This window comes from Streptomyces sp. NPDC098781, assembly GCF_044759995.1.
Taxonomy (GTDB): Bacteria; Actinomycetota; Actinomycetes; order Streptomycetales; family Streptomycetaceae; genus Streptomyces.
This window is the reverse complement of sequence record NZ_JBIWAK010000007.1, coordinates 82427-197769: the sequence shown is the minus strand read 5'-3', so window position 1 is coordinate 197769 and position 115343 is coordinate 82427. Positions and strand designations below refer to the sequence as shown.

104 protein-coding genes and 7 tRNA genes (1 of these 111 cut by a window edge) are annotated in these 115343 nt (G+C 70.6%); 86 read left to right on the top strand and 25 right to left on the bottom strand.

Going from position 1 to position 115343, the window contains the following annotated elements; all coding sequences use genetic code 11:
* On the top strand, positions 1–216 hold the 3' portion of the coding sequence (locus tag ACIQWG_RS27915; protein WP_404100676.1) for a zf-TFIIB domain-containing protein. 78 nt of this gene lie to the left of the window's left edge; 216 of the gene's 294 nt are visible here — the last part of the coding sequence; its start codon lies off the left edge, out of view; its stop codon occupies positions 214–216.
* Between the two features lie 54 nt (positions 217–270).
* Here ACIQWG_RS27915 and ACIQWG_RS27910 read toward each other — a convergent pair.
* The 5 genes from ACIQWG_RS27910 to ACIQWG_RS27890 all read right to left on the bottom strand — a co-directional run bounded on the left by ACIQWG_RS27910 (position 271) and on the right by ACIQWG_RS27890 (position 726).
* A tRNA-Val gene (locus ACIQWG_RS27910) sits at positions 271–342 on the bottom strand.
* Positions 343–376: 34 nt separating this feature from the next.
* Positions 377–448, bottom strand: a tRNA-Val gene (locus ACIQWG_RS27905).
* 20 nt (positions 449–468) lie between these two features.
* Positions 469–540 (bottom strand) — tRNA-Val (locus ACIQWG_RS27900).
* Between the two features lies 1 nt (position 541).
* Positions 542–615, bottom strand: a tRNA-Cys gene (locus tag ACIQWG_RS27895).
* Positions 616–653: 38 nt separating this feature from the next.
* Positions 654–726 (bottom strand) — tRNA-Gly (locus ACIQWG_RS27890).
* A 178-nt stretch (positions 727–904) separates the two neighbouring features.
* On the opposite strand from ACIQWG_RS27890, the gene ACIQWG_RS27885 reads away from it, so the two are divergent.
* Genes ACIQWG_RS27885 through ACIQWG_RS27875 form a run of 3 tightly spaced genes read left to right on the top strand, consistent with a single transcriptional unit; the run spans position 905 to position 3647 of the window.
* The gene (locus ACIQWG_RS27885; RefSeq protein ID WP_404100674.1) at positions 905–1951 is read left to right on the top strand and encodes a chorismate-binding protein; all 1047 of its coding nucleotides are present in this window, start codon (positions 905–907) and stop codon (positions 1949–1951) included.
* Positions 1948–2769 (top strand): aminotransferase class IV, encoded by an 822-nt coding sequence (locus tag ACIQWG_RS27880; RefSeq protein ID WP_404100672.1) that lies wholly within the window; start codon positions 1948–1950, stop codon positions 2767–2769. Before ACIQWG_RS27885 ends, ACIQWG_RS27880 begins: the two co-directional genes overlap by 4 nt.
* A gap of 53 nt (positions 2770–2822) precedes the next feature.
* Complete coding sequence (locus tag ACIQWG_RS27875; RefSeq protein ID WP_404100670.1) at positions 2823–3647, top strand: GNAT family N-acetyltransferase; 825 nt, start codon at positions 2823–2825, stop codon at positions 3645–3647.
* Positions 3648–3663: 16 nt separating this feature from the next.
* Here the strand turns inward: ACIQWG_RS27875 and ACIQWG_RS27870 are convergent, their stop codons facing one another.
* The gene (locus ACIQWG_RS27870) at positions 3664–4188 is read right to left on the bottom strand and encodes a DsbA family protein (protein WP_404100668.1); all 525 of its coding nucleotides are present in this window, start codon (positions 4186–4188) and stop codon (positions 3664–3666) included.
* 211 nt (positions 4189–4399) lie between these two features.
* On the opposite strand from ACIQWG_RS27870, the gene ACIQWG_RS27865 reads away from it, so the two are divergent.
* Complete coding sequence (locus ACIQWG_RS27865) at positions 4400–4843, top strand: hypothetical protein (RefSeq protein WP_404100666.1); 444 nt, start codon at positions 4400–4402, stop codon at positions 4841–4843.
* Between the two features lie 154 nt (positions 4844–4997).
* Positions 4998–5150: a hypothetical protein gene (locus ACIQWG_RS27860; RefSeq protein WP_004002639.1), complete on the top strand. Its 153-nt coding sequence runs from the start codon at positions 4998–5000 to the stop codon at positions 5148–5150.
* A 65-nt stretch (positions 5151–5215) separates the two neighbouring features.
* On the opposite strand, the gene ACIQWG_RS27855 is transcribed toward ACIQWG_RS27860, so the two are convergent.
* Positions 5216–5776, bottom strand: coding sequence for a CGNR zinc finger domain-containing protein (locus ACIQWG_RS27855; RefSeq protein WP_404100663.1), 561 nt, complete (start codon positions 5774–5776; stop codon positions 5216–5218).
* Positions 5777–6101: 325 nt separating this feature from the next.
* Positions 6102–6515, bottom strand: a complete 414-nt coding sequence (locus ACIQWG_RS27850) for an SsgA family sporulation/cell division regulator (protein WP_004002642.1) — start codon at positions 6513–6515, stop codon at positions 6102–6104.
* 191 nt (positions 6516–6706) lie between these two features.
* On the opposite strand from ACIQWG_RS27850, the gene ACIQWG_RS27845 reads away from it, so the two are divergent.
* The 7 genes from ACIQWG_RS27845 (at position 6707) to ACIQWG_RS27815 (ending at position 14292) form a co-directional block, all read left to right on the top strand.
* On the top strand, positions 6707–7165 hold the full coding sequence (locus tag ACIQWG_RS27845; protein ID WP_404100661.1) for a TIGR02611 family protein: 459 nt from the start codon (positions 6707–6709) through the stop codon (positions 7163–7165).
* Positions 7166–7252: 87 nt separating this feature from the next.
* Positions 7253–7324: transfer RNA gene (locus ACIQWG_RS27840), tRNA-Val, on the top strand.
* A gap of 368 nt (positions 7325–7692) precedes the next feature.
* On the top strand, positions 7693–8982 hold the full coding sequence (locus ACIQWG_RS27835; protein WP_404100659.1) for an ABC transporter substrate-binding protein: 1290 nt from the start codon (positions 7693–7695) through the stop codon (positions 8980–8982).
* Positions 8982–9980 carry a carbohydrate ABC transporter permease gene (locus ACIQWG_RS27830; RefSeq protein WP_404100657.1) on the top strand — a complete coding sequence of 333 codons (999 nt, stop codon included), beginning with the start codon at positions 8982–8984 and terminating at the stop codon, positions 9978–9980. The genes ACIQWG_RS27835 and ACIQWG_RS27830 overlap by 1 nt, the downstream gene beginning before the upstream one ends.
* A complete protein-coding gene (locus ACIQWG_RS27825) occupies positions 9980–10858 on the top strand; it encodes a carbohydrate ABC transporter permease (RefSeq protein WP_404100655.1) in 879 nt (292 codons plus the stop codon). The genes ACIQWG_RS27830 and ACIQWG_RS27825 overlap by 1 nt, the downstream gene beginning before the upstream one ends.
* A gap of 10 nt (positions 10859–10868) precedes the next feature.
* On the top strand, positions 10869–11459 hold the full coding sequence (locus ACIQWG_RS27820; protein WP_404100653.1) for a hypothetical protein: 591 nt from the start codon (positions 10869–10871) through the stop codon (positions 11457–11459).
* Positions 11460–11556: 97 nt separating this feature from the next.
* Positions 11557–14292 (top strand): Tat pathway signal sequence domain protein, encoded by a 2736-nt coding sequence (locus ACIQWG_RS27815; protein ID WP_404100651.1) that lies wholly within the window; start codon positions 11557–11559, stop codon positions 14290–14292.
* 68 nt (positions 14293–14360) lie between these two features.
* Here ACIQWG_RS27815 and ACIQWG_RS27810 read toward each other — a convergent pair whose 3' ends face one another.
* Entirely contained in the window at positions 14361–16757 is a 2397-nt protein-coding gene (locus ACIQWG_RS27810; protein ID WP_404100649.1) for an SCO7613 C-terminal domain-containing membrane protein, read from the bottom strand.
* A gap of 101 nt (positions 16758–16858) precedes the next feature.
* Between ACIQWG_RS27810 and ACIQWG_RS27805 the strand changes: the two genes are divergently transcribed.
* Together ACIQWG_RS27805 and ACIQWG_RS27800 are read left to right on the top strand one after the other, a co-directional pair.
* On the top strand, positions 16859–17317 hold the full coding sequence (locus ACIQWG_RS27805) for an SRPBCC family protein (protein ID WP_404100647.1): 459 nt from the start codon (positions 16859–16861) through the stop codon (positions 17315–17317).
* A gap of 39 nt (positions 17318–17356) precedes the next feature.
* Positions 17357–17428, top strand: a tRNA-Val gene (locus ACIQWG_RS27800).
* Between the two features lie 51 nt (positions 17429–17479).
* Here ACIQWG_RS27800 and ACIQWG_RS27795 read toward each other — a convergent pair.
* Positions 17480–18205 (bottom strand): 3'-5' exonuclease, encoded by a 726-nt coding sequence (locus ACIQWG_RS27795; protein ID WP_404100645.1) that lies wholly within the window; start codon positions 18203–18205, stop codon positions 17480–17482.
* Positions 18206–18374: 169 nt separating this feature from the next.
* Between ACIQWG_RS27795 and ACIQWG_RS27790 the strand changes: the two genes are divergently transcribed.
* The 3 genes from ACIQWG_RS27790 (at position 18375) to thrS (ending at position 22571) form a co-directional block, all read left to right on the top strand.
* Positions 18375–18941 (top strand): DUF4365 domain-containing protein, encoded by a 567-nt coding sequence (locus ACIQWG_RS27790; protein ID WP_404100643.1) that lies wholly within the window; start codon positions 18375–18377, stop codon positions 18939–18941.
* Complete coding sequence (locus ACIQWG_RS27785; RefSeq protein ID WP_404100641.1) at positions 18938–20167, top strand: hypothetical protein; 1230 nt, start codon at positions 18938–18940, stop codon at positions 20165–20167. Before ACIQWG_RS27790 ends, ACIQWG_RS27785 begins: the two co-directional genes overlap by 4 nt.
* Before the next feature lie 427 nt (positions 20168–20594).
* Entirely contained in the window at positions 20595–22571 is a 1977-nt protein-coding gene (gene thrS, locus ACIQWG_RS27780) for a threonine--tRNA ligase (RefSeq protein ID WP_404100639.1), read from the top strand.
* A 50-nt stretch (positions 22572–22621) separates the two neighbouring features.
* Here the strand turns inward: thrS and ACIQWG_RS27775 are convergent, their stop codons facing one another.
* Entirely contained in the window at positions 22622–23281 is a 660-nt protein-coding gene (locus tag ACIQWG_RS27775; RefSeq protein WP_404100637.1) for a potassium channel family protein, read from the bottom strand.
* A 78-nt stretch (positions 23282–23359) separates the two neighbouring features.
* On the opposite strand from ACIQWG_RS27775, the gene ACIQWG_RS27770 reads away from it, so the two are divergent.
* Positions 23360–23908, top strand: coding sequence for an HIT family protein (locus ACIQWG_RS27770; RefSeq protein WP_404100635.1), 549 nt, complete (start codon positions 23360–23362; stop codon positions 23906–23908).
* A 48-nt stretch (positions 23909–23956) separates the two neighbouring features.
* On the opposite strand, the gene ACIQWG_RS27765 is transcribed toward ACIQWG_RS27770, so the two are convergent.
* The gene (locus ACIQWG_RS27765; protein WP_404100634.1) at positions 23957–25618 is read right to left on the bottom strand and encodes a hypothetical protein; all 1662 of its coding nucleotides are present in this window, start codon (positions 25616–25618) and stop codon (positions 23957–23959) included.
* Positions 25619–25808: 190 nt separating this feature from the next.
* A complete protein-coding gene (locus tag ACIQWG_RS27760; RefSeq protein WP_404100632.1) occupies positions 25809–28007 on the bottom strand; it encodes an elongation factor G-like protein EF-G2 in 2199 nt (732 codons plus the stop codon).
* Between the two features lie 277 nt (positions 28008–28284).
* Here ACIQWG_RS27760 and pgsA point away from each other — a divergent pair, with 277 nt between their 5' ends.
* From pgsA to relA, 15 genes are all read left to right on the top strand, one after another.
* The gene (pgsA, locus tag ACIQWG_RS27755) at positions 28285–28989 is read left to right on the top strand and encodes a phosphatidylinositol phosphate synthase (RefSeq protein WP_404100630.1); all 705 of its coding nucleotides are present in this window, start codon (positions 28285–28287) and stop codon (positions 28987–28989) included.
* Positions 28986–29912 (top strand): phosphatidylinositol mannoside acyltransferase, encoded by a 927-nt coding sequence (locus ACIQWG_RS27750; RefSeq protein ID WP_404100628.1) that lies wholly within the window; start codon positions 28986–28988, stop codon positions 29910–29912. The genes pgsA and ACIQWG_RS27750 overlap by 4 nt, the downstream gene beginning before the upstream one ends.
* Positions 29909–31084, top strand: a complete 1176-nt coding sequence (locus ACIQWG_RS27745; RefSeq protein ID WP_404100627.1) for a glycosyltransferase family 4 protein — start codon at positions 29909–29911, stop codon at positions 31082–31084. The genes ACIQWG_RS27750 and ACIQWG_RS27745 overlap by 4 nt, the downstream gene beginning before the upstream one ends.
* A gap of 77 nt (positions 31085–31161) precedes the next feature.
* A complete protein-coding gene (locus tag ACIQWG_RS27740) occupies positions 31162–31704 on the top strand; it encodes a hypothetical protein (protein ID WP_404100625.1) in 543 nt (180 codons plus the stop codon).
* A 128-nt stretch (positions 31705–31832) separates the two neighbouring features.
* A complete protein-coding gene (pdxS, locus tag ACIQWG_RS27735; RefSeq protein WP_404100623.1) occupies positions 31833–32738 on the top strand; it encodes a pyridoxal 5'-phosphate synthase lyase subunit PdxS in 906 nt (301 codons plus the stop codon).
* Positions 32739–32751: 13 nt separating this feature from the next.
* Positions 32752–33360, top strand: a complete 609-nt coding sequence (gene pdxT, locus ACIQWG_RS27730; protein ID WP_404100621.1) for a pyridoxal 5'-phosphate synthase glutaminase subunit PdxT — start codon at positions 32752–32754, stop codon at positions 33358–33360.
* 48 nt (positions 33361–33408) lie between these two features.
* Positions 33409–34161 carry a YebC/PmpR family DNA-binding transcriptional regulator gene (locus ACIQWG_RS27725; RefSeq protein ID WP_404100620.1) on the top strand — a complete coding sequence of 251 codons (753 nt, stop codon included), beginning with the start codon at positions 33409–33411 and terminating at the stop codon, positions 34159–34161.
* Positions 34162–34453: 292 nt separating this feature from the next.
* Positions 34454–34993 (top strand): crossover junction endodeoxyribonuclease RuvC, encoded by a 540-nt coding sequence (gene ruvC / locus ACIQWG_RS27720; protein ID WP_404100619.1) that lies wholly within the window; start codon positions 34454–34456, stop codon positions 34991–34993.
* Positions 34990–35595 (top strand): Holliday junction branch migration protein RuvA, encoded by a 606-nt coding sequence (gene ruvA, locus ACIQWG_RS27715; protein ID WP_404100617.1) that lies wholly within the window; start codon positions 34990–34992, stop codon positions 35593–35595. The genes ruvC and ruvA overlap by 4 nt, the downstream gene beginning before the upstream one ends.
* A gap of 57 nt (positions 35596–35652) precedes the next feature.
* Positions 35653–36723 (top strand): Holliday junction branch migration DNA helicase RuvB, encoded by a 1071-nt coding sequence (gene ruvB / locus ACIQWG_RS27710; RefSeq protein WP_404100615.1) that lies wholly within the window; start codon positions 35653–35655, stop codon positions 36721–36723.
* A 175-nt stretch (positions 36724–36898) separates the two neighbouring features.
* Positions 36899–37393, top strand: coding sequence for a preprotein translocase subunit YajC (gene yajC, locus ACIQWG_RS27705; protein ID WP_404100613.1), 495 nt, complete (start codon positions 36899–36901; stop codon positions 37391–37393).
* A 131-nt stretch (positions 37394–37524) separates the two neighbouring features.
* Positions 37525–39264, top strand: coding sequence for a protein translocase subunit SecD (secD, locus tag ACIQWG_RS27700; RefSeq protein ID WP_404100612.1), 1740 nt, complete (start codon positions 37525–37527; stop codon positions 39262–39264).
* A 1-nt stretch (position 39265) separates the two neighbouring features.
* A complete protein-coding gene (secF, locus tag ACIQWG_RS27695) occupies positions 39266–40390 on the top strand; it encodes a protein translocase subunit SecF (RefSeq protein WP_404100610.1) in 1125 nt (374 codons plus the stop codon).
* Entirely contained in the window at positions 40387–40926 is a 540-nt protein-coding gene (locus ACIQWG_RS27690; RefSeq protein ID WP_404100609.1) for an adenine phosphoribosyltransferase, read from the top strand. The genes secF and ACIQWG_RS27690 overlap by 4 nt, the downstream gene beginning before the upstream one ends.
* Positions 40927–41400: 474 nt before the next feature.
* On the top strand, positions 41401–43920 hold the full coding sequence (gene relA / locus ACIQWG_RS27685) for a GTP pyrophosphokinase (RefSeq protein WP_404100607.1): 2520 nt from the start codon (positions 41401–41403) through the stop codon (positions 43918–43920).
* A gap of 67 nt (positions 43921–43987) precedes the next feature.
* Here relA and ACIQWG_RS27680 read toward each other — a convergent pair whose 3' ends face one another.
* Entirely contained in the window at positions 43988–45217 is a 1230-nt protein-coding gene (locus ACIQWG_RS27680; protein ID WP_404100605.1) for a DUF349 domain-containing protein, read from the bottom strand.
* A gap of 135 nt (positions 45218–45352) precedes the next feature.
* Entirely contained in the window at positions 45353–46201 is an 849-nt protein-coding gene (locus tag ACIQWG_RS27675; protein ID WP_404100603.1) for a peptidylprolyl isomerase, read from the bottom strand.
* A gap of 180 nt (positions 46202–46381) precedes the next feature.
* Between ACIQWG_RS27675 and ACIQWG_RS27670 the strand changes: the two genes are divergently transcribed.
* The 5 genes from ACIQWG_RS27670 (at position 46382) to rpsD (ending at position 51526) form a co-directional block, all read left to right on the top strand.
* Complete coding sequence (locus tag ACIQWG_RS27670; protein WP_404100602.1) at positions 46382–47089, top strand: MBL fold metallo-hydrolase; 708 nt, start codon at positions 46382–46384, stop codon at positions 47087–47089.
* Positions 47090–47100: 11 nt separating this feature from the next.
* On the top strand, positions 47101–48363 hold the full coding sequence (gene hisS / locus ACIQWG_RS27665) for a histidine--tRNA ligase (protein ID WP_404100600.1): 1263 nt from the start codon (positions 47101–47103) through the stop codon (positions 48361–48363).
* Positions 48364–48547: 184 nt separating this feature from the next.
* Positions 48548–49204: a vitamin K epoxide reductase family protein gene (locus ACIQWG_RS27660; RefSeq protein WP_404100598.1), complete on the top strand. Its 657-nt coding sequence runs from the start codon at positions 48548–48550 to the stop codon at positions 49202–49204.
* Positions 49205–49249: 45 nt separating this feature from the next.
* The gene (locus ACIQWG_RS27655) at positions 49250–50605 is read left to right on the top strand and encodes a replication-associated recombination protein A (RefSeq protein WP_404100597.1); all 1356 of its coding nucleotides are present in this window, start codon (positions 49250–49252) and stop codon (positions 50603–50605) included.
* Positions 50606–50911: 306 nt separating this feature from the next.
* Entirely contained in the window at positions 50912–51526 is a 615-nt protein-coding gene (gene rpsD, locus ACIQWG_RS27650) for a 30S ribosomal protein S4 (RefSeq protein ID WP_404100595.1), read from the top strand.
* A 29-nt stretch (positions 51527–51555) separates the two neighbouring features.
* Here the strand turns inward: rpsD and ACIQWG_RS27645 are convergent, their stop codons facing one another.
* Entirely contained in the window at positions 51556–53706 is a 2151-nt protein-coding gene (locus ACIQWG_RS27645) for an ATP-binding protein (protein WP_404100593.1), read from the bottom strand.
* Between the two features lie 163 nt (positions 53707–53869).
* Between ACIQWG_RS27645 and ACIQWG_RS27640 the strand changes: the two genes are divergently transcribed.
* The 14 genes from ACIQWG_RS27640 to nusB all read left to right on the top strand — a co-directional run bounded on the left by ACIQWG_RS27640 (position 53870) and on the right by nusB (position 67268).
* Positions 53870–54307: a DUF948 domain-containing protein gene (locus ACIQWG_RS27640; RefSeq protein WP_404100591.1), complete on the top strand. Its 438-nt coding sequence runs from the start codon at positions 53870–53872 to the stop codon at positions 54305–54307.
* Positions 54308–54323: 16 nt separating this feature from the next.
* Complete coding sequence (locus tag ACIQWG_RS27635; protein ID WP_404100590.1) at positions 54324–54671, top strand: hypothetical protein; 348 nt, start codon at positions 54324–54326, stop codon at positions 54669–54671.
* Positions 54671–57343 (top strand): alanine--tRNA ligase, encoded by a 2673-nt coding sequence (gene alaS / locus ACIQWG_RS27630; RefSeq protein ID WP_404100588.1) that lies wholly within the window; start codon positions 54671–54673, stop codon positions 57341–57343. The genes ACIQWG_RS27635 and alaS overlap by 1 nt, the downstream gene beginning before the upstream one ends.
* Before the next feature lie 35 nt (positions 57344–57378).
* The gene (gene ruvX, locus ACIQWG_RS27625) at positions 57379–57843 is read left to right on the top strand and encodes a Holliday junction resolvase RuvX (RefSeq protein ID WP_404101142.1); all 465 of its coding nucleotides are present in this window, start codon (positions 57379–57381) and stop codon (positions 57841–57843) included.
* 124 nt (positions 57844–57967) lie between these two features.
* Positions 57968–59695: an endolytic transglycosylase MltG gene (mltG, locus tag ACIQWG_RS27620; RefSeq protein ID WP_404100586.1), complete on the top strand. Its 1728-nt coding sequence runs from the start codon at positions 57968–57970 to the stop codon at positions 59693–59695.
* Complete coding sequence (locus tag ACIQWG_RS27615; RefSeq protein WP_404100584.1) at positions 59676–60515, top strand: shikimate dehydrogenase; 840 nt, start codon at positions 59676–59678, stop codon at positions 60513–60515. Before mltG ends, ACIQWG_RS27615 begins: the two co-directional genes overlap by 20 nt.
* Before the next feature lie 52 nt (positions 60516–60567).
* The gene (locus ACIQWG_RS27610; protein WP_404100583.1) at positions 60568–60897 is read left to right on the top strand and encodes a hypothetical protein; all 330 of its coding nucleotides are present in this window, start codon (positions 60568–60570) and stop codon (positions 60895–60897) included.
* 182 nt (positions 60898–61079) lie between these two features.
* A complete protein-coding gene (gene aroC, locus ACIQWG_RS27605) occupies positions 61080–62264 on the top strand; it encodes a chorismate synthase (protein ID WP_404100581.1) in 1185 nt (394 codons plus the stop codon).
* 32 nt (positions 62265–62296) lie between these two features.
* On the top strand, positions 62297–62779 hold the full coding sequence (locus ACIQWG_RS27600; RefSeq protein ID WP_404101141.1) for a shikimate kinase: 483 nt from the start codon (positions 62297–62299) through the stop codon (positions 62777–62779).
* Positions 62776–63867, top strand: a complete 1092-nt coding sequence (aroB, locus tag ACIQWG_RS27595; RefSeq protein ID WP_404100580.1) for a 3-dehydroquinate synthase — start codon at positions 62776–62778, stop codon at positions 63865–63867. The genes ACIQWG_RS27600 and aroB overlap by 4 nt, the downstream gene beginning before the upstream one ends.
* Before the next feature lie 168 nt (positions 63868–64035).
* Entirely contained in the window at positions 64036–64914 is an 879-nt protein-coding gene (locus ACIQWG_RS27590; protein ID WP_404100578.1) for a Pro-rich N-terminal domain-containing protein, read from the top strand.
* 192 nt (positions 64915–65106) lie between these two features.
* The gene (locus tag ACIQWG_RS27585; protein WP_404100576.1) at positions 65107–66213 is read left to right on the top strand and encodes a M24 family metallopeptidase; all 1107 of its coding nucleotides are present in this window, start codon (positions 65107–65109) and stop codon (positions 66211–66213) included.
* 52 nt (positions 66214–66265) lie between these two features.
* Entirely contained in the window at positions 66266–66832 is a 567-nt protein-coding gene (gene efp, locus ACIQWG_RS27580) for an elongation factor P (RefSeq protein WP_404100574.1), read from the top strand.
* Between the two features lies 1 nt (position 66833).
* Complete coding sequence (nusB, locus tag ACIQWG_RS27575) at positions 66834–67268, top strand: transcription antitermination factor NusB (protein WP_404100573.1); 435 nt, start codon at positions 66834–66836, stop codon at positions 67266–67268.
* Between the two features lie 165 nt (positions 67269–67433).
* Here nusB and bldD read toward each other — a convergent pair whose 3' ends face one another.
* Complete coding sequence (bldD, locus tag ACIQWG_RS27570) at positions 67434–67937, bottom strand: transcriptional regulator BldD (RefSeq protein ID WP_062722566.1); 504 nt, start codon at positions 67935–67937, stop codon at positions 67434–67436.
* 256 nt (positions 67938–68193) lie between these two features.
* Here bldD and pyrR point away from each other — a divergent pair, with 256 nt between their 5' ends.
* From pyrR to ACIQWG_RS27500, 14 genes are all read left to right on the top strand, one after another.
* Positions 68194–68766, top strand: a complete 573-nt coding sequence (gene pyrR / locus ACIQWG_RS27565; protein WP_404100572.1) for a bifunctional pyr operon transcriptional regulator/uracil phosphoribosyltransferase PyrR — start codon at positions 68194–68196, stop codon at positions 68764–68766.
* A gap of 103 nt (positions 68767–68869) precedes the next feature.
* Complete coding sequence (locus ACIQWG_RS27560) at positions 68870–69847, top strand: aspartate carbamoyltransferase catalytic subunit (RefSeq protein WP_404100571.1); 978 nt, start codon at positions 68870–68872, stop codon at positions 69845–69847.
* A gap of 5 nt (positions 69848–69852) precedes the next feature.
* Complete coding sequence (locus tag ACIQWG_RS27555; RefSeq protein ID WP_404100570.1) at positions 69853–71139, top strand: dihydroorotase; 1287 nt, start codon at positions 69853–69855, stop codon at positions 71137–71139.
* Positions 71136–71717: a hypothetical protein gene (locus ACIQWG_RS27550; protein ID WP_404100569.1), complete on the top strand. Its 582-nt coding sequence runs from the start codon at positions 71136–71138 to the stop codon at positions 71715–71717. Before ACIQWG_RS27555 ends, ACIQWG_RS27550 begins: the two co-directional genes overlap by 4 nt.
* Positions 71714–72856, top strand: a complete 1143-nt coding sequence (carA, locus tag ACIQWG_RS27545; protein WP_404100567.1) for a glutamine-hydrolyzing carbamoyl-phosphate synthase small subunit — start codon at positions 71714–71716, stop codon at positions 72854–72856. Before ACIQWG_RS27550 ends, carA begins: the two co-directional genes overlap by 4 nt.
* Positions 72849–76157 carry a carbamoyl-phosphate synthase large subunit gene (gene carB / locus ACIQWG_RS27540; protein WP_404100566.1) on the top strand — a complete coding sequence of 1103 codons (3309 nt, stop codon included), beginning with the start codon at positions 72849–72851 and terminating at the stop codon, positions 76155–76157. Before carA ends, carB begins: the two co-directional genes overlap by 8 nt.
* A 54-nt stretch (positions 76158–76211) precedes the next feature.
* Complete coding sequence (locus ACIQWG_RS27535) at positions 76212–77318, top strand: quinone-dependent dihydroorotate dehydrogenase (protein ID WP_404100564.1); 1107 nt, start codon at positions 76212–76214, stop codon at positions 77316–77318.
* Positions 77315–78154 (top strand): orotidine-5'-phosphate decarboxylase, encoded by an 840-nt coding sequence (pyrF, locus tag ACIQWG_RS27530; RefSeq protein WP_404100563.1) that lies wholly within the window; start codon positions 77315–77317, stop codon positions 78152–78154. Before ACIQWG_RS27535 ends, pyrF begins: the two co-directional genes overlap by 4 nt.
* Before the next feature lie 319 nt (positions 78155–78473).
* Complete coding sequence (locus tag ACIQWG_RS27525) at positions 78474–78797, top strand: integration host factor (protein ID WP_003977346.1); 324 nt, start codon at positions 78474–78476, stop codon at positions 78795–78797.
* A 60-nt stretch (positions 78798–78857) separates the two neighbouring features.
* The gene (gene gmk, locus ACIQWG_RS27520) at positions 78858–79451 is read left to right on the top strand and encodes a guanylate kinase (protein ID WP_404100562.1); all 594 of its coding nucleotides are present in this window, start codon (positions 78858–78860) and stop codon (positions 79449–79451) included.
* Between the two features lie 65 nt (positions 79452–79516).
* Positions 79517–79789 (top strand): DNA-directed RNA polymerase subunit omega, encoded by a 273-nt coding sequence (gene rpoZ, locus ACIQWG_RS27515; protein ID WP_003988945.1) that lies wholly within the window; start codon positions 79517–79519, stop codon positions 79787–79789.
* Between the two features lie 103 nt (positions 79790–79892).
* The gene (gene coaBC / locus ACIQWG_RS27510; protein WP_404100561.1) at positions 79893–81095 is read left to right on the top strand and encodes a bifunctional phosphopantothenoylcysteine decarboxylase/phosphopantothenate--cysteine ligase CoaBC; all 1203 of its coding nucleotides are present in this window, start codon (positions 79893–79895) and stop codon (positions 81093–81095) included.
* A 239-nt stretch (positions 81096–81334) separates the two neighbouring features.
* Complete coding sequence (gene metK / locus ACIQWG_RS27505; protein WP_404100559.1) at positions 81335–82543, top strand: methionine adenosyltransferase; 1209 nt, start codon at positions 81335–81337, stop codon at positions 82541–82543.
* A 172-nt stretch (positions 82544–82715) separates the two neighbouring features.
* Positions 82716–84881 carry a primosomal protein N' gene (locus ACIQWG_RS27500; RefSeq protein WP_404100558.1) on the top strand — a complete coding sequence of 722 codons (2166 nt, stop codon included), beginning with the start codon at positions 82716–82718 and terminating at the stop codon, positions 84879–84881.
* A 147-nt stretch (positions 84882–85028) separates the two neighbouring features.
* On the opposite strand, the gene ACIQWG_RS27495 is transcribed toward ACIQWG_RS27500, so the two are convergent.
* Entirely contained in the window at positions 85029–85571 is a 543-nt protein-coding gene (locus ACIQWG_RS27495) for a hypothetical protein (RefSeq protein WP_404100557.1), read from the bottom strand.
* A gap of 327 nt (positions 85572–85898) precedes the next feature.
* Between ACIQWG_RS27495 and fmt the strand changes: the two genes are divergently transcribed.
* Positions 85899–86831: a methionyl-tRNA formyltransferase gene (fmt, locus tag ACIQWG_RS27490; protein WP_404100556.1), complete on the top strand. Its 933-nt coding sequence runs from the start codon at positions 85899–85901 to the stop codon at positions 86829–86831.
* 74 nt (positions 86832–86905) lie between these two features.
* On the top strand, positions 86906–88324 hold the full coding sequence (locus tag ACIQWG_RS27485; protein WP_404100555.1) for an RsmB/NOP family class I SAM-dependent RNA methyltransferase: 1419 nt from the start codon (positions 86906–86908) through the stop codon (positions 88322–88324).
* 714 nt (positions 88325–89038) lie between these two features.
* On the opposite strand, the gene ACIQWG_RS27480 is transcribed toward ACIQWG_RS27485, so the two are convergent.
* Positions 89039–91219, bottom strand: coding sequence for an MMPL family transporter (locus ACIQWG_RS27480; RefSeq protein ID WP_404100553.1), 2181 nt, complete (start codon positions 91217–91219; stop codon positions 89039–89041).
* Between the two features lie 245 nt (positions 91220–91464).
* On the opposite strand from ACIQWG_RS27480, the gene rpe reads away from it, so the two are divergent.
* The 7 genes from rpe to ACIQWG_RS27445 all read left to right on the top strand — a co-directional run bounded on the left by rpe (position 91465) and on the right by ACIQWG_RS27445 (position 98010).
* The gene (gene rpe / locus ACIQWG_RS27475) at positions 91465–92151 is read left to right on the top strand and encodes a ribulose-phosphate 3-epimerase (RefSeq protein ID WP_404100551.1); all 687 of its coding nucleotides are present in this window, start codon (positions 91465–91467) and stop codon (positions 92149–92151) included.
* Positions 92152–92229: 78 nt separating this feature from the next.
* The gene (locus tag ACIQWG_RS27470) at positions 92230–93273 is read left to right on the top strand and encodes a sugar-binding transcriptional regulator (protein ID WP_404100549.1); all 1044 of its coding nucleotides are present in this window, start codon (positions 92230–92232) and stop codon (positions 93271–93273) included.
* A gap of 76 nt (positions 93274–93349) precedes the next feature.
* Positions 93350–93664 (top strand): barstar family protein, encoded by a 315-nt coding sequence (locus ACIQWG_RS27465; protein ID WP_404101140.1) that lies wholly within the window; start codon positions 93350–93352, stop codon positions 93662–93664.
* A 131-nt stretch (positions 93665–93795) separates the two neighbouring features.
* Positions 93796–95238 (top strand): GuaB1 family IMP dehydrogenase-related protein, encoded by a 1443-nt coding sequence (locus ACIQWG_RS27460; protein WP_404100547.1) that lies wholly within the window; start codon positions 93796–93798, stop codon positions 95236–95238.
* Between the two features lie 89 nt (positions 95239–95327).
* Positions 95328–95825 (top strand): GNAT family N-acetyltransferase, encoded by a 498-nt coding sequence (locus tag ACIQWG_RS27455; protein ID WP_404100545.1) that lies wholly within the window; start codon positions 95328–95330, stop codon positions 95823–95825.
* Between the two features lie 231 nt (positions 95826–96056).
* The gene (locus ACIQWG_RS27450; protein WP_404100543.1) at positions 96057–97547 is read left to right on the top strand and encodes an amino acid permease; all 1491 of its coding nucleotides are present in this window, start codon (positions 96057–96059) and stop codon (positions 97545–97547) included.
* A 10-nt stretch (positions 97548–97557) separates the two neighbouring features.
* Positions 97558–98010 carry an Lrp/AsnC family transcriptional regulator gene (locus tag ACIQWG_RS27445; RefSeq protein ID WP_048581051.1) on the top strand — a complete coding sequence of 151 codons (453 nt, stop codon included), beginning with the start codon at positions 97558–97560 and terminating at the stop codon, positions 98008–98010.
* 85 nt (positions 98011–98095) lie between these two features.
* On the opposite strand, the gene ACIQWG_RS27440 is transcribed toward ACIQWG_RS27445, so the two are convergent.
* The gene (locus ACIQWG_RS27440; protein WP_404100538.1) at positions 98096–98836 is read right to left on the bottom strand and encodes a GntR family transcriptional regulator; all 741 of its coding nucleotides are present in this window, start codon (positions 98834–98836) and stop codon (positions 98096–98098) included.
* A 215-nt stretch (positions 98837–99051) separates the two neighbouring features.
* Between ACIQWG_RS27440 and ACIQWG_RS27435 the strand changes: the two genes are divergently transcribed.
* The 6 genes from ACIQWG_RS27435 to ACIQWG_RS27410 all read left to right on the top strand — a co-directional run bounded on the left by ACIQWG_RS27435 (position 99052) and on the right by ACIQWG_RS27410 (position 105834).
* Entirely contained in the window at positions 99052–100209 is a 1158-nt protein-coding gene (locus ACIQWG_RS27435; protein WP_404100536.1) for an ABC transporter substrate-binding protein, read from the top strand.
* On the top strand, positions 100206–101105 hold the full coding sequence (locus tag ACIQWG_RS27430) for an ABC transporter permease (protein WP_404100534.1): 900 nt from the start codon (positions 100206–100208) through the stop codon (positions 101103–101105). Before ACIQWG_RS27435 ends, ACIQWG_RS27430 begins: the two co-directional genes overlap by 4 nt.
* Positions 101093–101905, top strand: a complete 813-nt coding sequence (locus ACIQWG_RS27425) for an ABC transporter permease (RefSeq protein ID WP_404100532.1) — start codon at positions 101093–101095, stop codon at positions 101903–101905. Before ACIQWG_RS27430 ends, ACIQWG_RS27425 begins: the two co-directional genes overlap by 13 nt.
* Before the next feature lie 6 nt (positions 101906–101911).
* Positions 101912–102991, top strand: coding sequence for an ABC transporter ATP-binding protein (locus ACIQWG_RS27420; RefSeq protein ID WP_404100530.1), 1080 nt, complete (start codon positions 101912–101914; stop codon positions 102989–102991).
* A gap of 55 nt (positions 102992–103046) precedes the next feature.
* Positions 103047–104468 (top strand): HAD-IA family hydrolase, encoded by a 1422-nt coding sequence (locus ACIQWG_RS27415; RefSeq protein WP_404100528.1) that lies wholly within the window; start codon positions 103047–103049, stop codon positions 104466–104468.
* 145 nt (positions 104469–104613) lie between these two features.
* Positions 104614–105834 (top strand): MFS transporter, encoded by a 1221-nt coding sequence (locus tag ACIQWG_RS27410; protein ID WP_404100526.1) that lies wholly within the window; start codon positions 104614–104616, stop codon positions 105832–105834.
* On the opposite strand, the gene ACIQWG_RS27405 is transcribed toward ACIQWG_RS27410, so the two are convergent.
* Positions 105803–106342, bottom strand: a complete 540-nt coding sequence (locus tag ACIQWG_RS27405; protein ID WP_404100524.1) for a Repetin — start codon at positions 106340–106342, stop codon at positions 105803–105805. The genes ACIQWG_RS27410 and ACIQWG_RS27405 overlap by 32 nt on opposite strands.
* Before the next feature lie 297 nt (positions 106343–106639).
* Here ACIQWG_RS27405 and ACIQWG_RS27400 point away from each other — a divergent pair, with 297 nt between their 5' ends.
* Both ACIQWG_RS27400 and ACIQWG_RS27395 read left to right on the top strand, forming a co-directional pair.
* Positions 106640–107428, top strand: coding sequence for a carbon-nitrogen hydrolase family protein (locus ACIQWG_RS27400; RefSeq protein WP_404100522.1), 789 nt, complete (start codon positions 106640–106642; stop codon positions 107426–107428).
* A 41-nt stretch (positions 107429–107469) separates the two neighbouring features.
* Positions 107470–109173 carry a flavin monoamine oxidase family protein gene (locus ACIQWG_RS27395; RefSeq protein WP_404100520.1) on the top strand — a complete coding sequence of 568 codons (1704 nt, stop codon included), beginning with the start codon at positions 107470–107472 and terminating at the stop codon, positions 109171–109173.
* Here ACIQWG_RS27395 and ACIQWG_RS27390 read toward each other — a convergent pair.
* Positions 109170–110099 (bottom strand): LLM class F420-dependent oxidoreductase, encoded by a 930-nt coding sequence (locus tag ACIQWG_RS27390; protein WP_404100518.1) that lies wholly within the window; start codon positions 110097–110099, stop codon positions 109170–109172. The genes ACIQWG_RS27395 and ACIQWG_RS27390 overlap by 4 nt on opposite strands.
* Positions 110100–110127: 28 nt before the next feature.
* Positions 110128–110811 carry a DUF5995 family protein gene (locus tag ACIQWG_RS27385; RefSeq protein ID WP_404100516.1) on the bottom strand — a complete coding sequence of 228 codons (684 nt, stop codon included), beginning with the start codon at positions 110809–110811 and terminating at the stop codon, positions 110128–110130.
* 172 nt (positions 110812–110983) lie between these two features.
* On the opposite strand from ACIQWG_RS27385, the gene ACIQWG_RS27380 reads away from it, so the two are divergent.
* The gene (locus ACIQWG_RS27380) at positions 110984–112120 is read left to right on the top strand and encodes a glycoside hydrolase family 6 protein (RefSeq protein WP_404101139.1); all 1137 of its coding nucleotides are present in this window, start codon (positions 110984–110986) and stop codon (positions 112118–112120) included.
* Here the strand turns inward: ACIQWG_RS27380 and ACIQWG_RS27375 are convergent.
* A complete protein-coding gene (locus tag ACIQWG_RS27375) occupies positions 112102–113493 on the bottom strand; it encodes a uracil-xanthine permease family protein (protein ID WP_404100514.1) in 1392 nt (463 codons plus the stop codon). The two genes, ACIQWG_RS27380 and ACIQWG_RS27375, sit on opposite strands and share 19 nt — an antisense overlap.
* A 144-nt stretch (positions 113494–113637) precedes the next feature.
* Between ACIQWG_RS27375 and ACIQWG_RS27370 the strand changes: the two genes are divergently transcribed.
* Positions 113638–114096, top strand: coding sequence for an acyl-CoA thioesterase (locus tag ACIQWG_RS27370; protein ID WP_404100512.1), 459 nt, complete (start codon positions 113638–113640; stop codon positions 114094–114096).
* On the opposite strand, the gene ACIQWG_RS27365 is transcribed toward ACIQWG_RS27370, so the two are convergent.
* Complete coding sequence (locus tag ACIQWG_RS27365) at positions 114056–115258, bottom strand: MFS transporter (protein ID WP_404100510.1); 1203 nt, start codon at positions 115256–115258, stop codon at positions 114056–114058. The genes ACIQWG_RS27370 and ACIQWG_RS27365 overlap by 41 nt on opposite strands.
* Positions 115259–115343 lie beyond the last annotated feature (85 nt).

Below are 115343 nucleotides of genomic sequence, written 5' to 3'. Positions count from 1 at the left end.
CGTGGGATCTTTCTCGACTACGGCGAGCTGGAGGCGCTGACCCGCATGGAGGGCCAGTGGTCCCAGCCCGCCCCGCCGCCCCCGGGCGCCCCGCAGGCCTACCCGGCCCCCGCCCCGCAGGCCCCGGCCTGGGGCGCCCCGCACGGCGGTCACCACGGCGGTCACTACGGCCACAAGCGTCACAAGAGCTTCGGCCACATGCTGTTCTCCAGCTGACCCACGGCGAGTCAGCAAGAAGCCCCCGGTCGCAGGACCGGGGGCTTCGGTGTGTGGACGATACTGGGATTGAACCAGTGACCTCTTCCGTGTCAGGGAAGCGCTCTCCCGCTGAGCTAATCGTCCTCGGGACCACGACGCACAGGTCGTGAGTGCTGCGTGCGCGATACTGGGATTGAACCAGTGACCTCTTCCGTGTCAGGGAAGCGCTCTCCCGCTGAGCTAATCGCGCGGGAGGATCCGAAGATCCAGTGGACGATACTGGGATTGAACCAGTGACCTCTTCCGTGTCAGGGAAGCGCTCTCCCGCTGAGCTAATCGTCCTTGGAGGTGGAGACGGGATTTGAACCCGTGTAGACGGCTTTGCAGGCCGTTGCCTCGCCTCTCGGCCACTCCACCAGGAGTGTAGGGGTCCGGGAAGATCCCCTGTTCCTTCGAGCGGACGACGAGGCTCGAACTCGCGACCTCAACCTTGGCAAGGTTGCGCTCTACCAACTGAGCTACGTCCGCTTGTCGTTTCGTTCCGCTCTCGCGGCCCGGCGACGAGTTGAACTCTAGCGGATTCCGGGGCCAGCACAAAAACGCGTTTGTGCAGCGTGCTGCGCCTCACCTGCTCAGGGACCCCTCGAAGCCCGCCGAACCGACATGGCCAGGTCACCCGCAGGACACCCGCCATAGACTCGACTGCGTGTCCGACCTCCCACCTCTCGCCCGCTTCGGCGACCGCGTCGCCACCGGCCTCCTCGATGTCACCAGCGATCCCGCGGCTCTTGACTCCCGTGGCTTCTGGGCCGTCTGCGCCGACTTCGAGGGCGGTCTGACCTGCGCCCGCTTCCGGGACGTGCGCGAGGAGCCGGTGCCCGCGCCGGTGCCGGGGCAGTGGCGGGGCCCGGCGGTCGGTGACTGGACGTCCTCGCTCGATCGCGCCGCGTACATGAGGGGCGTACGGCGGATCCGTGAGCACATCGCGGCCGGCGAGGTCTATCAGGCCAACCTGTGCCGGGTGCTCAGCGCGCGAGTCGGACCGGACGCCGACGTGGACGCGCTGACCGCGCTGTTGGCCCGCGGCAATCCGGCGCCGTACGCAGGAACGATCCGTCTGCCGGAACACGGCTTGGAGACGGCCACCGCGTCACCCGAGCTGTTCCTGCGGCGTGCCGGGCGGGTCGTCGAGTCCGGGCCGATCAAGGGAACCGGGCGCACCGAGGCGGACCTGCTGGAGAAGGACTTCGCCGAGAACGTGATGATCGTGGACCTGGTACGCAACGACATCGGGCGGGTGTGCGCCACCGGGACCGTGAGCGTGCCCGATCTGTGCGCCGTCGAGAAGCATCCCGGGCTGGTGCATCTGGTCTCCACGGTCCGCGGTGAACTGCGCGAGGGCACCGGCTGGCCCGAGCTGTTCGACGCCGCCTTCCCACCCGGCTCGGTCACCGGCGCGCCCAAGTCGAGCGCGCTGCGGATCATCGACGCGCTGGAGACGGCACCCCGCGGGCCGTACTGCGGTGGGATCGGGTGGGTCGACGCCGATCGGGGCGTAGGTGAGCTGGCCGTCGGCATCCGTACCTTCTGGATCGACCGCGGCGAGGGGATGCTGCGGTTCGGCACCGGCGCGGGGATCACCTGGGGGTCGGACCCCGAGGGAGAGTGGCGGGAGACCGAACTGAAGGCGGCCCGGCTGCTCGCGGTAGCGTCGGGGGCGTACGAGGTGAGTGGAGAGGGACTGCAATCGTGAGGATCTGGCTCGACGGCGGGCTCCAGGACAGCGAGTCCGCCCGCGTCTCCGTCTTCGACCACGGGCTGACCGTGGGCGACGGCATCTTCGAGACGGTGAAGGCGGTGCACGGCCGACCGTTCGCGCTGACCCGGCACCTCGACCGGCTGACGCGCTCGGCGCGGGGACTCGGGCTGCCCGACCCCGACCACGACGAGCTCCGCCGCGCCTGCGCCGCCGTCCTGGAGGCCAACCCGATGCCGCTCGGCCGGCTGCGCATCACCTACACCGGTGGCCACGGCCCACTCGGCTCCGACCGTGGCGAACACGGCCCCACCCTGGTCGTCGCCCTCGGCGAGACCACGCGCCGGCCCGACTCGACGGCCGTGATCACGGTCCCCTGGACGCGTAACGAGCGTGGCGCGCTGACCGGCCTGAAGACCACCTCGTACGGCGAGAACGTCGTCGCCCTGGCGCGCGCCCATGAACACGGCGCCACCGAGGCCCTGTTCGCGAACACCGTCGGTCAACTCTGCGAGGGCACGGGCTCGAACGTCTTCGTCGTCCTCGACGGCGAGATCCACACCCCGCCGCTCGCCTCCGGCTGCCTCGCGGGCATCACGCGCGCGCTCACGATCGACTGGACCGGCGCCAGGGAGACCGATCTGCCGCTGGACGCCCTGGAGCGGGCCGAGGAGGTCTTCCTCACCTCCACCCTGCGGGACGTCCAGGCCGTGCACCGCGTCGACGACCGCGAACTGCCGGGCGCACCGGGCCCGGTGACGGCCAAGGCCATGCGGGTCTTCGAGGAGCGCTCCGGGAACGACCTCGATCCGTAGCGGCAGCGGAAAATGGGCTGCCGTCGGTCGGCAGGGTGGGTAGAACACCTCTGATGACCACGACCCTGCGGCCGACCGAGCCGCTTCAGCACCACGAGGACGGGACCCGTTCGCGCCGCTTTCAGGTGTGTGTGAACGGCCGTCCGGTGGGCGCCGTTCACCTGGGCACGCATCCGGTCTTCGGTGACGCGGTGGCCCGGATACCGGAGCTGCGGATCGAGGAGCCCGACCGGCGCCGCGGCCGGGGCACGGTGGCCGCCCTCGCCGCCGAGGAGGTGGCCCGCGGCTGGGGTTGTCGGCGCATCGAGGTGACCGTCCCCGCCGACGCCGGACCGGCGCTGCGGCTGGCCACGGCGCTCGGCTACGTCCTGCGCAACCGCGGCATGGAGAAGTCGCTCGGCGGCACCCCGCCCACCCTGCCCCCCGGCAGCCGCGCACGGCCCATGACGGAGGCCGAATACGGACCCTGGCTGGACAGGGGACGCGCGTCCTACGCCCGCAGATGGATCGACGGCGGGGTCCCGGAGGCCGAGGCCCGGGCCAAGTCGGAGCGTGACCACGCGGCCCTGCTGCCGAACGGCCCGCGCACCCCCGGTGTGCACTTGAGCGTCGTCGAGCACGAGGGCACCCCCGTGGGCACCCTGTGGTGGGCGGAGCGTGACGGCGTCGCGTTCGTGTACGACGTCGAGGCCGACGCGGCCCACCGCGGCAAGGGGCACGGGCGCACGCTGATGCTGCTGGCCGAGGCCCAGGCGATCGCCGCCGGGCACCGGACCATCGGCCTCAACGTCCTCACAGGCAACGCCCCGGCCGAGCGGCTCTACGACTCACTCGGCTACGGGACGACGCAGTACGCCCTGTACAAGACGTTGCTCTAGCGGTCCCGGGTCGGCGTCAGGCGTTCCGCTGGGCCAGCAGCCGGTCCGCGATCTCCTCGACGCGCTCGCGCAGACCCTCCTGGCTCTTGCCGCCGTCGAGCCGCTCACCGTCGATCACATACGTCGGTGTGCCGGTCACGCCGATCGCCTTGCCCTCGGCCTGGTCGGCGTCGACGATCAGGATGTGCCGGCCGTCGATCAGCGCGGTGTCGAACTCCTCGGCGTCCAGGCCGAGTTCCCGGGCCACCTCGACCAGGAAGGCCTCGCCCTCACGGTCCAGTTCCTCGACCCGGCCCAGCACGGCCTCGACGTACGGCCACCCCTGCCCCTGCTCGAGCGCCTCCTCGGCTGCCTGAGCCGCGGCGAAGGCGTGCTTGTGCTTCTCCAGCGGGAAGTGCCGCAGCCGCAGCTCCATCCGGTCGCCGTAGCGGGCGCGCAGGGCGCGGAGATCGTCCAGGGCGGTGCGGCAGTCGGGGCACTGGAGCTCGCACCAGACCTCGAGGACGGGGGCGGCGGGACGGTCGGGGGAGGAGTCGCTCATGGCCCCAGTCTCCCAGCCCCGGCCCGCACGACCCAATCCGACCTGGGGCTTCGGACGGGGGCGGCCGGTACGGCGCCGACCGGCACCTGCGGAGGAGGTGACCCGGAGATGTCCCTGATGTCGGGCCCAGGCATGGCCGGGCGGGGTGGCCACGGTGCAGGATGGAAGGGACGAAGTGCCCTGACCCGACCCAGCATGCCTGGAGGCCCGGATGATTGCCGAGACCGTCTGTTCAGCCGTCGCCGCGGCCGGCCTGGGCATCGCGGCGGTCACGGCGTACCGCAAGCGTTTCCTCACGGCCACGCGCATCGCCGCGTACTCACTGGTGCCGCTCGGCCTGGTCATGACCGGAGTCGTGGAGTGGCTGGCGGACACCGCGTTCAGCCCGACGGCCTGGGCGGGCTTCGGCGTCCTCGGTGTGTCCTGGCTGCTCTTCGCGACCACCCGTGCGGTGGAGCGCCGCCGCGGCGGCACCCGCAAGGAGCGCAAGGAGGCCCGCGCCGCGGCACAGCGCGATGCGGTGGCCCCGGCGGCCTCGGCGCCCTCGCTCGGCGCGGGCACCCGCCAGTCGACCCGGCCCGCGACCGCGCCCCGCGCGGAGGCATCGGACGACTTCAGCGACATCGAGGCCATCCTCAAGAAGCACGGCATCTGACCTCGGCGGACCGGGCTGAAACGACACAGTGGGTCGCCGCCCGGCCGTAAGCGATCAAGACTCGAACCGGACATCACGGAATCCGGCGAACTCCCGCTCATTCCGGGCGTGTTGATCGCGCGGGACGGCGTGATTGCGCCATCATCGCCGCGAGATGCTGGACACGACACAAAGCGAGGCCGCGCCACCTCAGGACGAGCCTCGCGGGTGCCTCTTCGCCCTTTCCCAGCCACCGCTGATGATCTTCCTTGCGGTGATCGGGTGTCTGCTGCTCATGGCTGCGCTGCACGATCTGCTGCTGCTCTGAGCCGTACCCGCGGCCCCCGGCGTCACCCGCCGGGGCCCGCGTCGACACTCCGGGTGTCCCGCCGCTCAGCCGGCCGCTTCTTTGCGCCGCGCCCGGTAGGCGGCCACATGCAGACGGTTTCCGCAGGTACGGCTGTCGCAGTACCGCCGTGAGCGGTTGCGGGAGAGATCCACGAAGGCGTGCCGGCAGTCCGGCGCCTCGCACCGCCGCAGCCGCTCCTCCTCGCCGGCCACCACGAAGAAGGCCAGTGCCATGCCGCAGTCCGCCGCCAGATGGTCGGCGACGGAGGCGCCGGGGGCGAAGTAGTGCACATGCCAGTCGTAGCCGTCGTGGTCCGTGAGTCGCGGGGTGGTGCCCGCGGCGGCGACCAGTTCGTTGATCAGCGACGCGGCGCTGCGGGCGTCCGGCGCCGCGAAGATCGCGGCGAACCGCCCGCGTACCTTGCGCACGGCGGACAGATCGAACTCGGACAGCACCCCGACATCACTGATTTCGTGCTTTCGTACGAAATCTTCGAGAGTGGCGACGTCCGGCAGCCCGTCCGGGGTCTCGTCGTCCTCCGGTGCGGTGTTCACCAGATCCACCACGGCATCGAGCGCACACCGAGTGTCATGGGTGATCAGCACGTTTCGCTCCCTGGCCTGGTGGTCGGGCGGGGTGCCCGCCGATGCTGGCCGATGGTAGTGGCTCACGGCGGCCACACACGGGCCGCGCCCGCACGCGGCTTCGATTACAACGCCGCGGCGGCCCCGACGGTTCCCGCCGTCCCGGGCCCGACCGCCCGTATGGGCTCCCGAGCCCCCCTGGCGCATCGCGGCCCTCATCACCCACACGCGCACCAACGCCGCCCCCGTGGAGCGGAGGCGGCGCTGCTGTGTGCCGTATGCGGTTGTCTTGGCCCGAGCCGTCTCCCCGAGTCGACGGCGCCGGGCGGCTTCGTGGGGCCTCGCCCTAGCTTTCCGCCAGGATGTGGGAGAGCTCCTGGTCGAGGTCGAAATGCCGATGCTCCGTGCCGGGAGGCACGGCGGCGTCCGTCCGCTTCAGGAACGACTCCAGGGCCCGTGCAGGGGCCTCGAGCAGCGCTTCGCCCTCCGGAGAGCTCAGCGCGATGCAAACGACGCCCTGACCATGACTGCGCGATGGCCAGACGCGGACGTCGCCGGTACCGGTGGGCCGGTGCAGACCCTCGGCGAGGAGGTCGCGGGCGAACACCCACTCGACGGTCTCCTCGGCTCCGGTGTGGAAGGTGGCGTGCACGGCGTAGGGGTCGGCCGTGTCGTACCGCAGGCCTGCGGGGACAGGCAGGGATGACTCGCTCGACACAACGAGGCGCAGGTGCAGCTCGCAGCTGACCGTGGTGTTCATAAGCGCCAGGGCCTTTCGCTCAGTGTGCGCTCGGGGATTCGCACGTCGGCGAAATCGACATGCCACCTACGGTGCCGTTGTAAACCCCTCTGAGTGTTTTGCGTGCCTTTACGACACTCTTCCGGCCGAGAACCGGTTCGCGAGGTACGCCCATTCCGGTGACTCGAATCGGTCCGGTAGGGTTTGGCCGTATGAATACGGGGAGTAACGAGCCTGGCGTGGTTGCCGTGGCTGCCGACAAGATCGAAGTGGATGGTGTGAAGGACGACGGGGAACAGGGGCTCGGGTCGCGAGCGCCGGAGTTCATCAAGGCGCGTAGAGCGCTGCATCTGAGCTGGCAGGTCGGTGTCTTCATCATCGGTCTGGCGATAGTCGTCACCGGCATCATCCTGCTGCCGTTGCCGGGTCCCGGCTGGGTGATCATCTTCGGTGGCATGGCGGTCTGGGCGACCGAGTTCGTATGGGCCCAACTGGTGCTGCGCTGGACCAAGCGCAAGGTCACCGAGGCGGCTCAGCGGGCCCTGGATCCCAAGGTGCGGCGTCGCAACATCATCCTGACCACGATCGGCCTCGTGCTCATCGGAGCCATACTCGGCTTCTACCTTTGGAAGTTCGGCATCGTCATGCCCTGGAACATCAAGGACCAGTGATCCAGGAGGGGGTGCGGACGGCGGCCGGCGCCGGTTCCTGCTGGTCACACGCACCCCCTGACATGGGGTAATGTTCTTCCTGCGTCCGGGCGATTAGCTCAGTGGGAGAGCGCTTCGTTCACACCGAAGAGGTCACTGGTTCGAACCCAGTATCGCCCACCCGGATCCGACGGCCCGTCTGCGACAGTGCAGACGGGCCGTCGGCTTTTGTCCGCCGCGCACCGCGATCCGCGTCCGCGCGGGTGACGCCCCTGGGATGCTCGTCGGCCCGTCGGTGGTCGTACGGTTCTCGGCCGGCCGAAGCGCGGCTTCGGTTCGGTCCACCGACCGCACGCCGCTCACCTGCGACATCGCATCGCCGGCCCCGTCGCCCCGCCCTCACGGGCCGTCAACTGGCCCCGGCGGCCCGCAAGAAATTCCTGTCCGAATCATTGACGCACCCCGAGGCCCTCCGTAGCTTGTGCCAGCAAGCGCTTACTTGAAACGATTCATGCAGGCGGCGACGACGCTGCGGGGAGGGCCCGACTGTGGGAACCAACAGGAATGTCGACAGGCGCACGATCCTGAAGGCGGCCGGTGCCACGGCTGCCACGATCGGGCTCGCCTCGACCACGGCGTGCGGGGGCGACGGGGGTGCCTCCGCCGACGGGACGGTGACGATCCGTTACGCATGGTGGGGTGCCGAGGATCGTGCCCAGCGCATCAACAAGACCATCGCGCTCTTCGAGAAGAAGTACCCGAAGATCAAGGTCAAGACGGACTTTCAGCCGTACAGCGACTTCTGGAAGAAGTTCAACACCCAGGCCTCCGGGGGGAATCCGCCGGACGTGTTCCAGAATGCGATTGGATTCCTGCGCAAATACGACGCCAAGAATGTGCTGCTCGATCTCGGTGAGCAGGTCGAGGCGGGCAATCTCTCCATGGACGGCTTCCGCGCGGGCCTGGACAAGTTCGGCGAGATCGACGGCAAGCTCCTCGGTGTCCCGGTCGGCTCGAACTCCATGGCCCTGGTCATCGACAAGCCCGTCTACACCAAGGCCGGCGTCAAGCCGGAACAGGGCTGGACCTGGGACGACTTCGACGCGGCGATGAAGAAGATCCGCGACAGGGCGGGGCGGGCCGGCGACAGCGGCATGTACGGGGTGATGTACCTCTACGACCTCTACCTCCGCCAGAACGGCAAGGCCTTCTTCACCGAGGACGGACTCGGCTTCACCGAGGCGGATCTGACGGACTGGTGGACCAAGGCCGAGAAGGGCGTCAAGGAGGGCGTCTACGCCGACGCCAAGAAGGTCGCCCAGATCAAGCCCAAGTCGGCCGTCTCCGCCGAGCTCGCCGGCGGCGAGTTCACCTGGGACAACTTCACGGTCCGCTACACCTCCGAGGGCAGGAGCGAGTACGGCCTCGCGCCCATCCCGACGACGGACGGCAAGAAGACCGGCCAGTACCTCGGCTCCCTGATGCTCAGCGCCTCCAAGCGCACCGAGCACCCCAAGGAGGTCGCCCAGTTCATCGACTTCATGGTGCACGACCCCGAGGTCGCCAAGATCATGGGCTACGACCGGGGTGTGCCCGCCACCCAGGCTCAGTTCGACGCGTTCCAGCCGACGGACGAGGTCAACAAGGGGATCGCCGCCTACGAGACGTCCCTCGTCGAGGCGGGCGTCCTGGAGCCGATCACCCCGCACCCGAACGGCGCCGACATCTGTGAGGCCGCCTTCCTGCGCATCGCCGAGGAGCTCGCGCTCGGCAAGCGCTCGGTCGACGAGGCCGTCCAGCAGTTCTTCACCGAGTCGAAGACGGCTCTCGTCGTCTGATGGGAACGACCGTGACACACGCCCCCGCGCTGGAGGGCCCGGCCAGGGACGCCGAGCCGCGGCACGGACCGGTGAAGCCCGAGCGACCCGCCGCCCTCAAGCGGCGGGTCCGCCGGGAGAACCTGGCCGGCTATCTCTTCATGTCCCCCTGGATCGCCGGGTTCCTGCTGCTCACCGCCGGCCCGATGATCGCCTCGCTCTACTTCGCCTTCACCGACTACAACCTCTTCGACGCGCCCCGATGGATCGGCCTGGACAACTTCTCCGAGATGTTCGGCGACCCGCGCTGGCGCCACTCGGTGCGGGTGACGCTCTGGTACGTCGTCGTCGGCACACCCCTGAAGCTGCTCGCGGCGCTCGGCGTGGCCCTGCTCCTCGCGCAGAAGCGACGCGGCCAGGCCTTCTACCGAGCCGCCTTCTACGCCCCGTCGCTGATCGGCGCGAGCGTCTCCGTAGCCATCGTCTGGAAGGCGATCTTCTCGGACGACGCGATCGTCGACCGTACCCAGAAGGTCTTCGGGATCGACGTCGGCGGCTGGACCGGTGACCCGGACCTGATCATCTACAGCCTGGTGGCGCTCACCGTCTGGCAGTTCGGCGCCCCCATGGTCATCTTCCTCGCCGGACTCAAGCAGGTGCCGCGCGCGCTGTACGAGGCGGCCGAGGTCGACGGGGCCGGCAAGCTGCGGCGGTTCTGGAACATCACCCTGCCGATGATCTCCCCGGTGCTCTTCTTCAACGTCCTGCTGGAGACCATCCACTCCTTCCAGATCTTCAGCTCGGCCTACATCGTCGGCGGCGGCGCCGGAGGCAACGCCTGCGGTCCGGCGGACGGCTCCATGGTCTACACCTGCTATCTGTACGTCCAGGGCTTCGAGAACAGCCGGATGGGCCTGGCCTCCGCCATGGCGTGGATGCTGCTCGTCGCGGTCGCCCTGGTCACCGCGGTGCTGTTCTGGTCCCAGAAGCGCTGGGTGCACTACGAGGAGGGCGCCTGATGAGTACCGCCGATCCCGTGACCACGCGGGCCGGGGCGCTGCGCCGCAGGCTGCCCGGTTCCGTCGCCTGGCACCTGGGCTCCCTGCTCGTTCTCGCGGTCATCCTCTACCCGGTCGTCTGGGTCATCGGCGGCTCCTTCAAGAACAGCGAGGACGTCGTCGGCAGCCTCGACCTGTTCCCGGGCGACCCGACCCTGGCCAACTACACGAGCCTCGCCGACGGCATCGCCGACATCTCCATCTCGACCTTCTTCCTCAACTCGCTCTTCCTCGCGGTCGGCTCGGTGATCGGGATCCTGGTGTCCTGCTCGCTGACCGCCTACGCCTTCGCGAGGATCAGGTTCGCCGGCCGGAACCTGCTGTTCACGCTGATGATCGGCACGCTCCTGCTGCCGTACCACGTCCTGCTGATCCCGCAGTACGTGCTGTTCCGCAACATGGAGATGATCAACACGTACACCCCGCTGCTGCTGGGGAAGTACCTCGCCACGGAGGCGTTCTTCGTCTTCCTGATGGTGCAGTTCATGCGGAACCTGCCCAAGGAACTCGACGAGGCGGCCCGGCTCGACGGCTGCGGGCACCTGCGGATCTACTGGTCGATCATGCTGCCGCTGTGCCGGCCGGCCCTGATCACCAGCGCGATCTTCACCTTCATCAACGCCTGGAACGACTTCATGGGCCCGCTGATCTATCTCAACGAGCCCGACAAGTACACCGTCTCCCTCGGTCTGAAGATGTTCGTCGACCAGGAGGGCCTGGCGAACTACGGCGGCATGATCGCCATGTCGCTGGTCGCCCTGCTGCCGGTCCTCGCCTTCTTCCTGGCCTTCCAGCGGTATCTGATCGACGGTATGGCGACGTCCGGACTGAAGGGCTGAGGCGGTGACGATGGCCGGGACACGGGTGAGAGCGCGCAGGGAATCGGTCTTCGGGGAACGGTTCGCCGTGTTCGCCGAGTGCCTGCTCACCGGTGTGTGGATCGCCGTGGGCTGCCTCGGTCTGCTCACTGGTCCGGCCGCCCTGGCCGCCGGGGCACGGCATCTGCGTCGCCGTATCGCGCACGAGGACGGCGGTCTGCGGGAGTTCGTCGCCGACTTCCAGGCCGCCGTGCGCGGCGGGTGGGCCGTCGGACTCGCCGGGTGGGCCGCGGTGGGCGCGGTCTGGGTCGACGTCCAGGCCGCGCGGGCCGGGATTCCCGGTGGGCCGCTCGTCGGGGCCATCGGCGTGTCCGCCCTGATCGGTGCCGTCGTGACCCTGCTGCGGGCGGCGGCCCTCTGGACCCCCGGCGCCGGCTGGCGGGCGCTGCTGGCCGGTGCCGGGCGGCGGACCGTGCTCGACCCCGCGGGGTCCTTCCTGATCGTCGGCGGGCTGGCCGTCGTGGCCGCCTCCGCCTGGTTCGCCGCGCCGCTGGCGGTGCCCGTCCTCGGGGCCGTCGTGGCGGCGGCCGTCGCCGTGGAGGAGCGGTACCGGCACCGCTGACGGGCGGTGCCTCTTTCAAGGTTGGTGCGCCGAGCGCCGTCCCTCTCTCTGTCATGTCCCTGACCATCCCCTCGCACCCGCACGGAAAGGAAAGGCCATGTCCCCCATCCCTCGCAGGTCCCTTCTCAAGGCGGCCGCGGTCGCCGGAGCGGCAGCGCACTTCAGTTGGGCACTAGGGGCGAAGGACGCGCAGGCCGCGCCCGGAGCCGAGGCCGCCGACGCCGATCCGGTGACCCTGGACTGGCTGGAGGACGGCGGTCTGGGCGCCGCCCCCGGCTCCACCGTCGGCGTCCCCTGGCCGAAGGGCGTGTACCAGCCGGACCAGTCGTTCGCGCTGACGGACGCCGACGGCAAGGCCGTCCCCGTGCAGTCCTGGCCGATCGCCTACTGGCCCGACGGGTCCCTCAAGTGGACGGCACACGCGGTCGGTTCGGGCAACGGCAAGCTCACCCTGGCCGCCGGCGAGGCCGCCGTACCCGCCGAGAAGGTCACCGTCCACCAGGGCGGCGGCACGGTCGACGTCTCGACCGGCGTCATCTCCGCGAGGATCGGCAAGTCCGGCGCCACCCTGATCAAGTCGGTGACCAGGGGCTCCACCGAGATCGCCAGGGACGGCCGGCTGGTGCTGATCCGCCAGCCCGAGATCGAGGACGAGGACCAGGGCGCCGTCAGGACCGAGCGCTTCGAGGGAGCGATCTCCGAGGTCACCGTCGAGCAGGAGGGCCCGGTCCGCGCGGTCGTCCGGATCGACGGCAAGCACCGCAAGGGCCACCGGAGTTGGCTGCCGTTCTCCATCCGGCTCTACTTCTACGCGGGCGCCGACTCCTTCCGCATGGTGCACACCATCACGTTCGACGGCACCCAGGAACCGGGCAAGGCGAGCGGTGACTTCATCCGTGGCATCGGCGTGCGCTTCACCGTGCCGATGCGCGACCAGTCCTACGACCGCCACATCCGCATCGGCGGCGAGGGCACCGGCATGCTCCGCGAGGCCGTCAAGGGCATCACCGGACTGCGCCGCGACCCCGGGGCCGCCGTCCAGGAGGCGCAGTTCGCGGGGGAGAAGCTGCCCGACCCGGCCACCTGGGACCAGCGGGTCACCACCCGCCTCCAGTACATCCCCGAGTGGGGCGACTACACCCTCTCCCAGCTCTCCGCCGACGGATTCACCCTGCGCAAGAGGACCAAGAAGGGCTACGGCTGGATCGGCGCCGGCGGTGGCCGGCGGGCCTCCGGGTTCGGCTACGTGGGCGGCGTCAGCGGCGGACTCTCCTTCGGGCTGCGGGACTTCTGGGAGAAGTTCCCCGCCCAGCTCGACATCCGCGACGCCCACACCGACCGGGCCGAGGTGACCGTATGGCTCTGGTCGCCCGAGGCGCAGCCCATGGACCTGCGCTTCTACCACGACGGCATGGGGCAGGACACCTACCCCGAGCAGCTCGAAGGCCTCAACATCACCTACGAGGACTACGAGCCGGAGTTCGGGACGCCGTACGGCATCGCCCGCACCTCCGAACTCCTCTTCTGGGCCAACGAGTCCACGCCGTCGGCGGATGCCCTCGCCCAACAGGTGGACGCCGTACGGGTGTTGCCGCAGCTCGCCGCCCCGCCCCAGCAGCTCATCAAGGCCAAGGTGTTCGGGCCGGGGCTGTACTCCGAGCCGGACCGCTCGACCCCCGCCAAGGCGAAGATCGAGGACCACCTCGACTTCCTCTTCACCTACTACAAGGACCAGGTGGAGCAACGCCGTTGGTACGGCTTCTGGGACTACGGCGACATCATGCACACCTACGACACCGTCAGACACCAGTGGCGGTACGACATCGGCGGCTACGCCTGGGACAACTCCGAGCTGTCGCCCGACCTGTGGCTGTGGTTCGCGTATCTGCGGTCGGGGCGTGCCGACATCTTCCGGTTCGCGGAGGCCATGACGCGGCACACCGGCGAGGTCGATGTGTATCACCTGGGGGAGTGGGCGGGCCTCGGCACCCGGCACGGGGTGCAGCACTACGCCGACAGCGCCAAGCAGCAGCGCATCGCCAACACCACGTACCGGCGCTACTACTACTTCCTCACCGCCGACGAGCGGGTCGGCGACCTCATGCACGCCAACGTGGACTCCGACGAGACCTTCCTCGTCCTCGACCCGATCCGCAAGATCCGCACCGAGCCGTACACACCCGACCGGCACGCCCTGTCGATCGGGTTCGGCACGGACTGGAGCGGGCTCGTGTCGGCGTGGCTGACCGAGTGGGAGCGCAAGGGCCCCAAGTGGGAGAAGGCCAAGGCGCGGGTGCTGTCCACGATGGAGACGATCGCCGCCCAGCCGAACGGGTTCGTGCAGGGGAGCGGGCTGTACGACCTCGACACGGGCCGGTTCGCTGTCGCGGACAAGGCGGTGGTCGGCGTCTCCCATCTCTCCGCCGTCTTCGGCCTCAACGAGTTGTGCGCGGAGTTGATCGACCTCGTCGACATGCCGAAGTTCAACGAGGCGTACTTCGACTACTGCCGCTATTTCAACGCCACCAAGGCGGAGCAGGCGGCGCGTTACGGGGCCAACTTCGGTACGTTGCTGCTGTTCCAGGGGCACTCGCGGCTGGACGCGTACGCGGCCGTGCGGACGGGGGACGAGAAGCTCGCCGCCCGCGCGTGGGAGAAGTTCTACAACTCCGACGGGTACAAGGAGTCGGCGCCCTGGAGGACGGAGGAGCTGAGCGGACCGGCTGCTTTGGTGCCGGGGAGTGAGGCTGCCTGGGTGTCCACGAATGACACTGCGTTGTACGGGCTTGCGGCCATCGAGAACCTCGCGCTGCTCGGGGACAGAATGCCTTAGGGGTTCTTGGGGAGCTGCGGGTTCGTCGTGGCTGGTCGCGCAGTTCCCCGCGCCCCTGACGGGCCGCTTCAGTCCATCCTCGTCAATACGTCCCGTACTCGGCGGACATCGCTGATGCGCCGCTCGTACGTCGCCCCGACTGCGAGCAGCAGCAGGCCTGCCAGCGCCGGAGGTACCCAGCGGGGGAGCGAGTCGGTCACCTGGGCGATGTACGGGGCGAGTTCGTGCAGGGCGTCCAGCGCGAGCACTGTGCTGCCCAGCAGCAGCGGGGCCTTGAGATGGTGGCGGGCGCCCACCAGGGTGACCGCCAGGGCCGCGAGGCCCAGCAGCAAGGGACGCGTCCACTGCGGGTCGCCCCAGGCCGCGAGGAGGCTGGGCACGAGCGTGGCGGCCAGACCGGGGCCGTACGCCGTCCAGGACGACGCCTCGGGGTCGCGGCGCCTGCGCAGGACGCCGACGAGCAGCGCCGGGACGCTGACCGGCAGCGTGTACGCCTCCGGTGTCCCGACGTCCCAGGCCGCGAGGCGTACCCAGGTGGCCAGGACGAACAGGGCCGCGGCGGCGTAGGAGACGGTACGGCGGTCCGGGCGGGCCGCCGTACCGGCGGTGATCACACCGCAGAGCGCGAGGACCAGGGCGAGCATCGGCAGGTCGGCCGTGGCCGCGGCCAGCCCGACGGCGAGCAGCGCGGCGAGCGCGCCCGTGACCTCGACCGGGATCGTCGCCCGCGCCTGGTCGAGCCGCGCCGCGAGCAGGGCCGCGGCCACCGGCACCGCCAGGACCAGCAGGGCGGTGTGCTGCGGCTCCCAGCCGGCCGCGGCACCCGTCGCGCAGGCCAGCGCCGCGGCGAACGCGAGCGCGGCCGGGGCCGTGACCGGCGCGAGGTGCGGCTTCCAGGAGGCCGCCGCGAAGAGCGCCGTCAGCGTCGCGAGCACACCCAGAGTGGCGCGTTCGGTGGTGAGGGAGAGGAAGACCAGAGGGAGGGAGGTGAGGAGGGCGAGCACCGTGGCGGTCGGGCCGGGGGACGGGAAGGCCGGCTCGGTGGACGCCGGGCGTTCCGGCAGCCGTATCCACGCGGCCGCCGCGAGCACGCCCGCCGTCGTGAGTCCGAACGCCATCAGACCGACGGCATACGGGACTTCGAGCACCGGCGGAAGGACCAGCGCCGTCGCCCACGCCAGGATCAGCACACCGGTCAGGGTCCAGGGGCGCCGGGCCGACAGCAGCAGACCGACGGCGACGACCACCAGAACGACCGGCACCGTCTCCGCGTCCGGCGGCCACGGCACATCCACCGTCACCGCCTCGCGGATGCCGCCGGGCGCCCCCGACCACACCCGCTGCGCCCACCCGACCGGACCCAGCAGCGCGATACCCACCAGCGGCAATGTCCACAGCACGGCAAGGCCCTGTACGGCTGCGGAGGCGCGACCGAACCCGGTCCGTACCCTCTCCGGCAGCCGCTCCACCCGTACCGCCGCGAGCAGCGCGATCCCGCACGCCAGATACGTCGGAACCGTCCACGCGTCCGGCAGCACCGAGCGGGCCGTGCCGCCCAGCGCGCCGGCGATGAGCAGGCCGGCGGTGACAGCGAGGCCGCCCGCCTGCTTCTCGGCGGTCCCCTGCCACGCCGCCGAGAGCGCGATGCCCGCGGCCAAGAGGAGGAGCGCCGCCGCACGGGCGGCGGCGCTCGGGCCGGTGGCCGTCAACGACAGCCAGCCGGCGGCCCACACGCCCCAGGCACCCAGGCCGTACGCGCCGATCGCGGCGGTCAACCGTACGGACCCGGCCGGCGCCCGGAGCGCCACACCCCCGTCGAGCCCGGCCGTCACCAGGACGGCGGCCGTGATCACGGACGGGCTCGCGCCGGCCGCCACCGCCCAGAGGGCGAGGGGCAGTTGGGCGGCGACCAGCGCGGCGGGCAGGGGCAGACGCAGTTCGGAGGTCCGCGGCAGCAGGCCGTACGCCGCCCAGAGGGTCGCCAGTGCGGCCGACGCGGCGGCGACGAAACCCAGGGGGTCCGAGTCGGCCAGAGCGACCTGGTGCAGGGCGTACGCGTCCAGCACGGTCAGCGCGAACCCGAGGCCCGCCATCGCCTCGGCCGTCGACCGCAGCCCGTGCCTCAGCAGCGGCACCGGCGCGGCGAGCACCGCCACCGTGACCGCGCCGAGCACCAGGGCACGCCCGGCGATCCCCAAGTGCCCCCAGCTGACCAGCGTGAACGCCATGGCGGCGATGGTCAGCAGGACACCGCCGAGCACCAGCAGGACGTTCTGGACCCGGGGCGGCGAGGCCTCGGGGCGCGGGGATGGCACAGGGGCCGGTGCGGTCGGGCGGGGCGCCGCTTGCAGTGCGGTGACCAGCCAGGCCCGGCGGTGCAGCAACTGGGCCCGGCGGGCGTCCAGTTGGCGCAGCTCCAGATCGAGGAGCCGCAACTCCTCGGCCGGCGGCGGAAAGGGCGTCATGCCTGGAGTGTGGTCCGCGTCACGTCGTGCGGCATGAGTGCGCGTACTCAGAACCTACTCAGATGTGCCGCGAACCCGCTGTGTGCGGGCAGACTCGGCCCATGGATTGGAGCCACTACCGCTTCCGCAGCCTGTGGGCCCTGCCCGCGCCGCCCACCGCCGTCTACGACGTGCTGGAACAGGCCGAGGACTACCCCCGCTGGTGGCCGCAGGTGCGGAAGGTGACCAAACTCGACGAGACCACCGGCGTGATCACGATCCGCTCGGTCCTGCCGTACGACATGGTCTTCACCGCGCGCGAAGTCAGACGGGACCGGGAGGGCGGCGTGCTGGAGATCGCCATGTCCGGGGACCTCGACGGCTGGGCGCGCTGGACCGTCAGCGCGGGCGGTCCCGGCAGCCTCGCCCGCTACGACCAGGTCGTCGACGTGAACAAGCCGTTGCTCAGACGGTTCGCCGTGCCCGGTCGGCCGGTCTTCCGGGCCAACCACTGGCTGATGATGCGCGCCGGGCGGCGCGGACTGCTGGCGCATCTGGCCGGAGGTCATCAAGCGGTTTGAAGGAAACACGCGGGGACCTGTATTGTTCAGTCCGTTCCCGGGCGATTAGCTCAGTGGGAGAGCGCTTCGTTCACACCGAAGAGGTCACTGGTTCGAACCCAGTATCGCCCACCGGGGAAAGCCGGTCCGCCACTGCGGACCGGCTTTTTTGTGCGCGACGCCCTAAGCGGCCGCCGGCAGGTCCGGGCGCAGTGGCCACGCCGGGTCCACCGCCTCGTCGTTGCCGCTGCGGGCGAACCACGCCTGCAAGCCGCGTGCCTGGGCCGCGTGCCACACCGCCTGGAGGGGATGCAGCTCGGCGGGGGACAGGCGTTCCAGACGGGCCGCGAACCGGCGGCCCACGGCCCGCACGACTTCCAGCGAGGCGAGCGCGTCGGCCGCCGCGTCATGCGCGCCGTCCAGCGTGACGCCGTAGTGCGCGCACAGGTCGGTCAGCGTGCGCCGGCCCTTGCGATAGCGGTCCAGATGCTTGTCGATAACACGTGGGTCCAGCACCAGCATCGGCGTCGTCTCGAACCAGCGGTCCAGGGACGACGCGCGATGCCGGCGCAACTCGCGATCCAGCAACGTCAGATCGAACGGCGCGTTCATCACCACTATGGGCCTGGACAGCGCCGCTTGTCCGGCCAGTTCCTCGGCTATCTCCTGCATCACCGGCGCCGGCCAGCGGCCGTTGCGCTGGAGATGATCCTCCGTCAGTCCGTGTATCGCCGTCGCCGCCTCGGGCACCGGCACACCCGGGTTGACCAGCCACTGGGTCACCCGCGGCCGGGTGCCCGGGGCGTCCTGGACGACGACGGCCGCCGAAACGATCCGGTCGGTCTCGACGTCCACACCTGTCGTCTCCGTGTCGAATGCCGCCAGCGGGCCTTCATACCAGCACGCCATACCTACACAACCCCTCGTTCACCCACGGCAGCTGACGTACCGTCTTCTGCCCGTTTGGTGATACCCGGCCTGTTTGCGGCGTACGCCGGAAGGACACAACAGGAGTGCGGGTCTTTGCAGTTCAGCGGCCCGGTACGGGGATTCACTAGGCTTGGAAGGCTGTTTGGTCATGGCGATAGCGCAGCCCGAGCGGGGCGGGCTGCTGCCCGAACGCACGGGCCCCCATCGCGGTTCACTCGCCACCACCGCCTGCATGGAGACATTGCAGGTGGGCTATCTGCACGCCGTCGCCGCGGCGGCCGGATGCTCGCTGTCCCAGCCCTTTCCGGACAACGGCATCGACTGGCACGTCAGCCACAGCGCGCCCGGGCACACGGTCGACGACGAGGTCACCATCAAGGTGCAGCTGAAGGCGACGTACCAGATCGCGCCGAACCCACCCGGCCGCTTCTTCTCGTTCACGCTCGACAACGACCACCTGGCGAAGCTCGCGCGCACCCCGGTCTCGGTGCACAAGATCATGGTCGTGATGCTCGTCCCGCGCACCCAGGACGACTGGCTGCGCGCCAGCCACGACCGGCTCGACCTGCGGCACTGCTGCTACTGGGTCAACCTGGCCGGACACCCGATCACCGGGCGGCGCCGCACCACCGTGCGGATACCGACCTCACGCATCTTCGACGACCGGGCGCTCTGCGAGATCATGACGCGGGTCGGGACGGGAGGCAAACCATGACGCACCGCCCCCTGGAGGAGCCGGTACGACCAGCGCGGCCGCACCCGGTCGACGCGTCCTGGGACCGTCCCCCCGAGCCGGGCGAGGTCGACCCCGCCGTGCTCAGCGCCCTGCTGCACCGGCACGGCTGGCAGCGGCGCGGGGGAGCGGCGGGGCGCTACGGCCGCTGGACCCCGCCCGGTCCCGGTGGCGGCGGCACGAGCCTGCTCGTCCCCGAGTCCCGGGCCTTCCCCGACAGCGACGACCTGCTGGGCGAGGCGCTCGTCGCCCTGTCCCGCAGCGGCATGCCGTCCGCGCGCGAGGTGCTGGTCGGTCTCGCCGTGCCCAGCGACGAGATCCGCTGGTGGCGGGACACGCCCAGCGGACCGGCCGGGGCCGCGCCCTGGACCGTCGAGGAGGAACTGCGCACCGCCGCCCGCCAGATGCTGCTCGCCGCCGCGCTCGCCACGCGCGCGCGGGCCGGCTACTACGGCGCCCGGCACCGCCGCTCGGCCGCCGCGATGCTGGAGAGCGTCCTCGTCGGCGCCGGGTCGGGCGGGCGCGGCCTCGCCGCCTTCGTGCCCGTCGGCGCCGGACGTCCGCTCGCGGTACGCCTCCACCAGGCGCTGTACGCCGCCCGCGAGGCCATCGACTACCAGCGGGCCACCGGCGGCATGGACGCCTTCGACGGCGCCGTGGAGGCTGGTGTCAGCCGCGAGCTCACCGAGGCTCTGATCGCGCTCGTCCGCGGTACGGAGGGGGCGCGCATCGCCGTCGAGTGGGCGCCCGCGGCCGGGGTGCCGGAGGACTGCGGGGCCGGTGTCGAGCCCGTCGAGTTCTCGCCGGGCGACCTGCCGGTGCTGCGTGAGGCCGGCGCCCGCTATCTGCGCGAGGAGCCGTCCGTGCCGGTCCGGATCACCGGCGCGGTCGTACGGATGCGCAGGTCGGGGCCGCGCGGGGAGGGCACGGTACGGCTGCGCGTGCTCGCGGGCGCCGAGGTCCCGCACGTCCGGCTGACCCTGGACGAGGAGTCGTACCGCATAGCCGGACACGCACACCTCGTCGGGCTGCCGGTGCGGGTGCACGGGCGGCTGGAGAGCCGGGGCGGCTTCCGCAAGATCACCGCGGTGTCGGGGGTCGTGCCGGTACAGGTGGACGAGGCGGAGCGGGACCGGCTGATGAAGTCGCTCCAGGAGGACCTGGACTTCTTCGAGGAGGCTTGTGGTGGGGAGGATGCGGGGGACTGAGGGGCGGTTTCGGGGGACGTGGGGGGCGCTTTGCGGGGACTGAGGGGCGCGACTGAGGGAGGTCGCGCTGCGGGGGACTGACGAGCGTCGGTTGTGGGGCGACGTGCTGTAGCCGGTGTGCCGAATTTCTGGCTCGGTCGCCTGCGGGGCGCCACATGCCGGTGTCGAGAGCACGACCGTGCTCAGCCCTTCGGGCCTCCGCGCGCTCGCGCTCTCGACACCGGCGCGCCCCTCCGGCTCCCTCGCGGCCGGCGCGTCGGACCGGTGACCGTCGGTGGGCCGTTGCTCCGCGCCGGTGGGGGCCGGCCGGTCCGCGGGAGGCGTCCTTCGTGACCGTTTCGCGGTCGGGCGGCCGGGGTCGGTACGATCGCGTAATGCGCGCGCTCCTGGTATGGCGCCGCGATCCACCTTCAGTCAGGAGAGACCGGTGTCAGACGTCCGTGTGATCATCCAACGCGATTCCGAGCGGGAAGAGCGCGTGGTGACGACGGGCACTACAGCCGCCGACCTCTTCGCCGGCGAGCGCTCGATCATCGCCGCGCGCGTGGGCGGCGAGCTCAGGGATCTGTCGTACGCGGTCTCCGACGGTGAGGAGGTCGAGGGCGTCGAGATCTCCTCCGAGGACGGTCTCAACATCCTGCGCCACTCCACCGCGCATGTGATGGCCCAGGCCGTGCAGGAGCTGTTCCCCGAGGCCAAGCTGGGCATCGGCCCGCCGGTCAAGGACGGCTTCTACTACGACTTCGACGTCGAGAAGCCGTTCACGCCCGAGGATCTCAAGGCCATCGAGAAGAAGATGCAGGAGATCCAGAAGCGGGGGCAGCGCTTCGCCCGTCGCGTCGTCACCGACGAGGCCGCCCGCGAGGAGCTGGCCGGTGAGCCGTACAAGCTGGAACTGATCGGCCTCAAGGGCTCCGCCTCGTCCGACGACGGCGCGGACGTCGAGGTCGGCGCCGGTGAGCTGACGATCTACGACAACCTGGACGCCAAGACCGGCGACCTGTGCTGGAAGGACCTCTGCCGCGGTCCGCACCTGCCGTCGACCCGCGCGATCCCGGCGTTCAAGCTGATGCGCAACGCCGCCGCCTACTGGCGCGGCAGCGAGAAGAACCCGATGCTCCAGCGCATCTACGGCACCGCCTGGCCGTCCAAGGACGAGCTGAAGGCGTACCTGGACTTCCTCGCCGAGGCCGAGAAGCGTGACCACCGCAAGCTGGGCAACGAACTCGACCTGTTCTCGATCCCCGAGCAGATCGGCTCCGGCCTCGCCGTCTTCCACCCCAAGGGCGGCATCATCCGCCGGGTCATGGAGGACTACTCGCGCCGCCGGCACGAGGAGGAGGGCTACGAGTTCGTCTACACCCCGCACGCCACGAAGGGGAAGCTCTTCGAGACGTCCGGGCACCTGGACTGGTACGCCGACGGCATGTACCCGCCCATGCAGCTCGACGAGGGCGTGGACTACTACCTCAAGCCCATGAACTGCCCGATGCACAACCTGATCTTCGACGCGCGCGGCCGGTCCTACCGTGAACTGCCGCTGCGCCTCTTCGAGTTCGGGACCGTGTACCGGTACGAGAAGTCGGGCGTCGTGCACGGCCTCACCCGCGCGCGGGGCTTCACGCAGGACGACGCGCACATCTACTGCACCCGCGAGCAGATGTCGGAGGAGCTCGACAAGACGCTCACCTTCGTCCTCGGCCTGCTGCGCGACTACGGCCTGACCGACTTCTACCTGGAGCTGTCCACCAAGGACCCGGAGAAGTTCGTCGGCTCGGACGAGGTCTGGGAGGAGGCCACGGAGACGCTCCGCCAGGTCGCCGAGAAGCAGGGCCTGCCCCTGGTCCCGGACCCGGGCGGCGCCGCCTTCTACGGCCCGAAGATCTCCGTGCAGACCAAGGACGCCATCGGCCGCACCTGGCAGATGTCGACCATCCAGCTCGACTTCAACCTGCCCGAGCGCTTCGACCTGGAGTACACCTCCGCGGACGGCTCCAAGCAGCGTCCGGTCATGATCCACCGCGCGCTGTTCGGCTCCATCGAGCGGTTCTTCGCGGTGCTCCTGGAGCACTACGCGGGCGCCTTCCCGGCGTGGCTGGCCCCGGTCCAGGCGATCGGCATCCCGATCGGCGACGGGCACGTGGACTACCTGGAGAAGTTCGCCGCGGCGGCCAAGAAGAAGGGCCTGCGGGTCGAGGTCGACTCCTCCTCGGACCGGATGCAGAAGAAGATCCGCAACGCCCAGAAGCAGAAGGTGCCGTTCATGGTCATCGCGGGCGACGAGGACATGGCCAACAACGCCGTCTCCTTCCGCTTCCGCGACGGCTCGCAGGAGAACGGCATTCCGTTCGACGACGCCATCGCGAAGATCGCGCAGGTCGTCGAGGAGCGCGCGCAGGTCTGATCCGGCCGATCACGATCGCGCGGGCATGACGCGACCAGGCCCCCGGGAGCTCAGCTCTCCGGGGGCTTCGTGTCGCTCTCGCGGGAGAAGATCTCGAGCAGCCAGGACGAGAACGACCCCGTCACCGCGCCGAGCAGGGCCAGTCCGCCGGCCATCATCCCGGTCGCGATCGTCCGGCCACGGGTGGTCACCGGGGTGATGTCGCCGTATCCGACCGTGGTGAGGGTGGCCGCGGTCCACCACAGCGCGTCCCCGAAGGTCCGCATGGTGGCTCCGGGCGCTCCGCGTTCGGCCTGGTAGACCGCCAGGGCACCGGCGAAGCCGAGCAGCATGGTCGCCAGGCTCGCGTAGGCGATCACACGTGCGTGCAGCGAGAGGCGGGGCTGGCCCTGGCGGCGCTGGATCACGTCGTAGAGCGGCACGATCCGCAGCGGCCGGAGCAACGGCAGGATGACGACGACCGTGTGCAGGAAGTGGGTCCTGGCGAAGCGCGGGAAGCGCTGCCCGCTCAGGCGCCAGCGCACCACGTAGTCGATGGCGAACAGCACCCAGAGCGCGAGCATCGTGAACAGGCACAGGTCTTTCCAGGCGTCCGGCATGCTCACAGCGAGAACGCGGGCGGCATAGGCGCCCAGGAAGATCAGAGACGCCAAGAACAAGGGGATCTCGGTGCGCTGCTCCCAGCGGGCTGAAGGGCTGTCGTCGTCCACCGGCCCAGCTTGGCCGGTGATCTCCGTCCCGTCGCCCCGGCGACACGCCGCGAACGGACGAAGCCATATGCTGCACGCATGACGAGTGAGCCGGAGCAGCAGTGGGGAGTGGGGATCCAGGACGCGTTCCAGCGTCTGTGGACGCCTCATCGGATGGCCTACATCCAGGGTGAGAACAAGCCGACCGGTCCTGGTGCGGACGACGGCTGCCCCTTCTGCTCGATCCCGGCCAAGTCCGACGAGGACGGCCTGATCGTCAAGCGTGGCGAGCAGGTGTACGCGGTCCTCAACCTCTACCCGTACAACGGCGGCCACCTGATGGTCGTGCCCTACCGCCATGTCGCCGACTACACCGATCTCACCGAGCCGGAGACCGGCGAGCTCGCCGAGCTGACCAAGCAGGCGATGACCGCCCTGCGCACCGCCTCCGGCGCCCACGGCTTCAACATCGGCATGAACCAGGGCACCGTCGCGGGCGCCGGCATCGCGGCCCACCTGCACCAGCACATCGTCCCGAGGTGGGGCGGCGACACGAACTTCATGCCGGTGGTCGGGCACACGCGGGTGCTGCCTCAGCTGCTCGCGGACACGCGGAAGATGCTGGCGGAGGCCTGGCCGGCGGCTTGACCCGGCACCCCCTGGTGCAGGTGCCCTCGAAGGCCGAGGGCACCGCACCTACGCGTCGTACAGGTCTGCCTTCCTGGGCGTCGGATCCTGCACAGCCGTGCTGAGGAACGACGACCGCGTGCCGAACTTCTCGGTGTCCACGCCGTTCTCGCCGAGGACCTTGATCGCCGCGGCATGCACCACCCGCAGCACCGGCGTGGCCGCCCGCAGCGCGTCGTCGGCCATGAACCGGTGGCGCCAGGGCTGATCCGCCCACGCGTGCCGCAGCCCGAACGGCTCGGGGAGTCCCATCGTGCCGCCGAGCCAGTTCAGCATCGGCGGATACCAGGAGATCGGTGCCCGCACCGCCAGCCGTACCACCTCGTCGGTGTTGACCAGCGGAAGCTTCACCTTGCGGGTCTCCCAGGGCTTGAAGGACTTGGTGACCTCCTTGGTCGGTGCCTCGGGCTTCTCCTGGAACAGCCCGTTCACCGGACCGAGGGCGTGACCGGTCACCTCGATGCGCAGCGTCTCGTGCAGCACGGTCACCGTGATCAGCATGGTGATGATCAACTGGCCGTCCCACAGCGTCCACTGGACGCCCAGGTAGTGCCGGTCGCCGCTGCCGAACTGCTGCTTGTTGCAGATGTCCTGTATCGCGTGCTGCTTGACCTGGTAGGCCTCGACGTCCGTGCCCTCCGGCCGGGACACCGCCTTGGCGCCCTCGGCGATCGGCGTGACCACCCAGTGCCGTATCGACGGCTTCGGGAAGCCGCCGGTGTTCAGCGGGCCGCGCTCCAGCATGCGCAGTTGGTCGTGGATCGACCGGATCACGTCCCAGCTGCGGAAGGGGTGGATCTCCCGGGTGGGGTCGGCGGGCACCAGATCCTCCGCCAGCTGCCAGCTGCCCCAGCGGGTGCCCATGCCCAGTATCCCCTTGGGCCCGGCGTAGAACACGGAGTTGGACTGCTGCTCGGCGCTGAGCTTGGCGAGCGACTGACGCAGTTGCTCGGCCTGGGTCTCGGTCGGGCTGGTCGGCACGGCCTCGGGCACCTTGGCACCGACGCTGCTGCCGGCCAGCAGGCTGTCCCAGCGCTCCCGCAGGTCCTTCGCGGTGCGCTCGCAGACCTGCTTGGCCCAGAACCAGCCGAGCACCGGCATCACGACCGACGCACGCGCGTACCACGCCCAGAAGCCGGTGAACGGCATCCGGATCAGGAAGATCACGGCCAGCGCGCCCGCCGCGACGAGCAGCACGGAGCCGAGCGCGCCGCCCCGCTTGGCGTCCCGTTTCACGATGGTGGTGCGCAGTTGGAAGATCAGCAGCCAGAGCAGGAGCCCGGGCAGGAACAGCACACCGCAGATGACGGTGATGGCGCTGAGCATCCGGTCGCGGGCCTTGCGGATGTTGTTGGCGGCCAGACAGTGCTCGACGACGACCTGCGGCTCGGTGCCGAAGGACTGGATCAGGGGCTTGCGGCCACCGCCGAGCATGCGGTCGACGACAGCCCGCGAGTAGGCCTCACCGAGGTTGGGGCGGAAGATCTTCGCCCAGCTGCGGCCTGCCTTGATGTCGGTCTGGTGCCACTCGTTGTCGGCCTTCTTGATGTCCTCGTACGGGTTGTCCCGATAGGCCGCCGAGGCCAGCGCGAACGTCGCCGTCTGCCCCTCACCGGCCGTGCGAGGCACCTGCGGACCGAAGATGTCCGCGTAACCGCTCTCAACGGTCATTCCCGCCCCCGATCGCCGCACTGTCGCTTCTGCGGCCTTCCCGACTTCCGTACCGCGCACACCTGTTGATCAATGATCAGAGTATCCCCCGCCACTGACAATCGTCGGCGGACGGCCGAAGCCGCCCGCCGACGCGGAGGGGAGCATTCCGCGTGCAACCCGGTTGCGCCGGGAGGGCGCCCGGCGCCAACTACGAGGCGGCGCGCGCCTCTTCACGGATCCTTTCGGCGATCTGCGCCGGCATCGGTTCGTGCCGCGCGTACGCACGGTTGAAGCGCGCGGTGCCGTGCGACAGCGACCGCAGATCGACCGCGTACCGGCCGATCTCGATCTCGGGCACCTCGGCCTTGATGAGGGTGCGGCTTCCGCTGGTCTGCTCGGTGCCGAGGACCCGGCCGCGCCGCCCGGACAGGTCGCTCATCACGGCTCCGACGTAGTCGTCCCCGACGAGCACGGACACCTCGGCCACGGGCTCCAGCAGATGGATCTTCGTGTCGGCGGCCGCCTCCCGCAGCGCGAGCGCGCCGGCCGTCTGGAACGCGGCGTCGGAGGAGTCCACCGAGTGCGCCTTTCCGTCGAGCAGGGTGACCCGGATGTCGACGAGCGGATGGCCCGCCGCGACGCCTCTGGCGGCCTGGGCCCGCACACCCTTCTCCACCGACGGGATGAACTGCCGGGGCACCGCGCCGCCGACCACCTTGTCCACGAACTCGATGCCCGAACCGCCCGGCAGCGGCTCCACCTCGATCTCGCAGATGGCGTACTGCCCGTGGCCACCGGACTGCTTCACATGCCGGCCGCGGCCCGCCGCCTTGTTCGCGAACGTCTCCCGCAGCGACACCTTGTGCGGTACGACGTCGACCTGCACGCCGTAGCGGTTGCGCAGCCGTTCGAGCGCGACGTCCGCGTGCGCCTCGCCCAGAGCCCACAGCACGACCTGGTGGGTGGACTGGTTCTGCTCCAGCCGCATGGTCGGATCCTCGGCGACCAGCCGGGCGAGGCCCTGTGACAGCTTGTCCTCGTCCGCCTTGCTGTGGGCCTGGATGGCGAGCGGCAGCAGCGGATCCGGCATCTGCCAGGGCTCCATCAACAGCGGGTCGTCCTTGGCCGACAGGGTGTCGCCGGTCTCCGCGCGGCTCAGCTTCGCCACGCACGCCAGGTCACCGGCGATGCAGTGGCTGAGTGTGCGCTGCTGTTTGCCGAAGGGTGCGGACAGGGCGCCGATCCGCTCGTCGACGTCGTGGTCCTCGTGGCCGCGGTCGGCCAGCCCGTGCCCGGAGACATGCACCGTCTCGTCGGGGCGCAGGGTGCCGGAGAACACGCGCACCAGCGACACCCGGCCCACATACGGATCGGACGCCGTCTTCACGACCTCGGCGACCAGCGGCCCGTCCGGATCGCACAGTTTCAGCTCGCGCGGCTCGCCGTTCACCGTGGTGACCCGGGGTGCCTCGCGCTCCAGCGGCGTCGGGAAGCCCCGGGTGATCAGCTCCAGGACCTCCACCGTGCCCAGGCCCTGCCGGGCACCGTCGGTGGCCGGAGCGGCGGCCAGTACGGGGAAGAACGAGCCGCGCGCGACGGCCCGCTCCAGGTCCTCGATCAGCGTCTTGACGTCGACCTGCTCGCCGCCGAGATAGCGGTCCATGAGGGTCTCGTCCTCGCTCTCCGCGATGATCCCCTCGATCAGCCGGTTGCGGGCCTCCTCGATCCCGGGCAGCTGGTCCTCGCCCGGCTCGGACTCCTTGCGCTCCCCGGAGGCGTACTCGAACAGCTTCTGCGACAGCAGCCCGATGAGCCCGGTCACGGGCGCGTGCCCGTCCGGGGCCTGCGGTCCGTGCAGCGGCAGATACAGCGGCAGCACGGCGTCGGGGTCGTCCGCGCCGAAGGCCTCCGCGCAGATCCGCGTCATCTCCTCGTAGTCGGCCCGCGCGGCCTCCAGGTGCGTGACGACGATCGCACGCGGCATGCCGACGGCCGCGCACTCCTCCCACACCATGCGGGTCGAGCCGTCCACGCCGTCCGAGGCGGAGACGACGAAAAGGGCCGCGTCCGCCGCTCGCAGACCGGCCCTGAGTTCCCCGACGAAGTCGGCGTATCCGGGGGTGTCCAGAAGGTTGACCTTGATGCCGTCCCATTCGACCGGCACCAGGGAGAGCTGCACCGAGCGTTGCTGCCGGTGCTCGATCTCGTCGTAGTCGGATACCGTGCCGCCGTCCTCGACGCGGCCCGCCCGATTCACCGCCCCCGCGGTGAGCGCGAGGGCTTCCACCAGCGTGGTCTTGCCCGATCCGGAGTGGCCGACCAGCACCACATTCCGTACGGACGCGGGGTGGTCGGCCGCCGTAGCCCTGCCGGCGGCTCCGGGGTGTGCGTTCGCCTTGTCGCCCATGATCCTGCCTCCCGTGCACGGTGAGGTCACTGTGGGCGCGGACATACGGATCCGCGTGCGATAGCGGCTCCGATGACGCCCGCGGTCCTTCGAGCTTTCCACTCCCGTCACGGTGCGTCCATACGGCGGACGTGATCGCGCCACCGGGCACCGGTAGTCCAAGCCATCGGTCCCGTGTACGAGTGCCCGGCGGTCGCACTCACGCGCGCGTGGCTACGATGGGCCAGCCGGTGGCCAGCAGGGGCCGCACGGCGCCACACCGACCCTCGGGAAGGCCATGCTGAACAAGTACGCGCGTGCTTTCTTCACGCGTGTTCTCACGCCGTTCGCCGCGTTTCTGATCAGGCGGGGCGTCAGCCCTGACACGGTCACCCTGATCGGCACCGCCGGTGTGGTCGTGGGAGCGCTGGTCTTCTACCCCATGGGCGAGTTCTTCTGGGGCACGGTCGTGATCACGCTGTTCGTGTTCTCCGACCTCGTCGACGGCAACATGGCCCGCCAGCTCGGCCGCTCCAGCCGCTGGGGCGCCTTCCTGGACTCCACCCTCGACCGCGTCGCCGACGGCGCGATCTTCGGCGGCTTCGCCCTCTGGTACGCCGGTGGCGGCGACGACCTCGTGCTGTGCGCGGTGTCGATCTTCTGCCTGGCCAGCGGACAGGTGGTGTCGTACACCAAGGCCCGCGGCGAGTCGATCGGGCTGCCGGTCGCGGTCAACGGCCTGGTCGAGCGCGCCGAGCGCCTGGTGATCTCGCTGGTCGCGGCCGGTTTCGCGGGCCTGCACAAGTTCGGGGTGCCCGGCATCCAGTACCTGCTGCCGGTCGCCCTGTGGATCGTCGCCGTGGGCAGTCTCGTCACGCTCGTCCAGCGCGTCGTCACGGTCCGTCGCGAGTCCGCGGAGGCAGAGGCAGAGGCAGAGGGGGAGGCGACTGCCGGGCAGGACAAGCCGCAGAACGCCTCCCACGGGAGCGAGGCGGCCAAGTGAGCGCCCAGGACCGCCTCACGGACGCGCTGTACGGGCTCGGCTGGGGCACCGTCAAGAAGCTCCCCGAACCGGTCGCCGTCCGCCTCGGCCGCACCATCGCCGACCTCGCCTGGAAGCAGCGCGGCAAGGGCGTCCAGCGGCTGGAGAGCAACTACGCGCGCGTGGTGCCCGACGCGAGCCCGGAGCGCCTCGCCGAGCTCTCGCGCGCGGGCATGCGCTCGTACCTGCGCTACTGGATGGAGTCCTTCCGACTGCCGGCCTGGAGCGCCGAGCGTGTCAAGGGCGGCTTCGATCCCAAGGACCTCCACCATCTGACCGACGGCCTGGCCGCGGGCAACGGCGTGATACTCGCCCTGCCGCACCTGGCCAACTGGGACCTCGCCGGCGCCTGGGTCACCACGAAGCTGGAGACACCGTTCACGACGGTCGCCGAGCGCCTCAAGCCCGAGACGCTCTACGACCGCTTCGTCGCCTACCGCGAGGGCCTCGGCATGGAGGTCCTGCCGCACAGCGGCGGCACCGCCTTCGGCACGCTGGCCCGCAGGCTGCGCGACGGCGGCCTGGTCTGCCTGGTCGCCGACCGCGACCTGTCCGCCTCCGGTGTCGAAGTGGACTTCTTCGGCGCCACCGCCCGCATGCCCGCGGGACCGGCGCTGCTCGCCCAGCAGACGGGGGCGCTGCTGCTCCCGGTCACGCTCTGGTACGACGACTCCCCGGTCATGCAGGGCCGAGTCCATCCCCCGATCGAGGTACCCGACTCAGGTACCCGGCCCGAGAAGACGTCTGTCATGACACAGGCGTTGGCCGATGCCTTCGCCTCGGGGATCGCCGAACATCCGGAGGACTGGCACATGCTCCAGCGCTTGTGGGTCGCCGACCTGGAACCACGGCCTGCCGACAGTTCCGCCGGGGAGCGTCCGTGAAGATCGGGATCGTCTGCCCGTACTCCTGGGACGTGCCGGGCGGCGTCCAGTTCCACATCCGCGACCTCGCCGATTACTTCATCCGGCTCGGCCACGAGGTGTCCGTCCTCGCCCCCGCCGACGACGACACCCCGCTGCCGCCGTACGTCGTCTCGGCGGGCCGCGCGGTCCCGGTGCCGTACAACGGCTCGGTGGCCCGGCTGAACTTCGGCTTCCTCTCGGCGGCCCGGGTGCGCCGCTGGCTGCACGACGGCCGGTTCGACGTCATCCACATCCACGAGCCGGCGTCGCCGTCCCTCGGCCTGCTGACCTGCTGGGCCGCCCAGGGCCCCATCGTGGCCACCTTCCACACCTCCAACCCCCGCTCCCGGGCGATGATCGCGGCGTACGCGATCCTCCAGGCGGCCCTGGAGAAGATCAGCGCGCGCATCGCGGTGAGCGAGTACGCCCGCCGCACCCTCGTCGAACACCTCGGCGGCGACGCGGTGGTGATCCCCAACGGTGTCGACGTCGACTTCTTCGCCAAGGCCGAGCCCAACCCCGACTGGCAGGGGGACACGCTCGGCTTCGTCGGCCGCATCGACGAACCGCGCAAGGGCCTGCCGGTCCTGATGAGGGCGCTGCCGAAGATCCTCGCCGCCCGCCCCGGGACCAGGCTGCTGGTCGCGGGCCGGGGCGACGAGAAGGAGGCCGTGGCGTCCCTGCCCGCCGAGCTGCGCTCCCGCGTGGAGTTCCTCGGCATGGTCAGCGACGAGGACAAGGCCCGCTTCCTGCGCAGCGTCGACGTGTACGTCGCCCCCAACACCGGCGGCGAGAGCTTCGGGATCATCCTGGTCGAGGCGATGTCGGCCGGCGCCCCGGTCCTCGCCTCCGACCTCGACGCCTTCGCCCAGGTCCTGGACCAGGGCGCGGCCGGCGAACTCTTCGCCAACGAGGACGCGGACGCCCTCGCCGAGGCGGCCGTACGCCTGCTGGAGGATCCGGTGCGCCGGGCCGAGCTGAGCGAGCGGGGGAGCGCGCACGTCCGCCGCTTCGACTGGTCGACGGTCGGCGCGGACATCCTGTCGGTGTACGAGACGGTGACCGACGGTGCGGCGGCGGTGGCGGCCGACGACCGGACCGGGGGCGGCGGGAGCGGGCTGCGGGCGCGGTTGAGGCTCGCGCGGGACTGAGCGCCGGGCACGGGCGCGTACGGCACGGGTAGGCCGCCCGGTCCACCCGGCGGGGCGTCCCCGTAGTCTTTCCGCCCGTGACCGCAACCCTCATCTGGATCCTCGTAGCCCTCGTCGTCATCGGGCTCTACCTGAGCTGGACCGCGGGCCGGCTCGACCGGCTCCACGCCAGGATCGACGCGGCGCGCGCCGCACTCGACGCACAGTTGCTGCGCCGTGCCTCGGTGGCCCAGGAGGTGGCCACCTCCGGCGTGCTGGATCCGGCCGCGTCGATCGTGCTGTACGAGTCGGCCCACGCCGCCCGGCAGGCCGAGGAGGAGCAGCGGGAGGTCGCCGAGAGCGAGCTGAGCCAGGCGCTGCGGGCCGTGTTCGCCGAGCCCCAGCAGGTGGAGGCCGTACGGGAGGCGCCCGGCGGCGAGGAGGCGGCCCGTGAGCTGACCGAGGCGGTGCGGCGGGTACCGATGGCCCGCCGGTTCCACAACGACGCCGTAGGGGCGGCCAGGGCGCTGCGCAGGCACCGCAAGGTGCGCTGGTTCCGGCTGGCCGGGCACGCGCCCTTCCCGATGGCCTTCGAGATGGACGACGAGCCGCCCACGGCACTCGCCGAAAGAGCCGCCTGACCTGCGCCTTCGCTCGATCGGGCCGGAAAACGATCCACGGGCTCCGCATTGGCCCTTGCAGTGGCCTGGTCCGCTCACGTTTCCTCGTTGCTTGCTGTAACCCTCTTTTTCACCGAGTGAGGTCACCCGTGTCCATCTCCGAAAACCAGTCTCCCGAGACCGGCACCGCCCGTGTGAAGCGCGGCATGGCCGAGCAGCTCAAGGGCGGCGTGATCATGGACGTCGTCACCCCGGAGCAGGCGAAGATCGCCGAGGACGCGGGCGCCGTCGCCGTCATGGCCCTGGAGCGGGTCCCCGCCGACATCCGCAAGGACGGCGGCGTGGCCCGGATGTCCGACCCGGACATGATCGAGGGCATCATCGACGCCGTCTCCATCCCGGTCATGGCCAAGTCCCGCATCGGCCACTTCGTCGAGGCCCAGGTCCTTCAGTCGCTCGGCGTCGACTACATCGACGAGTCCGAGGTCCTCACCCCGGCCGACGAGGTCAACCACAGCGACAAGTTCGCCTTCACCACGCCCTTCGTCTGTGGCGCCACCAACCTGGGCGAGGCCCTGCGCCGCATCGCCGAGGGCGCGGCGATGATCCGCTCCAAGGGTGAGGCCGGCACCGGCAACGTCGTCGAGGCCGTCCGTCACCTGCGCCAGATCAAGAACGAGATCGCCAAGCTGCGCGGCTTCGACAACAACGAGCTGTACGCCGCCGCCAAGGACCTGCGCGCCCCGTACGAGCTGGTCAAGGAAGTCTCCGAGCTCGGCAAGCTCCCGGTGGTGCTGTTCTCCGCCGGTGGTGTGGCCACTCCGGCCGACGCCGCGCTGATGCGTCAGCTCGGCGCCGAGGGCGTCTTCGTCGGCTCCGGCATCTTCAAGTCGGGCGACCCGGCCAAGCGCGCCGCCGCCATCGTCAAGGCGACCACCTTCTACGACGACCCGAAGATCATCGCGGACGCGTCCCGCAACCTCGGCGAGGCCATGGTCGGCATCAACTGCGACACCCTCCCCGAGACCGAGCGCTACGCCAACCGCGGCTGGTAAGGCACTGCATCCCATGAGCAACACCCCCGTCATAGGCGTCCTGGCCCTTCAGGGCGACGTACGGGAGCACCTCATCGCCCTGGCCGCGGCCGACGCCGTGGCCAGGCCGGTGCGGCGCCCCGAGGAGCTCGCCGAGGTCGACGGCCTGGTCATCCCCGGCGGCGAGTCCACGACCATCTCCAAGCTGGCCGTCCTCTTCGGCGTGATGGAGCCGCTGCGCGCGCGTGTGCGGGACGGCATGCCCGTCTACGGCACCTGCGCCGGCATGATCATGCTCGCCGACAAGATCCTCGACCCGCGCTCGGGCCAGGAGACGATCGGCGGCATCGACATGATCGTGCGCCGCAACGCCTTCGGGCGGCAGAACGAGTCCTTCGAAGCGGCGGTCGACGTGCGGGGCATCGCGGGCGATCCTGTGGAGGGGGTCTTCATCCGTGCCCCCTGGGTCGAGTCCGTCGGCGCCCAGGCCGAGGTCCTCGCCGAGCACGACGGCCATATCGTCGCCGTTCGCCAGGGCAACGCGCTCGCCACGTCGTTCCACCCGGAACTGACCGGCGACCACCGCGTGCACGGCCTGTTCGTCGACCTGGTGCGCGCGAACCGGACAGCCGAGTCCTTGTAGGATCTCTGCGTTCGTTGTTTGGATGGGTTACGCGAAGGAGACAGGCAGATGTCCGGCCACTCTAAATGGGCTACGACGAAGCACAAGAAGGCCGTGATCGATGCCAAGCGCGGCAAGCTCTTCGCGAAGCTGATCAAGAACATCGAGGTCGCGGCCCGCATGGGTGGCGTTGACATCGAGGGCAACCCGACGCTCTACGACGCCATCCAGAAGGCGAAGAAGCAGTCCGTCCCGAACAAGAACATCGACTCCGCGGTCAAGCGCGGCGGCGGTCTCGAGGCCGGCGGCGCCGACTACGAGACGATCATGTACGAGGGCTACGGCCCGAACGGTGTCGCCGTGCTCATCGAGTGCCTCACCGACAACCGCAACCGCGCCGCCTCCGACGTCCGCGTCGCCATGACCCGCAACGGTGGCAACATGGCCGATCCGGGCTCGGTGTCGTACATGTTCAGCCGCAAGGGCGTCGTCATCGTCCCCAAGGGCGAGCTGTCCGAGGACGACGTCCTGGGTGCCGTCCTGGACGCGGGCGCCGAGGAGGTCAACGACCTCGGTGAGTCCTACGAGGTCATCAGCGAGGCCACCGACCTGGTCGCGGTCCGCACCGCCCTCCAGGAGGCCGGCATCGACTACGACTCCGCCGACTCCAGCTTCGTGCCGTCCGTCCAGGTCGAGCTGGACGAGGAGGGCGCCAAGAAGATCTTCAAGCTGATCGACGCGCTCGAGGACAGCGACGACGTGCAGAACGTCTTCGCCAACTTCGATGTCAGCGACGAGATCATGGAGAAGGTCGACGCGTAACGCTGCCGCGAGTTGAGCGGATCCGGCGGGGGGGGGGGGGCCCCCCCCCCCCCCCCCCCCCCCCGGGGGGGGGGGCCGCCCGCCCCCCCCCAAAAAGGCAGGGAAAACGGGGGGGGGGGGGGGGGGGGGGGGGGGGGGGCCGGGATGTTCCTCGCCCCCGCCGCCCCTACCCGTCCCATCCTTGGGGGGGGGGGGGGGGGGGCCCCCCCCCCCCCCCCCCCCCCCCCCCCGCCGCCGTTGTCGGTGGCAGCAGATAGCCTGCACAAACAGGCGATCGAAGAAGGGGTGTGGGGTGCGCGTACTGGGGGTGGACCCGGGGCTGACGCGATGCGGTGTCGGCGTGGTCGAAGGCGTCGCCGGACGCCCGCTGACGATGCTCGGCGTCGGTGTCGTACGCACCTCCGCGGACGCCGAGTTGGGACACCGCCTGGTCGCCGTCGAGCAGGGCATCGAGCAGTGGCTCGACGAGCACCGGCCCGAAGTCGTCGCCGTGGAGCGGGTGTTCAGCCAGCACAACGTCCGCACGGTCATGGGCACCGCACAGGCCAGCGCCGTCGCCATGCTCTGCGCCGCCCGCCGTGGCATCCCCGTCGCGCTGCACACCCCCAGCGAGGTCAAGGCCGCCGTCACCGGCAGCGGCCGCGCCGACAAGGCCCAGGTCGGCGCCATGGTCACCCGCCTGCTGCGGCTCAGCGCCCCGCCCAAGCCGGCCGACGCCGCCGACGCCCTCGCGCTCGCCATCTGCCACATCTGGCGCGCCCCCGCGCAGAACCGACTCCAGCAGGCCGTCGCCCTGCACACCGCCAAAGCACCGAAAGGCCGCACGGCATGATCGCCTTCGTCAACGGCACAGTCGCCGCACTCGCTCCGGACGCCGCGGTCGTCGAGGTGGGCGGGGTCGGCATGGCGGTCCAGTGCACGCCGAACACGCTGTCCACCCTGCGCCTCGGCAAGCCCGCGAAGCTGCACACCTCGCTGGTGGTCCGCGAGGACTCCCTCACGCTGTACGGCTTCGCCGCCGACGACGAACGGCAGACCTTCGAGCTGCTCCAGACCGCGAGCGGAGTCGGCCCGCGCCTGGCCCAGGCGATGCTGGCGGTGCACTCGCCCGACGCCCTGCGCCGAGCCGTCGCGACCGCCGACGAGAAGTCGCTCACCGCCGTCCCCGGCATCGGGAAGAAGGGCGCCCAGAAGCTGCTCCTGGAGCTGAAGGACCGCCTGGGCGAGCCCCTCGGCGCACCCGCGATCGGCGCCCCGGTCACCCAGGGCTGGCGCGACCAGCTGCACGCCGCCCTGATCGGCCTCGGCTACGCGACCCGCGAGGCCGACGAGGCGGTCGCCGCCGTGGCCCCGCAGGCCGAGGCCGCCGAAGGCGCTCCGCAGGTGGGCCCGCTGCTGAAGGCGGCTCTCCAGACCCTGAACAGAGCCCGCTGACCGGCGGACCCGACGCCCCGCACGTATGCCACCCATCGCGACCCGTGAGGCAACTCCATGAACTGGGACGACACCACCGACACCACCGCCGCCGAGCGGCTCGTCGGTGCGTCCGCCGACCGTGAGGACCAGGCCGTCGAGGTCGCGCTGCGCCCGAAGGACCTGGGCGAGTTCATCGGTCAGGAGAAGGTCCGTGAACAGCTGGACCTGGTCCTGCGGGCCGCACGCGCGCGTGGCGCCACCGCCGACCATGTGCTGCTCTCCGGCGCCCCCGGCCTGGGCAAGACCACTCTCTCGATGATCATCGCGGCCGAGATGGGCGCCCCCATCCGCATCACATCGGGCCCCGCCATCCAGCACGCCGGCGATCTCGCCGCGATCCTCTCCTCCCTCCAGGAGGGCGAGGTCCTCTTCCTGGATGAGATCCACCGCATGTCCCGGCCCGCCGAGGAGATGCTGTACATGGCGATGGAGGACTTCCGCGTCGATGTGATCGTCGGCAAGGGCCCGGGCGCCACCGCCATCCCGCTCGAACTGCCCCCCTTCACCCTGGTCGGCGCCACCACGCGCGCGGGCCTGCTGCCGCCCCCGCTGCGCGACCGCTTCGGCTTCACCGCGCACATGGAGTTCTACGAGCCCGCCGAGCTGGAGCGGGTCATCCACCGCTCGGCCGGCCTGCTCGACGTCGAGATCGAGGCCGACGGTGCCGCGGAGATCGCCGGACGCTCCCGGGGCACGCCCCGGATCGCCAACCGTCTGCTGCGCCGCGTCCGCGACTACGCCCAGGTCAAGGCCGACGGGATCATCACCCGTGACATCGCCGGGGCCGCCCTCGCGGTGTACGAGGTCGACGCCCGGGGCCTCGACCGGCTCGACCGCGGTGTCCTGGAGGCCCTGCTCAAGCTGTTCGGCGGCGGTCCCGTCGGCCTGTCCACGCTCGCCGTCGCGGTGGGGGAGGAGCGCGAGACCGTCGAGGAGGTCGCCGAACCCTTCCTCGTCCGGGAGGGCCTGCTCGCCCGCACCCCGCGCGGACGCGTCGCCACCCCCGCCGCCTGGGCGCACCTCGGCCTCACCCCGCCCCGCCCGTCAGCTACGGGAAACGGACAACAGGACCTGTTCGGGGCGTGATGGGACGGTGACGGCGAGCTCAGTGGCCGGACCAGGAACCCCGGTGCCATGCTGAGCGTTGTTCCATGCGCGGAGACTCGCTTAGACTCCGCCGATGCCGCCCTTGTCGGCGGCAGAAAATCCCCCAACCATCAGGCCGCTCACCATCGCGGTCGTGTGAAGGAAGTTCCGACCCGTGAGTCTCGTGACCCTCCTCCCGTTCATCGTGCTCATCGGGGCCATGTTCCTGATGACCCGGTCTGCGAAGAAGAAGCAGCAGCAGGCCGCCGACATGCGGAACCAGATGCAGCCCGGATCCGGTGTCCGCACCATCGGTGGCATGTACGGCACCGTCAAGGAGGTCAGCGACGACACCGTCCTTCTTGACGCCGGCCCGGGCGTGGAGCTTCTCTTCGCCAAGAACGCGATCGGTGCCGTCCTCTCCGACGACGAGTACAACCGCATCGTGCACGGCATCGAGCACGACCTGAAGTCCGACGTCGTCCCGGACGACGCCTCCTCCCTCACCGCCTCCGACGAGCCCGCCGCTGCCGCCTCCGACGAGAAGTCCGTCGACCTCGGTAAGAAGGACGAGGACGACGAGGCCGAGGAGCCGTCCGACGCCGTGGCCGCCGAGGCGAAGGCCGACGACGACTCGAAGAAGTCCGGCGGCGACTCCGACGCGAAGTAGCCATGTTCCGGGGCGCGCGGGTCACCCCTGCGCGCCCTGGGGCATGCCGACTTCGCCGGGATCCCGACACCATGTCATGGTCGCCCGTCCATTGACCCGGAGCGAGGCGGCCCGAGAGGGAGTACGAGAAGGTGGCAGCACCTAAGAAGGGCCGGAACGCGAGCGCCCAGAGCAAGCCAGGGCGCTCGCTGGCCCTCATCCTGATCGCCATCGCGGCGCTCACCGGGGGGATGTTCGCCTCGGGGCACACCACTCCGCGACTCGGCATCGACCTGGCCGGCGGCACGAGCATCACGCTTCGCGCGGTCGCCGAGCCCGGCCAGGAATCCGCGATCAACAAGACCAACATGGACACCGCGGTCGAGATCATGGAACGCCGTGTCAATGGTCTGGGTGTCTCGGAGGCCGAGGTACAGACCCAGGGCGACAAGAACATCATCGTCAACATCCCCAAGGGCACGAATTCCAAGGAAGCCCGGGACCAGGTCGGTACCACCGCCAAGCTCTACTTCCGCCCGGTGCTCCAGCGCGAGGCCGTCGGCGAGGCGGCGCCCACCCCGAGCGCCAGCCCCAGCGGAACCGGCTCCCCGAGCGCGTCCGGCACCGACAAGGCCGAGGACTCCGCGACGTCCGGCTCCGGCACCCCCTCTGCCACCGCCACCACGCAGGGCCGCGCCGCCACCGACGCGCTGAAGGCGGATGCCACCCCGTCCGCGAGCGCCAGCCCCGAGGCCTCCGGCAGCCCTTCGGCGCCCAGCACCTCGTCGAGCGGGCTGGAGAAGCAGTACGCGGCGCTCAACTGCGCCGACCCGAAGCAGCGCGCCACCGCCGGCCAGGGAGCCAAGCAGGGCGAGTCCACCATCGCCTGTGGCCAGGACGGCAAGGTGTGGAGCAAGTTCCTGCTCGGCCCGGTCGACGTCGACGGCACCGAGATCGAGAAGGCCAAGGCGACCCTCGACACCCAGGGCGCCTCGGGCTGGCAGGTCGACATGACCTTCAACTCGGCCGGCGCCAAGAAGTTCGCCAGCACCACCTCCAAGCTGGCGCAGCAGACCAGCCCGCAGAACGAGTTCGCGATCGTTCTGGACGACGAGGTGGTCTCCCACCCGTTCGTCCAGGGAGCCATCGCCGGTGGCAAGGCGCAGATCTCCGGCAGCTTCACCCAGGAGGAGGCCCAGAGCCTCGCCAACATGCTGTCGTACGGCGCCCTGCCGCTGTCCTTCCAGGAGGACAGCGTCACCACGGTGACCGCCGCGCTCGGCGGTGAGCAGCTGCACGCCGGTCTGATCGCCGGTGCGATCGGCCTCGGCCTGGTCGTGATCTACCTGCTGGTCTACTACCGCGGCCTGTCGGTGATCGCCCTGCTGTCGCTGCTGGTCTCCGCGGCCCTGACCTACACGATCATGGCGCTGCTCGGCCCGGCCATCGGCTTCGCGCTGAACCTGCCGGCCGTCTGCGGTGCCATCGTCGCGATCGGCATCACAGCGGACTCGTTCATCGTGTACTTCGAACGCGTCCGGGACGAGATCCGCGAGGGCCGCTCGCTGCGCCCCGCCGTGGAGCGGGCCTGGCCGCGTGCCCGGCGCACCATCCTGGTCTCCGACTTCGTGTCGTTCCTCGCCGCGGCGGTGCTCTTCATCGTCACCGTCGGCAAGGTCCAGGGCTTCGCGTTCACGCTGGGTCTGACCACCCTGCTCGACGTGGTGGTCGTGTTCCTGTTCACCAAGCCGCTGCTGACGCTTCTGGCCCGCACCAAGTTCTTCGCGAGCGGTCACCCGTGGTCCGGCCTCGATCCCAAGCGACTCGGTGCCAAGCCGCCGCTGCGCCGCACCCGCCGACCTTCCGCCCCCGTCGACCCGAAGGAGGCGTGAGATGTCGAAGCTCGGCAACCTCGGCGCCCGACTGCACCGTGGCGAGGTCGGCTACGACTTCGTCGGCAACCGCAAGCTCTGGTACGGCCTGTCGATCCTGATCACCATCACGGCCATCGTCGGCCTGGCGGTGCGCGGCCTGAACATGGGCATCGAGTTCCAGGGCGGAGCCGTCTTCAACACCCCGAAGACCACCGTCTCGGTCGCCCAGGCGCAGGAGTACGCGGAGGAGGCCTCCGGCCACGACGCGATCGTCCAGAAGCTGGGCAGCGGGGACGACGCCAAGCTGCGCATCCAGGTCTCGGGCATCGACACCAAGCAGGCGGACAAGGTCTCGGCCGAGCTGGCCGAGAAGCTCGGCGTCAACGAGAACGACGTCACCGGCGAGCTGGTCGGCCCGAGCTGGGGTGAACAGATCGCCAACAAGGCCTGGCAGGGTCTCGGGATCTTCCTGGTCCTTGTGGTGATCTATCTGGCGATCGCGTTCGAGTGGCGCATGGCACTCGCCGCGTTCGTCGCGCTGATCCACGACATCACCATCACGGTCGGCATCTACGCCCTCGTCGGCTTCGAGGTCACACCGGGTACGGTGATCGGTCTGCTGACCATCCTCGGTTACTCGCTCTACGACACGGTCGTCGTCTTCGACAGCCTCAAGGAGCAGACGAAGGACATCACCCGGCAGACCCGCTGGACCTACAGCGACATCGCCAACCGCTCGATCAACAGCACCCTGGTCCGCTCCATCAACACCACGGTGGTCGCGCTGCTGCCGGTGGCGGGCCTGCTGTTCATCGGTGGCGGCTTCCTCGGCGCCGGCATGCTCAACGACATCTCGCTGTCGCTGTTCGTCGGTCTCGCCGCCGGTGCGTACTCCTCGATCTTCATCGCCACGCCGCTCGTCGCCGACCTCAAGGAGCGCGAGCCGCAGATGAAGGCCCTGAAGAAGCGGGTCCTCGCCAAGCGTGCGCAGGCCGCCGCGCAGGGTGAGTCCCCGGACGCCCCGGTCACCGACGACTCGCTGGACGACGATCCGGAGGACGCCGCCCCCGCGGTCGTCGGCCCGCGCAACCAGCCCGCGTCCCGCAACCGGGGCCGGGGCCGTCCCTCGGGGAAGCGCCGATGACCGACATCAGGGAGCTGCTGCTCAGCCGTATCCGTGATGTCGCGGACTACCCGGAGCCGGGCGTGATGTTCAAGGACATCACCCCGCTCCTGGCGGACCCGGCGGCCTTCACGGCGCTCACCGACGCGCTGGCGGAGATCGTCGGGAGCACCGGCGCCACGAAGATCGTCGGCCTGGAGGCCCGCGGCTTCATCCTCGGCGCTCCGGTCGCGGTTCGCGCGGGCGTCGGCTTCATCCCGGTGCGCAAGGCGGGCAAGCTCCCCGGAGCCACCCTCAGCCAGGCCTACGACCTGGAGTACGGCTCGGCGGAGATCGAGGTCCACGCAGAGGACCTGAGCGCCGCCGACCGCGTCCTCGTCATCGACGACGTCCTGGCGACGGGCGGCACCGCGGAGGCCTCGATCCAGCTGATCCGCCGGGCCGGCGCCGAGGTGGCCGGCCTCGCGGTCCTGATGGAACTGGGCTTCCTCAACGGCCGAGCCCGCCTGGAGCCGGCCCTGGCCGGAGCCCCGCTGGAGTCACTGCTCACGGTCTGAGCGAGGACCTGTCCCGCCGCGCAATGCCGCGCGCCCGCAACGGAGGGCGCGCGGCATTGGCGTATCCGGAGCGAGGCCGGGCCTGTGCGCCCGGGCGCACACGTCCACAGCGCTGCGCCTTGATCCGGCGGTGGCGGGTGCCATGGTCCGGCGCTGGCGGGCGTCACGGTCCGGGGCTGGCTCGCCCCCGCCCACCCCACCCATGGCCCAAAACCGTCGCCCCGAGCGAGCCCGACCAGGCCCACCGGCACCCCGCGAGATCCACCGACGCAAGCCCGCCGACAGCCACCGGAAACGCTCGCGCCACCCGCAGGACACGGCCCGGAAGCCGCCATGGAATCCGGCGGGAGCCCCTGGCGTTCCTTCGGTAGACGGCCCTCACATCGGCCTGAAGGCGATCCTGTGCCGCAGGATCGCTACCATGGGGTCTCCGGAGCCTGACCGGGGGACCCGGATCGCGCACGAGGAGTCCTCTTGCCAGACGAGGCCCAGCACCTGACCGCCGCCAAGCCCGAGTCCGCCTCGGCCCCCGCGGCGAAGCCGGCGCCGAACGCGCCGCACGCGAAGAACGACACGCGTGCGACGGTCGAGCATGCCCCCGCGCCCGTCGACAAGCCTGCCGAGCCGCCTCGCCCCAAGCCCGCGTCCTCGGCTCCCGCGGTGCGCCCGAACACCGGCCAGCCCGCCCGCTCCGGCTCCTCCAACCGCGTCCGCGCCCGCCTGGCCCGCCTCGGCGTCCAGCGCTCCAACCCGTACAACCCGGTCCTGGAGCCGCTGCTGCGCATAGTCCGCAGCAACGACCCGAAGATCGAGACCGCGACGCTCCGCCAGATCGAGAAGGCCTACCAGGTCGCCGAGCGCTGGCACCGCGGCCAGAAGCGCAAGAGCGGCGACCCGTACATCACGCACCCCCTCGCCGTCACCACGATCCTCGCCGAGCTCGGCATGGATCCGGCCACCCTGATGGCGGGCCTGCTGCACGACACCGTCGAGGACACCGAGTACGGCCTCGACCAGCTCCGCCGCGACTTCGGTGACTCCGTCGCGCTGCTCGTCGACGGCGTGACCAAGCTGGACAAGGTCAAGTTCGGCGAGGCCGCGCAGGCCGAGACCGTGCGCAAGATGGTCGTGGCGATGGCCAAGGACCCGCGCGTCCTGGTCATCAAGCTCGCCGACCGCCTGCACAACATGCGCACCATGCGTTACCTCAAGCGCGAGAAGCAGGAGAAGAAGGCGCGTGAGACGCTGGAGATCTACGCGCCGCTCGCCCACCGCCTCGGCATGAACACCATCAAGTGGGAACTGGAGGACCTCGCCTTCGCGATCCTCTACCCCAAGATGTACGACGAGATCGTACGGCTGGTGGCCGAGCGGGCACCGAAGCGTGACGAGTATCTGGCCATAGTGACCGACGAGGTCCAGCAGGACCTGCGGGCCGCCCGCATCAAGGCGACCGTCACCGGCCGCCCGAAGCACTACTACAGCGTCTACCAGAAGATGATCGTCCGCGGCCGTGACTTCGCGGAGATCTACGACCTGGTGGGGATTCGTGTACTTGTCGACACGGTCCGCGACTGCTACGCCGCCCTCGGCACCGTGCACGCGCGATGGAACCCGGTCCCCGGCCGGTTCAAGGACTACATCGCGATGCCCAAGTTCAACATGTACCAGTCGCTGCACACGACGGTCATCGGCCCCAACGGCAAGCCGGTCGAACTCCAGATCCGCACGTTCGACATGCACCGCCGCGCCGAGTACGGCATCGCGGCGCACTGGAAGTACAAGCAGGAGGCCGTCGCCGGTGCCTCCAAGGTCCGCACCGACGTACCCAAGTCCGGCAAGGGCAAGGACGACCACCTCAACGACATGGCGTGGCTGCGCCAACTGCTGGACTGGCAGAAGGAGACCGAGGACCCGGGCGAGTTCCTGGAGTCCCTGCGCTTCGACCTGTCCCGCAACGAGGTCTTCGTCTTCACCCCCAAGGGCGACGTCATAGCGCTGCCGGCCGGCGCCACCCCCGTCGACTTCGCGTACGCCGTCCACACCGAGGTCGGCCACCGCACCATAGGAGCACGGGTCAACGGGCGTCTCGTACCGCTCGAATCGACCCTGGACAACGGCGACCTCGTCGAGGTCTTCACCTCCAAGGCACCCGGCGCGGGCCCCTCCCGCGACTGGCTCGGCTTCGTGAAGTCGCCACGCGCCCGCAACAAGATCCGCGCGTGGTTCTCCAAGGAGCGCCGCGACGAGGCCATCGAGCAGGGCAAGGACGCCATCGTCCGCGCGATGCGCAAGCAGAACCTGCCGATCCAGCGCATCCTGACCGGCGACTCACTGGTCACGCTGGCGCACGAGATGCGCTACGCGGACATCTCCGCGCTGTACGCGGCGATCGGCGAGGGCCATGTCTCCGCGCAGAACATCGTGCAGAAGCTCGTCCAGGCCCTCGGCGGCGAGGAAGCCGCCACCGAGGAGATCGACGAGACGGTCCCGCCGGCCCACGGCCGACGCCGCAAGCGCCGCTCCAGCGCCGACCCGGGCGTCATCGTCAAGGGCGTCGAGGACGTGTGGGTCAAGCTGGCCCGCTGCTGTACGCCGGTGCCGGGCGACCCGATCATCGGCTTCGTCACGCGGGGAAGCGGTGTATCGGTTCACCGCAGCGACTGTGTGAACGTGGAGTCACTCTCCCGCGAGCCCGAGCGCATCCTCGAGGTCGAGTGGGCGCCCACCCAGTCCTCGGTCTTCCTGGTCGCCATCCAGGTCGAGGCCCTGGACCGCTCCCGGCTCCTCTCGGACGTCACCCGCGTCCTGTCCGACCAGCACGTCAACATCCTCTCCGCGGCCGTACAGACCTCCCGCGACCGGGTGGCCACCTCCCGCTTCACCTTCGAGATGGGCGACCCCAAGCACCTCGGCCACGTCCTGAAGGCGGTCCGGGGCGTCGAGGGCGTGTACGACGTGTACCGCGTGACGTCGGCGCGCAGCCGGTCGTAGACCGCCGTACAGGCACGGAGAAGGGGCTCCCCGCGGGGAGCCCCTTCTCCGTCATGCCGACCCGGCGTCAGCCGCCGAACTCCTCCAGCCCCTTCAGCGCCTGGTCCAGCAGCGCCTGGCGGCCCTCCAGCTCACGCTCCAGCTTGTCGGCCTTCGCGTTGTTGCCCTGGGCGCGCGCCTGCTCGATCTGGCCCCTGAGCTTGTCCACGGCGGCCTGGAGCTGACCGGTCAGCCCCTCGGCACGCGCGCGTGCCTCCGGGTTGGTCCGGCGCCACTCGTTCTCCTCGGCGTCCTGGATGGCGCGCTCGACGGCGTGCATCCGGCCCTCGACCTTCGGGCGGGCGTCACGAGGCACATGGCCGATGGCCTCCCAGCGCTCGTTGATCGAGCGGAAGGCGGCACGCGTGCCCTTCAGGTCGCCGATCGGCAGGAGCTTCTCGGCCTCCTCGGCCAGCTCCTCCTTCAGCTTCAGGTTCTCCGACTGCTCGGCGTCCCGCTCGGCGAAGACCGAGCTGCGGGCGGCGAAGAAGATGTCCTGGGCGCCGCGGAAGCGGTTCCACAGGTCGTCCTCGTGCTCCCGCTGGGCCCGCCCCGCGGCCTTCCACTCCGACATCAGCTCGCGGTAACGCGCCGCCGTCGGACCCCAGTCCGTCGACCCGGACAGCGACTCGGCCTCGGAGACCAGCCGCTCCTTGGTCTTGCGGGCCTCCTCGCGCTGCGCGTCCAGATGCGCGAAGTGCGCCTTGCGCCGCTTGGAGAACGCCGAGCGGGCATGCGAGAAGCGGTGCCACAGCTCGTCGTCCGACTTGCGGTCCAGCCGCGGCAGGCCCTTCCAGGTGTCCACCAGGGAACGCAGCCGCTCACCGGCGGCCCGCCACTGGTCGGACTGGGCCAGCTCCTCGGCCTCGACGACCAGCGCCTCCTTCGCGTGGCGCGCCTCGTCGGACTGCTTCGCCCGCTGCTGCTTGCGCTCCTCGCGGCGCTTGTCGACCGTCTCGACGAGCTTGTCCAGCCGGGTCCGCAGGGCGTCCAGATCACCGACCGCGTGATGGGCGTCGACCTGCTCACGAATGTGGTCGATCGCGGTCTGCGCGTCCTTCGCCGACAGGTCGGTGGTCTTCACTCGCTTCTCGAGGAGGCCGATCTCGACAACCAGGCCCTCGTACTTGCGCTCGAAATAGGCCAGCGCCTCATCAGGGGTGCCTGCCTGCCAAGAGCCGACAACCTGCTCGCCGTCGGCCGTACGCACGTACACGGTCCCCGTCTCGTCGACGCGGCCCCACGGGTCGCTGCTCACAGCGCCTCCTCCACATGATGCCTGCGAGGGGCTCGTGTTCCCCCGGGCATCGTCCACAGTTTCGTCACGGCCAACATAGGCGACCGGCAGGTTGCCTGTCCGCATCCCGCGCGACCGAAATTTCGCAGTTGGCGGTCAGGATTTCGTGACCGTGGCCTTGTTGATCACAACCGTCGCATTGGGGGCGGTGTTCCCGGTTGTGGGATCCGCGGGCTGCGCTCCGGCACCGGCGATCTTCTTCAGGACCTTCATGCCCGCCTCGGACACCGTTCCGAACGGTGTGTAGTAGGCCGGCAACTGACTGTCCTGGTAGACGAGGAAGAACTGGCTGCCTCCGGAGTTGCTCCCCTCCTTCGTCTGCGGGTTGTACTGGTTGGCCATCGCGACCGTGCCGGCCGGGTACACGCCGCCCTTGAGGCTCTTGTCCTTGAGGTTCTCGTCCGGGATCGTGTACCCTGGTCCGCCCATGCCGGTGCCCTTCGGGTCGCCGCACTGGAGCACGTAGATGCCGCTGTCGGTGAGCCGGTGGCACTTGGTGTGGTCGAAGTACCCCTTGCCGGCCAGGAACTCGAAAGAGTTCACCGTGTGCGGTGCGGCCGACGCCTTCAGGTCGACATCTATGTCACCGCACGTCGTCTCGAGCTTCATCGTGTACTTGGCCGACTTGTCGACCGTCAGCTCCGGCTCCTTCTTCCAGGTAGCCGTCTTGGCCTTGCCCTCGGCGGGCTTCTCGCACGGGTCCGGGGCCTTGCTGGTCGGGCTCGCGCTCGGCGTGACCTCCGCGCCGGCGTTCTCCTTGCTGTCGTCGTCCTTGAGGACGCCCGTCGTGTACAACGCGAGGCTGCCGATGACGACGACTCCGAGCACCGACGCGATCACCGAGTTGCGCATGCGCGATTTGCGTCGGGCGGACGTGCGCCGCTGCTGCTGCCGCAAGAACTTCTCCCGGGCGAGCTGACGCCGCCGCTGTTCCTGGCTGACCACCGGGTTCTCTCCTCATGCGTCGTAAGTGTCGACCGGTACGCGTGTGTTCATTGAGCCGACCGCCTGTGTGTGCCCCGTACCGTATATGGGTTCGCTGAGGAATCGGCAGCGCCGGTAGGCTCTGACGGCAGGCGGAGTCCGCCGACAAACCACTCGTGTCGACACAAACGAAGGACGATCGTGCTCATTGCCGGGTTCCCCGCCGGGGCCTGGGGGACGAACTGTTATCTCGTCGCCCCCGCCGCCGGTGAGGAGTGCGTGATCATCGACCCGGGCCACGAGGCGGCCCCAGGAGTCGAGGAAGCACTGCGCAAGCATCGGCTCAAGCCCGTTGCCGTCGTCCTCACCCACGGCCACCTCGACCATGTGGCCTCGGTCGTCCCGGTGTGCGGCGCCCACGACGTGCCGGCCTGGATCCACCCCGAGGACCGGTACATGATGAGCGACCCCGAGAAGGCGCTCGGCCGCTCCATCGGCGCGCAGCTGATGGGCGAGCTGACCGTCGGGGAGCCGGACGACGTCAAGGAGCTGACCGACGGCGCCAAGCTGGAGCTGGCCGGCCTGGAGCTGACCGTGGCGCACGCGCCGGGCCATACCAAGGGGTCGGTGACCTTCGGCATGCCCGAGGCGGCGGACGTCCCGCCGATCCTGTTCTCGGGCGACCTGCTGTTCGCCGGCTCCATCGGACGCACCGACCTGCCCGGCGGTGACACGGCCGAGATCCTCGACTCGCTGGCCCGCGTGTGCCTGCCGCTCGACGACTCGACCGTGGTGCTGTCCGGCCACGGCCCCCAGACGACCATCGGCCAGGAGCGCGCCACCAACCCCTATCTGCGGCAGGTGGCCGCCGGCCCGGGAGCTCAGGAAGCTCCCCGACGAGGAATGTGACGAGACCCTCCGTGAGCACCTTCAAGGCCCCCAAGGGCACGTACGACCTGATCCCGCCGGAGAGCGCCAAGTACCTGGCCGTCCGCGAGGCGATCGCCGCGCCCCTGCGCAACTCCGGCTACGGCTACATCGAGACGCCCGGTTTCGAGAGCGTCGAGCTGTTCGCACGAGGCGTGGGCGAGTCCACCGACATCGTCACCAAGGAGATGTACGCCTTCGAGACCAAGGGCGGCGACAAGCTCGCCCTGCGCCCCGAGGGCACGGCCTCGGTCCTGCGCGCGGCGCTGGAGGCCAACCTCCACAAGGTCGGCAACCTCCCGGTCAAGCTCTGGTACTCGGGCTCGTACTACCGCTACGAGCGCCCCCAGAAGGGCCGCTACAGGCACTTCTCGCAGGTCGGCGCCGAGGCGATCGGTGCCGAGGACCCGGCGCTGGACGCCGAGTTGATCATCCTGGCCGACCAGGCCTACCGCTCGCTCGGCCTGAGCCAGTTCCGGATCCTGCTCAACAGCCTGGGCGACCAGGAGTGCCGGCCGGTCTACCGGGCCGCGCTCCAGGACTTCCTGCGGGGCCTGGACCTCGACGAGGACACCCTGCGCCGCGCGGAGATCAACCCGCTGCGCGTCCTCGACGACAAGCGCGAGTCGGTCCAGAAGCAGCTCGGGGACGCCCCGCTCCTGCGCGACTACCTCTGCGACGCCTGCAAGGCATACCACGAGGAGGTCCGCGAGCTGATCACGGCGGCGGGCGTCTCCTTCGAGGACGACCCGAAGCTGGTCCGCGGCCTGGACTACTACACGCGTACGACCTTCGAGTTCGTCCACAACGGTCTGGGCTCCCAGTCCGCGGTCGGCGGCGGCGGCCGCTACGACGGGCTGTCCGAGATGATCGGCGGCCCCGCGCTGCCGTCTGTCGGCTGGGCGCTCGGCGTCGACCGCACCGTGCTCGCCCTGGAGGCGGAGGGCGTGGAGCTCGAACTCCCGGCGTCCACCAGCGTGTTCGCGGTGCCGCTCGGCGAGGAGGCCCGCCGGGTGCTGTTCGCCAAGGTGACCGAGCTGCGCAAGGTCGGTATCGCGACGGACTTCTCCTACGGCGCCAAGGGCCTCAAGGGCGCCATGAAGAACGCCAACCGCAGCGGCGCCCGCTACACGATCGTGGCCGGCGAGCGTGACCTCGCCGACGGCGTCGTCCAGCTCAAGGACATGGAGTCCGGCGAACAGGCGGCCATCGGCGTCAACGAGATCGTGGCGGAACTGGAAGCTCGTCTGGGCTGAATTTCCGGGAGGGCGGGGGCCGACGGGTCCCCGCCCTCAGCCGTTCCGTGGTGTCCTGAACCGAGTGCTTCGGCGTGATCGCGCGTATTTCCTTATACGCAGCGAACGGTGGGCACGCGTGGGTGTGCGGCACAATGTGCCCTGTCCGGAGAAACTCCAGGTCTCAAGTGACGGAATCGGCGTGATGAGCAAGACGACAGTCAAAGACGTCTCCACCGAGCCCGAGCCGAAGCGCGCCGAGGCGCCGCAAACGCTGGGCTCCGGCCGTGCGTTCGCGCTGCTGCTGGTGATCACCGGCGCGGCCGGACTGCTCGCCGCGTGGGTCATCACGATCGACAAGTTCAAGATCCTCGAGGCGAAGGTCGCGGGCGAGACCTTCACGCCCGGCTGTAGCCTCAACCCGATCGTGTCCTGCGGCAGCATCATGGAGAGCAAGCAGGCGGCCGCCTTCGGGTTCCCCAACCCCATGCTCGGCCTCGTCTGTTACGGCATCGTCGTCTGCGTCGGCATGAGCCTGCTCGCCGGCGCCCGCTTTCCGCGCTGGTACTGGCTGACCTTCAACTTCGGCACGCTCTTCGGCGTCGTCTTCTGCACCTGGCTGATGTACCAGTCGCTCTACAACATCAACGCGCTCTGCCTGTGGTGCTCGCTGGCCTGGGCCGCGACGATCACCATGTTCTGGTACGTGACCTCCTTCAACATCCGCAACGGCTTCCTGCGTGCCCCGGGGGCGCTGAAGAGCTTCCTCTCCGAGTTCACGTGGGTGCTCCCGGTGACGCACTGCGGTGTCATCGTGATGCTGATCCTGACCCGCTGGGGCAGCCAGCTCTGGGCCGCCTGACCCGCCCCGGGCCCGATGTCAGTGCGGTGATTTAGGGTTTCCAGCGTGGAGCCCGACCTGTTCACCGCCGCCGCAGAAGAACGCCAGGAGAAGGACCCAGCCGGAAGTCCCCTGGCGGTGCGGATGCGCCCGCGCACCCTCGACGAGGTGGTGGGCCAGCAGCACCTGCTCAAGCCCGGCTCACCCCTGCGCCGACTGGTCGGCGAGGGAGCCAAGGGCCCCGCGGGTCCGTCGTCGGTGATCCTCTGGGGCCCGCCCGGCACCGGCAAGACCACCCTGGCCTACGTCGTCTCCAAGGCCACCAACAAGCGCTTCGTGGAGCTCTCCGCGATCACCGCCGGCGTCAAGGAGGTCCGCGCGGTCATCGACGGCGCCCGCCGCGCCACCGGCGGCTTCGGCAAGGAGACCGTCCTCTTCCTCGACGAGATCCACCGCTTCAGCAAGGCACAGCAGGACTCCCTTCTCCCGGCCGTCGAGAACCGCTGGGTGACCCTGATCGCGGCGACCACCGAGAACCCGTACTTCTCGATCATCTCGCCGCTGCTCTCCCGCTCCCTCCTGCTCACCCTCGAACCCCTCACCGACGACGACATCCGGGACCTGCTGCGGCGCGCCCTGAGTGACGAACGCGGCCTGAAGGACGCCGTCGCACTCCCCGAGGACACCGAGGCGCACCTGCTGCGGATCGCCGGCGGTGACGCCCGCCGCGCCCTGACCGCCCTGGAAGCCGCCGCCGGAGCCGCACTGGACCAGGGCGAGCGCGAGGTCAGCCTCCAGACGCTGGAGCAGACCGTCGACCGGGCCGCCGTGAAGTACGACCGCGACGGCGACCAGCACTACGACGTGGCCAGCGCCCTGATCAAGTCCATCCGGGGCTCCGACGTCGACGCCGCCCTGCACTATCTGGCCCGGATGATCGAGGCCGGCGAGGACCCCCGGTTCATCGCCCGCCGCCTGATGATCTCCGCCAGCGAGGACATCGGCCTCGCCGATCCGAACGCCCTGCCGATCGCGGTCGCCGCGGCCCAGGCCGTCGCCATGATCGGCTTCCCCGAAGCCGCCCTCACCCTCAGCCACGCCACCATCGCGCTCGCGCTCGCCCCCAAGTCCAACGCCGCGACCACCGCGATCGGCGCCGCCCTGGACGACGTACGCAAGGGACTGGCGGGCCCGGTCCCGCCTCACCTGCGTGACGGGCACTACAAGGGCGCCGCCAAGCTCGGGCACGCGCAGGGGTACGTGTATCCGCACGACCTGGCGGAGGGCATCGCCGAGCAGCAGTACGCCCCGGACGCCCTCAAGGACAGCGAGTACTACACCCCGACCCGGCACGGCGCCGAGGCGCGGTACGCGGACGCGGTGGAGTGGACCAGGAAACGCCTCGGTCGCAAGCGGTCCTGAGCACCCTGTAAACTTCTCCGAAGTGCTGTGTCCTGTGCTGTCAGAACGGGACGGTCAGCCGGAGCCGGTTCAGGACACGTCCCGGAGCGGTTCCAGGAGCGTCGCGCACCGTCGATCGGTGTCGCGGGCAGCCCACCACCACTCGTCGCAGGACGGGACCGGTCGGTGGGCCACTCGCGTGCTGCACGTATGTGCCCAGACCAGGGGAGCGGCTGCCCGGGAGGTCCTCGGACCTCAAGGGTTTCCCCGGCTGCGGATGCGACCTCCCTCAACCCTGACGAGCCGAACACTGAGAAATGAGAGATTGTGGCGAACCAGTCCCGCCCCAAGGTCAAGAAGTCGCGTGCCCTCGGCATCGCGCTGACCCCGAAGGCCGTCAAGTACTTCGAGGCCCGTCCCTACCCGCCGGGTGAGCACGGCCGTGGCCGCAAGCAGAACTCGGACTACAAGGTCCGTCTGCTGGAGAAGCAGCGTCTGCGTGCGCAGTACGACGTGTCCGAGCGTCAGCTCGTTCGCGCCTACGAGCGTGCCTCCAAGGTTCAGGGCAAGACCGGTGAGGCCCTGATCATCGAGCTCGAGCGTCGTCTCGACGCCCTGGTCCTGCGTTCGGGCATCGCCCGCACCATCTACCAGGCCCGTCAGATGGTCGTTCACGGCCACATCGAGGTCAACGGCCAGAAGGTCGACAAGCCGTCGTTCCGCGTCCGTCCCGACGACGTCGTGATGGTCCGCGAGCGCAGCCGCGAGAAGACCCTCTTCTCCATCTCCCGTGAGGGTGGCTTCGCCCCCGACGGCGAGATCCCGCGCTACCTCCAGGTGAACCTCAAGGCCCTGGCGTTCCGCCTGGACCGTGAGCCGAACCGCAAGGAGATCCCGGTGATCTGCGACGAGCAGCTCGTCGTCGAGTACTACGCCCGTTGATCCTTCAGCGGTCGTAGGACACCTGCGCCTCAGCCCGTCGTCTCCCCGCCCTTCCGGGTGGGGGAGCCGGCGGGCTTTCGCATGGTCAGAATCGCCCTGACATGCCGAACCGAGTCGTGCGGCGGCACGTCCGAAGACGGCCTGCCCAGCGCCCTGCGCACCGCCGCCTCCCGGCCGAGCGCCCTGCCCTGCCGTACGCACTCCTCGTACCGGTCGTCGCCGAGCGCCGTCCGCGCCGCCCTCTCGCACAGCTCGTGCGGGGCGTTGAAAGAGGCCGAGCCGAACAGCGGCACACCGACCGACGGCCACATCCCGGCCGCCGCGCCCTGGAGCAGGGCGGCCTCCGCGGCATCGCCCTCCGCACCGGTGACCAGTGCCAGCAGTTCCACGGCCAGCACCGAGCCGAGCAGGTCGTGGAAGGAGTGGGCGCTGGTCAGGCAGTCCGTCAGCAGGGCGCGGGCGTCGGACAGGCCGCCGTCGGCCCAGGCGGCGTACGCCAGGACGTACAGCGCGTAGGAGCGCGCCCAGCGCTCGCCGTGGTCCTCGCACACCTGGCGCACGTCCTCGCACCACCGCACCGCGTCCGGCAGATCGCCCTGGAACGCCCGTGTCATCGCCAGCTCGACCTGGCCCATCAGCACATTGCTGTTGAGCTCACCGATCTCCTGATAGCGGTCGAGCGCCGAACGCAGCAGCGCCTCCGCGCGTTCCATGTCGTCCGAGAGCAGCGCCAGACAGCCCATGCGGTGCTCCGCGTAGGCCAGCGCCGTGAGGTCGCCCGCCTGTTCCGCCTCCTCCCGGCACTCCAGGAGCACCCTGAGAGCGGGCACCGAGTCGCCTTGCAGGATCGCCACATAGCCGAGCACCCACAACGCCTTCAGCCGCGACCGCCCCCACCCGGAGCCCAGCTCCACCGCCTGCTCCAGCCAGCGCCGCCCCTCCGACAGCCGGCCGCAGCCGACCCAGTGGAACCACAGGGAGCCCGCGAGATGCTGCCCCAGATGGGCCTCGTCCGGCTCGCTCAGGCAGTGCTCCAGGGCGCGCCGCAGATTCGGCAGCTCCGCCTCGACGCGCGTGGCCACCTCGCCCTGCCGCGGCGAGAACCACTCCAGCTCGCACCACGTCGTCAGACCCAGGTACCAGTCGCGGTGCCGGCGCCGCAGCCGGGCCGCGTCCCCGGTCGCCGCCAGCCAGTCCGCGCCGTAGGCCCGGATCGTGTCCAGCATCCGGTAGCGCACACCCTCCCCGGTCTCCTCGCGCGCGACCACGGACTGGGCCAGCAACGCCGAGAGCACGTCGAGAACGTCATCGGCGTGCAGACCCTGCCCGCCGCACACGTACTCGACCGCGTCCAGGTCGAACCGGTCCGCGAACACCGACAGCCGCGCCCACAGCAACCGCTCCTCGGGCGTGCACAGTTCGTGGCTCCAGCCGACCGTCGTGCGCAGCGTCCGATGCCGCGGCAGGGCGTCCTGCCCGCCCCCGGTCAGCAGCCGGAACCGGTCGTCGAGCCGCTCGAGCAGCTGCCCCGGCGACAGCATCCGCAGCCGCCCCGCCGCCAGCTCGATCGCGAGCGGGATCCCGTCCAGACGCCGGCACAACTCCCGTACGTCCCCGTCGTCCCGCACGGGCGTACCGTGCCGGCCCGCCCGCTCCACGAAGAGCTCCACCGCGTCGTCCTCGCCCAGTGGCGCCAGCGGGAACAGCCGCTCGCCCGCCACACCCAGCGGTCGCCGCCCCACGGCGAGCACGCTCAGCCCCGGCACCCGGCGCAGCAGATCCGTCGCCAGCCGCGCGCAGGCCTCGACCAGGTGCTCGAAGCCGTCCAGGATCAGCAGGACTTCACGCCCCGCGAGATGCGCCAGCAGCGTCTCGCGGGGGAGGCGCGTGGTGTGGTCGGTCAGACCCAGCGCCTCCACGACCGCGTAACCGACGAACTCCGGGTCGCGGACCGGCGCCAACTCCACGTGCCGCACGCCGTCCCGGGGAGCACACCGCGAGGCGGCCCGCGTGGCCAGCCGTGACTTGCCGACCCCGCCGGCTCCGGTCACCGTCACCAGCCGCCCGGCGCCGAGCGCCGCGGTCAGCTCGGCGAGTTCCGCCGTGCGGCCCACGAACGTGCTCAGTTCCAGGGGCAGATCGCCGGAGTCGGGGGAGTGGGGGCGCCGTTGATCCCGCATGAGATACGGAGCGTACTCAACCGTAATCACTCCGTACAATCGCTTCGCGTGACCCGGCCCCCCGCGGGCGCCGATCCGGTGTGGAACGGCGTCGTCGGCGCGATAGGCTCGGTGCACGACTTTTTCGATGTAGACCGATGCAGAGGCACGTTTCAGGGAGCGGGTGCACACAGTGTCCGGTGGAGAGGTTGCCGGGATCCTGGTGGCCGTCTTCTGGGCGATCCTGGTCTCCTTCCTCGCCGTCGCGTTGGCGAGGCTGGCCCAGACGCTCAAGGCGACCACCAAGCTCGTCGCGGATGTGACCGATCAGGCGGTCCCGCTCCTGGCAGAGGCGTCCACGGCGGTGCGCTCCGCGCAGACCCAGATCGACCGGGTCGACGCCATCGCCTCCGACGTCCAGGAGGTCACGTCGAACGCCTCCGCCCTGTCGACCACCGTCGCCTCCACCTTCGGCGGCCCCCTGGTCAAGGTCGCGGCCTTCGGCTACGGCGTGCGCCGGGCCCTCGGCGGCCGCAAGCAGGAGGACCTGCCCGCGAAGTCGCCCCGGCGTAACGTGATCGTGGGCCGGACGGTCCCCACCGCACGACGCAAGCGGAAGTAAGGACTGAGACCGAGCGATGTTCCGCCGTACGTTCTGGTTCAGCACGGGTGTCGCCGCCGGTGTCTGGGCCACCACCAAGGTCAACCGCAAGCTCAAGCAGCTGACCCCGGAGAGCCTCGCCGCGACCGCGGCGAACAAGGCCCTGGAGACCGGTCAGCGCCTGAAGGACCGCGCGGTCGGCTTCGCGCTCGACGTCCGCGACAACATGGCCCAGCGGGAGGCCGAGCTGGAGGACGCGCTCGGCATCCAGGACAACCCCGAACTCCCCGAGCCCCGGCGGTACGCCGCCATCGAGAACGACCGCAACAACCCGAAGTACGTCGACAACCAGACGTACTCGTACAACCGAAACGAGGACCACTGATGGAGTCGGCTGAGATTCGCCGCCGCTGGCTGAGCTTCTTCGAGGAGCGCGGGCACACCGTCGTCCCTTCGGCGTCGCTCATCGCGGACGACCCGACTCTGCTCCTCGTCCCCGCCGGCATGGTGCCCTTCAAGCCCTACTTCCTGGGTGAGGTCAAGCCGCCCTTCGACCGCGCCACCAGCGTGCAGAAGTGCGTGCGCACGCCGGACATCGAAGAGGTCGGCAAGACCACCCGGCACGGCACCTTCTTCCAGATGTGCGGCAACTTCTCCTTCGGTGACTACTTCAAGGAAGGCGCCATCAAGTACGCCTGGGAGCTGCTCACCAGCCCCCAGGACAAGGGTGGTTACGGCCTGGAGCCGGAGAAGCTCTGGATCACCGTCTACAAGGACGACGACGAGGCCGAGCGCATCTGGCACGACGTCGTCGGCGTGCCGAAGGAGCGCATCCAGCGCCTCGGCATGAAGGACAACTACTGGTCGATGGGCGTCCCCGGACCCTGCGGCCCCTGCTCCGAGATCAACTACGACCGCGGCCCCGAGTTCGGCGTCGAGGGCGGCCCCGCCGTCAACGACGAGCGGTACGTGGAGATCTGGAACCTCGTCTTCATGCAGTACGAGCGTGGCGAGGGCATCGGCAAGGACAACTTCGAGATCCTCGGCGAGCTCCCGAGCAAGAACATCGACACGGGCCTCGGCCTGGAGCGACTCGCCATGATTCTGCAAGGCGTGCAGAACATGTACGAGATCGACACGTCCATGGCGGTCATCAACAAGGCCACCGAGCTGACCGGTGTCGCCTACGGCGACGCCCACGGCTCGGACGTCTCCCTGCGCGTGGTCACCGACCACATGCGGACGTCCGTGATGCTCATCGGCGACGGCGTCACCCCCGGCAACGAGGGCCGCGGCTACGTGCTGCGCCGCATCATGCGTCGCGCCATCCGCAACATGCGTCTGCTCGGTGCCACCGGTCCGGTCGTCAAGGACCTCATCGACGTCGTGATCGCCATGATGGGCCAGCAGTACCCTGAGCTGATCACCGACCGCGAGCGCATCGAGAAGGTTGCCCTCGCGGAGGAGAACGCCTTCCTCAAGACGCTGAAGGCCGGCACCAACATCCTCGACACGGCCGTCTCCGACACCAAGGCCGCGGGCTCCAGCGTGCTGGCCGGCGACAAGGCCTTCCTGCTCCACGACACCTGGGGCTTCCCGATCGACCTCACCCTGGAGATGGCCGCCGAGCAGGGCCTCTCCGTGGACGAGGACGGCTTCCGGCGCCTGATGAAGGAGCAGCGGGAGCGCGCCAAGGCCGACGCCCAGGCCAAGAAGACCGGGCACGCCGGCGCCGGCGCCTACCGGGAGATCGCCGACAAGACCGGCGCGACCGAGTTCATCGGCTACAGCGACACCGAGGGCGAGTCCACGATCGTCGGCATCCTCGTCGACGGCGCCTCCTCCCCGGCCGCCACCGAGGGCGACGAGGTCGAGATCGTCCTCGACCGCACCCCGTTCTACGCCGAGGGCGGCGGTCAGATCGGCGACACCGGCCGCATCAAGGTGGACACCGGTGCCGTGATCGAGATCCGCGACTGCCAGAAGCCGGTCCCGGGCGTCTACGTCCACAAGGGCGTCGTCCAGGTCGGCGAGGTCACGGTCGGTGCCAAGGCCCACGCCTCGATCGACTCGCTGCGCCGCCGCGCCATCGCCCGCGCCCACTCGGCCACGCACCTCACCCACCAGGCCCTGCGTGACGCCCTCGGCCCGACGGCCGCCCAGGCCGGTTCCGAGAACCAGCCGGGTCGCTTCCGCTTCGACTTCGGTTCTCCGGCCGCCGTGCCGACGGCCGTGATGACCGACGTCGAGCAGAAGATCAACGAGGTGCTCGCCCGCGACCTCGACGTGCACGCCGAGGTCATGGGCATCGACGACGCCAAGAAGCAGGGCGCCATCGCCGAGTTCGGTGAGAAGTACGGCGAGCGGGTCCGTGTGGTGACCATCGGCGACTTCTCCAAGGAGCTGTGCGGCGGCACCCACGTGCACAACACCGCCCAGCTCGGCCTGGTGAAGCTGCTGGGCGAGTCGTCCATCGGCTCCGGTGTGCGCCGTATCGAGGCCCTCGTCGGCGTGGACGCCTACAACTTCCTCGCCCGGGAGCACACGGTCGTCGCCCAGCTCCAGGAGCTGATCAAGGGCCGTCCGGAGGAGCTCCCGGAGAAGGTCTCCGCCATGCTCGGCAAGCTGAAGGACGCCGAGAAGGAGATCGAGAAGTTCCGCGCGGAGAAGGTGCTCCAGGCTGCCGCCGGTCTCGCCGAGTCCGCCAAGGACGTGCGCGGCATCGCCGTCGTCACCGGTCAGGTGCCGGACGGCACCACGCCGGACGACCTGCGCAAGCTGGTCCTCGACGTGCGCGGCCGCATCCAGGGCGGACGTGCCGCCGTGGTCGCACTGTTCACCGTGAACAACGGCAAGCCGCTGACGGTCATCGCCACCAACGACGCCGCCCGTGACCGCGGCCTCAAGGCCGGTGACCTGGTCCGCACCGCCGCCAAGACCCTCGGCGGCGGCGGTGGCGGCAAGCCGGACGTCGCCCAGGGCGGCGGCCAGAACCCGGCCGCCGTCGGCGAGGCCGTCGACGCCGTCGAGCGGCTCGTGGCGGAAACGGCCAAGTGAGCGAAGACACACAGGCAAGGGGCGACGGCCGGGGCATGCGCCGCGGCCGTCGTCTGGCCATCGACGTGGGCGACGCCCGTATCGGCGTCGCCTCGTGCGACCCCGACGGAATCCTCGCCACCCCGGTGGAGACGGTCCCGGGCCGGGACGTCCCCGCAGCTCACAGGCGCCTGAAGCAACTCGTCGAGGAGTACGAGCCCCTTGAGGTCGTCGTCGGCCTGCCCCGCTCCCTCAAGGGCGGCGAGGGCCCTGCCGCGGTCAAGGTCAGGGGCTTCGCCCAGGAACTGGCCCGCATGATCGCGCCCGTACCGGTCAGGCTCGTGGACGAGCGGATGACGACCGTGACGGCCAGTCAGGGACTGCGTGCCTCGGGCGTGAAATCGAAGAAGGGCAGATCGGTCATCGACCAGGCTGCCGCCGTGATCATCCTTCAGCAGGCGCTCGAATCCGAACGGGTGTCAGGTAAAGCTCCGGGAGAGAGCGTCGAAGTGGTTATCTGATCGCGATACGGTAACGTTCCGCGCGATGCGCCGGTGTTCGAACAGCCGGCGCACAAAGAGAGGCGGGACGGGAGCCGGATCTACAGCAGCCGCGTGACCGCCGCCTCGCGGCTCTAGGGGATCGATGACTGAGTATGGCCGGGGCCCAGGCTCCGAACCGTGGCATCCCGAGGACCCGTTGTTCGGGGACGGCGGATGGGAAGGGCAGCAGGCCCACACGGGCCAGCAGGCTGCCTACGGCGGCCAGCAGCAGCACTATCCGCAGCAGCCGCAGCAGTCAGGCCACTACGGCGACTGGGCCGACGGCCAGCAGGCCCCGTACGGTCAGGCGCAGCAGCAGTACCAGCAGCAGGGTCAGCACTATCCGCAGCAGGGTCAGCAGTACCCGCAGCAGGGCCAGCAGTACCCGCAGCAGTACGACCAGCAGCACTACGCGGGTCACGGACAGCAGTCGTACGACAACAACGGCTGGGCGACCGGCAGTCACTCGCACGTCCAGTACCCCGACCCCGGCGACCCGTACGGGCAGCAGCAGTCCGCGGGGTACGGCGGTGAGCAGGCCGACTACTACGGCACGCCCGAGGCGTACCCGCCGCCGGCACCGCCGAGCCGTCGGCGGGCCGAGCCCGAGCCGCCCGAGACCGAGTGGGATCCGGGCCCGGACCAGGGCGAACACGCCTTCTTCGCCGGTGGCGGCGATGACGACGACGACTCCGACGACGAGTCGGGCGGCGGCCGCGGTCGCGGCGACCGGCGGGGCGGCAAGCCCAAGAAACGGCGCAGCGGACTCGCCTGTCTGGTGATCGTGGGCGTGTTCGGCGGAGTCGTCGCCGGAGTCGGATATTTCGGGTACCAGTTTTACCAGGATCGTTTCGGCACGGCCCCCGACTATGCCGGGGACGGCACGGGCGAGACCGTCACCGTCGAGATCCCGAAGGGCGCGCTCGGCAATCAGATCGGCCAGGCGCTCAAGCAGGCCGGCGTCGTCAAGAGCGTCGATGCCTTCGTCGCCGCCCAGTCGCAGAATCCCGAGGGCAAGTCGATCCAGGCCGGCGCCTATCTGCTGCACAAGCAGATGTCCGCCGAGAGCGCCGTCGCGATGATGCTCGACCCGAAGAGCCAGAACAACGTTCTGGTCCGGCCGGGCGATCGCAATGTGGCCGTCTACAAGGCCATCGATGAACAGCTCGATCTCTCGTCCGGCACCACCAAGAAGGTCGCCGAGCAGAAATACGAGAGCCTCGGACTGCCGAGCTGGGCCAACGACAACAGTGAAATCAAGGACCCCCTGGAGGGCTTCCTCTATCCGGGCACCTATCCCGCCGCCAAGGGCATGAAGCCCGAGGCCGTGCTCAAGGGAATGGTGTCCCAGGCCGCCGACAAGTACGAGGCGCTCGACCTGGAGGCCAAGGCCAAGGCGCTCAAGCTGGACAGCCCCTTGCAGCTCATCACGGTCGCCAGCCTCGTCCAGGCCGAGGGAAAGACCGACGACGACTACCGCAAGATGGCGGAAGTGGTCTACAACCGCCTCGACCGCGCGAACCCCGAGACCTACGGTCTGCTCCAGTTCGACTCGACCTTCAATTACCTGAAGGGCGAGAGCAACATCAATATCAGCGAATCCGAGATCAACAAGAACCAGGACCCGTACAACACGTACACGCAGAAGGGTCTGCCGCCCGGGCCGATCGGCAACCCGGGCGAGGGCGCGATCAAGGGGGCACTGAGCCCGACCGACCAGGGCTGGTACTACTTCGTCGCGGTCGACGGCGTGAGCAAGACCGAATTCGCCAAGACCCACGCGGAATTCCAGAAGCTCAAGGACAAGTTCAATGAGAGCTCGGGCAACTGACGCCCGCCGGGCCGCCGTACTCGGCAAGCCCATCGCCCACTCCCTCTCCCCGGTGCTGCACCGGGCCGCCTACGAGGAACTGGGGCTCACCGACTGGTCGTACGACCGGTTCGAGATCGACGAGGCCGCGCTGCCAGGGTTCTTCGCGGAACTCGGCCCGGAGTGGGCCGGACTGTCGCTGACCATGCCGCTCAAGCGGGCGGTCATCCCGCTGCTGGACGAGATCAGCGAGACGGCGGCCTCCGTCGATGCCGTCAACACGGTCGTGTGCGCCGAGGACGGCCGTCGCGTCGGCGACAACACCGACATCCCGGGCATCATCGCGGCGCTGCGCGAACACGGCATCGAGCAGGTCGACTCGGCCGCGATCCTCGGCGCCGGCGCCACGGCGTCCTCCGCGCTGGCCGCGCTGGCCCGCGTCTGCACCGGCGAGGTCGTGGCGTACGTACGCAGCGAGGCCCGCGCCGCCGAGATGCGGCAGTGGGGCGAGCGGCTCGACGTGGACGTCCGTACCGCGGACTGGGCCGACGCGGAACGGGCGCTGCACGCCCCGCTGGTGATCGCGACCACCCCGGCCGGTACGACCGACGCGCTCGCCGCCGCCGTACCGGAGCGCCCCGCCACCCTGTTCGACGTGCTCTACGACCCCTGGCCCACCGCGCTGGCGGCCCGCTGGTCGATGTTCGGCGGAGCCGTCGTCAGCGGGCTCGACCTGCTGGTGCACCAGGCCGTGCTCCAGGTGGAGCAGATGACCGGCCGGGCTCCGGCACCCCTGGAGGCCATGCGAAAAGCGGGGGAGCGCGCTCTCGCGAACCGCTAAGATCCGCTGAGTTCCGCAGGGGGCGGAGAGGATCCGAGGGGGAGTTCGAGCAGTGTCCACTGGTGTGCCGCTGGCGTCCGGCAAGAGCGAGATATTCGAGGTCGTCCTTCAGTTCATGCCGGACTGGGTGCAGATCCCTGTGCTCGTCCTGATCGTGCTGCTCGTCGTCGGGTCGTGGGTCTTCAAGCTGAAGCGCAAGATCGACCGCCGACGTGCGAGGCGCCAGGGACAGACCGTCCAGGTGGTGGTGCCGCACGGCGAGGAGCGGGGCGCCGACTTCCTGGGCCCGTACGCGCCCCAGCGGCAGACCGCCGAGCCGAGCGGTGCCGACTTCCTCGGCGCGTACGCCCCGCAGCGGCCGGGGGGCAACAGCCCCGCCTGACACGGCCGGCGCCGGCCATGTCAGCTTTCCGTCCGTCTGGTGGACCGGCGGCCGGTGACGGCCGCTGGACGTGGGAGGATCGAAGGTGGCGGGCCGGGGCCGCGCACCTGGTCACGCCGTCGACGTACGCGAGGACGCGCGTACGCAGGGCAGTACCAGGGCGCGAGCACTGAGGAGCACCGTTGAGCAGGTTGCGCTGGCTGACCGCGGGGGAGTCCCACGGTCCCGCACTCGTGGCGACGCTGGAGGGCCTTCCCGCCGGCGTGCCGATCACCACGGAGATGGTGGCGGACCACCTGGCCCGGCGCCGGCTCGGCTATGGACGCGGTGCGCGCATGAAGTTCGAGCGCGACGAGGTCACCTTCATCGGCGGCGTCCGGCACGGTCTCACCCTCGGTTCCCCGGTCGCGATCATGGTGGGCAACACCGAGTGGCCCAAGTGGGAGCAGGTCATGTCGGCCGACCCGGTCGACCCGGAGATCCTGGCCGGCCTCGCCCGCAACGCGCCGCTGACCCGGCCGCGGCCCGGCCACGCCGACCTCGCCGGTATGCAGAAGTACGGCTTCGACGAGGCCCGGCCGATCCTGGAGCGCGCCTCCGCACGAGAGACCGCCGCCCGGGTGGCGCTGGGCGCGGTGGCCCGGTCGTACATCAAGGAGACGGCCGGCATCGAGATCGTCAGCCATGTCGTCGAGCTGTGCTCCGTGAAGGCCCCGCAGGGTGTGTACCCGACGCCGGCCGACGTCGAGAAGCTGGACGCCGACCCGCTACGCTGCCTGGACGCGGACGCCTCGAAGGCGATGGTCGCCGAGGTCGACCAGGCCCACAAGGACGGCGACACCCTCGGCGGTGTGGTCGAGATCCTGGCCTATGGCGTACCCGTCGGCCTCGGCTCGCACGTCCACTGGGACCGCAAGCTGGACGCCCGCCTCGCCGGCGCGCTCATGGGCATCCAGGCCATCAAGGGCGTCGAGGTCGGCGACGGCTTCGAGCTGGCACGGGTGCCGGGCTCCAAGGCGCACGACGAGATCGTGAACACGCCGGAAGGCATCCGCCGCGTCTCCGGCCGCTCGGGCGGTACCGAGGGCGGCCTGACCACGGGTGAGCTGCTGCGGGTCCGCGCCGCGATGAAGCCGATCGCGACCGTGCCGCGCGCTCTTCAGACGGTCGACGTGACGACCGGTGAGGCGACGCAGGCCCACCACCAGCGCTCCGACGTCTCGGCCGTTCCGGCGGCCGGCATCGTCGCCGAGGCCATGGTGGCGCTGGTCGTCGCGGACGCGGTGGCGGAGAAGTTCGGTGGCGACAGCGTGGCCGAGACCCGCCGCAATGTGGCCTCCTACCTCGACAACCTGGCCATCCGGTGAGCGCAACGCCTGTGATCGTGCTGGTCGGGCCGATGGGCGTGGGCAAGTCCACGGTCGGGCAGCTGCTGGCCGACCGGCTCGGGGTCGCCTACCGGGACACCGACGACGACATCGTGACCGAGCAGGGCCGGACCATCGCCGAGATCTTCGTCGACGAGGGCGAGCCGGCCTTCCGGTCCCTCGAGAAGCTGGCCGTGGGCCGGGCGCTCGCCGAGCACGACGGTGTCCTCGCGCTGGGCGGCGGCTCGATCCTGGACGAGGAGACGCGGGCGCTGCTGGAAGGGCAGCGGGTCGTGTACCTGTCGATGGACGTCGAGGAAGCGGTCAAGCGCACCGGCCTGAACGCCGCCCGCCCGCTACTCGCGGTCAACCCGCGCAAGCAGTGGCGGGAGCTGATGGAGGCCCGTCGGCATCTGTACGAGTCGGTGGCCACGGCGGTCGTGGCGACCGATGGCCGGACACCTGAAGAGGTGACTCAAGCCGCCCTGGACGCACTGGAGTTGAAGGACGCATGACTGAGGCAGTGACGCGGATCCAGGTCGGTGGTACGGCGGGCAGCGAGCCGTACGAGGTCCTGGTGGGCCATCAGCTCCTGGGCGAGCTGGGCGGGTTGGTCGGTGGCCGGGCCAAGCGGGTCGCCGTGATCCACCCCGAGGCGCTGGCCGAGACCGGCGAGGCGCTGCGGGCCGATCTGGCCGAGCAGGGCTACGAGGCGGTCGCCATCCAGGTGCCGAACGCGGAAGAGGCGAAGACCGCCGAGGTCGCGGCCTACTGCTGGAAGGCGCTGGGCCAGTCCGGGTTCACCCGCTCCGACGTGATCGTCGGGGTCGGCGGCGGCGCGACCACCGACCTCGCCGGGTTCGTGGCGGCGACCTGGCTGCGCGGGGTGCGCTGGATCGCGGTCCCGACCACCGTGCTGGCCATGGTCGATGCGGCCGTCGGCGGCAAGACCGGCATCAACACCGCCGAGGGCAAGAACCTCGTGGGCGCCTTCCACCCGCCGGCCGGCGTGCTGTGCGACCTGGCGGCCCTGGAGTCCCTCCCGGTCAACGACTACGTCTCGGGCCTCGCGGAGATCATCAAGGCCGGTTTCATCGCCGACCCGGCGATCCTGGAGCTGATCGAGGCCGACCCGCAGGCCGCGCGCACCCCGGCGGGCCCGCACACCGCCGAGCTCATCGAGCGCTCGATCCGGGTCAAGGCCGAGGTCGTCTCCTCGGACCTGAAGGAGTCGGGCCTCAGGGAGATCCTCAACTACGGCCACACGCTCGGCCACGCCATCGAGAAGAACGAGCGCTACAAGTGGCGGCACGGCGCGGCGGTGGCCGTCGGCATGCACTTCGCCGCCGAACTCGGGCGTCTCGCGGGGCGGTTGGACGATGCGACGGCGGACCGGCACCGCACCGTCCTGGAATCGGTGGGCCTGCCGCTGCACTACCGCTACGACCAGTGGCCCAAGCTGCTGGAGACGATGAAGGTCGACAAGAAGTCCCGCGGTGACCTGCTGCGCTTCATCGTCCTGGACGGCCTCGCCAAGCCGACCGTCATGGAGGGGCCGGACCCGGCGGTGCTGCTCGCCGCGTACGGCGAAGTCGGCCAGTAAGTCCGTCGAACCACCCTTCCGTCCGATTCGCCTGTGGCGATGGGCACTTCGGACCGCCACCGGCCGTTCACCAAACGGCGGCCGGGGGCGGTACCGTTCGGTAGGGAGCGGGCAGGAGCCCCGCTGCCAGCGCCAATGGCCATGGAAGACGAGACGGAGTGGCACCGGATGCAGCACGCAGTGGGTTCTCCGCTGCCGCCGCCCCACGAGTCGGGGCACGGCTGGTCGCCGGCCGGACAGCCCCCGGGTGCGCACCACCCGGGCCACCAGGGACCCGCCCCGCACCAGGGCTCCGCTCCGGTGCCCCCGCCGCCCCCGGCACCGGGCTTCACCCCGCCCGGACCGGCCGTGCACGCGCCACAGTCCCCGCAGCCCGCCCCGGTCCCGCCGGTCCCGCCTGTCCCTGACACGACGGGTCATGTCCCGCTGCCGCCCGGCGGTCCCGTCGGCATGCCGAGCGCCCCGCCCACGAGCGTCCCCGACCCGGCGACCACGACCATCGCGGTGCTGCTCATCGGCCCGGCCGGCGCCGGCAAGACGAGCGTCGCGAAGTACTGGGCGGAGCACCGCCGCGTCCCCACGGCCCACATCAGCCTCGACGACGTCCGCGAATGGGTCCGCTCGGGCTTCGCCGACCCCCAGTCCGGGTGGAACGACAACTCCGAGGCCCAGTACCGCCTGGCCCGCCGCACCTGCGGCTTCGCCGCGCGGAACTTCCTGGCCAACGGGATCTCCTGCATCCTCGACGACGCCGTCTTCCCCGACCGTCCGGTCGTCGGCCTCGGCGGCTGGAAGCGTCACGTCGGTCCCGGGTTGCTGCCGGTGGTCCTGCTCCCGGGCCTGGAGATCGTGCTGGAGCGCAACGCCGAGCGCTCGGGCAACCGCCGCCTCACCGACGAGGAGGTCGCCCGTATCCACGGCCGTATGGCGGGCTGGTACGGCTCGGGTCTGCCGATCATCGACAATTCCCAGCTGGACGTGCCACAGACGGCTCGGGTCCTGGACGACGTACTGGCAAGATCAATAGCAAGCCCCCCGAACTGGTAGCCAACGTAAGTGGAGCGCCCTCAGGGGCGCGGGGAACTGCGCGACAAACCCCCACTCACTGGCAGCCGGCACACAACCGGACGTGGCACCCCGTCCCCCGGACGGCAACCGGACCGGCCCGCACGAAGGGGGCACCGCCCACTCAGACGCCCTCAACCGGCGCCAAACCGGCAGAGCTCCTACGCTCGTGTCATGTCAGAGGTGTACGCCGCCCGCCGAGCCCGGGTACGGGAACGCTGCCAAGCCGGCGGCAGCGCCACCGCGCTGATCTCCCGCCCCGCCAATGTGCGCTACCTCGCGGGCGCCGCCCCGCAGGGCGCCGTTCTGCTCCTCGGCAGGACCGAGGACCTGCTGGTGTGCGCCGGCCCGCCGGAGAACCGGCCCACCGAGGGCCGCCCCGACGAGGCGCTGCGCGTCCAGACGCTGCCCGGCAACGGCGGCGACGCTGCCGTCGCCGCCGCCGACCTCGCGGCGGCCCAGGGCGCCGACGCGCTGGCGGTGGAGGAACACCACCTCACCGTCGCCCGCCACCGAGCCATTCGCTCCGTCGTGACCCGGCTGCGTCTCACCGACCTCGGTGGCGCGGTCGAGCAGCTCCGCGTGGTCAAGGACGAGGAGGAGATCTCCTGCCTCCGCATCGGCGCGGAGATCGCCGACCAGGCCCTCGGCGAGCTGCTCGAATCCATCCTCGTGGGCCGCACGGAGCGCCACCTGGCCCTCGAACTCGAACGGCGCCTCGTCGACCACGGCGCCGACGGCCCTGCCTTCCCGACGGCCGTCGCCACCGGCCCGAACTCCGGCCGGCCGGCCCATCGGCCCACCGATCGCCGGGTCGAGGAGGGCGATTTCCTCTCCGTCTGTCTGGGGGCCACGTATCGCGGCTACCGCTGCGAGATCGGCCGTACCTTCGTGATCGGTACGTCCCCCGCGGACTGGCAGATCGAGCTGTACGACCTCGTCTTCGCCGCTCAGCGCGCCGGAAGGGAGAGCCTGGCTCCCGGTGCCGCCTACCGTGACGTGGACCGTGCGGCCCGCCAGGTGCTGGACTCCGCGGGGTACGCGGAGCGGCTTCCGGCGCTCACTGGACACGGTGTGGGACTCGAAATCGACGAGGACCCGCAGTTGGCCCCGGCGGCCATGGGTAAACTGGACGCTTGCGTGCCGGTCACCGTCGAACCGGGGGTTCACCTCCCGGGCCGGGGCGGCGTCCGGATCGATGACACGCTCGTCGTCCGCCCCGAGGCGGACGGCGGACCAGAGCTACTCACCATCACGACCAAGGAGCTGCTCGCCCTTTAGAACAGGAGCGTGCGCCGGGGTCGTCCACGTCAGTCCAGGAGATTCCGCAACCGTGGCTTCCACGAACGACCTCAAGAACGGCATGGTGCTCAAGCTCGAAGGCGGCCAGCTGTGGTCCGTCGTCGAGTTCCAGCACGTCAAGCCCGGCAAGGGCCCGGCCTTCGTGCGCACCAAGCTCAAGAATGTGCTCTCCGGGAAGGTCGTCGACAAGACCTTCAACGCCGGCGTGAAGGTCGAGACGGCCACCGTCGACAAGCGGGACATGCAGTTCTCCTACATGGACGGCGAGTACTTCGTCTTCATGGACATGGAGACCTACGACCAGCTCATGGTCGACCGCAAGGCCGTCGGTGACGCCGCCAACTTCCTCATCGAGGGCTTCATGGCCACCGTCGCCCAGCACGAGGGCGAGGTGCTCTTCGTCGAGCTCCCGGCCGCCGTCGAGCTGACCATCCAGGAGACCGAGCCGGGCGTCCAGGGCGACCGCTCCACCGGCGGCACCAAGCCCGCCATCCTGGAGACGGGCCACCAGATCAACGTGCCGCTCTTCATCACCACCGGTGAGAAGATCAAGGTCGACACCCGCACGAGCGACTACCTCGGCCGGGTGAACAGCTAAATTGGCTGCCCGCAACACGGCCCGCAAGCGAGCCTTCCAGATCCTCTTCGAGGGTGACCAGCGCGGCGCCGATGTCCTCACGGTCCTCGCCGACTGGATCCGGCTCTCCCGGTCCGACACCCGGCAGCCGCCGGTGAGCGAGTACACGATGCAGCTGGTCGAGGGCTACGCGCAGCGCGCGAGGCGTATCGACGAGCTGATCGCGCAGTACTCCGTGGGCTGGACGCTCGACCGGATGCCGGTCGTGGACCGCAACATCCTGCGCCTCGGCACCTACGAGCTGATCTGGGTCGACGAGACCCCGGACGCCGTCGTGCTGGACGAGATGGTGCAGCTGGCGAAGGAGTTCTCCACGGACGAGTCGCCCTCGTTCGTGAACGGTCTTCTCGGCCGGCTCAAGGACCTCAAGCCCTCGCTGCGCCGCGAGGAAGCGTAAGGGCGTGCCCGAAGACGCGGGAGGGGCCGCAGCAACCGCTGCGGCCCCTCCCGCGTCTTTCTGTACCTCTGGGGTCTGCCGGGACGGCAGAACGCCGCCGGGGCGGCCGCGACCTCATGGGTCCCGGCCACCCCGGCGGTACGTTTCTGCTCAGTCGTGGAGCGCTCAGCCCTCTTCGGCGTGGGAGACCGCGCGACGCGCGTCGGCGTCGAGCACGCCCCAGCTGATCAGCTGCTCGGTGAGGACCGAGGGCGACTGGTCGTAGATGACGGCGAGTGTGCGCAGGTCGTCCTGGCGGATCGAGAGCACCTTGCCGTTGTAGTCACCGCGCTGCGACTGGATGGTCGCGGCATAGCGCTGAAGCGGACCCGCCTTCTCGGCCGGCACATGGGCGAGCCGCTCCAGGTCCAGGACCAGCTTCGGCGGCGGCTCGGCGGCCCCGCCCGGCGTGGTGCCCGGCAGCAGCTCCTGCACCGGAACGCCGTAGAAATCCGCCAACTCGGCAAGGCGCTGCACGGTCACGGCGCGGTCGCCGCGCTCGTACGAACCGACCACGACGGCCTTCCAGCGTCCCTGGGACTTCTCCTCGACACCGTGGAGGGAAAGGCCCTGCTGGGTGCGGATGGCCCGGAGTTTGGCCCCGAGCTGTTTGGCGTATTCGCTGGACATATAGCTCCCCGGACACTGTGTCGACGCGACTGGCATTGGGTTCCATGCCGCGCGGTTTGGTAACTCACTGTGAGGTTACGCAGCGTTACTCTGGCGCGTCAAGCCGAATGGTCCACACCGACGCTTCCGTGCTATCGGTGGCCGATTGGGCCAAGGGGGTGACGAGACCCGCCCCGGCGGCCTGCTACGGTGGATGGCGCAAACCAGACGTCCTTTAAGGTCCGTCCCGTGAGGCGGAGAAGGAGGTCCCTTTCGTATGGACAGGCACCAGGACACGCAAGCGTCCGACGCCAGGCCCGTGCTCGAAGGCCCTGACATCGCGCGGGTGTTGACCCGCATCGCCCACGAGATCGTCGAACGCGCCAAGGGCGCCGACGACGTGGTGCTCCTCGGCATCCCCACCCGAGGCGTCTTCCTCGCCCAGCGGCTAGCCGCCAAGCTGGAGGAGATCACCGAGCGGAAGATGCCGGTCGGCTCGCTGGACATCACCATGTACCGCGACGACCTGCGCATGCACCCGCCCCGTGCGCTCGCCCGCACCGAGATCCCCGGTGACGGCATCGACGGCCGGCTCGTCATCCTCGTCGACGACGTGCTCTTCTCCGGCCGCACCATCCGCGCCGCTCTCGACGCCCTGAACGACATCGGCCGGCCGCGCGCGGTCCAGCTCGCGGTCCTCGTCGACCGGGGCCACCGCGAACTGCCCATCCGCGCCGACTACGTCGGCAAGAACATCCCCACGTCGTTGCGGGAGACGGTCAAGGTCCAGCTCGCCGAGGAGGACGGTCGGGACACCGTGCTGCTCGGTGCCAAGCGGACCTCCCAGTAGCGCCCTCGGCGTACGCCACTGTCGTACGCCCGCTCAGTGCGCCCTCGCGCGCACCCGTCTGCCCCGATTCCTCCTGAATCAACTGCCTTACGGAGCCTGACAGATGCAGCGTCATCTCATCTCGGCCGCCGACCTCACCCGCGACGACGCCGTCCTGATCCTCGACACCGCCGAGGAGATGGCCCGGGTCGCCGACCGGCCGATCAAGAAGTTGCCGACCCTGCGCGGCCGCACCGTCGTGAACCTCTTCTTCGAGGACTCCACGCGCACGCGTATCTCCTTCGAGGCCGCCGAGAAGCGGCTGTCGGCGGACGTCATCAACTTCACCGCCAAGGGGTCGAGCGTGTCCAAGGGCGAGTCCCTGAAGGACACCGCCCAGACCCTGGAGGCCATGGGCGTCGACGCCGTGGTCATCCGGCACGGCGCCTCCGGAGCGCCCTACCGCCTCGCCAACTCCGGCTGGATCGACGCCGCCGTGATCAACGCCGGCGACGGCACCCACCAGCACCCCACCCAGGCCCTCCTGGACGCCTTCACCATGCGGCGCCGGCTCGTCGGCCGGGACGCCGGGATCGGCCAGGATCTCGCCGGGCGGCGCATCACGATCGTCGGCGACGTCCTGCACAGCCGGGTCGCCCGCTCCAACGTCGACCTGCTGCACACCCTCGGCGCCGAGGTCACCCTGGTGGCGCCGCCGACCCTGGTGCCGGTCGGCGTCGAGACCTGGCCCTGCGAGGTGTCGTACGACCTCGACAGCACCCTGCCGAAGTCCGACGCGGTGATGATGCTGCGCGTACAGCGCGAGCGTATGAACGCCGCGTTCTTCCCGACCGAGCGCGAGTACTCGCGGCGCTACGGCCTCGACGGCGACCGGATGGCGCGGATGCCCGAGCACTCCATCGTGATGCACCCCGGCCCGATGGTCCGCGGCATGGAGATCACCGCCGAGGTCGCCGACTCGGAGCGCTGCACCGCCATCGAGCAGGTCGCAAACGGAGTCTCCATCCGGATGGCCGTTCTGTACCTGCTGCTCGGTGGCAACGAGCCCGCCGTCACCAACACCCGTACCGAGGAGAAGTAAGACAGATGAGCAAGATCCTGATCCGTGGTGCGAAGGTGCTCGGCGACGAGCCGCAGGACGTGCTGATCGACGGTGCCGTCATCGAGGCCGTAGGCACGGGACTGTCGGACGAGGGCGCCCAGGTCGTCGAGGCGGCCGGCAAGGTGCTGCTGCCCGGCCTGGTCGACCTGCACACCCACCTGCGCGAGCCCGGCCGCGAGGACTCCGAGACCGTGCTGACCGGCACGCGCGCGGCGGCCTCCGGCGGCTTCACGGCCGTGTTCGCCATGGCCAACACCTTCCCCGTCGCCGACACCGCCGGCGTGGTCGAGCAGGTCTACCGGCTCGGGCAGGAGCACGGCTACTGCGACGTCCAGCCGATCGGCGCCGTCACCGTCGGCCTGGAGGGCAAGAAGCTCGCCGAGCTGGGTGCCATGCACGAGTCGGCCGCCGGGGTCACCGTCTTCTCCGACGACGGCAAGTGCGTCGACGACGCCGTGATCATGCGGCGCGCGCTGGAGTACGTGAAGGCCTTCGGCGGCGTGGTCGCCCAGCACGCGCAGGAGCCGCGGCTGACCGAGGGCGCCCAGATGAACGAGGGCGTCGTCTCCGCCGAGCTGGGCCTCGGCGGCTGGCCTGCGGTGGCCGAGGAGTCGATCATCGCCCGGGACGTCCTGCTCGCCGAGCACGTCGGCTCCCGAGTCCACATCTGCCACCTGTCGACCGCCGGGTCCGTCGAGATCGTCCGCTGGGCCAAGTCCCGCGGGATCGACGTCACCGCCGAGGTCACCCCGCACCACCTGCTGCTCACCGACGAGATGGTGCGCAGCTACAACCCGGTCTACAAGGTCAACCCGCCGCTGCGCACCGAGCGTGACGTCATGGCCCTGCGCGAGGCGCTCGCCGACGGCACGATCGACATCGTCGCCACCGACCACGCCCCGCACCCGCACGAGGACAAGGACTGCGAGTGGGCCGCGGCCGCCATGGGGATGGTCGGCCTGGAGACCGCGTTGTCAGTGGTGCAGGAGACCATGGTGGACACCGGGCTCCTCACCTGGGCCGGGGTCGCCGACCGCATGTCCATCAAGCCCGCCCGGATCGGGCAGGCCAAGGGCCACGGCCGTCCCGTCTCGGCTGGTGAGCCCGCCAACCTCACGCTCGTCGACACGGAATACCGTGGGTCCGTGGACCCCGCGGGCTTCGCCTCGCGCAGCCGCAACACTCCGTACGAGGGACGTGAGCTGCCGGGCCGTGTGACGCATACGTGGCTCCGGGGCAAGGCCACGCTCGTCGACGGGAAGCTCACGTGACACCTGCAACACTCCTCGCAGCCGGACTCGCCGCTGAACAGAAGTCGGCCGACGTGACCGACTGGGCCGCCCGCATCGGCTGGGTCGTCGGACTCGCTCTCTTCATCGCGCTCGTCTACTGGCTGATGCGCGAGGGCTGGAAGTGGCGCGGCACCCTCCAGGGCGATCTGCCCGAGCTGCCCAGCGCGCCGGACGACCCCGGCCCGGCCAGACTGAGCATGAGCGGCCGCTACCACGGCTCGACCACCGCCGGTCAGTGGCTGGACCGCATCGTGGCGCACGGCCTCGGCACCCGCAGCCGGGTCGAGCTCACACTGACGGACGCGGGACTGGACGTCGTACGCCCCGGCGCGGCCGACTTCTTCGTCCCCGCCGCGCAACTGCGCGAGGCCAGGCTCGACAAGGGCATCGCCGGCAAGGTCCTGACCGAGGGCGGCCTGCTCGTCGTCACCTGGGCGCACGGCGAGCGGCTCATCGACTCCGGGTTCCGCTCGGACCGCGCGGCGGAGCACAACGAGTGGGTCGACGTCATTAACTCCATGATCAAGAACAACAGCACGGAAGGCGCCGAACGATGACGACCTCCACAAGGGGAGCCGAGAAGGTTCCCGCGGTACTCGTCCTGGAGGACGGCCGGATCTTCCGCGGCCGTGCCTACGGGGCCGTGGGGGTGACCTTCGGCGAGGCCGTGTTCTCCACCGGCATGACCGGCTACCAGGAGACCCTCACCGACCCGTCGTACCACCGCCAGGTCGTCGTGATGACCGCGCCGCACGTCGGCAACACCGGCGTCAACGACGAGGACCCGGAGAGCAAGCAGATCTGGGTCGCCGGCTACGTCGTCCGCGACCCCGCGCGCGTGCCGTCCAACTGGCGCTCCCGCCGCTCGCTCGACGACGAACTGCGCCACCAGGGCGTCGTCGGGATCTCCGGCATCGACACCCGCGCGCTCACCCGCCATCTGCGCGAGCGCGGCGCGATGCGCGTCGGCATCTTCTCCGGCAACGCGCTGCCCGACGACGGCACCATGCTCGCCGAGGTCCGCCAGGCCCCCGAGATGAAGGGCGCCGACCTCTCCGCCGAGGTCGCCACCAAGGAGGCGTACGTCGTCCCGGCGATCGGCGAGAAGAAGTTCACCGTCGCGGCCGTCGACCTCGGCATCAAGGGCATGACCCCGCACCGCATGGCCGAGCGCGGCATCGAGGTGCATGTGCTGCCCGCGACGGCGACCGCCGATGAGGTGTTCGCCGTGAACCCGGACGGTGTGTTCTTCTCCAACGGCCCCGGCGACCCGGCCACCGCCGACCACCCGGTCTCCGTCATGCAGGCGGTCCTGGAGCGCGGCACCCCGCTCTTCGGCATCTGCTTCGGCAACCAGATCCTCGGCCGCGCCCTCGGCTTCGGCACCTACAAGCTGAAGTACGGCCACCGAGGCATCAACCAGCCGGTGCAGGACCGTACGACCGGCAAGGTCGAGGTCACCGCGCACAACCACGGCTTCGCCGTGGACGCACCGCTCGACCAGGTCTCCGAGACCCCCTACGGCCGCGCCGAGGTCTCCCACGTCTGCCTCAACGACAACGTGGTGGAGGGCCTCCACCTCCTCGACAAGCCGGCCTTCAGCGTCCAGTACCACCCCGAAGCGGCAGCCGGCCCGCACGACGCCGCCTACCTGTTCGACCGCTTCGTATCCCTGATGGAGGGCCAGCGTGCCTAAGCGCACCGATATCCAGTCCGTCCTGGTCATCGGCTCCGGCCCGATCGTCATCGGCCAGGCCGCCGAGTTCGACTACTCCGGCACCCAGGCGTGCCGCGTCCTGAAGTCCGAGGGCCTCAGGGTCATCCTCGTGAACTCCAACCCGGCGACGATCATGACCGACCCGGAGATCGCCGACGCCACCTACGTCGAGCCGATCACCCCGGAGTTCGTCGAGAAGATCATCGCCAAGGAGCGGCCGGACGCCCTGCTGCCCACCCTGGGCGGCCAGACGGCCCTCAACACGGCCATCTCGCTGAACGAGGCGGGCACGCTGGAGAAGTACGGCGTCGAGCTGATCGGCGCCAACGTCGAGGCCATCCACAAGGGCGAGGACCGCGACCTCTTCAAGGACGTCGTCGAGGCCGTCCGCGGCAAGATCGGGCACGGCGAGTCCGCCCGCTCGGTCATCTGCCACTCCATGGACGACGTCCTGGCCGGCGTCGAGACGCTCGGCGGATACCCGGTCGTCGTCCGCCCCTCCTTCACCATGGGCGGCGCCGGCTCCGGCTTCGCGCACGACGAGGAGGAGCTGCGCCGCATCGCCGGCCAGGGCCTGACCCTGTCTCCCACCACCGAGGTGCTTCTGGAGGAGTCCATCCTCGGCTGGAAGGAGTACGAGCTGGAGCTGATGCGCGACAAGCACGACAACGTCGTGGTCGTCTGCTCCATCGAGAACTTCGACCCGATGGGCGTGCACACCGGCGACTCGATCACCGTCGCGCCCGCGATGACGCTCACCGACCGCGAGTACCAGATCCTGCGCGACATCGGCATCGCGGTGATCCGCGAGGTCGGCGTCGACACCGGCGGCTGCAACATCCAGTTCGCGGTGAACCCCGAGGACGGCCGGGTGATCGTCATCGAGATGAACCCGCGCGTGTCGCGGTCCTCGGCGCTCGCCTCCAAGGCCACCGGCTTCCCGATCGCCAAGATCGCCGCCAAGCTGGCCGTCGGCTACACCCTCGACGAGATCCCGAACGACATCACGCAGGAGACGCCGGCCTCCTTCGAGCCGACGCTCGACTACGTGGTCGTGAAGGCGCCCCGGTTCGCCTTCGAGAAGTTCCCGCAGGCCGACTCCACGCTGACGACCACCATGAAGTCCGTCGGCGAGGCCATGGCCATCGGCCGCAACTTCACCGAGGCCTTCCAGAAGGCGCTGCGCTCGCTGGAGAAGAAGGGCAGCCAGTTCACCTTCGTCGGCGAGCCCGGCGACAAGACCCTGCTCCTCGAAGAGGCAGTCCGCCCGACCGACGGCCGGATCAACGCCGTCATGCAGGCCATCCGCGCGGGTGCCACGCCCGAGGAGGTCTTCGAGTACACGAAGATCGACCCCTGGTTCGTCGACCAGCTCTTCCTCATCAAGGAGATCGCCGACGAGATCGCCGAGGCCCCGGAGCTCACCCGCGAGCTGCTCGCCGAGGCCAAGCGGCACGGCTTCTCCGACCAGCAGATCGGCGAGATCCGCGGCCTGCGCGAGGACGTCGTGCGCGAGGTGCGGCACGCGCTGGGCATCCGGCCGGTCTACAAGACGGTCGACACCTGCGCCGCCGAGTTCGCCGCCAGGACGCCGTACTTCTACTCCTCCTACGACGAGGAGACCGAGGTCGCCCCGCGCGAGAAGCCGGCCGTCATCATCCTGGGCTCCGGTCCCAACCGCATCGGCCAGGGCATCGAGTTCGACTACTCCTGCGTCCACGCCTCCTTCGCGCTGAGCGACGCCGGGTACGAGACCGTGATGGTCAACTGCAACCCGGAGACCGTCTCCACGGACTACGACACCTCCGACCGCCTGTACTTCGAGCCGCTGACGCTCGAGGACGTGCTGGAGATCGTCCACGCGGAGCAGCAGGCCGGCCCGGTGGCGGGTGTCGTCGTGCAGCTCGGCGGCCAGACCCCGCTGGGGCTGTCGCAGGCGCTGAAGGACAACGGCGTGCCGATCGTCGGTACGTCCCCGGAGGCCATCCACGCCGCCGAGGACCGGGGCGCCTTCGGGCGGGTCCTCTCCGAGGCGGGCCTCCCGGCCCCCAAGCACGGCACCGCGACCACCTTCGCCGGCGCCAAGGCCATCGCGGACGAGATCGGCTACCCGGTCCTCGTGCGGCCGTCGTACGTCCTCGGCGGACGCGGCATGGAGATCGTCTACGACGAGACCCGGCTGGAGTCCTACATCGCCGAGTCGACCGAGATCAGCCCCTCGCGGCCGGTGCTCGTCGACCGGTTCCTGGACGACGCCATCGAGATCGACGTCGACGCCCTCTACGACGGCGAGGAGCTCTACCTCGGCGGCGTCATGGAGCACATCGAGGAGGCCGGTATCCACTCCGGCGACTCGGCGTGCGCCCTGCCCCCGATCACGCTCGGCGGGTTCGACATCAAGCGCCTGCGGGCCTCCACCGAGGCCATCGCCAAGGGCGTCGGCGTACGCGGCCTGATCAACATCCAGTTCGCGATGGCCGGCGACATCCTGTACGTCCTGGAGGCCAACCCGCGCGCGTCCCGTACCGTCCCCTTCACCTCGAAGGCGACCGCGGTGCCGCTGGCGAAGGCCGCCGCCAGGATCTCGCTGGGCGCGACCATCGCCGAACTGCGGGCCGAGGGGCTGCTCCCGGCGACCGGCGACGGCGGCGAGCTCCCGCTCGACGCGCCGATCTCCGTCAAGGAGGCCGTCATGCCGTGGTCGCGCTTCCGCGACATCCACGGCCGCGGCGTCGACACCGTCCTCGGCCCGGAGATGCGCTCCACCGGCGAGGTCATGGGCATCGACTCGGTCTTCGGCACGGCGTACGCCAAGTCGCAGGCGGGCGCGTACGGTCCGCTGCCGACCAAGGGCCGTGCCTTCATCTCGGTCGCGAACCGTGACAAGCGCTCGATGATCTTCCCGGCCCGCGAGCTCGTCGCCCACGGCTTCGAGCTGCTCGCCACGTCCGGCACGGCCGAGGTGCTCAAGCGCAACGGCATCAACGCCACCGTCGTGCGCAAGCAGTCCGAGGGCACCGGCCCGAACGGCGAGCGGACCATCGTCCAGCTCATCCACGACGGCGATGTCGACCTCATCGTCAACACCCCGTACGGCACCGGTGGCCGCCTCGACGGCTACGACATCCGTACGGCGGCCGTGGCGCGCTCCGTGCCCTGTCTGACGACGGTCCAGGCGCTCGCCGCCGCCGTCCAGGGCATCGACGCCCTCAACCACGGTGACGTGGGCGTGCGTTCCTTGCAGGAACACGCCGAGCATCTGACCGCGGCCCGCGACTAGCAGCCCTGAGGGGGACACCGGAGACGGTGTCCCCCTCTTCATGAGGACACCCACATGTACAAGCTTTTCTTCCGTCTGGTCTTCAAACGGATGGATCCGGAGCAGGCGCATCACCTGGCGTTCCGCTGGATCCGACTCGCCGTCCGCGTCCCGGTGCTGCGCACCTTCGTCGCCGCCGCGCTCGCGCCCCGGTACAAGGAACTGCGCACCGAGGCCTTCGGCCTGCGCATGCACGGTCCCTTCGGGCTCGCCGCCGGCTTCGACAAGAACGCGGTCGCGATCGACGGGATGTCGATGCTGGGCTTCGACCACGTCGAGATCGGCACGGTGACCGGGGAGGCGCAGCCGGGCAACCCCACGAAGCGGCTGTTCCGCCTTGTGAAGGACCGGGCGCTGATCAACCGAATGGGCTTCAACAACGACGGCTCGCTGGCCGTGGCGGCCCGCCTGGCGTCCCGGGAGCCGGTCTTCAGGACGGTCGTCGGCGTCAACATCGGCAAGACCAAGATCGTCCCGGAGGCGGAGGCCACCGGCGACTACGTGAAGTCGACCGAGCGGCTCGCGCCGTACGCCGACTACCTGGTCGTGAACGTCTCCTCGCCCAACACGCCCGGCCTGCGCAACCTCCAGGCCACCGAGGTCCTGCGACCGCTGCTGAGCGCGGTGCGCCAGGCCGCCGACCGCACGGTCACCACCCGCCGTGTGCCGCTGCTGGTGAAGATCGCGCCGGACCTCGCCGACGAGGACGTCGACGCCGTCGCCGACCTGGCCGTCGAGCTCGGCCTGGACGGGATCATCGCCACGAACACCACCATCGCGCGCGAGGGACTCGGTTTGGGATCCGAACCCACGCTGGTCAAGGAGACCGGCGGTCTCTCCGGCGCCCCGCTGAAGGCGCGCTCCCTGGAGGTGCTCAGGCGCCTCTACGCGCGCGTGGGCGACCGCATCACCCTGGTGGGCGTCGGCGGCATCGAGAACGCCGAGGACGCCTGGCAGCGCATCCTCGCCGGCGCCACGCTCGTGCAGGGATACAGCGCCTTCATCTACGAAGGGCCCTTCTGGGGCCGTGCCATCCACAAGGGGCTCGCCGCGCGTCTGCGCACCAGCCCGCACGCCACCCTCGCCGACGCCGTCGGCGCCGACGTGAGGAAGACGGTATGACCGAGTCCTTCGGAGCACGACTGCGCCACTCCATGGACGAGCGCGGCCCCCTGTGCGTCGGCATCGACCCGCACGCCTCCCTGCTCGCCGAGTGGGGCCTGAACGACGACGTGGCCGGCCTGGAGAGGTTCAGCCGTACGGTCGTCGAGGCGATGGCCGACCGGGTCGCGGTGCTGAAGCCGCAGAGCGCGTTCTTCGAGCGTTTCGGGTCGCGCGGCGTCGCCGTCCTGGAGAAGTCGGTCGAGGAGGCGCGGGCGGCCGGCGCGCTGGTCGTGATGGACGCCAAGCGCGGCGACATCGGCTCGACCATGGCCGCGTACGCGGAGTCCTTCCTGCGCAAGGACTCTCCGCTGTTCTCCGACGCGCTGACCGTGTCGCCGTACCTCGGCTACGGCTCGCTCTCGCCGGCGATCGCTTTGGCGCGGGAGAGCGGCTCGGGTCTGTTCGTGCTCGCGCTGACCTCGAATCCGGAGGGCGGCGAGGTGCAGCACGCGGTCCGCGCGGACGGTCGGAGCGTCGGCGCGACGATGCTGGCCCACCTGGCGGCCGAGAACGAGGGTGAGGCGCCCATGGGCTCCTTCGGGGCCGTCGTCGGTGCCACGCTCGGTGACCTGTCCTCGTACGACCTCGCCATCAACGGTCCGCTCCTCGCCCCCGGCATCGGCGCCCAGGGCGCCACGCCGGCCGATCTGCCGCGGGTCTTCGGCGCGGCGGTGCGCAATGTCGTCCCGAATGTCAGTCGCGGTGTGCTGCGGCACGGACCGGACGTCGTCGCGCTGCGTGACGCCGCGTCACGCTTCGCCGACGAGATCGCCGGTGCTGTGTCGGGCGCCTGACCGCCGTCGGACGCGTTCGAGCCGGTCGGGGAGTGCTCCGACGTGCGGTCGGCGGCCGACTTGAGTCTGAATACATCCTCAAATCCTGGGCATTATGTCCTAAATATCCGGCCTGACGGAGGCTGACCAGGACTTTTCCGCTGTTCTCGCTGACTCTGGCGGACTTGACCGCTAGTCTCCGACGAGTGAGGGAGCCTCCCACGCCCTTCCGGCAGTGGGGGAGAACGGGCAGCGTGTTGCTCGTGGCTCCCCAGGTGTGGGGCGACTAGGTTCCTCACCGGTCCGTATCCGACAGTTCGACATCCGAGGTGACGTAGGCGTGGCTCTTCCGCCCCTTACCCCTGAACAGCGCGCAGCCGCGCTCGAAAAGGCCGCCGCGGCTCGCCGGGAGCGGGCCGAGGTCAAGAATCGACTCAAGCACTCCGGCGCCTCCCTTCACGAGGTCATCAAGCAGGGCCAGGAGAACGACGTCATCGGCAAGATGAAGGTCTCCGCACTGCTCGAGTCCCTGCCGGGCGTGGGCAAGGTCCGCGCCAAGCAGATCATGGAGCGACTCGGCATCTCCGAGAGCCGCCGCGTGCGTGGCCTCGGCTCGAACCAGATCGCCTCCCTGGAGCGTGAGTTCGGCAGCACCGGCTCCTGAGTCCCGTGCTGTTGGGACAGGGAGTCCCGGGCACTCCGGGATTGCTGGAATAATCGCTGCATGGCTGCAACATTCCGGGGGACGACCCCCGAGCCCCCGGACGTACGTCCGCGGCTGACCGTGCTCTCCGGCCCCTCCGGGGTCGGCAAGAGCACGGTCGTCGCCCATATGCGCAAGGAACACCCCGAGGTCTGGCTCTCGGTGTCGGCGACGACCCGCAAGCCCCGCCCCGGTGAGCGGCATGGAGTCCACTACTTCTTCGTCACCGACGACGAGATGGACAAGCTGATCGCCAACGGGGAGCTGCTGGAGTGGGCCGAGTTCGCCGGCAACCGCTACGGCACACCGCGCGCGGCCGTGCTGGAGCGGCTGGAGGCGGGCGAGCCCGTGCTGCTGGAGATCGACCTCCAGGGTGCGCGGCAGGTCCGCGAGTCCATGGCCGACGCCCGGCTGGTGTTCCTCGCCCCTCCCTCCTGGGAGGAGCTGGTGCGCCGGCTCACCGGACGTGGCACCGAGCCGCCCGAGGTGATCGAACGCCGCCTGGACGCGGCGAAGGTCGAGCTGGCGGCCGAGCCGGAGTTCGACATGACCTTGGTCAACACCTCCGTCGAGGACGTGGCGCGCGAGCTGCTAGCCTTGATGGACGTTGTGTGATCGTGCCTGATCGTTCAGGTTTGATCATTTACACTGAATCTTTCCCATCCATCGGAAGGTAGAGCGTGTCCTCTTCCATCTCCGCGCCCGAGGGCATCATCAACCCGCCGATCGACGAGCTCCTCGAGGCCACCGACTCGAAGTACAGCCTCGTGATCTACGCGGCCAAGCGGGCCCGCCAGATCAACGCGTACTACTCGCAGCTCGGCGAGGGCCTCCTCGAGTACGTCGGTCCGCTCGTCGACACCCACGTGCACGAGAAGCCGCTCTCGATCGCCCTGCGCGAGATCAACGCGGGTCTCCTGACCTCCGAGGCCGTCGAGGGCCCGGCGCAGTAAGTAGTATTTTCAGCTTTGAGCTGGCTTTTCCACAGGCCCGGCAGCCCGACTGTCGGGCCTGTGGTGTGTCATGGGGTTGTCGGTTCAACGAGTGGGAGGCCCGGTGGACAAGCCGAAGGTCGTTCTGGGGGTCAGCGGCGGCATTGCCGCGTACAAGGCCTGTGAGCTGCTGCGGCGGCTGACGGAGTCGGGACACGACGCACGCGTCGTCCCCACCGCCTCCGCGCTGCACTTCGTCGGCGCCGCCACCTGGTCCGCGCTGTCCGGCCACCCCGTCTCGACGGAGGTCTGGGACGACGTCCACGAGGTGCCGCACGTCCGCATCGGACAGCACGCCGACCTGGTGGTGGTCGCCCCGGCCACAGCGGACATCCTCGCCAAGGCCGCCCACGGCCTCGCCGACGACCTGCTGACCAACACCCTGCTCACCGCCCGCTGCCCGGTGGTCTTCGCCCCCGCCATGCACACCGAGATGTGGGAGCACCCGGCCACCCAGGAGAACGTGGCGACCCTGCGCCGCCGCGGCGCCGTCGTCATCGAGCCCGCCGTCGGCCGCCTCACCGGCGTCGACACCGGCAAGGGGCGGTTGCCCGACCCCGCGGAGATCTTCGAGGTCTGCCGCCGGGTGCTGGCCCGGGGCGTCACCGAGCCGGACCTCAAGGGCCGGCACATCGTGGTCAGCGCCGGCGGCACCCGCGAGCCCCTCGACCCCGTCCGCTTCCTCGGCAACCGGTCCTCCGGCAAGCAGGGCTACGCCCTCGCCCGCACCGCCGCCGCCCGCGGTGCCCGCGTCACGCTGATCGCCGCGAACACCGCGCTGCCCGACCCGGCGGGTGTGGACGTAGTGCCGGTGGGCACGGCCGTACAGCTGCGGGAGGCGGTCCTCAAGGCGGCCTCGGACGCCGACGCGGTGGTCATGGCTGCGGCGGTCGCCGACTTCCGCCCGGCGACGTACGCCGCCGGGAAGATCAAGAAGAAGGACGGCCAGGAGCCGGAGCCCATCGTCCTGGTGCGTAATCCGGACATCCTCGCGGAGATCTCGACCGACCGTGCCCGTCCCGGCCAGGTGATCGTCGGGTTCGCCGCCGAGACGGACGACGTCCTCGCCAACGGTCGCAAGAAGCTGGAGCGCAAGGGCTGCGACCTCCTCGTGGTGAACGAGGTGGGGGAGCGCAAGACCTTCGGATCCGAGGAGAACGAGGCGGTCGTGCTGGGCGCCGACGGCAGCGAGACACCCGTGCCGCACGGTCCGAAGGAAGCCCTGGCCGAAATCGTGTGGGACCTGGTGGCGCGACGGTTGGGGTGAATTGTTTGATGCGCTCGGGCTTCTCTCGTGGCTCGCTGGATTCGGGTGTGGCGTCCCTGGTCAAGGGTGTGTGAGAGTGGGCAGAATGCCCGTGCCGCAGGTCACAGCGCTCCCGAGAGGCGAGACAGGGGGTCCGTGACCGGGCACGACAGATAAACTGTCCTAGGACGACGCCGGGCGCAGCCCCCGTCCCGTCCGCCAATGATCAGCCAGCAGCCGCTGCAACCCCAGGGAGCGTTGTGTCCCGTCGCCTGTTCACCTCGGAGTCCGTGACCGAGGGTCACCCCGACAAGATCGCTGACCAGATCAGCGACACCATTCTCGACGCGCTTCTGCGCGAGGACCCGTCATCCCGGGTCGCTGTCGAGACCCTGATCACCACCGGCCTGGTGCACGTGGCCGGAGAGGTCACCACCAAGACGTACGCGGACATCGCGACGCTGGTCCGGAGCAAGATCCTCGAGATCGGCTACGACTCCTCGAAGAAGGGCTTCGACGGCGCCTCCTGCGGTGTCTCGGTCTCGATCGGCGCGCAGTCCCCGGACATCGCGCAGGGTGTGGACACGGCGTACGAGTCGCGGGTCGAGGGCGACGAGGACGAGCTGGACCGCCAGGGCGCCGGTGACCAGGGCCTGATGTTCGGCTACGCGTCGGACGAGACGCCCACCCTGATGCCGCTGCCGATCTTCCTGGCGCACCGCCTGTCCAAGCGCCTGTCCGAGGTCCGCAAGAACGGCACCATCCCGTACCTGCGCCCCGACGGCAAGACGCAGGTCACCATCGAGTACGACGGTGACAAGGCGGTCCGCCTGGACACGGTCGTCGTCTCCTCCCAGCACGCCTCGGACATCGACCTGGACTCGCTCCTGGCGCCCGACATCCAGGAGTTCGTGGTCGAGCCGGAGCTGAAGGCCCTGCTGGACGACGGCATCAAGCTGGACACCGAGAACTACCGCCTTCTGGTCAACCCGACCGGCCGCTTCGAGATCGGCGGTCCGATGGGCGACGCGGGGCTGACCGGCCGAAAGATCATCATCGACACCTACGGCGGCATGGCCCGCCACGGCGGTGGCGCGTTCTCCGGCAAGGACCCGTCCAAGGTGGACCGTTCGGCGGCGTACGCGATGCGCTGGGTCGCCAAGAACGTCGTAGCGGCCGGTCTCGCCTCCCGTTGCGAGGTGCAGGTGGCGTACGCGATCGGCAAGGCCGAGCCGGTCGGTCTGTTCGTCGAGACGTTCGGCACGGCCAAGATCGACGCCGAGAAGATCGAGAAGGCCATCGACGAGGTCTTCGACCTCCGCCCGGCCGCGATCATCCGCGACCTGGACCTGCTCCGCCCGATCTACGCCCAGACCGCGGCGTACGGGCACTTCGGCCGAGAGCTGCCGGAGTTCACCTGGGAGCGGACGGATCGGGTGGACGCGCTGCGCCAGGCCGCGGGGCTGTAGGTCCTCGGCCTGACCCGTCGTTCTTTCGCGAGGCCCGGTTCCCCTTCGGGGGCGCCGGGCCTCGCGCTGTCGGCCACCCCGTCGTCGTAGGTGCCCGTCGGGCGGCCGATGATGTCCTGAGGTGACCCCGGGCCGGCGTCCGATGTCAGTGCGGTTTGGTAAGAATGCAAGGGTGAGCAGCGAGAACGGGACTGGGGACGGCGGGGCCGAGGGGGCGTCGCCGGAGCAGCTCGCGCTCATTCGGGAGAGTGTGCGCAAGGCTCCGCGGGCCAAGCCGAGGACGTGGCGGGGAGCCAGTCTCGCCAAAGAGTTGCCGGTCGCGCGGGTGCTGGTCGACAAGGGTGTGCTGCACCTTGACCGGTACTTCGACTACGCCGTGCCCGAGGAGCTCGACGCCGACGCGCAGCCCGGGGTGCGGGTGCGGGTGCGGTTCGGGGCCGGGCGGCACCGGGTGCGGGACGGGCGGCGCGAGGGCGGCGGGCTCATCGACGGGTTTCTCGTGGAGCGGGTTGCCGAGTCCGACTACGCGGGACCGCTGGCCGCTCTGGCTCAGGTCGTTTCGCCCGAGCGGGTGCTGAGCGAAGAGCTCTTGGGGCTCACTCGGGCCGTTGCCGACCGCTACGCCGGGGGACTCGCCGATGTCTTGCAGCTGGCCGTGCCGCCGCGCAGCGCCCGGGCCGAGCAGCGGCCTTCGCCGGAGCCGCTGCCCGTGCCCGGCAGGCCCGAGGTGGGGTCGTGGGGGCGGTACGAGCGAGGAGCCGGGTTTCTGGAGGCGCTCGCCTCCGGGGGTGCGCCGCGGGCCGTGTGGAACGCGCTGCCCGGGCCGGAGTGGAGTGAGGAGCTGGCGAGGGCCGTCGTCGCCACGCTGGCGTCCGGCCGCGGGGCGCTCGTCGTGCTGCCGGACGGTCGGGCCGTCGCCCGCCTAGACGCCGCCCTGACCTCGCTGATGGGCGAGGGACGGCACGCGGTGCTGACCGCCGACGCCGGGCCCGAGAAGCGGTATCGGGAGTGGCTCGCCGTACGGCGGGGGAGCGTGCGGGCCGTCGTCGGGACCCGGGCCGCCATGTTCGCGCCCGTGCAGAACCTCGGGCTGGTCGCTCTCTGGGACGACGGCGACGACAGCCACAGTGAGCAGCATGCTCCGCAGCCTCATGCCCGCGAGGTGTTGTTGCTGCGGGCCGCGCAGGACAAGTGCGGCTTTCTGCTGGGGAGTTGGAGCTGCACGGTCGAGGCCGCGCAGCTCGTGGAGAGCGGCTGGGCCCGGCCGCTGGTCGCCGCGCGGGAGCAGGTACGCGGTGCCGCTCCGCTGGTACGGACCGTGGGGGACCAGGATCTCGCGCGTGACGAGGCCGCGCGGGCCGCCCGGTTGCCCACTCTCGCCTGGCAGGCGGTGCGGGAAGGGCTGCGGCACGGGCCGGTGCTCGTGCAGGTGCCCCGGCGGGGGTACGTGCCACGGATGGCCTGCGCCAACTGCCGTGCCCCCGCCAGATGCCGACACTGTGCCGGGCCGCTGGAGGCACACGGATCCGGGGCCGATCTGCGGTGTGGGTGGTGCGGGCGCGAGGAGGGCGGCTGGCACTGCCCGGAGTGCGGCGGGTTCCGGCTGCGGGCCCAGGTGGTGGGGGCGCGGCGGACCGCCGAGGAGTTGGGGCGGGCCTTTCCCGCCGTGCCGGTGCGGACCTCCGGCCGTGAGCATGTCCTGGACACCGTGCCGGGCACACCTTCGCTGGTGGTGAGCACACCGGGCGCCGAGCCCGTCGCCGAGGGCGGATATGCCGCGGCCCTGCTGCTGGACGGCTGGGCGATGCTCGGGCGGCCCGATCTGCGGGCCGGCGAGGACGCGTTGCGGCGTTGGATCGCGGCCGCCGCGCTGGTACGGCCGCAGGGCGCCGGGGGGACGGTGGTCGTCGTCGCCGAGCCCACCCTGCGCCCCGTACAGGCGCTGGTGCGCTGGGATCCCGTCGGGCACGCGGTGCGGGAGCTCGCCGAGCGGGCCGAGCTGGGGTTTCCGCCGGTGTCCCGGATGGCGTCCGTGGCCGGGCCCGGGGACGCGATCGCCGAGTTTCTGCGTACGGCGGAACTGCCGCCGGACGCCGAGGTGTTGGGGCCCGTGCCCATGCCCGTCACCGCGGCAGGCCGGCCTCGGCGCGTGGGGGCGCCGCCGCCGGGGGAGCACTGGGAACGGGCGCTGGTGCGGGTTCCGCCGGGGAGCGGGGCCGCGTTGGCAGCCGCGCTCAAGACCGCGCAGGCCGCGCGAATGGCGCGTGGGGGGAGTGGCGCCGGAGCGGGGGAGGTCGCGGCCGTGCGGGTTCGGATCGATCCGCCGGATATCGGGTGACGGCCGGGGAAGCTGACACCAGGTCAGGGTGGGGGGCGCCGTGCTTGCTTGAGTTTCCCTGCGGCCCGCCGGTTCCGGCAGACCGCGAGGGGCCGGGCATGGTTCTGCCCTCCCGGGTGCGCTCCGGGAGGGCAGAGTTCAGGGGGGTCAGCCGTTGCGCGGGCCCGGGAACGCCGTGGGCCTGGCCTCGTCGCGCAGGCCGGGGCTGCCCGCCGTCGGCTGGGTCGGCATGGAGCGGGCGGCGGGGACCGTCGGCACCGTGGGGAGGGTGGTGGAGACGTTGACCGTCCGGGTGCCCGAGGGCTCGGTGGTCCGCTCGGCCTCCGCCGCGGCCTGGGTGGCCGCGCGACGGGCGCCGTAGCGGCGGTGGACAGCCTGCTTGGTGACGCCGAGGGCGCTGCCCACCGCGTCCCAGGAGAAGCCGAGCGAGCGGTCGAAGTCCACGGCTGCCGTGACCAGGGTCTCGACACTGTCCCGAAGCTCCTGGGCGAGACGGACCGTCGGGGCGGGTGCGCGTCCGTAGACGACGAAGCCCGTGGAGGGGCCGGAGCGGCGCGGGCGGTAGACGTTGCCCAGTTGCGCGGTGAGCGTGCGCAGTGCGTCCACCTGCCGGCGGACCCGCTCGATGTCCCGCACCAGCAAGTGCAGGCTGGCCCGAGCCTGGGCGTCGTGGGTTGCGTGGTCGGCCATGAACAAGCCTCTCGAACCGGCGTTGAAGGAGTGGGCCGCGAATACGGATGCGGCGCTTGCGGCCCTTTGTGGTCAACTCTTTCTTGACCAACGCGGCAGCGCTCCGCGGGTCACGCAGTGGGGGCGTGTGGGCATATGCCTACGCCCTGGGCGGGGGCACGCACGCCTTGCCACCTCGGGCTTCTGCCTGCCGATTCGGCATGTCACCCGTCCGGGCGTATGTAGTGGACCCGAGCGTCCGTGCGCCTCCTGGTGAGTCCGTGCGCCGTACGGCAATAGACTTGTGCGTTGCCCCTGTCAGCCCGCCCGAGAGGCCCGTGCCCACCCATGAAGCTTGTCTTCGCCGGTACCCCCGAGGTCGCCGTTCCCGCTCTGGACGCTCTGATCGCCTCCGGGCGGCACGACGTGGCCGCCGTCGTCACGCGGCCCGACGCGCCGGCCGGGCGTGGGCGCCGGCTCGTGGCGAGCCCGGTGGCCGAGCGGGCCGAGGAGGCCGGCATCGAGGTGCTGAAGCCCGCCAAGCCGCGGGACCCCGAATTCCTGGAGCGGCTCCGGGAGATCGCGCCGGACTGCTGCCCGGTCGTCGCGTACGGAGCCCTGCTGCCGCGCGTCGCCCTCGACGTTCCGGCCCATGGCTGGGTCAACCTGCACTTCTCGCTGCTGCCCGCCTGGCGCGGGGCCGCGCCCGTGCAGCACTCCATCATGGCGGGCGACGAGATCACGGGCGCCTCGACCTTCCTGATCGAGGAGGGCCTCGACTCCGGACCCGTCTACGGCACGGTCACCGAGTCGATCCGGCCCACCGACACCAGCGGTGACCTGCTGACCCGGCTCGCCTTCGCGGGCGCCGGGCTGCTCGCCGCGACCATGGACGGGATCGAGGACGGCACGCTGAAGGCCGTACCGCAGCCGTCCGACGGGATCACCCTCGCTCCCAAGGTCAACGTCGAGGACGCCCATATCGACTGGAGCGCCCCCTCCCTGCGCGTCGACCGGCTCGTGCGGGGGTGCACGCCCGCGCCGGGTGCCTGGACCGTCTTCCGCGGTGAGCGGCTCAAGCTCATCCAGGTGCGGCCGGTACCGGGACGGGACGACCTCGCGCCCGGTGCGCTGTCCGTCGGGAAGAACGACGTGTACGTCGGGACGGGGTCGTACGCCGTCGAGTTGCTGTGGGTGCAGGCACAGGGCAAGAAGCCGATGCGGGCCGCGGACTGGGCGCGCGGTGTGCGGATCGCCGACGGGGAGAGCCTCGGGGCGTAACCGGGCGTACGCCGCGATGGGGGTGCGACGTAGGCTGGGCGTACATCTCGACCAGCAATCCGGAGCACCTTTTCGTGAGCGACACCTCCCGTCGGCCCCGTAGAACCGGCAAGCCCTACCGACGGCCCAAGAAGGACCCCGTCCGCATCCTCGCCTTCGACGCGCTGCGCGCCGTGGACGAGCGGGACGCCTACGCCAATCTCGTGCTGCCGCCGCTGCTGCGCAAGGCGCGCGAGAAGGGTGACTTCGACGGGCGGGACGCCGCGCTCGCGACCGAGCTGGTGTACGGGACGCTGCGGCGGCAGGGGACGTACGACGCGATCATCGCGGCGTGTGTGGACCGGCCGTTGCGGGAGGTCGACCCGCCGGTGCTCGATGTGCTCGGTCTGGGTGTGCATCAGCTGCTGGGGACGCGCATTCCCACGCATGCCGCGGTGTCGGCGTCCGTCGAGCTCGCCCGGGTGGTGCTCGGTGACGGGCGTGCGAAGTTCGTCAACGCCGTGCTGCGGAAGGTCGCTCAGGACGATCTCGACGGGTGGATCCAGCGGATCGCGCCGCCGTACGAGGAGGACGCGGAGGACCATCTCGCCGTCGTGCACTCGCATCCGCGGTGGGTCGTCTCCGCGCTGTGGGACTCGCTCGGTGGTGGACGGGCCGGGATCGAGGCGCTGCTGGAGGCCGACAACGAGCGGCCCGAGGTGACGCTGGTCGCGCGGCCCGGGCGGTCGACGCGTGACGAGCTGCTCGGTGAGGAGGCCGCGGTGCCGGGGCGCTGGTCGCCGTATGCCGTGCGGCTCGCCGAGGGCGGGGAGCCGGGGGCGATCGAGGCCGTGCGGGAGGGGCGGGCGGGGGTGCAGGACGAGGGGAGCCAGTTGGTCGCCGTTGCCCTCGCCAATGCTCCGCTCGACGGGCGGGACGAGAAGTGGCTCGACGGGTGTGCGGGGCCCGGGGGGAAGGCGGCGCTGCTCGGTGCGCTGGCCGCTGAGCGGGGGGCCGTGTTGCTCGCCTCCGAGAAGCAGCCGCATCGGGCGGGGTTGGTGGCCAGGGCGTTGGACGGGAATCCGGGGCCGTATCAGGTCATCGCCGCCGATGGGACTCGGCCGCCCTGGCGGGCCGGGAGTTTTGACCGGGCGCTGGTGGATGTGCCTTGTACCGGGCTCGGGGCGTTGCGGCGGCGGCCGGAGGCGCGGTGGCGGCGGCGGCCGGAGGATCTGGACGGGTTCGGTCCGTTGCAGCGGGCGTTGTTGCGTAATGCGATCGACTCCGTGCGGGTGGGGGGTGTGGTCGGGTACGCCACGTGTTCGCCGCATCTTGCCGAGACTCGGGTGGTCGTGGACGACGTGCTGAAGGAGCGGGGTGGGGTGGAACTGGTGGATGCTCGGGGGTTGTTGCCGGGGGTGCCGGAGTTGGGGGAGGGGCCTGATGTGCAGTTGTGGCCTCATGTGCATGGGACGGATGCGATGTATTTGGCGTTGATGCGGCGGGTGGGCTGAGCGGGGTTCGTGGGGCCTGGGGGTTTTCGCCCCCGCCGCCCCTACCCGTCCCATCCCCAGGGGCTCCGCCCCTTCGACCCCGCTAGGGGCCCCGCCCCTGGACCCCGCTGGGGCTGCCGCCCCAGGCCCCGCTCCGGCCCTGAAGGGGCCTTGTCCTCAAGCGCCGGACGGGCTGGGGCGGGTGGCCGTTGGAGAGGCGGCGGGGGCCGTGGGTCCGACCTGCCGGGGGCTCCGCCCTTTCGACCGCCGCCAGGGTCTCCGCCCCTGGACCCTGCTGGGGCTGCCGCCTCAGGCTCCGCTCCGGTCCTGAAGGGGCCTTGTCCTCAAGCGCCGGACGGGCTGGGGCGGGTGGCCGTTGGAGAGGCGGCGGGGGCCGTGGGTCCGACCTGCCGGGGGCTCCGCCCTTTCGACCGCCGCCAGGGTCTCCGCCCCTGGACCCTGCTGGGGCTGCCGCCTCAGGCCCCGCTCCGGCCCTGAAGGGGCCTTGTCCTCAAGCGCCGGACGGGCTGGGGCGGGTGGCCGTTGGAGAGGCGGCCGGGGGCTCGTGGGTCCGACCTGCCCGGGGGCTCCGCCCTTTCGACCGCCGCCAGGGTCTCCGCCCCTGGACCCCGCTGGGACTGCCGCCCCAGGCCCCGCTCCGGCCCTGAAGGGGCCTTGTCCTCAAGCGCCGGACGGGCTGGGACGTCACGCGGACCGGCGTTGGCGAGGCAGGGACTACGTTTCCCGCCGTCCCGCACTCTGCCCCACCTCCGCGACCACCCGCGCACCCCCATCCTCCCGAGCCAGCCGATGTGGCCACCAGATGTTCGGGCCCACGTCCAGGAACAGGGACGTCACCAGTACCGATCGCACGATGAAGGTGTCCAGTAGCACCCCGAGTGCCACCGCGAAGCCGATTTCGGCGAAGGCGACCATGGGGAGGGTGCCGAGGGCGGCGAAGGTGCCGGCCAGGACCAGGCCGGCCGAGGTGATGACCGCTCCCGTGGCGGCGAGACCGGTGATGACGCCTTGGCGGGTGCCCTGGTGGGCGGCCTCCTCGCGGATGCGGGTGGTGAGGAAGATGTTGTAGTCGATGCCCAGGGCCACCAGGAAGACGAAGACGAACAGAGGGAAGTCGGTCGACTCGCCCGCGTAGTCGAAAAGGTGCCTGAAGGCCAGCGCGCTGATGCCCAACGCCGCCGCGAAGGACAGGATCACCGTGCCGATCAGCAACAGGGGCGCGACGACGGCACGCAGCAGGGCCGCGAGGATCAGCATCACCACGACCAGCACCAGCGGGATGATCAGGATGTTGTCGTGCGTGGTCGCCTCGTCGGCGTCCAGCAGGGCTGCCGTACCGCCGCCCACCTGGGCGTCCGCGTCCGGGACGGCGTGGACGGCGTCCCGTACCCGTTCGACCGTCTGCTTGGCGGCCTCGCTGTCGGCCGGTGCGGTCATCGTCGCCTCGAAGAGCACCTTGCCGTCGAACACCGGTTTGGTCCCGGGCGGCAGGCCCAGGGATTCGGGGACCACGCCCTCGGTGTCGGCGACCGCGCGGCCCACCTGTTGCGCCTGGGCCTGGTTGCTGACGACGACCAGCGGGTCGCCGCTGCCGGCCGGGAAGTAGCGTTCGGAGATCTCCTGGCCGGTGATCGACTCCGGCTTGTCGGTGAACGCGTCGGCGTTGCTCAGACCCTCGGCGCGCAGTTGGATCAGGCCCAGGGAGCAGACCGCGAGGACCGCGGCCGTGATGGCCCAGGTCATGCGGGGGCGGCGGGCGATGTTGCGGCCCATGCGGGCCCAGATGCCGCGTTCGTGCGGGTTCTCCGCGCCGACATGCGGGATCACCGGCCAGAAGATCCAGCGGCCGCAGATCACGAGGAGCGCGGGGAAGAGGGTCATCATCGCCAGCAGACCCACTCCCACACCGATCGCGGCCACCGGGCCGAGACCGCTCGTGGAGTTCATCTCCGCGGCCAGCAGCACCAGCATGCTCAGCACGACCGTCGCGCCGGAGGCGAGCACCGCCGGGCCCGCCCGGTGCAGGGCAAGGGCCATCGCCTCGTGGCGGTCCTCGTGATGGCGTAGCTCTTCCCGGTAGCGGGCGACGAGCAGCAGGGCGTAGTCGGTGCCCGCGCCGAACACCAGGACCGTGAGGATGCCGGCGCTCTGGCCGTTGACCGTCAGGCCCGCGTGTTCCGCCAGGAGGTAGATGAGGGCCTGCGCGGTGAACAGGGCGACGATCACGGCGACCAGCGGCACCAGCAGCAGGGTCGGGCTGCGGTAGGTGATCAGGAGCATGACGATGACGACCGCCATCGCCGAGAGCAGGAGCGTGGAGTCGATGCCCTCGAACGCCTCGGCGAAGTCCGCCGACGTGCCGCCCGGACCCGTGATGTACACGCTCAGTCCGCCGCCGCCCTTCCCGACGACGTCCTGGATGGAGTCGACGGCCGGGGCGATACGGTCCCAGCCCTGCTCGTCCATCGTGATCGGAACCTGGACCTGGGCCGCGCGCGGATCCACCTCGCGGTCGAAGACCGGGCCCCGCGTCTCGGCGCCCCGAATACCGTGGTCCGACAGTTGCTTGAGCTGGGCCACGTCCTCGGTGATCGCGGCGCGGTCCTGTGCCGTGAGGCCGTCGGCACGGGCGTAGACGACGACCGCGGGGATCTGTTCCGGCCTGAAGTCCTCGGAGATCTCCAGGACTTGGGTGGATTCCGCGGATCCGGGCAGCCAGGAGGCGGCGTCGTTGTCCTGCGCGTCGCTCAGCTTCTGCGCGAGCGGGGCGGTCACGAAGAGCGCCACCAGCCACAGGACGAGCACCACCCACTTGGCCCGGCGCCCGCAGACCAGATGCGCGATCCCCCGCTGTCCCTCCCCCGGGGGCCGCTCCTTCTCCTGGGTCTCCGTCATGGCCGCCCCCTTGTGCCCGGTCGCGGGCCGTCCGCCCGCTGTGCGCCGCCGTCATGCGGGTGCCGCGACGCCCTCGCAGGGCCCGCCCTGCCGGCGGACCACGGTGGACCTACGAAAGGGCCGTGCCGTACGACGATCCGATGGGCCGCCCAGCATGGCACGCTGTGCGCGGACACAACATCCGATGAACGGCTCAGGTCTGGACCGGGGCGAACATTCGTGCCCGGACATGGCAGGCTTGGGTCATGGCCGCGCAGATCAACCCCAGCATCCTGTCCGCCGACTTCGCCCGCCTCGCGGACGAGGCCAAGGCGGTGGAGGGAGCCGACTGGCTCCATGTCGACGTCATGGACAACCATTTCGTCCCGAACCTCACCCTCGGCGTGCCGGTCGTAGAGTCTCTGGCCCGTGCGACGGACACTCCGCTGGACTGCCATCTGATGATCGAGGCCCCCGATCGGTGGGCGCCCCAGTACGTGGAAGCGGGGGCCTCCTCCGTCACCTTCCATGTCGAGGCGGCCGCCGCCCCGGTGCGGCTGGCTCGGGAGATCAGGGCCAAGGGCGCTCGTGCCTCCATGGCACTCAAGCCCGCGACACCCATCGAGCCGTACGAGGATCTGCTGCCGGAACTCGACATGCTGCTGATCATGACGGTCGAGCCGGGCTTCGGTGGTCAGGCGTTTCTCGACATCATGCTTCCTAAGATTCGCCGGACCCGCGAGTTGATCAGCAAGCACGGCCTCGACCTGTGGCTCCAGGTCGACGGCGGTGTGTCGGCCACGACCATCGAGCGGTGCGCGGAGGCGGGCGCGGACGTCTTCGTCGCCGGTTCGGCGGTGTACGGCGCGGACGATCCGGCCGAGGCGGTGCGTAGGTTGCGCGCTCAGGCCGACGGCGTGACCAAGTCCGCGGCCTGGGCATGCGACCACTGAGCCAAGGGAACGTGAACGGCCGCCATCAGGGCGGATCAAGAGCGCCGGATCTGCAAGGATGAACGGCGAATCCAGAGTGTGAACAGCAGTGAGGAGATCGCCGTGTCGGGTATGTCGGCGGGCCGGTCAGCCATGCGGATGGGACCCGCTGAGCTGGTGCAGGCGGCGGCCATGGCCCGCCGCTTCTACCTCGAGGGCAAGTCCAAGATCCAGATCGCGGAGGAGTTCGGCGTCAGCCGCTTCAAGGTGGCCCGGGTCCTGGAGACCGCTCTCGAACGGGATCTGGTGCGCATCGAGATCCGTGTGCCGGCCGAGCTGGACGCCGAGCGCTCCGACGCGCTGCGCGCCCGGTACGGCCTCCGGCACGCCGTCGTGGTCGAGGCCCCGGTCGAGGCCGAGGAGTCGCCCGACCCGGAGAACCTGGGAGAAGTGGCCGCCGACCTGCTCGGCGAGCTCGTGAACGAGGGTGATGTGCTGGGCCTGGCCTGGGGCCGGTCCACGATCCACATGGCGGCCGCCCTGGACCGGCTGCCGCCCTGCACGGTGGTGCAGCTGACGGGCGTGTACGACGCCGGGACCGCCGAGCGCGGCTCGGTCGAGGCCGTCCGCCGCGCCGCGCAGGTCTCCGGCGGCGACGCGCACCCCATCTACGCGCCGATGCTGCTGCCGGACGTGGCCACCGCGGCGGCACTGCGCCACCAGACCGGAATCGCCCGGGCCTTCGAGTACTTCGACAAGGTCACGGTCGCCTGTGTCTCCATCGGCTCCTGGGAGCCGGGCATCTCGACGGTGCACGACATGCTCAGCGACGAGGAGCGGGCGCACTACGCCTCGCTCGGCGTCGCCGCCGAGATGTCCGCGCACCTCTTCGACGTCGAGGGGCGCCGCGTGGGGCGGGACCTCCAGGAGCGGTGCATCACGGTCAAGGCCGACCAGCTCCGCCGTATCCCCGAGGTCGTCGCCATCGCGGGCGGACAGCGCAAGGCGGCCGCGATCGACGCGGTGCTGCGGTCCGGGCTCGTCACGTCCCTGGTGACGGACACATCGGCGGCGGACTATCTGATGACGGCCGGGCCGACGCCGAAGAACACCCTCAACAGGGCCGATCCGGACGGGAACTGACGAAGATTCAGAAGGGGACGGCCCAGGGTCGTCCCCTTCGTTCATGGCCGATCACGACGACCTGGGCGGTGCTGGGATGACGGAGTTCGTCGTCACGCTGGACCTCGACGGAGTCACGGACAAGGCGGGCCTGATGGACCGCTGCGCCCGCGATCTGCGGCTGCCCGACTGGTTCGGGCGCAACTGGGACGCGCTGGCCGACTCCCTCTCCGACCGTGCCGTGTGGCCGCAGGGCGCCGCGGAGCAGGGTCTGCGGATCGTCGTACGGAACTGGCAGCCCTATGCCGAGGCGCGGCCCGACGAGTGGCGGATCGCCGAGGAGCTCTTCACCGAGGTGACGGACCGGACGCCGGCGCTCTCCGTGCTGCTGGCCCTTGGAGGATCCTCCTAGACGGCCCCTGACCTGCTTGGACGATGTGACCGTACAGCGCATTCCGGTCAGCATGGGACAATGAAGTACGTGCTCTTCCCCCTGGCTGACCTGTCCGGGGGCCACCTCTGATCGACTGGGATGTGCAGCACGTGCGTTTCCTCAATGACATCCAGCCCGCCTACGACCTGACGTACGACGACGTCTTCATGGTCCCGAGCCGCAGCGCGGTCGGCTCGCGGCAGGGGGTGGACCTCAGCTCCCCGGACGGCACGGGCACCACCATCCCGCTGGTCGTCGCCAACATGACCGCCATCGCCGGCCGCCGTATGGCCGAGACGATGGCCCGGCGCGGCGGCCTGGTGGTCATTCCGCAGGACATCCCGATCGACGTCGTCACCGAGGTCGTCACCTGGGTGAAGAGCCGGCACCACGTCCTCGACACGCCGATCGTGCTGGCTCCGCACCAGACCGTCGCCGACGCGCTGGCCCTGCTGCCCAAGCGCGCGCACAACGCCGGTGTGGTCGTCGACGAGAACCACAAGCCGGTCGGCGTGGTCACGGACGCGGACCTCTCCGGCGTGGACCGCTTCACCCAGCTCGAAGTGGTCATGTCCCGCGACCTGCTGCTCCTCGACGCCGACATCGACCCGCGCGAGGCCTTCAACACCCTCGACGGCCACAACCGGCGCTACGCCCCGGCCGTCGACTCCGAGGGCCGTCTCGCGGGCATCCTGACCCGCAAGGGCGCCCTGCGCGCCACGCTGTACACGCCGGCCGTCGACGCCGACGGCAAGCTGCGCATAGCGGCCGCCGTAGGCATCAACGGCGACGTCGCCGGCAAGGCCAAGCAACTGCTCGACGCGGGCGTCGACACGCTCGTCATCGACACGGCGCACGGCCACCAGGAGTCGATGATCACCGCGATCCGGACCGTGCGGGCGCTCGACCCCCAGGTGCCGATCGTGGCCGGGAACATCGTGGCCGCCGAGGGCGTGCGGGATCTGATCGAGGCCGGCGCGGACATCATCAAGGTCGGTGTCGGTCCCGGCGCCATGTGCACGACCCGCATGATGACCGGCGTGGGCCGGCCGCAGTTCTCCGCGGTCCTGGAGTGCGCCGCCGAGGCGAAGAAGTACGGCAAGCACGTGTGGGCCGACGGTGGCGTCCGGCACCCGCGTGACGTCGCCATGGCGCTGGCCGCCGGTGCGTCCAACGTGATGGTCGGGTCCTGGTTCGCGGGCACGTACGAGTCGCCGGGCGACCTTCACCACGACGCCCAGGGGCGTGCCTACAAGGAGTCCTTCGGGATGGCGTCGGCGCGGGCCGTGGCCAACCGCACGTCCGACGAGTCGTCGTACGACCGCGCCCGCAAGGCGCTGTTCGAGGAGGGCATCTCCACCTCCCGCATGTTCCTCGACCCGACTCGCCCCGGCGTCGAGGACCTGATCGACTCGATCATCGCGGGCGTGCGGTCGTCCTGCACCTACGCGGGTGCCGGCTCCCTGGAGGAGTTCGCCGAGAAGGCGGTCGTCGGCATCCAGAGCGCCGCGGGCTACGCGGAGGGCAAGCCGCTGCACGCCAGCTGGAGCTGACGACAACTGCTGTGCCCACGGCCCCCGTTGTCCCGACCGACGGGAAATCCGGGGGCCGTACCCATGCCGTCGGACGTACTGTCGGCGACATGGAGATCGCCGTCTGCGGACCCGACGACGTGGCGCTGCTCGACCGTCACATCGGCTCGTCGGGTGCCCTGTCCTTCCATGCGCGCCGGTTCGCCCGTCAGGAGCGCGGTGAGAGCACGTACCTCGTCGCCTGGCTGGATGAACGGCCCGTGGGGCACGCCGAGGTGCGCTGGATCGGCTGCGACGCCCGCGAAGTGCGGGACGCGCGGCCCGGGTGCCCGGAGATCAACGGGCTGGGTGTCCGGCCGCAGGAGCTCCGCTCACGGGGCATCGGCACGGCTCTCGTGCTCGCCGCCGAGGAACTGGTCCGGGAGCGAGGCATCACGGTCGTCGGCCTCGGTGTCGCGAAGGACAATCCACGTGCGGCCGACCTGTACACGCGGCTGGGGTACGAGCCGTTGACCGACTACTACGACCGCTGGACCTACGAGGACGATCAGGGGCGCCTGCGTGACTGCGTCGACGCGTGCACGTTCCTGATCAAGGACCTGTGCTGAAGGGCCGATCGCAACGGTCGAACACCGCCGCGCAATGAACACCCACCCGGGCCCGACGTACGCAATGATCTTGCACGTACACGCAAGGTTGCTGCATTTCACCAGCAACGCCGTTCCTCGTAGGCTGTCGCCTCGTACGTGGCGTGGCAGGGACCCCGCTCGGTGGGTCCCTGTCCGAAGGGGTGCCGCCGGTCCCTGCCGCCCTGACCGGCAGCGATAAGGAGCCAGCGCGTGCTCGACCAAGGCGCACCCCCGCAAGCCCCAGGCCAGACAGCCGCCCCCTCCTCCCAGGGGGTCGGCGCGCGCCTGCTGCGCCGCAAGCCCGTGGAACACCTGGTCGCGGAGGGTGGGCAGGGTGAGGGAGGGTCCCTGCGGCGCTCCCTCGGCCTGTGGCAGCTCACCATGATCAGCATCGGTGCCACCCTCGGCACCGGCATCTTCGTCGTCCTCGGCGACGCCGTCCCGGAGGCCGGTCCGGCCGTCACCCTCGCGTTCGTGATCGCCGGTCTCACGGCGCTCTTCTCGGCCCTGTCGTACGCCGAGCTGGCGGGCAGCATCCCGGTCGCGGGCTCCTCGTACTCGTATGCGTACGCAACGATGGGCGAGCTGGTCGCCTGGGTGTGCGGCTGGTGTCTGGTGCTGGAGTACGGCGTGTCGGTGGCCGCGGTCGCGGTCGGGTGGGGCGAGTACCTCAACGAGCTGCTCGACGGGACCATAGGCGTCACCATCCCGTCGGTGCTGTCCTCGGCGCCCGGCGAGGGCGGGATCATCAACCTGCCCGCGCTGATCGTCGTCCTGCTGGCGATGGTGTTCCTGCTCGGTGGCGTCCGGGAGTCCGCCCGCGCCAACACGATCATGGTCGCCGTGAAGATCGCCGCGCTGGTGCTGTTCTGCGCGGTCGGCTTCATGGGCTTCAAGTCGGGCAATTACGAGGACTTCATGCCGCTCGGCATGGCCGGCGTGAGCGCCGCGGGTGCCACGCTGTTCTTCTCCTACATCGGCTTCGACGCCGCCTCCACCGCCGGTGAGGAGGCCAAGGACCCCAAGCGGGACCTGCCGCGGGCGATCATGCTGTCGCTGATCATCGTGACCGCGCTGTACGTCCTGGTCGCGGGTGTCGCCGTCGGCGCCTGGAACTGGACCAAGTTCGAGGGCTCCGAGGCGTCCCTCGCCGCGATCATGAACGACGTCAGCGGCCAGAGCTTCTACGGCACGCTGCTCGCCCTCGGCGCGGTCATCTCCATCGCGAGCGTGGTCCTCACCGTGCTCTACGGCCAGACCCGCATCCTCTTCGCGATGTCCCGAGACGGGCTGGTGCCCAAGGCGCTCGGCAAGGTCGACCGGAAGACCGGCACCCCGCGCCTGAACACGGTCCTCGTGTCCCTGTTCTGCGGTGCCCTCGCCGCCCTCATCCCGCTGGGCAAGCTCGTCGACGCCACCAGCATCGGCACGCTGTTCGCCTTCGCGCTGGTCAACATCGCGGTGATCGTGCTGCGCGTGAAGCGGCCGGAGCTCGAGCGCACGTTCAGGGTGCCGTTCGGGCCGGTGCTGCCGGTGCTGGGCTTCCTGTTCTGCGCGTACAACATGTTCAGCCTCGACACCGTCACCTGGGTGGTCTTCGGGTGCTGGATGGCCGCCGGTCTCGTGTTCTACTTCCTGTACGGCTATCGCCGTTCCCGTCTTGCGACGGACGAAGCTCTCGCAACGCCAGAAGTGAAGTGAACACCCCGCAGTGCTGAACGATCTCGACGAACGCATCGTGCACGCCCTCGCCGAGGACGCCCGCCGCTCCTACGCGGACATCGGGCAGCTCGTCGGCCTGTCCGCGCCCGCCGTGAAGCGGCGCGTGGACCGGCTGCGGGCGACCGGGGCGATCACCGGGTTCACCGTACGGGTGGATCCGTCGGCCCTCGGGTGGGAGACCGAGGGGTTCGTCGAGATCTACTGCCGCCACAACACCTCGCCGGACACGATCCGGCGGGGGTTGGAGCGGTATCAGGAGGTCGTGGCGGCCTCCACCGTCACCGGGGACGCGGATGCGGTGGTGCAGGTCTTCGCCTCTGACATGCGGCACTTCGAGCGGGTTCTCGAGCGGATCGCCGGGGAGCCGTTCGTGGAGCGGACCAAGTCCGTGCTGGTGCTGTCCCCGTTGTTGCGGCGGTTCTCGTCCGGGTCGCCCACGTAGCTCGTCGGCTGGGGGGCTGCTCGCGCAGTTCCCCGCGCCCCTGAAGGTGCCTTTTCCGGCAGGCCGACCCGCGCGGCGGCGGGCGTCAGTCCGCCGTCTTCCGTGCCAGCGCGTTGTTGTCGATCGAGTTGTGGACGCTGAAGCTCACCGCGTCGGAGCGGTAGCGGTCGTCCGACCACTCCACGGGGCGCCCCTCGCGCGTGGTCGTCACGCGCCGCACCCGCAGGAGCGGACTGGTCCGGCGGATCCCGAGCAACTCCGCGTCCTGGGCGCCCGCTGACACCGCGTCGATGACGTGCTCGCCGTAGGCGAAGACCAACCCCGTGTCGTCGTACAGGCGTTGGGTGACGGAGGCGCAGTCGGGCTCTATGGCCTCGACCGCCGGGGAGATCCAGTCCGCGTACACCGTGCGTTCCAGCAGCACCGGCTCGCCGTCCAGGCCGCGCACCCGCAGGACGTGCAACACCTCGGTGCCGGGGCTCAGTTGGAGGCGCACCGCGTCCTCCTTCGTCGCCGGGCGGTACTCCTGCGTGACGACATGGCCGGTCGCCTCGCGGCCCATCGCGTGCGCCCACTGGGCGAAGCTGCGCAGTTCGGCGAAGCTCTGGCTGCGGCGGCTGGCCAGCACCACGCGGCGGGCGCCCTGGCGGGAGCCGATGAGGCCCTCGGCGGTCAGGGCGGCGACGGCCTGGCGGACCGTGCCGCGGGAGACGCCGTAGTGGGCCGCGAGGTCGGTCTCGGCGGGCAGCAGACTGCCGACCGTGTACTCCTCGCGGTCGATCGCCCGACGCAGTTCGTCGGCGATCTCCTCGTGTCGTGCCGCCATGCTTCCCCTCTGAGCCGGTTGCTGTGCACAGCGTGACCAGGGTAAACGAGATCCGATGGTGATCCGTGTCAGCCGGGATTGTGCACGAATTCTGGGGTCAGGGTTTCATCCTCGTTCACTTTCGAGACACCGAGGCCGGGCGTACTGAGGCCAACTTGTTCAGACAAGTTGGCCCCGTGGGCCTCCTCCACCCTCGCGCGTCCCCTGGAGCAACCGTGTCCGTGTCCCTGCCGAGAAACGCCGCCCTGAGCGGCGCCCTCGCCGTCCTCGCCGCGCTCGCCCTGAGCGCGTGCGGTGCCGCCCCCGACAACGCGTCCACCACCGCCGACGGCAAGAGCGCCGCCGCCGCCACCTCCGCCGAGGAGTTCGGCGGCCTGGACAAGCTGGTCGAGGCGGCCAAGAAGGAGGGCACGCTGCACGCCATCGCGCTTCCTCGCGACTGGGCCAACTACGGCGCCCTCATCGACGGCTTCCAGAAGAAGTACGGCATCAAGATCGAGGTCGAGAACCCCGACGGCTCCAGCCAGGACGAGATCAACGCCGTGACCTCGCGCAAGGGGCAGGACCGCGCCCCCGACGTGCTGGACCTCGGCAGCTCCTTCGCGATCAGCGCCGCCCAGCAGGGGCTCCTCGCCCCGTACAAGGTCGAGGCGTTCGCCGACATCCCCGAGGGCCAGAAGGACGCGCAGGCCCGCTGGTTCAACGACTACGGCGGCTACATCTCGATCGGCTGCGACGCGGGGCGCGTCAAGGAGTGCCCGAAGACCTTCGCCGACCTGCTGAAGCCGCAGTACAAGGGCCAGGTCGCCCTCAACGGCAACCCCACCAAGTCCGGCTCGGCCTTCGGCGGCGTCTACGCGGCGGCGCTCGCGAACGGCGGCTCCTTCGACGACATCCAGCCCGGCCTCGACTTCTTCGGCAAGCTGAAGAAGAACGGCAACTACACGCCCGTCGAGTCGACGCCGGCCACCGTCGAGAAGGGCGAGACGCCGATCAGCATCGACTGGGACTACCTGAACGCCGGGTACGCCGAGGAGTTCAAGTCCAAGGGCGTCGACTGGCAGGTGGCCATCCCCTCCGACGGCAACTACGCCCAGTACTACTCCCAGGCCATCAACAAGGACGCCCCGCATCCCGCGGCCGCCCGCCTGTGGCAGGAGTACCTCTACAGCGCCGAGGGCCAGAACCTGTGGCTCAAGGGCTTCGCGCGTCCGGCGCTGATGGTCGCGATGGAGAAGGCCGGCACCCTCGACAAGACGGCCGCGGCCAAGCTGCCCGAGGTCTCCGGGACGCCGTCCTTCCCGACCGAGGAACAGCAGAACAAGGCCAAGACGGTGCTCGGACAGGGCTGGGCGAAGGCCGTCTCCGGATGACGACCACCCTCACCGGGGTCGACACGGCGACCGCCGCTCCGCGCAAGCGGCGGCGCCGTGCCCTCGGCGGCTCGCTCGCCGTCGTCCCGCTGCTCGTCTTCACCGCGCTCGCCTTCGGGCTGCCCGCCCTGGCCATGCTGGACGGCGCCTTCACCGTCAAGGACCCGGCCACGGGGGCGACCTCGTACAGCGCCGACAACCTGACGAACTCGCTCCAGGGCGCCTACCTCACGGCCCTGCTCGGCAGCGTCAAGCTGTCCGCCGTGTCCGCCGCCCTCGGCACCCTGCTCGGGCTGCCGCTCGCCCAGGCCGTGGTGACCTCCCGCTTCCGCGCCCTGCGCGAGGCCGTGCTCACCGCGTCCGGGGTCCTCGCCAACTTCGGCGGCGTCCCGCTGGCCTTCGCCTTCGTCGCCACGCTCGGCAACGCCGGTGTGCTGACCCGGCACCTGGGCCTGACCGACAAGGGCTGGGACCTGTACAGCTTCTGGGGACTGGTCCTCGTCTACCTGTACTTCCTGATCCCGCTGATGGTGCTCACCATCACCCCGGCGCTGGACGGCCTGCGCTCCCAGTGGCGCGAGGCCGCGCAGAACAACGGCGCCACGAGCGTGCAGTACTGGCGGCACGTGGCCCTCCCGGTGCTCCTGCCCACGCTGCTCGGCGGATTCGTCCTGCTCTTCGGCAGCGCCTTCGCCGCGTACGCCACCGCCGCCGCCATGGTGGGCAGCTCCATCCCGCTGGTCACCCTCCAGATCGCCGACGCGCTCTCGGGCAACGTCCTGGTCGGCCAGGAGAACGTGGCGCTCGCCCTCAGCCTCGACATGGTCCTGGTCGCCGGCCTGGTGATGGCCGTGTATCTGCCCCTGCAACGACGGAGCGCGCGATGGCTCGCCTGAACCTGTGGCGGTGGGGCGTGCTCGGCCTCGCCGGCCTGTACTTCCTGGTGCCGCTCGCCGCGTCGGTCGTCTTCACCGTCGACGTGCCGGGGCAGGGCCTCACCCTCGACGCCTACACCCGGATCTTCTCCACCGAGGGCTTCGTCTCCAGCCTGCTGCTCTCGCTGGAACTGGCCGCCGCGACCATCGTCGTCGTCCTGCTGCTGATGGTGCCCGCCATGGTCGCGCTGCGGCTCGGCGCGCCCCGGCTGCGGCCGGTCGTCGAGATCGTCTGCTCGCTGCCGCTGGTCGTGCCGCCGATCGCGTTCGTCGCCGGGATCGGGACGGTGCTGAAGTGGGGGCCGGAGCATCTGTCCCGTACACCGCTGTTCCAGACGTTCGTCGCGATCCAGAACCCGGACTTCCCGTTCGTGCTGGTCCTGGCGTACGTCGTGATGGCGCTGCCCTTCGTGTACCGGGCCCTGGACGCCGGGCTGCGCGCCATCGACGTACCCACCCTCGTGGAGGCCGCCCGCAGCTGCGGCGCCGGCTGGCCGCAGGCGCTGCTCCAGGCCGTCCTGCCGAACCTGCGCGGAGCCCTGCTCAACGCCTCCTTCCTCACCCTCGCCCTGGTACTCGGCGAGTTCACCGTCGCGCAGCTGCTGGGCTTCCAGCCCTTCGCCGTGTGGATCGTGAACGTCAGCGGCTCACAGGCCCAGCTGTCCGTCGCCGTGTCCGTGCTCAGCCTGCTCGTGACCTGGGTGCTGCTCCTCGTGCTCGCCGGCTTCGGCGGCCGTACCCGTCCTACCTCCCGGGGATGAACCACCATGACCGTGCTTGAGAAGACCGCCGAAGACACGGCGATCAAGGCCGCCACCGTCGAATTCCGCGGCCTGCGCCGGGAGTTCGGACCCACCGTCGCCCTCGACGGACTCGACCTGACCGTCGAGCCCGGCGAACTCCTCGCCCTGCTCGGTCCGTCCGGCTGCGGCAAGACCACCGCCCTGCGCATGCTCGCCGGGTTCGAACACCCCGACTCCGGCCAGGTGCTGGTCGACGGCCAGGACGTCACCGGCATCCCCGCGCACCGCCGCGACGCCGGGATGGTCTTCCAGTCGTACAGCCTCTTCCCGCATCTGAGCGCCCTCGACAACGTGGCGTTCGGGCTGCGCATGCGCAAGGTGCGCACCGCCGAACGGCGTTCCCGCGCCGCCGAGTTGCTGGAGCTGGTCGGCCTCGCCGACAAGGGCGAGCGTTTCCCGCACCAGCTCTCCGGCGGCCAGCAGCAGCGCATCGCCCTGGCCCGCGCCCTCGCCCTGCGCCCGCGCGTCCTGCTACTCGACGAGCCGCTGTCCGCGCTCGACGCCAAGGTGCGCCTGACGCTCCGCGAGGAGATCCGCCGGCTCCAGCAGGAACTCGGCATCACCACGCTCTTCGTCACCCACGACCAGGAGGAGGCCCTGTCGATGGCCGACCGGGTCGCCGTGATGCGGTCCGGGCGGCTCGAACAGTGCGCCGCGCCCGCCGAGTTGTACGGCCGACCCGCCACCGCCTTCGTCGCCGAGTTCGTCGGCACGATGAGCCGGATCCCGGGCAGGCTCGTCGACGGCGGTGTCGAGGTACTGGGCCGGCGGCTGCCCGTCGACGGCGACGTACCGTCGGTGGCCGAGGTCGACGTGCTGGTACGGCCGGAGGCGGTCACCGTGCGCGCCGACGACGCCTCCGACGCCCGGGTGCTCGCCACCGCGTTCCTCGGCGCCACCACCCGGGTGACCGTACGGCTTGCCGACGGCACCGAGATCAAGGCCGACCTGCCCGCACACGAGGGCGCCGCGCTCGGCGCCGGGTCCGCGGTGAGCGTGTCGCTGCCGGAGCGACCGGTGCTGGTGGCCGAACGCGGCCGCTGACCCCGTACGACCTGTTCCTCCACTGATCCCCCCACGCACGAAAGAGACCGCAACCGTGACTCGACTCCCGCTCCAAGCCGTTCTGTTCGACATGGACGGCACGCTCGTCGACACCGAGCGACTGTGGTGGGAGGCGGTGGAGCAGGTGGCCGGCCGGGCGCTGACCGAGGCGGACGAGCCGGAGGTGCTCGGCCGGCCCGTCGAGCACACCGCCGACTGGCTGGCCGCCGCCACCGGCACCCCGGCCGCCGACCTCGCCGACGTGCTGCACCGCGAGTTCGCCGACCGGGTCCGCGCCGGCATCGTCCCGCGCCCCGGCGCGCTGGCCCTGCTCGACGCCCTGGCCCGCGACGGCGTCCCCACGGCCCTGGTCACGGCGTCGCCCCGGGCCGTCGCCGACACCGTCCTCGCAGCCCTCGGCGCGAGCCGCTTCGCGGTCTCCGTCACCGCCGACGACACCGACCGCACCAAGCCCGCCCCCGACCCCTACCTCGCCGCCTGCCACGCCCTCGGCGTCGACCCGACGGCCTGCGTCGCGGTCGAGGACACCCAGACCGGCGTCAGCTCCGCCGAGGCGGCCGGCTGCACGGTGCTCGCGGTGCCCTCGCTCGCCCCGATCGAAGCCGCGCCCGGCCGGACCGTCGTGTCCGGTCTGACCGACGTCACCCCGGACCGGCTGCGCGCCCTGCTGCCGCACGAGCTCCGCGTCATGAGCTGGAACCTCTGGTTCGGCGGCACCAAGGTCCACGACCACCGGGCCAAGCAGCTCAAGGCCATCGCCGAGACAGGGGTGGACGTGGTGGGCTTGCAGGAGACGTACGGCAGCGCGGCCGAGGAACTCGCCGACGCGCTCGGCTGGTACCACCACCGGGCGGGGGAGAACCTCGGGATCATCAGCCGGTACCCGATCACGGCCCGGCTCGGCGACCCGGACGTCGGCTTCTACGGCGCGGCCGGAGCCCGGATCGCCGTGGGGGACCGGGAGATCGAGATCTGGACGGTCCACCTCGACTACCGGTCCTACGGCCCCTACGTGACGGACGGCGACCCGACCGCCCACGAAGGCGTACGGCTCGCCCAGATGCGGGACGCCCTGCGCGAGGTCGAGGAGTCGGCCGTGCCCGTCGTCCTCGTCGGCGACTTCAACAGCCCCTCCCACCTGGACCGGCCCGACGCCGAGTGGCCGGTGACGAAGGCCGCCGAGGAGGCCGGGCTGCGCGACTCCTACCGCGAGGCCCACCCGGACCCGGCCACCCACCGCGGCCACACCTGGTCCCCGATCCACCCCGTGCGCGAGGACGGCAGCGGGCGCCCCGAGCCCCAGGACCGGATCGACTTCGTCCTGCACCGAGGGCTGCGGGTGCTCGCCTCCGAGACGTACGTCTGCGGGCGGCCGCGCCCCTGGCCGGACGTCGAGGACAACGACTGGCCGTCCGACCACGCCGCCGTCGTCACCACCTTCGCCCTGCACAGGTGAGACCACAAAGGCCCTGCACGGATGGGCCGGACCCGCCTACCATCGGTGTCATGACCTGGCGACATTGATCCACCAGCCGTGCCTCCCGAGGGCCGCCTCGGCCGCCCTACTCCCGGCGTCCGAACAGTCCCTTCGGGAAGGCCTCATGACACTCTCACCTGCGCGTGTGCCCGCCGTCGGGGTACGGCGGCTGACGACCACGCTGTACGGCTACTCGTTCCTGGACGACTTCGTCCTGCTCTACCCGGTGTACGCGCTGCTGTTCGCCGACACCGGCCTGTCGCTCTGGCAGATCTCCTCCCTGTTCGCCCTGTGGTCGATCACAGCGGTGGTGCTGGAGGTGCCCTCCGGTGCCTGGGCCGACGCCGTCTCGCGGCGCCGGCTGCTGTGGATCGGCCCACTGCTCACCGCCGCCGGCTTCGCGCTGTGGGTGGCCGTCCCGTCCTACTGGGCCTTCGCGGCCGGGTTCGTCCTGTGGGGCGCCGGCGGAGCGCTCGGCTCCGGTGCGCTGGAGGCGCTGGTCTACGACGAACTGGACCACCTCGGCGCCGCAGACCGGTACGCCCGGGTGATGGGCCGGTCCCGGGCCGCGCGGCTGCTGGGCGCCGTCGCCTCCATCGGCCTCGCCGGACCCGTCTTCGCCCGGGGTGGCTACCCGGCCGTGGGTGCCGCGAGCTTCGTGGCCTGTGTGCTGACCGCCGTCACGGCGACCCGGTTCCCGGAGCACCGGGTGCGGCCGGAGACCGGCGGTGACAGCTGGGCGACGACCCTGCGGACCGGACTGGCCGAGGTCCGCAGGGACCGTTCGGTGCGGGGCGCGCTACTGCTGATCCCCGCCGTCGCCGCCGTATGGGGGGCGCTCGACGAGTACACCCCGCTGCTGATCCGGGAGATCGGCTTCGCCGAGGCGACCGTGCCCTACCTGATCATGCTGATCTGGGCGGGCGTCACCCTCGGCAGCTTCCTGACCGGACCGGCCGAACGCCTCGGCCCCAAGGGACTCGCCGCACTGCTCGCGGGCGCGGCGCTCGCCCTGGCCGTCGGCGCCGCGGCCCGCTCACTGACCGGCATCGCACTGGTGAGCCTCGCCTTCGCCGGGTTCCAGCTGGCCGAGATCCTGGCCGACGTGCGGCTCCAGCACCGCATCGACGAGTCCCGCCGGGCCACACTCACCTCGGTGGCGAGCCTGGGCACCGAGCTGGCCACGGTCGCCACCTTCGGCGCATACGTCCTGCTCGGCGCCGACGCGGCACACAGCACGGTCTTCGCGGTGCTGGCGATCCCCTACCTGGTGACCGCGCTGGCGCTGGGGTCGGCGTCGGTATCGGCGTCGGCTAGAAGTCGGGCCGCCAGGGCACGACCGTGAAGTCGCCCGTCCCCTTCTTCACCTTCTCGAAGGGGGCGGAGCTCACACACTTGGGCAGCCCCTTCGTCTCGGCGGGGTTGCCCGTGGAGGCCCAGCTGTAGCCGAGACGGTCGTGGCGGCCGGCGTCGTGGACGGTGACACCGACCCGCTTGCCCTCGGCGCCCGGCAGGTCGGAGTCGGTGATCACCCCGGAGACCACGGCGACCTTCCCGCCGGTCAGCAGGCAGTCGACCTTCGCCTTCGCCCGCGCGCCCTCGCCGTTCAGATAGTGGCTGAACTCGAAGGTGCCGGTGGCCTTCGTCGGGTCGGCGGTGTCCTTCGCCGCCAGATGCGCGTCGAACGAGAACGTGATGTCGTCGCCTGCCGAGCGGTACAGCTTGGCGGTGCCGGTGAGCGCGGCGGCCTCACGCTGGCGCGGTGCGTCGTCGGACGCGGTGGCGACGGAGGCCGCCCCGGCGGTGAGCAGCAGTGCGGAGCCGAGCACGACGATCTTCGTACGGCGGTTCATAGCGGTCCTTTCCGCAGGTCAAGTGGACGTTCACCACTCTCCCGGCGCCGCGCCCGCCACACATCGCACCGAGGGCGGGACCCCGCCTCCGCCGCCCGGCGGGGACCCCGTCGCGCGCTGCGCCCCGAGGAGGAGCGGACCTACGCCTGCGGACGCGCAACGAATCGCCGCGCACCCCCCGACCCGCGCAACGAACCGCTCACCGGCGCGCAACGGCTCCCGCTTGTCCGGCCTGGTCAGCCGCCCGTACCTTCTAGGTGGCCCCCACAACCACCCTTCGCCCCGGTGAGGACACGCATGCGCACCGCCCTGCTCCAGAGCTCCGGCCGCCCCGGCTCCACCGTCGAGAACCTCAAGGTCCTCGACGAGGCCGCGGGCCGCGCCGCCGCCGCGGGTGCCGGGCTGCTGGTGGCGCCGGAGATGTTCCTCACCGGGTACGCGATCGGCGACGACATCGCCCGCCTCGCCGAGCCCGCCGACGGCGACTGCGCGGACGCCGTCGCCGAGATCGCGACGCAGCACGGCCTGGCGGTCGCCTACGGCTACCCCGAGCGGTCCGGCGAGACCGTGTACAACTCCGCCCAGCTGATCTCCGCCGACGGCACGCGCCTCGCGAACTACCGCAAGACCCACCTCTTCGGCTGCTTCGAGCGCGACCACTTCACGCCCGGCGAGCAGCAGGTCGTCCAGGCCGAGCTCGACGGGGTCCGGGTCGGCATCCTGATCTGCTACGACGTCGAGTTCCCGGAGAACGTCCGGGCCCACGCCCTCGCCGGCACCGACCTGCTGATCGTCCCGACGGCCCAGATGCACCCGTTCCAGTTCGTCGCCGAGTCGATGATCCCTGTGCGGGCCTTCGAGAACCAGATGTACGTGGCGTACGTCAACCGGGTCGGCCAGGAAGGGGAGTTCGAGTTCGTCGGCCTCTCCACGCTCGCCGGCCCCGACGGAGTCGCCCGCACCCGCGCCGGCCGCGAGGAGGAACTCGTCCTCGCCGACGTCGACCCCGCCTTCGTCGCGGCGTCCCGCGAGGCCAACCCGTATCTGACGGACCGCCGCCCCGGCCTCTACGGGTCGCTCGTCTGAACCCCCAGCCTTCACCAGCCCCCGCAAGGAGTCCGTACCCCATGACGTCCATGGTGCCCAACGCCGTCGAGCACGCCGACGAGCAGCAGCAGCCGCCGATCACCATGTTCGGCCCGGACTTCCCGTACGCCTACGACGACTTCCTCGCCCACCCCGCGGGGCTCGGTCAGATACCCGCGACCGAGCACGGCACCGAGGTCGCCGTCATCGGCGGCGGCCTGTCCGGCGTCATCGCCGCCTACGAGCTGATGAAGATGGGCCTCAAGCCGGTGGTGTACGAGGCCGACAAGATCGGCGGCCGACTGCGCACGGTCGGCTTCGACGGTCCCAGCACCGAGGGGCTGACCGCCGAGTTGGGCGCGATGCGCTTCCCGCCGTCCTCCACCGCCCTTCAGCACTACATCGACCTGGTGGACCTCAAGACCGAGCCGTTCCCCAACCCCCTTGCCGAGGCGACCCCCTCGACGGTCGTCGACCTCAAGGGCGAGAGCCACTACGCCGAGACGATCGACGATCTCCCGCAGGTCTACCGCGACGTCGCCGAGGCCTGGAACAAGTGCCTCGAAGAAGGCGCCGACTTCTCCGACATGAACCGGGCCATGCGCGAGCGGGACGTGCCGCGCATCCGGGAGATCTGGGCGAAGCTCGTCGAGAAGCTCGACAACCAGACCTTCTACGGCTTCCTCTGCGACTCGGAGGCCTTCAAGTCCTTCCGGCACCGCGAGATCTTCGGCCAGGTCGGGTTCGGCACCGGCGGCTGGGACACCGACTTCCCGAACTCCATCCTGGAGATCCTGCGCGTCGTCTACACCGAGGCCGACGACCACCACCGCGGCATCGTCGGCGGCTCCCAGCAGCTGCCGCTGCGGCTGTGGGAGCGTGAGCCGGAGAAGATCGTCCACTGGTCCTACGGCACCTCGCTGGCGTCCCTGCACGAGAACGGCGAGCCCCGCCCGGCCGTGACCCGGCTGCACCGCGCCGCGGGCAACCGGATCACCGTGACCGACGCGAACGGCGACATCCGTACCTACCAGGCGGCGATCTTCACCGCCCAGTCCTGGATGCTGCTGTCGAAGATCGCCTGCGACGACTCGCTCTTCCCGATCGACCACTGGACCGCGATCGAGCGCACCCACTACATGGAGTCCTCGAAGCTGTTCGTGCCCGTCGACCGGCCGTTCTGGCTGGACAAGGACGAGGAGACCGGCCGGGACGTCATGTCGATGACGCTCACCGACCGGATGACCCGCGGCACCTACCTCCTGGACGACGGCCCGGACAAGCCCGCCGTCATCTGCCTCTCGTACACCTGGTGCGACGACAGCCTGAAGTGGCTGCCGCTGTCCGCGAACGAGCGGATGGAGGTCATGCTGAAGTCGCTCGGCGAGATCTACCCGAAGGTCGACATCAGGAAGCACATCATCGGCAACCCGGTGACCGTCTCCTGGGAGAACGAGCCCTACTTCATGGGCGCGTTCAAGGCCAACCTGCCCGGCCACTACCGCTACCAGCGCCGCCTGTTCACGCACTTCATGCAGGACCGGCTGCCCGAGGACAAGCGGGCCATCTTCCTCGCCGGCGACGACATCTCCTGGACTGCCGGCTGGGCCGAGGGCGCCGTCCAGACCGCGCTGAACGCGGTCTGGGGCGTGATGCACCACCTCGGCGGGGCGACCGACGCGAGCAACCCCGGGCCGGGTGACGTGTACGACGAGATCGCGCCGGTCGAACTGCCGGAGGACTAGAGCCCGGCGGCCCGCACCTTCTCGTACACCTCCGCGGCGACGTCCTTGAGTTCCTGGGCGTCCCGAGCCTGGCCCTGGAGCTCGAAGAAGAACTCGTCGAGCCCCTCCACGACGTGAGCGGCCAGGTCCTCGACGATCTGGTCGACGCTGCCCTGGAACGGGGAGCGGTCGGCGCCGTCGTACGCCTTGGCGGTGGCCACCGCGTTGACCCGGACCACCGTCTCGATCGGCGCGGTGCGTCCGCGCTCGGCCGCGAGGTCCTGCAACTGCCGCCACTGCGTGGCCAGTTGCTCGGCCCCCATGGCGATCGGCATCCAGCCGTCGAGGCGGTCGACGAGCCGGGTCATCGCCTTCTTGCTGTTGGTCGGCACCAGGATCGGGATCGGCCGCGCGGGCTTGGGCGCGACGACGGCCGACGCGATCTTGGAGTGGCGGCCCTCGTAACTCACCGGGTCCGGTCCCCACAGCCCGCGGCACACGTCGATGACCTCGTCCAGGATCTTTCCCCGCTCCTCGAAGGGGGCGATGCCCGCGGCCGCGTACTCGTCGAGTGACCACCCGGTGCCGAATCCCGCCACGACCCGCCCGCCGCTCGCCGCGTCCAGTGTGGCCAGGGACTTGGCCAGCTGGAACGGGTTGTGCAGCGGGGCCACCAGGACGCTGGTGCCGAGCCGGGCCCGCTCGGTGGCCGTCACCGCGAGGGTGAGCGTCACCAGGGGCTCGGGGACGCCGCGGTACATGTCGGGCCACGCCAGCCCTTCGACGCCGTACAGGCCCTGGGTCGCGGGTTCGGGGAACAGGGCCCGCTCGTAGACCCAGAGGCTCTCGTAGCCGATCTGCTCGGCGGTGCGCGCGACGTCGGGGACGTCACGGCCGATGTCGTACTGCTGAGCCTGGGGGAGGCTGAGCCCCAGTCTGATGGTCATGAGTGCGCTCCTTCTGTGAGGGTTCGATTCAGTCCGGCAGTGGCGTGAGCAGCATGCGTCCCGCGAAACCCACCGCCGCGTCCAGCCGCGCGGTGAACTCCTCGGCGAGGTCCGGGAGTCGGCGCAGCGCCCACAGCGCCCGCGCCGCCGACCAGGTGGCGTCCCGGGCGCGCTCCAGGCTCCAGGAGCCGAGCAGATGGGTGAGCGGGTCGGCGATCTGGAGCAGATCGGGGCCCGGCATCAGATCTTCGCGGATGCGCTCCTCCAGCGAGACGAGGAGATCACCCACTCGGTCGAACTCGTCCTCCAGATCGACGGGTTCGCAGCCGAGGCTACGACAGGCGTCCACCACGGCGAGCGCCAGATCGTGGCCGATGTGCGCGTTGATGCCCGCCAGCGCGAACTGCAACGGTCGTACGCCCGGATGCCGGCGCATCTGGAAAAGGGGGCGCCAGCACGCGGGCGGACGGCGCTCCTCGTCGGCCGCCACCGCCGCGAGATAGCGCTCCGCGAACCGCACGTCCAGCGTGATCGCCGCCCGCGCGTCCGGGAACCGGCCGCCGTCGATGTGCCGGTCGACCGCCTCGGTGACGGCGAGGTAGACGCGGTTGAAGACGGCGACGCCGTCGTGTTCGGGCAGGGTCGCGTCGAGGGCGCGCATACGGAGGACGACCGCGTCCACGGTTGTGGTGAGTTGTTCGCATTGCGCCATGGGGGCAATGTCCCAGCTTTACGCTGGCGGAGTTGTCGGCGGGCCCGGCGCTTCCCCAGAACGGGGGAACCGGCTCGCTGTGGGGGAGGGGAGCAGGACCGTGCCAGGCTCACGTGCCCGGCGGCTGGCCGTACGCAGGGCCGAGCGCAGGAGGGCCGCCCGGCGGGGCGCCATGGTCATGGCGGCCTCGGTCGTGATCGCCGTCGGCGCGGCGACGGGCCTGCTGTCCGCGTTCGACGACACGAGGGGCGGCGCCGACGAGGCCCGCCCGCCGGAGGTGACGCGTTCGCCGAGCCTGCGGTACCTGCCGGTCGTGCCGTCCGCTTCCCCGTCGGCCACGAAGTCCGCCTCGCCGGAGTCCGCTTCGCCGAAGCCGACTCCGCGGCGGACCACATCTACGCCCTCGCCGCCGATGACCGAGAGGAAACAGCAGCCGACCGTGGTGTCCTCCCGCCTCTACCGCCATCCCGACTCCCAGGTGCTGGACTGGGTCCGCGACCACCCCGCCGACCCGCGCCACACCCTCATCCGGTCCAGGATCGCCGCCCAGCCGGCCGCCGTGTGGTTCGCCGACTTCACGCCGGACACCATCACCGACCGGGTCCGCGCGGTCACCTCGGGCGGGTCGGCGCTGGGGCGGGTGCCGGTGGTCGTGCCGTACGCCGTGCCGGACCGGGACTGCGGCGGGTACTCCGAGGGCGGGGCGCCCAGCCTCGACGCGTACGACGCGTGGATCGACCGCTTCGCCGCCGGGCTCGGCTCCGGCGACGTCATCGTCGTCCTGGAGCCCGACTCCGTCGCCCAGTCCGAGTGCCTCTCCGCCGGGGCGCGTGCCGACCGCTTCGCCTCGCTCGCCCGTGCGGGCCGCGTCCTCAAGGAGGCCAACCCCAGGGCGCGCGTCTACTACGACGCCGGGCACTCCGGCTGGAACGCGCCCGCCAAGCAGGCGCAGTGGCTGAAGCAGGCCGGCGCCGCCTCGGCCGCGTCCTCCGACGGGGTCTTCAGCAACGTCTCCAACTTCCATGCCACCGCCGACGAGATCGCCTACGACCGCCAGGTCCTAGACGCCCTCGGTGGCCCGCCCGGCCTGGGTGCCGTCATCGACACCAGCCGCAACGGCGCCGGCCCCCCGGCCGACGGCGAGTGGTGCGACCCGGCGGGCCGCAAGCTGGGCCGGGCGCCGACGCTCGCCACGGGGGAGGCACGCATCGACGCCTATCTGTGGGTGAAGCTGCCGGGGGAGTCGGACGGCTGCAAGGGTAGGCCGGGGACCTTCACGGCGTCGTACGCCTACGACTTGGCGCGCTGAGAGCCGTCGTCGTAGGTCGACGTCCCCTCGTCGAGCAGCGGCTCCGACGTCTTGAGGTGGGCCGGGGCGAACGCTCGCAGCGCGTGGTAGCCGGTGATGACGACGAGGGTGCCCAGCGCGATGCCGCTCAGCTCGAAGCTGTCCGTGAACTCCATCGTCACGTTGCCGACGCCGATGATGATGCCTGCCGCGGCCGGCACCAGGTTGAGCGGATTGCGCAGGTCCACCTCGGCGTTGATCCAGATCTGCGCGCCCAGCAGGCCGATCATGCCGTACAGGATGACGGTGATGCCGCCGAGTACGCCGCCGGGGATGGCGGCCACGACCGCGCCGAACTTGGGGCAGACGCCGAAGAGCAGCGCGAAACCGGCGGCGGCCCAGTAGGCGGCGGTGGAGTAGACGCGGGTCGCGGCCATCACGCCGATGTTCTCGGAGTACGTGGTGTTGGGCGGGCCGCCCACCGCCGTGGAGAGCACCGAGGCGGCGCCGTCCGCGGCGATGGCAGTGCCGAGCTTGTCGTCCAGGTTGTCGCCGGTCATCTCGCCGACCGCCTTCACATGCCCGGCGTTCTCGGCGACCAGGGCGATCACGACGGGGAGCGCGACGAGGATCGCCGACCACTGGAAGGACGGTCCGTGCAGGTCCGGCAGCCCGACCCAGTCGGCCTTGCCGACGCCGGAGAGGTCGAGCCGCCAGTGGTCCGTGAGCTTGCCGCTCGCGTCCACCGAGTGGATCTTGCCGAAGATCCGGTCGAGGGCCCAGGAGACGCCATAGCCGAAGACCAGGCCCAGGAAGATCGCGATCCGGGACCAGAAGCCGCGCAGACAGACCACCGCCAGACCGGTGAACAGCATCACCAGCAACGCCGTCCACTGGTCCTGCGGCCAGTACGTCGAGGCCGTCACCGGCGCGAGGTTGAAGCCGATCAGCATGACGACCGCGCCGGTGACGATCGGCGGCATCGTGGCGTGGATGATCCGCGCCCCGAAACGCCGTACGGCGAGTCCGACCAGGAACAGCACGGCGCCGACGACGAGGACCGCGCCGGTCACAGTGGCGCTCGAACCGCCGTCGGCCCGGATGACCGCCGCGACACCCACGAAGGAGAGCGAGCAGCCGAGGTAGCTCGGGACCCGCCCCCGCGTGGCGAGCAGGAAGAGGACCGTGGCGACGCCCGACATCATGATCGCCAGATTGGGGTCCAGCCCCATCAGCACCGGCGCCACGAAGGAGGCGCCGAACATCGCCACCACGTGCTGGGCGCCGAGCCCGAACGTGCGGGGCCAGGAGAGCCGTTCGTCGGGGCGGACGACCGCTCCGGGCGCCGGCGTGCGTCCGTCGCCGTGCAGTTTCCAGCGGACGCCGAGATCCATGGTGCGGTTTCGCTTTCGTCGTGCGGTGCGGGTCCGGACCATTGTCAGGTACGTCGCAGATGGCGCCGACCCACCCCGGGTCGAACATACTGAGCGACCGCTTAGAATGGGACCAGTCCACTCGTACGTCCCAGGAGCCCGCACGTGACCGCCGAAGCCCCCCTCGCGCCCGCCCTGTCCTACGGCCGGCTCGTCCCCGTCACCGTTCACTTCGACGACCTGGACGCCCTCGGGCTGCTGCACAACGCCCGCTACCCGCTGATGGTCGAGCGGGCCTGGGCCGAGTTGTGGCAGGAGCACGGCTTCCGCTTCGAGGGCGACTGGGTGGCGGCCGGCGACGCCTGCAACGCGGTCAAGGAACTGCGCATCAGCTACGAGGCCCCGGTCACCAGCCCCGGCGGCTACGCCGTCCACCTCTGGCTGGAGCGGCTCGGCACCACCGGTCTGACCTACGGCTTCCGGTTCTGCTCGGCCGACGGCGCGGTGACCTACGCCCACGGCGCCCGGGTCCTGGTACGGCTGGACGCCGGGACGCTGCGCCCGGCGCCGTGGAGCGAGGGCTTCAGGGCCGCGGGTCGGGAACTGCTGCGTCCGGCCGGCTGACCTTCGGGCGGTCCCGGTCGCCGGCGCGCAGCACGCCCGCGAAGACGGCGAGCCCGGAGGCCAGCACGGTGACCAGGCAGAAGGACACCACCAGGCTGGTGACCTGGGCGAGCCCGCCGATCGCGCTGGGGGCGACCAGCCCCGAGGTGTAGGTGATCGTCGCGACACCCGCTATGGCGAGGGAGGGGTTGGGGCCGCTGCGGCCCGCCGCGGCGAAGCACAGCGGTACGACCACCGCGATGCCCAGACCCAGCAGCGCGAACCCGGTCATCGCCACGGCCGGCGAGTCCGTCACGACGATGAGCAGCCCGCCGAGCGTGGCGAGGAAACCGCCGGACCGGACCGTGCGCACGGCACCGTAGCGGTCCACCACCTTGTCACCGGCGATTCGGGCCACCGCCATGGTGAGCGTGAACCCGGTGGTGCAGGCGGCCGCGAGGCCGGCCGAGGTGTTCAGCTGGTCCCGCAGATACACCGCCGACCAGTCCAGGCTCGCGCCCTCCGCGAAGACCGCGCAGAACCCGACCGCGCCGATGAGCAACGCCGACCTGGGCGGCAGCGCGAACCGCGGCGGCGGCTCCTCGTCCTCGGCCGGCTGGAGGTCGAGCACCCACTGGCAGGCCACCAGGCCGAGCACGGTGAGGGCAGCGGCCGCGAGCGCGTGGTGCACCCGGGCGTCGGCCCCCAGGTGCGCGGCGAGCGTGCCGGCCGCCGAGCCGATCAGGGCGCCCGCGCTCCACATGCCGTGCAGACCCGACATGATCGACCGGCCCAGCCGCGTCTCGACCTCGACGCCGAGCGCGTTCATCGCCACGTCCGACATGCCCGCCGTGGCGCCGTACACGAACAGGGCCAGACACAGGGTCAGCAGATTCGGGGCGAGGGAGGGCAGGATCAGGGCGAGCGTCCACATCGCGATCAGCCCGCGCAGCGCGTTCCGGGCGCCGAAGCGGTGGGTGATGCTGCCGGCCAGCGGCATCGCCACCGACGCGCCGAGCGCCGGGAAGGCGAGCGCGAGCCCCAACTGGCCGGCGCTGACCCCGGCATGGTCCTGAATCCACGGCACGCGCGTCGCGAAGGAGCCGGTGACGGCGCCGTGCACGGCGAACACGGCGGCCACGGCATACCGGGCCCGCCTGACCTCGCGCAGGTCGTAGACCATCCCACCCATTGTGCGACCCCTCCCGGTCCTCGCTCTGTGCTCGGGTCGGCCGTAAACTATCAGGAACCCTGCCTGATAGATAGAG

Coding starts and splice junctions, on each gene's coding strand:
- ACIQWG_RS27875 (WP_404100670.1), top strand. CDS start 2,823: ATGACCACGACCCTGCGGCCGACCGAGCCGCTTCAGCACCACGAGGAC.
- ACIQWG_RS27870 (WP_404100668.1), bottom strand. CDS start 4,188: ATGAGCGACTCCTCCCCCGACCGTCCCGCCGCCCCCGTCCTCGAGGTC.
- ACIQWG_RS27865 (WP_404100666.1), top strand. CDS start 4,400: ATGATTGCCGAGACCGTCTGTTCAGCCGTCGCCGCGGCCGGCCTGGGC.
- ACIQWG_RS27860 (WP_004002639.1), top strand. CDS start 4,998: ATGCTGGACACGACACAAAGCGAGGCCGCGCCACCTCAGGACGAGCCT.
- ACIQWG_RS27850 (WP_004002642.1), bottom strand. CDS start 6,515: ATGAACACCACGGTCAGCTGCGAGCTGCACCTGCGCCTCGTTGTGTCG.
- ACIQWG_RS27845 (WP_404100661.1), top strand. CDS start 6,707: ATGAATACGGGGAGTAACGAGCCTGGCGTGGTTGCCGTGGCTGCCGAC.
- ACIQWG_RS27830 (WP_404100657.1), top strand. CDS start 8,982: ATGGGAACGACCGTGACACACGCCCCCGCGCTGGAGGGCCCGGCCAGG.
- ACIQWG_RS27825 (WP_404100655.1), top strand. CDS start 9,980: ATGAGTACCGCCGATCCCGTGACCACGCGGGCCGGGGCGCTGCGCCGC.
- ACIQWG_RS27820 (WP_404100653.1), top strand. CDS start 10,869: ATGGCCGGGACACGGGTGAGAGCGCGCAGGGAATCGGTCTTCGGGGAA.
- ACIQWG_RS27815 (WP_404100651.1), top strand. CDS start 11,557: ATGTCCCCCATCCCTCGCAGGTCCCTTCTCAAGGCGGCCGCGGTCGCC.
- ACIQWG_RS27810 (WP_404100649.1), bottom strand. CDS start 16,757: ATGACGCCCTTTCCGCCGCCGGCCGAGGAGTTGCGGCTCCTCGATCTG.
- ACIQWG_RS27805 (WP_404100647.1), top strand. CDS start 16,859: ATGGATTGGAGCCACTACCGCTTCCGCAGCCTGTGGGCCCTGCCCGCG.
- ACIQWG_RS27795 (WP_404100645.1), bottom strand. CDS start 18,205: ATGGCGTGCTGGTATGAAGGCCCGCTGGCGGCATTCGACACGGAGACG.
- ACIQWG_RS27790 (WP_404100643.1), top strand. CDS start 18,375: ATGGCGATAGCGCAGCCCGAGCGGGGCGGGCTGCTGCCCGAACGCACG.
- ACIQWG_RS27785 (WP_404100641.1), top strand. CDS start 18,938: ATGACGCACCGCCCCCTGGAGGAGCCGGTACGACCAGCGCGGCCGCAC.
- ACIQWG_RS27770 (WP_404100635.1), top strand. CDS start 23,360: ATGACGAGTGAGCCGGAGCAGCAGTGGGGAGTGGGGATCCAGGACGCG.
- ACIQWG_RS27765 (WP_404100634.1), bottom strand. CDS start 25,618: ATGACCGTTGAGAGCGGTTACGCGGACATCTTCGGTCCGCAGGTGCCT.
- ACIQWG_RS27760 (WP_404100632.1), bottom strand. CDS start 28,007: ATGGGCGACAAGGCGAACGCACACCCCGGAGCCGCCGGCAGGGCTACG.
- pgsA (WP_404100630.1), top strand. CDS start 28,285: ATGCTGAACAAGTACGCGCGTGCTTTCTTCACGCGTGTTCTCACGCCG.
- pdxT (WP_404100621.1), top strand. CDS start 32,752: ATGAGCAACACCCCCGTCATAGGCGTCCTGGCCCTTCAGGGCGACGTA.
- ACIQWG_RS27725 (WP_404100620.1), top strand. CDS start 33,409: ATGTCCGGCCACTCTAAATGGGCTACGACGAAGCACAAGAAGGCCGTG.
- ruvA (WP_404100617.1), top strand. CDS start 34,990: ATGATCGCCTTCGTCAACGGCACAGTCGCCGCACTCGCTCCGGACGCC.
- ruvB (WP_404100615.1), top strand. CDS start 35,653: ATGAACTGGGACGACACCACCGACACCACCGCCGCCGAGCGGCTCGTC.
- secF (WP_404100610.1), top strand. CDS start 39,266: ATGTCGAAGCTCGGCAACCTCGGCGCCCGACTGCACCGTGGCGAGGTC.
- ACIQWG_RS27690 (WP_404100609.1), top strand. CDS start 40,387: ATGACCGACATCAGGGAGCTGCTGCTCAGCCGTATCCGTGATGTCGCG.
- ACIQWG_RS27660 (WP_404100598.1), top strand. CDS start 48,548: ATGAGCAAGACGACAGTCAAAGACGTCTCCACCGAGCCCGAGCCGAAG.
- ACIQWG_RS27645 (WP_404100593.1), bottom strand. CDS start 53,706: ATGCGGGATCAACGGCGCCCCCACTCCCCCGACTCCGGCGATCTGCCC.
- ACIQWG_RS27635 (WP_404100590.1), top strand. CDS start 54,324: ATGTTCCGCCGTACGTTCTGGTTCAGCACGGGTGTCGCCGCCGGTGTC.
- alaS (WP_404100588.1), top strand. CDS start 54,671: ATGGAGTCGGCTGAGATTCGCCGCCGCTGGCTGAGCTTCTTCGAGGAG.
- ruvX (WP_404101142.1), top strand. CDS start 57,379: ATGCGCCGCGGCCGTCGTCTGGCCATCGACGTGGGCGACGCCCGTATC.
- mltG (WP_404100586.1), top strand. CDS start 57,968: ATGACTGAGTATGGCCGGGGCCCAGGCTCCGAACCGTGGCATCCCGAG.
- ACIQWG_RS27615 (WP_404100584.1), top strand. CDS start 59,676: ATGAGAGCTCGGGCAACTGACGCCCGCCGGGCCGCCGTACTCGGCAAG.
- ACIQWG_RS27600 (WP_404101141.1), top strand. CDS start 62,297: ATGGGCGTGGGCAAGTCCACGGTCGGGCAGCTGCTGGCCGACCGGCTC.
- aroB (WP_404100580.1), top strand. CDS start 62,776: ATGACTGAGGCAGTGACGCGGATCCAGGTCGGTGGTACGGCGGGCAGC.
- ACIQWG_RS27590 (WP_404100578.1), top strand. CDS start 64,036: ATGCAGCACGCAGTGGGTTCTCCGCTGCCGCCGCCCCACGAGTCGGGG.
- ACIQWG_RS27585 (WP_404100576.1), top strand. CDS start 65,107: ATGTCAGAGGTGTACGCCGCCCGCCGAGCCCGGGTACGGGAACGCTGC.
- bldD (WP_062722566.1), bottom strand. CDS start 67,937: ATGTCCAGCGAATACGCCAAACAGCTCGGGGCCAAACTCCGGGCCATC.
- pyrR (WP_404100572.1), top strand. CDS start 68,194: ATGGACAGGCACCAGGACACGCAAGCGTCCGACGCCAGGCCCGTGCTC.
- ACIQWG_RS27560 (WP_404100571.1), top strand. CDS start 68,870: ATGCAGCGTCATCTCATCTCGGCCGCCGACCTCACCCGCGACGACGCC.
- ACIQWG_RS27555 (WP_404100570.1), top strand. CDS start 69,853: ATGAGCAAGATCCTGATCCGTGGTGCGAAGGTGCTCGGCGACGAGCCG.
- carA (WP_404100567.1), top strand. CDS start 71,714: ATGACGACCTCCACAAGGGGAGCCGAGAAGGTTCCCGCGGTACTCGTC.
- ACIQWG_RS27535 (WP_404100564.1), top strand. CDS start 76,212: ATGTACAAGCTTTTCTTCCGTCTGGTCTTCAAACGGATGGATCCGGAG.
- pyrF (WP_404100563.1), top strand. CDS start 77,315: ATGACCGAGTCCTTCGGAGCACGACTGCGCCACTCCATGGACGAGCGC.
- gmk (WP_404100562.1), top strand. CDS start 78,858: ATGGCTGCAACATTCCGGGGGACGACCCCCGAGCCCCCGGACGTACGT.
- ACIQWG_RS27495 (WP_404100557.1), bottom strand. CDS start 85,571: ATGGCCGACCACGCAACCCACGACGCCCAGGCTCGGGCCAGCCTGCAC.
- fmt (WP_404100556.1), top strand. CDS start 85,899: ATGAAGCTTGTCTTCGCCGGTACCCCCGAGGTCGCCGTTCCCGCTCTG.
- ACIQWG_RS27480 (WP_404100553.1), bottom strand. CDS start 91,219: ATGACGGAGACCCAGGAGAAGGAGCGGCCCCCGGGGGAGGGACAGCGG.
- rpe (WP_404100551.1), top strand. CDS start 91,465: ATGGCCGCGCAGATCAACCCCAGCATCCTGTCCGCCGACTTCGCCCGC.
- ACIQWG_RS27465 (WP_404101140.1), top strand. CDS start 93,350: ATGACGGAGTTCGTCGTCACGCTGGACCTCGACGGAGTCACGGACAAG.
- ACIQWG_RS27455 (WP_404100545.1), top strand. CDS start 95,328: ATGGAGATCGCCGTCTGCGGACCCGACGACGTGGCGCTGCTCGACCGT.
- ACIQWG_RS27440 (WP_404100538.1), bottom strand. CDS start 98,836: ATGGCGGCACGACACGAGGAGATCGCCGACGAACTGCGTCGGGCGATC.
- ACIQWG_RS27430 (WP_404100534.1), top strand. CDS start 100,206: ATGACGACCACCCTCACCGGGGTCGACACGGCGACCGCCGCTCCGCGC.
- ACIQWG_RS27425 (WP_404100532.1), top strand. CDS start 101,093: ATGGCTCGCCTGAACCTGTGGCGGTGGGGCGTGCTCGGCCTCGCCGGC.
- ACIQWG_RS27420 (WP_404100530.1), top strand. CDS start 101,912: ATGACCGTGCTTGAGAAGACCGCCGAAGACACGGCGATCAAGGCCGCC.
- ACIQWG_RS27410 (WP_404100526.1), top strand. CDS start 104,614: ATGACACTCTCACCTGCGCGTGTGCCCGCCGTCGGGGTACGGCGGCTG.
- ACIQWG_RS27405 (WP_404100524.1), bottom strand. CDS start 106,342: ATGAACCGCCGTACGAAGATCGTCGTGCTCGGCTCCGCACTGCTGCTC.
- ACIQWG_RS27400 (WP_404100522.1), top strand. CDS start 106,640: ATGCGCACCGCCCTGCTCCAGAGCTCCGGCCGCCCCGGCTCCACCGTC.
- ACIQWG_RS27395 (WP_404100520.1), top strand. CDS start 107,470: ATGACGTCCATGGTGCCCAACGCCGTCGAGCACGCCGACGAGCAGCAG.
- ACIQWG_RS27390 (WP_404100518.1), bottom strand. CDS start 110,099: ATGACCATCAGACTGGGGCTCAGCCTCCCCCAGGCTCAGCAGTACGAC.
- ACIQWG_RS27385 (WP_404100516.1), bottom strand. CDS start 110,811: ATGGCGCAATGCGAACAACTCACCACAACCGTGGACGCGGTCGTCCTC.
- ACIQWG_RS27380 (WP_404101139.1), top strand. CDS start 110,984: ATGGTCATGGCGGCCTCGGTCGTGATCGCCGTCGGCGCGGCGACGGGC.
- ACIQWG_RS27375 (WP_404100514.1), bottom strand. CDS start 113,493: ATGGATCTCGGCGTCCGCTGGAAACTGCACGGCGACGGACGCACGCCG.
- ACIQWG_RS27365 (WP_404100510.1), bottom strand. CDS start 115,258: ATGGTCTACGACCTGCGCGAGGTCAGGCGGGCCCGGTATGCCGTGGCC.